This is a genomic window from Stenotrophomonas sp. NA06056, from assembly GCF_013364355.1.
Taxonomy (GTDB): Bacteria; Pseudomonadota; Gammaproteobacteria; order Xanthomonadales; family Xanthomonadaceae; genus Stenotrophomonas.
Window position 1 is genome coordinate 2,567,050 of record NZ_CP054931.1, and the last position, 112,998, is coordinate 2,680,047.

The window sequence follows — 112,998 nt, forward strand, 5'->3', positions numbered from 1 at the left end:
CCCGACAGCAAGCCGGTACTGGAGATCAACCCGGGTCATCCGCTGATCGCCAAGCTGGATGCCGAAGCCGACGGCGCACGTTTCGACGACCTGGGCCGGGTGCTGTTCGACCAGGCCGCACTGGCCGCCGGCGACAGCCTGAAGGATCCGGGTGCTTACGTGGCCCGTCTGAACAAGCTGCTGCTGGAGCTGTCGGCCTGATCGACGCCGGGATCTCCCGGTCAGGTGGGTGCCAACCTCGGTTGGCACCTATCAGAGCCGGTCGGATCAGGCCCCACCAAGAACCGCTCGGATCAGGCCCGTCGATCCAGCAGCGAGCCAAGCATCTGGTCCTCGCGGCGGATTACCGCCGCGTTGGCAGCAAAGACCAGCACTTCAGCCTTGGCGGCCAACAGGTCACCCAGCGGCGCAGCGAGGTCGCTGCCGCCGACGGAAGTCACGCGGGCGTCCACCCCGCCCTGCGCTGCCGCTTCGCGCTGCAGTTGCAGGCGCGGTGCATCCAGGGTCGTCAGGTTGGCCACGTTGTGCGCGGCCACCTGCACACCCTGCTGGGCCGCACGCATCCCGCTGAGGGCAATACCGGTCACATCGTTCATCGGGGGGTCTCCCAGGCCACCCAACGCAGCCCTCCGGACCGGTTAACGGCCGCGCGGCCGCGACCTTGAGTCCACGCCGGCCAGACAGGCCCGGGTGGTAGCATATCCCTCTGATTTCAGCGCCTTTTGCCAATGCTCAGTTTTTTCCGTCGCAAGAAGCCCCAGGACGCCGTCACACCGGACGCGCCCAAGACCCAGCACTACTCGGCTGAAGAGCTGGCGGCGGCATTCCCGTCGGCCGCGCCGCCCGAGCAGGCCCCGGCCGCACCGGTAGCCCCGCCCGTGGTGGAAGCGCCGGTGCCAGTCGCCACACCCGAAATCGCCGCGCCCGCAACGTCAGCAGCACCGCCCCCGCAGGCAACGCTGGAAGCGCCGCAGGAAACCACTGCCGAAGCCCTGCCGGAACGCGTGCTGGCACCGGAGAATTTCGCAGCCGAAGCGGCCGCCGCCGCTGCGGTCCTCGCTCCGCTGGCCCCGGTCATCCCAGCGCAGGAACCGGCCGCCCCCGCCGCCGACCTGCCGGTACTGGTCGATGCCCCGGCGGCCCCGGCCGGCAAGCCCGGCTGGCGCGAGCGCCTGCGCAACAGCGCTTTCGCCCGCAGTTTCGGTGGCCTGTTCTCGCGCAATCCCAAACTCGATGACGACCTGCTGGATGAGATCGAGACCGCGCTGCTGACCGCCGACGTCGGCGTTGCCGCCACCACCGACCTGATCGCCGACCTGCGCAAGCGCATGAAGGCGCGCGAATTCAACGATGCCAATGCCCTGCTGGCGGCACTGCGCGCCGACCTCATCGCGATCCTGCAGCCGGTGTCAAAGCCGCTGGTCATCGACCGCAACGCCAAGCCCTTCGTGGTGCTGACCGTCGGCGTCAACGGCGTCGGCAAGACCACCACCATCGGCAAGCTGGCCAAGCGCTTCAAGGACGAGGGCCACAGCCTGATGCTGGCCGCTGGCGATACCTTCCGGGCTGCCGCCGTGGCCCAGCTGCAGATCTGGGGCGAGCGCAACGGCGTGGCCGTGGTCGCGCAGGGGCAGAACGCCGATGCCGCCTCGGTCGCCTACGACGCGTTGCAGGCGGGCAAGGCCCGTGGCACGTCGGTACTGATCGCCGATACCGCCGGCCGCCTGCACACCCAGTCCGGGCTGATGAACGAGCTGGGCAAGATCCGCCGCGTGCTTGGCAAGATCGACGAGAACGCGCCGCACGAAGTGCTGATGGTGATCGATGGCACCACTGGCCAGAACGCGCTTTCGCAGCTGCGCCAGTTCAACGCCGCGGTCAAGGTGACCGGCCTGGTGGTGACCAAGCTGGACGGTACCGCCAAGGGCGGCGTGGTGTTTGCGCTGGCCCGTGAATTCGGCATTCCGATCCGTTTCGCCGGCATCGGCGAGCGCCCGGAAGACCTGCGCGTGTTCGATCCGGAAGCTTTCGTCGACGCCCTGTTGCCGGAAGCATTGGGTACTGCCTGATACGCCGTGCAGCCACGCATGGCGTGGCTCTACTGCAACCCGGTAGAGCCGTTGCCGTAGTAGAGCCACCCCATGGGTGGCTGCCTTTTGGAGTACCGATGCCCCGCCAGCCGAACGCCAGCGCCATGCCAGCCGCCGAGCACGGCTTCGTCGCCCGCCTGCTGCACTGGTTCGACGACCACGGCCGCCACGACCTGCCTTGGCAGCATCCGCGCAGCCCCTACCGGGTCTGGTTGTCGGAGATCATGCTGCAGCAGACCCAGGTGACAACGGTCATTCCGTACTTCCATCGATTCCTGCAGCACTTCCCCACCCTGCCCGACCTCGCCGCCGCCAGCAACGATGCGGTGATGGCGCAGTGGGCCGGACTGGGTTACTACGCTCGCGCGCGTAACCTGCACACCGCCGCCAAGCGCTGCGTGGAACTGCACGATGGTGACCTGCCGCGTGATTTCGATGCCTTGCACGCCCTGCCCGGCATCGGTCGCAGCACCGCTGGCGCGATCCTCAGCCAAGCGTGGAACGACCCGTTCGCGATCCTCGACGGCAACGTCAAGCGCGTGCTCAGCCGCTATCACGGCGTCGACGGCTTTCCTGGCCTGCCCGCGATCGAAAAGCAGCTGTGGGCCATCGCCGAAACGCAGGTCGCCCAAGTACCGGCCGGACGCATGGCCGACTACACCCAGGCGCAGATGGACCTCGGTGCGACGGTCTGCAGCCGGGCCAAACCCGCCTGCGTGATCTGCCCGCTACAGGCCGAATGCGTGGCGCGCCGCGAAGGCCGAACTGCTGAACTCCCCACGCCCAAACCCAGCAAGACGCTGCCCGAGCGCGAAGCGGTGGCCCTGCTGCTGCGCGACAAGCAGCAGCGCGTGCTGCTGCAGAAGCGGCCGGATACCGGCATCTGGGCGCAGCTGTGGACGCTTCCGCAGGCCGATGCGGGCAGCGAGCTGCAGGACTGGTTCGACGCACACGTCGATGGTTCGCTGGAAGATGCCGAAGAACTACCGATGCTGCAGCACACCTTCAGCCACTACAGACTGCATCTGCAGGTATTGTCACGGCAGGTGCACGGCCTGCGCGTGGAAGAACCTACTCTGCGCTGGGTCGACGCCGCCGAACTGTCTGCACTGGGCTTGCCAGCCCCCATCCGAAAACTGCTTGATGGCACGCCCATCCAGGCCCCGAAGCGAACTGTCGCGAAATCCCGCAACCACGAGTGAGTGCCATGCCCCGAACCGTCTTCTGCCAGTACGAACAACGCGATGCCGAGGGCCTGGACTTCGTGCCTTACCCGGGCGAGCTGGGCCAGCGTGTGTTCAACCACATCGGCAAACCGGCGTGGACCGCGTGGCTGGCACACCAGACCATGCTGATCAACGAGAACCGTCTCTCTCCGCGAAAGCCGGAGCATCGCGCACTCCTGGAAACGGAACTGGTGAAGTTCCTGTTCGAGAAGGACGCGGAGAAGCCGGCTGGTTTCGTACCGGAAGCCTGACAACCGGTAGTGCCGGCCGCTGGCCGGCATCCCAGATGTCCCAGGTTGCCGGCCAGCGGCCGGCACTACCGCATCACCTCGCAGGCGACGTGGGCTCCTCGCGTTCCTGCACCTGCGCCTGGCGCATTTCCTTTTCCTCCGCCCGCAGCGACTTCACGTCCAGCTTGCGGATGGTCTTGATGAAGCACGGCATGCGCGGGCCACCGGTGGGATCGCGCACCAGCACCTTGTCGAACGGCGCGGAAACGCGGCCCATATGGCTGGTCAATCCGATCGCGGGTGCGTAGGACAGATCCGGGCAGGGCCCGCTCAGCTCCAGCAGGTAGGCCTCGCTGGGCTTGGTCCAGACCGCCAGCGCGCTGTCGCCCAGTTCGGTCCAGCCGTTGAGACTACCGAAGAACTGCATGTCCTTCTGTGGCGCACCGGCGTGGGCGCGATACAAGTCCAGCTTCTCGGCACTGCCCAAGCGGCCGGTGGTTGCACAGCCAGCCAGGGCCAGGCACAGCCCGGCGATCAACAGCGGGGTCTTCATGGCGATCTCCACAGGGAAACTGTGCACATCATGCGCCCAGTCAGGCAGCGCCGGCGCGACGGCTGGCAGCCCGATTCAGCCGCCGGTCGGCGGCTTTCCGGTCGCTTGCAACCCTGGTAGTCGCCAACCTTGGTTGGCGCTCGGCCTGCAGGAGCAGCCGACCAAGGTCGGCCTCTACCAAGCAGGTCAGACGTCGGCGTGGGCCAGCGCGTGCAGGCGCCCTTCGCGCAGCTCCAGCACACGGTCCAGGCGTCGCGCCAACGAGCGGTCGTGGGTGACCAGCACCAGGCTGGTGTGGCGGGCACGGTTGAGCTCGAGCATCAGCTCGAACACGGTCGCGGCAGTGCGGTCATCCAGGTTGCCGGTAGGCTCGTCGCCCAGCACGCAGGCCGGGTGATTGACCAGCGCGCGCGCCACCGCGGCACGCTGGCGTTCGCCACCGGACAATTCGCCGGGCTTGTGGTCCAGGCGATGGCCGAGGCCCACCGCTTCCAGCAACGCAGTCGCGCGCGTGCTGGCCTCCGCCACGGCGGTACCGGCCAGCATCACCGGCATCATCACGTTTTCCAGCGCGGTGAATTCCGGCAGCAGGTGGTGGAACTGGTAAACGAAACCCAGCGCCTGGTTGCGCAGCAGGCCGCGCGAGGTGTCCGACAGCGCGGACATGCGCTGGCCGGTGACATAGACCTCGCCCGCGGTGGGCGTGTCCAGCCCACCCAGCAGGTGCAGCAGCGTGCTCTTGCCGGCACCGGAGGCACCGATGATCGCAACCGTCTCGCCGGCGGTCACCGTCAGGTCCAGGCCATCGAACACCGGGGTCTGCATGCGCCCTTCGGCGTAGGTCTTGCCCAGCGTTTCTGCACGGATCACTTCATCGCCGCGGTTGAAGACCTTATTCATAACGCAGGGCCTCCGCCGGCTGGGTGCGTGCTGCCCGCCAGGCGGGATACAAAGTGGCCAGGAAGCTCATCAGCAGCGCAATCAGGGTGATCACCACGATGTCGCTGGTCTGCATGTCGGTCGGCAGGCCGGTGATGTAGTACACGTCCTCCGGCAGCAGCTTGACCTTGAACACCGACTCGATGGCACCGAGGATGCGCTCCAGGTTCAGTGTCAGGGTGATGCCTCCGATCAGGCCCGCGAGGGTGCCGAAGATGCCGATCAGCGAGCCCTGCACCATGAACACCTGCATCACCCCGCCCGGGGTCAGGCCCAGGGTGCGCAGAATCGCGATGTCGGCCTGCTTGTCGGTCACCAGCATCACCTGCGAGGACACCAGGTTGAACGCGCCCATGGCGATGATCAGCGAGAGCAGGATGCCCATCACTACCTTTTCCATGCGCAGCGAGTGATACAGGTTGGCGTTCTGCTGGGTCCAGTCGCTGACCCGATAGGCGCCGCCGAGGTTCTGCGCCAGGTCCACGCCCACCTCCAGTGAGCGATCCATGTCATGCAGTTTCAGGCGGACGCCGGTGGCACCGTCGGAACGCAGTACGCGCTCGAGGTCTTTCATGTTGGCAAAACCCACACCGCGATCGACTTCGTTGTAACCGGCCTCGAAGATGCCGCTGACGGTGAAGCGTTTCATGCGTGGCACCGCGCCGGCCGGCGTGCCCTGCACTTCCGCGAACGTCACCAGCACCTGGTCACCGACATCCACGCCCAGCCAGACCGCCAGTTCCTTGCCCAGCAGCAGGTTGAAGCTACCCGGGGTCAGGCTGCCGTAGCTGCCCTTGGTGACCTTCTTGTCGATCACCGACACCTTCGGCTCCAGCGCCGGGTCGATACCCTGGATGATCGCGCCCTGCACACGCGGGCCACTGATCATCGACTGGATCTCGATGTATGGTGCAGCACCGGCGACGCGCGGATCCTTGCTGGCCACGTCGACCACGCGCATCCAGTCCGGCATCGGTTCGCCGTCACGGCTGATGGTGGTGTGCGCGGTCATCTGCAGCAGGCGGCTGCGGATCTCCTTCTGGAATCCGCTCATCACCGCCAGCGTGGTGATCAGCACCGTCACCCCGAGCGCGATGCCCAGGATCGATGCCATCGAAATGAAGGAGATGAAGCCGTTGCGGCGTTTGGCGCGCAGGTAGCGCAGGCCAATGGCCACGGGAATGGGTTTGAACATGCAGGCACGCCAGTCGATTCAGCCTATGGTGCCACCGACCGGGGCCTACGGGAAACGGCGCGTGCGGATACGGCCAGTCGCAGTTCACGTCGCTGCCCACGATCAAGCACATCCGGCCAGAACAACAGCCGTCGTCGGTGCCAGCCCTCACGCCACTGCAGCATCAGCCAAGGCCCCCGCACCACCAGTCGCGGCGCGGGGATGTCCTGCCCGCCCACGCGCAATGGCTCCGGTGGGGGCGGCAGCTGCACCTTCACGCGGGGCCGCCGCAGGCGCCAAGCCAGCTCGGCCAGGCCGAGCCCCCAGATCCCGACCAGCACGGGAACCAGGTGCGCCGACGGCAGATCCGAAGCGCGCAGCAGCCACGGCGCGGCCAGCAGCACAGCCAGCTGAGCGCCGGCCTGCAGCCGCGATGGGCGCCACTCAAGGCTTGAGGGCGAGGATCTTTTGCATGAGAGGGATGGCGTGCGCATGTGGGCAGGCCTCGTAGCCCATGAACCAGCGCCACAACTTATCGTCTTCGCAATCGAGCAGGAACAGGAAAACCTCGCGCTCTTCGGTCGGCGCACTGCTCCATTCGCGGTCCAGGTAGCGCCCGAACAGCTGGTCCAGTTCGCGCATGCCACGCCGGCAGCGCCAGCGCAGCTTCTTCAGCAGAACATCTTCTTCCATCGTGTCTCTCCAGATACAGCAAAGCCACGCATGGCGTGGCTCTGCTGGGAGGTGCAGCCACGCGTGGCGTGGCTCTACCGGGTACAGCCAGGCCGTATCAGGCGCGGCGTTCCATCATCAGCTTCTTGATCTCGGCGATCGCCAGCGCCGGGTTCAGGCCCTTCGGGCAGGTCCGGGCGCAGTTCATGATGGTGTGGCAGCGGTACAGCTTGAACGGATCTTCCAGATCGTCCAGGCGCGCACCGGTGTCCTCATCGCGCGAGTCGATGATCCAGCGGTAGGCCTGCAGCAGGATCGCCGGGCCCAGGTAACGCTCGCCGTTCCACCAGTAGCTCGGGCAGCTGGTCGAGCAGCACGCGCACAGGATGCACTCGTACAGGCCATCGAGCTTCTTGCGGTCTTCCGGCGACTGCAGGCGCTCACGGTCCGGCGGTGCCGGGGTCTGGGTGCGGATCCACGGCTTGATCGAGGCGTACTGCGCGTAGAAGTGGGTCAGGTCCGGAACCAGATCCTTGACCACGTTCATGTGCGGCAGCGGGTAGATCGGCACTTCCTTCTTGCCGCAGTCCGAGATGGCTCGGGTGCAGGCCAGGGTGTTGGTGCCGTCGATGTTCATCGCGCACGAACCACAGATACCTTCGCGGCACGAGCGGCGGAAGGTCAGGGTCGGATCGATCTCGTTCTTGATCTTGATCAGCGCGTCCAGAACCATCGGGCCGCAGGCGTCCAGATCGACGTCATAGGTGTCGGTGCGCGGATTGCTGTCGTCGTCCGGACTCCAGCGGTAGATCTTGAAGGTGCGCACGTTCTTGCCGCCGGTCTTGGCGGGGAAGTGCTTGCCCTTCGTGATCTTGGAATTCTTGGGGAGTGAAAACTCGGCCATGGCTGCTCTCGTTGGCTCAGGCGGCCCGCGCCCGAGGGCGCGGATTGCATGTTAGGCGGGGTCGGATCAGTACACGCGCGGCTTCGGCGGCACCACGGACACGTCATCAGTCAACGTGTACATGTGCACCGGACGGTAGTCGAAGCTGCACTTGCCCTTCTCGTCCACGCTGACCAGGGTGTGCTTCTGCCAATTGACGTCGTCGCGGTCCGGGAAGTCCTCGTGCGCATGTGCGCCGCGGCTTTCCTTGCGCTGCTCGGCCGAGTTGATCGTCGCCACCGCGTTCAGCAGCAGGTTGTTCAGCTCGTAGGTCTCGATCAGGTCCGAGTTCCACACCAGCGAACGGTCGGAGACCTTCACGTCCTGGAACGAGTCGAAGATCTTGTCCATCTTCTCGCAGCCTTCCTTCAGCGTCTGGCTGGTACGGAAGACCGCCGCGTCGGCCTGCATGGTGCGCTGCATGCGATCGCGGATGACCGAAGTCGGGGTATCGCCGTTGGCGTGGCGCAGCTTGTCCAGCAAGCCCAGCGCCTTGTCGCAGGCGTCTGCCGGCAGGGTCTTGTGCGCCGCGCCCGGGGTGATCGTCGCTGCGCAACGATTGGCCACCGCACGGCCGAACACCACCAGGTCCAGCAGCGAGTTCGAGCCCAGGCGGTTGGCACCGTGCACCGAAACGCAGGCCGCTTCGCCGATGGCGTACAGGCCCGGCACGACCGCATCGGGGTTCTCGCCGTCCTTGCGCACCACTTCACCGTGGTAGTTGGTCGGAATGCCGCCCATGTTGTAGTGCACGGTCGGGATCACCGGGATCGGCTGCTTGTGCACGTCGACGCCAGCGAAGATGCGGGCGCTTTCGGCGATGCCCGGCAGCTTGTCGTCGATCACGCCCGGGCCGAGGTGGGTCAGGTCGAGCAGGATGTGGTCCTTGTGCTCGCCAACGCCGCGGCCTTCACGGATCTCGATGGTCATCGAACGGCTGACCACGTCACGCGAAGCCAGATCCTTGTAGTGCGGTGCGTAGCGCTCCATGAAGCGCTCGCCGCTGCTGTTGCGCAGGATGCCACCTTCACCGCGGACACCCTCGGTGATCAGGCAGCCGGCGCCGTAGATGCCGGTCGGATGGAACTGCACGAACTCCATGTCCTGCATGGCGATGCCGGCGCGCATGGCCAGGCCGCCACCGTCGCCGGTGCAGGTGTGCGCCGAGGTGGCGCTGAAGTAGGCGCGGCCGTAGCCGCCAGTGGCCAGCACCACGCCCTGGGCGCGGAACAGGTGCAGCGTGCCGTCGGACATGTCCAACGCCAGTACGCCGCGGCAGGCACCTTCGTCATCGAAGATCAGGTCGAGCGCGAAGTACTCGATCATGAAACGAGCGTCGTGCTTCAGCGACTGCTGGTACAGGGTGTGCAGCATCGCGTGGCCGGTACGGTCGGCCGCCGCGCAGGTACGCTGCGCCGCCGGGCCTTCGCCGTACTGGGTGGTCATGCCACCGAACGGACGCTGGTAGATCTTGCCTTCGGCGGTGCGACTGAACGGCACGCCGTAGTGCTCGAGTTCGATGATCGCCGGAATCGCTTCGCGGCACATGTACTCGATGGCGTCCTGGTCGCCCAGCCAATCCGAACCCTTGATGGTGTCGAAGAAGTGGTAACGCCAGTCGTCCTCGCCCATGTTGCCGAGCGCAGCGGAGATACCACCCTGGGCGGCGACGGTGTGCGACCGGGTCGGGAAGACCTTGGTCAGGCACACGGTCTGCAGGCCCTTGGCGGCCAGGCCGAACGTGGCACGCAGGCCGGCGCCGCCGGCGCCCACCACGACCATGTCGTACTTGTGTTCGGTAATCTTGTAAGCGGACATCTAGTCTGGATTCCTGTCTTGGCGCCTGGGCTCAGGCAACGCCGAGGGCGATGCGGCCCACCGCAAACACACTGACGATCATGCCGAGCACGGCGACGAACTTCACCGCGGTCTGCAGCACCAGGGCCAGCAGCGATTCGTGGATGTAGTCCTCCAGCACGACCTGCAGGCCGAGCTGGGCGTGCCAGAACATGGCAATCAGCAGGCCGATCAGCGGAACGGCGTTCCACGGCTTGGCGATCGCGGCCGTGGCGGTCACGTAATCCGAGCCCAGCAGGCCCAGCACGAACACCAGGAACCAGATGCCCAGCACCACCAGCGCGGCGGCGGTCAGGCGCTGATGCACGAAGTGCTCGGTGCCGGTCTTGGCCGAACCGAGACCGCGCACGCCCTTCAACGGGGTACGGAACTTGCTCACGCGGCACCTCCGAACATCACATAGGCCCACACCGCCAGGGTGATCAGCAGGCTGCCGATCACCGACATCCAGCTGCTGCGGATGAAGGTGGCAATGCGGAATCCGATCGCGAAGTCCTGCACGATGTGGCGGATGCCATTGCACAGGTGATAGGCGAACGACCATGTCCACGCGAACAGGAACACGCGGCCATACCAGGCCCCGGCATGGCCGGTGAAGCAGTTCCAGGATTCGGGCCCCATCATCAGAGCCAACAGGCCTCCGGCGATGATGAGGGCACCAACAGACAGAAAGACGCCAGTGGCTCGATGCAGGATCGAGGTGGCCATCTGAATCTGCCAGCGATACACCTGAAGGTGCGGAGAAAGGGGACGTTGTCTGGTCGCCATTCGCTGGGCTCGTTGTCTCGGCTGGGCGGCATAAGGCCGCGTTGGCTCAATGCTGATCAAAAATCGATGCAGCGTCCGTTTTTTTCCCAATCGCCATACCGCACCGGATCGAGTCCGCCGCGGCCACCGAATTCCTCTTCCACCTCTGGTTGTTCCACGGGCACAGGGACCGGGGGAACCAGCGGGGCTTCAGCTTCGGCGTCGGGAGTGGGGGTTGTTTGGCCTATCATGATCGGTCTCGCAACGCACAAATTTTAGACCTCGTTCACGTGCCTGACAACCTTCCCCCTGCTTTCGTCGCATATCCGCGCCTGCCCGGCCATCAATTGCTGAGCCTGCAGGGCGTGGATGCGGTGGCTTTTGCCCATGCGCAGTTCAGCAGCGATGTGACCGCCCTGCCCCTGCTGCACTGGCAGTGGAGCGCGTGGCTGAGCGCCAAAGGCCGCACCCTGGCGGTGTTCCAGCTGCTGCGGCTGGCCGATGACCATGTGCTGCTGGTGCTGGCCGATGGCGATGCCGATGCGATTGCGTCGCAACTGCAGCGCTTCGTGTTCCGCCGCAAAGTGAAACTGCAGGTCCATGCAGACCTGACTGCGGCCGGGGCCTTCACTGCGCCGGAAGCGGCCACCGGCGCGGCCATCGCGCAGGCCGGCAGCCAGGGCTGGGAACTGGACCTGGGCAGCGATGCACTGCCCCGCACGCTGCGCATCGGCCCGGTCGAGGCCTTCCCGGCGAGCGACGAAGCCGAGGATGCAGCCTTCGCTCTGGCCTGGCGCCAGGCCGACCTGCGCTTTGGCCTGCCGCGACTGGAAGAAAGCCAGCGCGAGGTGTGGACCCCGCAGCAGCTGGGCCTGGACCGGCTCAATGGCTACAGCGTGAAGAAGGGCTGCTATCCCGGCCAGGAGATCGTCGCGCGCACCCATTTCCTCGGCAAGGCCAAGCGCGCGGTGCAGCTGCTGCATACCGGCGCACCGGCGCAGGCCGGCGATGGCGTGCAGCAGGACGGCGCCGCGCTCGGCACCCTGGCCAGCGTGGCAGGGGATCTGGCGCTGGCGGTGCTGCCGCTGGAGACCGGCGACAGCGAACTACAGGTGGGTGATGCGCCCGCGCAGCGGATTCCATTGCTGGATGGGTTGGCGCGCTGAGGAACCGATCCGGCACGTCATCCACGCGTGGCGTGGATCTACTGAACCCGGTGGGTGCGGACCGTTGGTCCGCACGCGTTCGGCGAAGGAAAGGTAGTACCGGCCGCTGGCCGGCACCACCGGTTACAGGCGCTCGCCGGTTTCCGGGTTGAAGAAATGCAGGCCCTGCGGGTGGATCGCCACCCGGATGTCCTCGCCCACGCCCGGCAGCGCCTGCGGCGCCACGCGCATGGTCAGCGCGTGCTGGCCGCTGCTCATGTTGACGAAGATCTCGTTTCCGACCGGCTCGATGCCTTCGATGCGCGCGGTGAACGCATGCGTGTCTTCACTGCCTGCCGGTTGCAGGTGTTCGGGACGCACGCCCACCGCAATCGGCTTCTGCAGCCATGCCGGATCGATCGTCGCCTGCCCCAGCGGCGCCTGCCACGCGCCATCGACCACGGTCACGCCACCGGCGTCGCCCTGCAGCGTGCCGCGCAGCACGTTCATCGCCGGGCTGCCGAGGAAACCGGCCACGAACAGGTTGGCCGGACGGTCGTACAGCGCCATCGGCGTATCGATCTGCTGGATGATGCCGTCCTTCAGCACCACGATGCGCTGGCCCAGGGTCATCGCCTCGACCTGGTCGTGGGTCACGTAGATCATGGTGGTGCCCAGCTTGCGGTGCAGCTGCGCGATCTCGGTGCGCACGCTGTGCCGCAGCTTGGCATCGAGGTTGGACAGCGGCTCATCGAGCAGGAACACCGCCGGCTCGCGCACCAGCGCGCGGCCGAGTGCAACACGCTGGCGCTGGCCGCCGGACATCGCCTTGGGCAGCTTGTCCATCATGTCGGTCAGGCCCAGCGTCTGCGCGGCTTCGCTGATGCGCTTGTCGATGGTGGCCTTGTCATGGCCGCGCAGCTTCAGGCCAAAGGCCAGGTTCTCGGCCACGGTCATGTGCGGGTACAGCGCGTAACTCTGGAACACCATCGCGATGTCGCGATCCTTCGGTGCCACGTCGTTGACCACGCGATCACCGATGGTCAACGTGCCGCCACTGATCTCTTCCAGCCCGGCCACCATCCGCAGCAGGGTCGATTTGCCACACCCCGACGGGCCGACCAGCACCATCAGCTCGCCGTCGGCGACCTCGAAGGTGGCGTCCTTCACCGCGACCTGGCCGTTGTCGTAGACCTTGCGCACACCCTGCAACTGCACTTTTGCCATTTCACTCATCCAGTCCGCCCGACGCCGGGCTGTCTTTTGGGACTGCCTCGGCCCTCCCGATGGCAGTGATGATTGCGCGGTTGCCGCATGACGGCGACCACTGCAATCGAATACAGTTGCCCATTCTGCCATGTAAACGTTTTCACGTGGCACTATCCGACAGTCGGTGCGCGCCGACCTGCATCGTCGACCGAACGAAGGGTTGCCGCTGTAGTGGTTTCGATTGGAACGGTACTCCGGCAACCCGGAAAGCCGGTCCAGATGAGCCTCGGACAGGCAGTTGCGCGGATGTCCCCCGAACCCAGCCATGAAGCGATTGACAACGATGTCACCCGGATCTGAAACTCGAGCGATGCACGACACACTCTTCCTGTTTGGTGCCACAGGTGATCTGGCCCAGCGCTACCTGTTCCCTTCGCTGCTGCGCCTGCTCGGCGACGGCCTGCTACCGGAGGATTTCCGCATCCGTGCGCTGGCCCTGTCCGGCCACGACACCGAAGCCTTCCATGACATCCTGCGCCCGCGACTGCAGCAGGCCATGCCAATGGCCAGTCAGGAGGACATCGCCTCGCTGCTGCGTCGCATCGACTACCGCTCGGTGGACCTGCGCGACGTCGACTCGGTGGCCGCTGCCGTGTCCGACCTGGTCGACCGCCGCTGCGTGAGCTACCTGGCGATCCCGCCGGGCCTGTACATCTCCACCTGCGAAGGCCTGGCCAAGGGTGGCGCGCTGGCCGCACCCGCGCGCCTGATGCTGGAGAAGCCGATCGGCAGCGACAGTGAAAGCGCCGAGGAGATCATCACCACCATCGGCCAGTGGATCGACGAAGACCGCGTGTTCCGCCTCGATCACTACCTGGGCAAGGCGGCGGTGCAGAACCTGATCGCACTGCGTTTCGGCAATACGCTGCTGGAAGCGGTGTGGAACCGTAACTACATCGAATCGGTGCACATCCTGGTCGCCGAGAGCGAAGGCGTGGATGGCCGCGATGCCTACTACGCGCGCTCCGGCGCCCTGCGCGATATGGTGCAGAGCCACATCCTGCAGTTGCTGTGCATGGTGGCGATGGAGCCGCCGGCGTCGCTGGAAGCCGACCGCATCCGCGATGAGAAGGTCAAGGTGCTGCGCGCCCTGCGTCCGCTTGATGCCAAGCACGCCGCGCATGACAGCATCCGCGGCCGCTACACCGCCGGCAGCATCAACGGCCAGCCGGCACAGGCCTACCAGCCGCCGGAAGGCAGCGACGTGGAGACCTTCGCCGGTGTCACCGCGCACATCGACAACTGGCGCTGGAGCGGCGTGCCGTTCCACCTGGTCACCGGCAAGCGCCTGCCCGAGCGCACCACCCGCGTGGTGGTGACCCTCAAGCCGGTCACCCATTGGTTGTTCGAGCGTCCGCAGCGCGCGCAGGCCGCACCGAATCGCCTCGTGTTCCAGCTGCAGCCGCAGGAAAACATCGAACTGGGCCTGATGAGCAGCCTGGCCGGCCCGGAATGGGGCGCGCTGGAACTGCAGCCGCTGGAGCTGGAGCTGTCGGTGCCGACCGGCCTGCACCGCCGCATCGCCTACGAACGCCTGTTCCTGGATGCCTTCAACGGCAACCACACGCTGTTCGTGCGCGATGACGAAGTGCGCGCCGCCTGGGCTTGGATCGACAGCGTGGCCGACGCCTGGAAGGAGGCCAAGCTGCCGCTGGAGCCCTACCCCGCCGGCCAGTGGGGCCCGAGCAATGCGGGCGAGTTCCTGCCGCAGGGCGTGGATGCACCGGACAGCGGAGCGTCGGAATGAGTGCCAGCAGCCAGCCCGTGCTGGTCGCCGACATCGGCGGCACCAACGCCCGCTTCGCCCTGGCCGACACCTCGCAGGACGCCCCGCTGCTGAAAGAGAGCATCCGCGAGTACGCAGTGGCGGAGTTCCCGTCGCTGGGTGATGCCGCACGCCACCATCTGGAACAGATTGGCGCCACCGCGAGCCGCGGCGTGTTCGCCGTCGCCGGTCGTGTCGATGGTGACGAAGCCCGCATCACCAACCATCCGTGGGTGATCTCGCGCAGCCGCACGGCCGCGATGCTCGGTTTCAACGAACTGCACCTGATCAACGACTTCGCCGCGCAGGCGATGGCGATCTCGCTGCTGCAGCCCGATGACGTGGTCCAGGTCGGCGGTGCCTCCTGGGTTCCGGGCAAGCCGGGCCAGCCGCGCAATTACGCAGTGATCGGGCCGGGCACCGGCCTGGGCGTCGGCGGCCTGATCCTGCGCCACGGCCGCTGTTACCCGCTGGAAACCGAAGGCGGCCATGTCAGCTTCCCGCCGGGAACGCCGGAAGAGATCCGCATCCTGGAGATCCTGTCCGAGCAGTTCGGGCGCGTCTCCAACGAGCGACTGATCTGCGGCCCCGGCCTGGTCAACATCCATCGCGCCATCTGCGAGATGGCGGGTATCGACCCGGGCCAACTGCAGCCGGTGGACGTGACCGCTCGCGCCCTGCACGGCGATCCACAGGCGATGCGTACCGTGGATGTGTTCTGCGCGGTGTTCGGCGCGATTGCCGGTGACCTGGTGCTGACCCAGGGCGCCTGGGACGGCGTGTTCCTGACCGGCGGGCTGACTCCGAAGATGCTCGATTCATTGCAGCACTCCGGTTTCCGCCAGCGCTTCGAACACAAGGGCCGGTTCTCTTCGATCATGGCACGGGTGCCGTCGCTGGCCGTGATGCATCCCCACGCCGGACTGCTGGGCGCCGCTGCCTATGCTGCCGACGCCGAACGTGACGCACCAGGAGTTGCCGCATGACCCCCGTTTTCCACGACGACCGTATCGATTTCATCAACCACGGCGATGCCGATGGCTGGATCGAAGCGGTTGCTGCCGAAATGGCACAGGCGATCAACCACGACATCAACGAGCTGGGCCGCGCACGCATCCTGTTGTCCGGCGGCACCACGCCGGCACCGGTGTACCAGGCGCTGGCCGAGCTGGACGTGCATTGGGACCGCGTTGAAGTAAGCCTGGCCGACGAGCGCTGGTTGTCGCCGCAGGATCGTGACAGCAATGCATGGCTGGTGCGCGAAAACCTGCTCACGCGTGCCGAAGGTGCGCACTTCGATCCGCTGGTGCGGATCGGCAAGCCGCTGCCCGAGTGCGTCTACACGGCCAACCTGCAGGCCCAGTACAGCCAGGCACCAAGCCTGGTTGCACTGGGCATGGGCAATGACGGCCACACCGCGTCGTTGTTCCCGGGCTCGCGCGACCTGCAGCGCGCCCTTGAAAGCACCTTGCCGTATGCCGCGCTTGATGCCACCGGCTGCCCCGGTGCCAATCAGTGGCCGCTGCGCATCACCCTGACTCCGCGCGGCCTCCGCCAGTGCCGCCAGCGCCTGCTGCTGCTGCGCGGCAAGCAGAAGCTGCAGGTGCTGCGCCAGGCATTGGACAGCAACGACCCCCAGCAGTATCCGATCCTCAACGCGATCAACCTGGACGGCGCGCGCCTGCGCGTCCACTGGGCTGATTGATGTCGGTGGCGGCGGCCTGCCGCCGCCCGCCTCTCGCCACCTCGAACGCCGGTAGCCAATGAGCCTCCATCCGCAACTGCAAGCCATCACTGAGCGCGTCATCCGCCGCAGCGCCGCCTCGCGCGCCGCCTATCTGGCAGCAATCGACGCCTCCCTGCGCGATGGCCCGTTCCGCAGCCGCCTCAGCTGCGGCAATCTCGCCCACGGTTTCGCCGCCTGCGGTGGCACCGACAAGAGCCGCCTGCGCGGTGGCGTGACGGCCAATCTGGGCATCATCACTGCCTACAACGACATGCTGTCGGCACACCAGCCGTTCGAGACCTATCCCGAACAGATCCGCGCGGTAGCCCGTGAACTCGGCGCGACCGCACAGGTGGCCGGCGCGGTGCCGGCGATGTGCGACGGCGTCACCCAGGGCCGTGGCGGCATGGAGCTGTCGCTGTTTTCGCGTGATGTGATCGCGCAGGCCACGGCGATCGGGCTCAGCCACGACATGTTCGATACCACCGTGTACCTCGGTGTGTGCGACAAGATCGTTCCGGGCCTGCTGATCGGCGCCCTCGCCTTTGGCCACCTACCCGCCGTGTTCGTGCCGGCCGGCCCGATGACGCCGGGCATTCCCAACAAGCAGAAGGCCGAAGTGCGCGAGCGCTACGCCGCCGGCGAAGCCACCCGCGAAGAACTGCTGGAAGCCGAATCGGCCTCCTATCACGGTGCGGGCACCTGCACCTTCTACGGCACCGCAAATTCCAACCAGGTGCTGCTGGAGGCGATGGGTGTGCAGCTGCCGGGCGCGTCGTTCGTCAACCCGGATACCGCGCTGCGCGATGCGCTGACCCGCGAAGCCACCGAGCGTGCGCTGGACATCACTGCGCTGGGCGACGACTTCCGCCCGCTGGGCCGGATCATCGACGAGCGCGCGATCATCAACGCGGTCATCGCGCTGATGGCCACCGGTGGCTCGACCAACCACACCATCCACTGGATCGCGGTGGCGCGTGCGGCCGGCATTGTGCTGACGTGGGACGACTTCGACGAGCTGTCGCAGCTGATTCCGCTGCTGGCCCGCGTCTATCCGAACGGCGAAGCCGACGTGAACCGCTTCGCTGCAGCGGGCGGCCCGGCGTTCGTGTTCGGCGAGCTGATCAAGGCTGGCCTGATGCATGGCGATCTGGTCAGCGTGGCCCGTGGCGGCATGGCCGACTACGCCCTCGAACCGCAGCTGCGCGAGGGCAAGCTGGTCTATCTGCCGGGCCTGGAACGCAGTGCCGATGAAGAAGTGGTACGCGGTGTCGACAATCCGTTCGAGAGCCAGGGCGGCCTGCGCCTGCTGCGCGGCAACCTGGGCAAGTCACTGATCAAGCTGTCGGCGGTGAAGCCGCAGTACCGCACCATCGAAGCGCCAGCCGTGGTGGTGGATGCGCCGCAGGTGCTGAACAAGCTGCACGCCGGCGGCCTGCTGCCTGAGCATTTCGTGGCGGTGGTGCGTTACCAGGGACCACGTGCGAACGGCATGCCCGAACTGCATTCGCTGGCACCGCTGCTGGGTCTGCTGCAGAACCAGGGCCGGCGCGTGGCACTGGTCACCGATGGTCGCCTGTCCGGCGCGTCGGGCAAGATTCCGGCAGCCATCCACGTGACGCCGGAAGCCGCACGCGGTGGTCCGCTGGGCAAGGTGCGCGAGGGCGACATCATCCGCCTGGATGGTGAGGCCGGCACGCTTGAAGTGCTGGTGGATGCGGCCGAATGGGCCGCGCGTGCGCATGCGCCGAATACGGCACCGGCCGCCAATGACCTGGGCCGCAACCTGTTCGCGATCAACCGACGCGTGGTGGGTCCGGCGGATCAGGGGGCGATCTCGATTTCGTGTGGCCCGGCGGCGGCTGATGGGGGGCCGTGGGATTACGACGCGGAGTATGAGCTGGGGCACGATGCGGCGGCGGCGGCGGCGCCGCATGAGGCGAAGGACGCCTGAGGGATTGAAGAGCGTTGCGGGTTTGTCGCAGCGGTAGATTTCCTGGCTGAGGGCGCGATCAGCCCCAGCCGGGACACGCCGTAAACCCATCCATGGGGGCTCGGTCGCGGCATCCATGCCGCTCACGGTCCCGTCTGGGGCTGATCGCGCCCTCCTGACACTCTCCGGCGCATCAATGCCGCGAAGTGATCATTGAAAATCAAATTCGAAAGCAAAGGCAGAAGCAGAGCTATGGGTATCGAACAACATCAGGTGCGGGCGGCGGAGCTGTTGCATGCGGCGGGCATCCTGCCGGTGGTGACGATTCATACGCTGGACCAGGCACGCGCGGTCAGTGCAGCGTTGCTGGAAGGTGGTCTGCCGGCGATCGAGCTGACGCTGCGGACGCCGGTAGCGATGGAAGCGCTGGCGATGCTCAAGCGTGAGCTGCCGGATGTGGTGGTCGGTGCCGGCACGGTGCTGACCGTGGAGCAGATGCAGCAGTCCATCGATGCGGGCGCGGATTTCCTGGTGACGCCGGGTACGCCGCCGGTACTGGCCGATGCGCTGGCCGCTGCTCCGCTGCCGGTGGTGCCGGGTGCAGCCACGCCGACCGAGCTGCTGTCGCTCTACGCGCGCGGCTTCCGCGTGTGCAAGCTGTTCCCGGCCACAGCCGTGGGCGGCCTGGCGATGATCAAGGGCGTTGCTGGCCCGATTGCCGACCTCAAGCTGTGCCCGACCGGTGGCATCACCGAGAACACCGCCGCCGAGTACCTGGAGCAGAAGAACGTGGTCTGCATCGGTGGCTCGTGGATGGTGCCGGGCAACTGGATCGATGCGGGCCAGTGGGACAAGGTGCGCGAAAGCGCGGCGCAGGCCGCGAAGATCGTCAAGCGCGTACGCGGCCACTGAGTCCGATGCAGGTGTAGAGCCGAGCCCACGCTCGGCTCCGCGCCAGCGGACCGGAAAGCAGCCGAGCATGGCTATGCCGGTCGTCCTGACCGGCACCCTTTGGGCCGTCGCAAGCGACGTTGGCAGCGGCTCCTGCCGCTACCTTCGGCTCTACAAAAGCCAGCATCCCGAGCGCGCGACCCGCTCCCGCTCTTCCTTCTTCATTCCGCGGTGGATGCCACAGGAAACTGTCCAAGGTCGGGCAGGTTGGGTTCGCGGGGGTGTGAGCCGCATGGATGCGGCGACCAAGCCCCCATGGATGGGTTCACGGCGTCCCCCGCGAACCCAACCTGCCCGGCCATGCCACCGATGTCAGCGGCGATACACCGCGAGGGGCTCAGCCGTTGGCCGAAACCCTTACAGCGGCCGTGCCGGATCCACCAGCCCATACTGGCTGGCCATCCGCGCCAACGCGATGTTGTCGTGGATCCCCATCTTCTCGAACAACCGCGCCTTGTGCGTGTTCACCGTCTTCGCACTCAGGCTCAGGCGCCGCGCGATGTCTTCCTGGCGCAGGCCCTGGGTCAGCAGCAGCGCCACCTCAAGCTCGCGCGGCGACAGGTTGTCGAACGGCGAACCGTTGCCTTCCACCGTCGACAGCGCCAGGTTCTGCGCGATGCTCGTGCCCAGGTAACGCCGTCCGGCGGCGACGTCGCGCACCGCGCGCAGCAGTTCCTGTGCATCACAGCCTTTGCCGATGTAGCCGGCGGCACCCGCTTCGAGCAGGCGCTTGGGCAGCGGGCCATCTTCCAGCACCGACACGATCACCACCCGCGTGCTGCGGTGACCACGCACGATGCGCTCGGTCACTTCCATCCCGCTCACACCAGGCAGGTGCAGATCGCACAGCACCACGTCCGGTTGCAGCTGGCGGATCGCGGGCAGCGCTTCTTCGCCCGTCTCGGCCTCGCCCACCACCTCAATGTCGGTGTCACTCGACAGTATCATCTTCATCCCGGTGCGGACCAACGCGTGGTCATCCACCAGGTAGACTCGAATCGTCATTCACGTACCTCTTCGAATGCGGCCAATACGGGTCAACCTAGGCAGGAGCACCTGACCACTGCAAGCGCGGATGTTGCGCAATTCCGGCGTTCTGCCTTGCGCATCACATTCTTCACGCATTGATCGTGTCCCTTGCCCTGCAGAACCCACTACAACGAAACAACCCGTCCCTCAGGTAGACGCCCTTGGGAGGGCATCCACGTCACTCCCCTTGCGTGATCGCTTCGCTGGCCGTCGCTGGCGGCGAACCGTGCCGTCGCCATGGGTGACGGCGACTGAACATGACCAGATAGCACCCTACCACCCAAACCAGCGCGGCACACCATCCGGCCAGGATGTCCGAGGGGTAGTGCACCCCCAGATAGACCCGGGAAACGCTCACCAGCAGGCTGAACGCTGGCGCCAGCAGCAGTACCGGCCAGCGCCAGCGGGTATTCCAGGCCAGCAGCACCAGGGTGACCGCCAGGGTCATCGAGCCCATCGCGTGGCCACTGGGGAAACTGAACGTGGATTCCGGCGCGATCGATTCCCACAGGCTGGGGCGGTCACGCTGGAAGAAGTGCTTGCTGCCCATGTTCAGCAGCGCCGACCCTACGAAGCTCACGGCCACGAAGGTCGCTTCGCGCCAGCGCCGGTGCCAGGCCAGCGCGCCGACAATCAGCACGTCGGCCGGGATCAGGAACCACTCGTACCCCAGCTTCGACAGCAATACGAAGATCCGGTCCAGCCACGGCGAATGCAGACCGTGCATCTGCCACAGCAGCGGCGCGTCGAAGTGGAAGGACTCGAACTCGTGCACCTCGTCGGCCAGGGCGACGAATCCGGCCAACGGCAGCAGCACACCGGCAAACAGCAACAGCAGCCGCCAGGCATTGCGCGCCATCCAGTGGCGGAAACCGGAGGCTGGCTCCGGTGCAGCGAGGATCGTCGGCTTACCCGGCGCTTCGGACATAGGTGCGTTCAACGTAATCATCGATCAGGGCGACGAATTCCTGGGCGATGTTCTCGCCACGCAGGGTCACCTTCTTCTCGCCATCGACAAACACCGGTGCCGACGGTGCTTCACCGGTACCCGGCAGCGAGATGCCGATGTTGGCATGCCGCGACTCACCCGGCCCGTTGACCACGCAGCCCATCACCGCCAGGGTCATGTTCTCCGCGCCCGGATGCTGGATCTTCCACATCGGCATCTTTTCGCGCACATGGGTCTGCACCACCTTCGCCAGCTCCTGGAAGAACTCCGAGGTGGTACGGCCGCAGCCCGGGCACGCCGTGACCAGCGGCGTGAACGCGCGCTGGCCGGTGGTCTGCAGCAGTTCCTGGGCGACGATCACCTCCTGCGTGCGCGACTGCCCCGGTTCGGGCGTCAGCGAAATGCGGATGGTGTCGCCGATGCCTTCCTGCAGCAGCACGCTCAACGCCGCCGCCGAAGCGACGATACCCTTGCTGCCGATGCCGGCTTCGGTCAGGCCCAGATGCAGGGCGAAGTCCGAACGCTGGGCCAGGTCGCGGTAGACCGCGATCAGTTCCTGCACGCCGCTCACCTTTGCGGAAAGGATGATGCGATCGCGCGGCAGGCCGATGTCCACGGCCTGCTCTGCCGAATCCAGCGCCGAACGGATCAGCGCCTCGCGCAGCACGCGGCCGGCGTCCCAGGGTTGTTCGCGGTGGTTGTTCTCGTCCATCAGCTTCGCCGCCAGGGCCTGGTCCAGCGAGCCCCAGTTGGCACCGATGCGCACCGGCTTGTTGTAGCGGATGGCAAACTCGATCAGCTGGGCGAACTGCAGGTCCTTCTTCTTGCCGAAGCCCACGTTGCCCGGGTTGATGCGGTACTTGGCCAGCGCTTCGGCACAGGCCGGTTCGGCCGTCAGCAGCTGGTGGCCGTTGTAATGGAAATCACCGATCAGCGGTACGTCGATGCCCATCATCGCCAGCTTGTCGACAATGCGTGGGATCGCTGCGGCCGCTTCGACGGTATTGACGGTCAGGCGCACCATTTCCGAGCCGGCGCGCCAGAGCTCGGCAACCTGCTTCACGCTCGAAGCCACGTCGGAGGTGTCGGTGTTGGTCATCGACTGCACCACCACCGGCTTGCCACCGCCCACGGTGACTCCACCGATCTGGACCGAATGGGTCAAGCGACGGGGCCAGGCAGTGGCATCGGAGGGGGCTGTGGGGCGGGTGACGGCGTCATGCATGCGGGCATTCTAACGCTCGCCCAGACCTTGCGGGTGTGTCGCATTCAGGCGGCAGACCGGCTGCGGCCGATTGTCGCAGGCAGGCATCCCTGCGAACGCATACGATGGGCGTGAATGACCGGTCCCGACGCCCCGTTTCTCAGAACCCTGTGCAGCCTGCGCTGGCTGGCCGTGGCTGGCCAGGCAGCCACCATCCTGGTCGCCACCTGGGTGCTGGGACTGCCCTTGCCGCAACTGCCGCTGTGGTCGGGCGTCGCTGTGCTTGCCGTGTTCAACCTGTATACGCAGCTGCGCCCGGAGCCGGCCGATACCGCGCCACTGACCGCCTTCGGCCACATCCTGGTTGATGTGATCATCCTCACCTGGATGGTCAGCTGGAGCGGCGGCATCGCCAATCCGTTCGGCTCACTGTTCCTGATCCTGATCGCTCTGGCCGCCTTCGCCCTGCCCCTGCGCTGGGCCCTGGCCGTGGCCAGCGCCTGCCTGCTGGGCTATGCCGCCAGCGGACTGTTCGGGCAACCGCTGCCGACGGGCTACTTCAATGCACTGGACCTCAATCGCTGGGGCGTGATCGCCACCTTCCTGCTATCCGCTGCGGTCGTGCTGATCTTCTCCACCCGGCTGGCGATCGCCCTGCGCGAACGCGAGCTGGAACTGTCGGCCCTGCGCGAACGCTTCGCGCGCAACGAAGGCATCGTCGCCCTGGCCACGCATGCGGCCTCGGTGGCGCACGAACTGAACACACCGCTGGCGACCATGACCCTGCTTGCCGACGACGTGGCCGAACGCAGCGAAGAGCCGGAAGTGCGCGAGGACATGGAAACCCTGCGCGAACTGCTGGTGCAGTGCCGTGAACGTGTGCTGGCACTGGCCGCACCGGCCTCCAACGACCGTCCCGGGCGCGCCCACTCCACGGCCCAGCAGGTACTGGAACAATGGCGACTGGTGCGCCCGACCATTGACCTGCACCGGAACGACGACGCACCGCTGCGCCTGCCGCTGGACCCCGGCGTCGGCCACCTGTTGATGGTGCTGCTGAACAACGCTGCCGATGCCGGCGAACAGGCCGGACGGCCGCGCGTCGACCTCAGCCTGCGCATCGAAGGCGACGACCTGATCGGCGAAGTACGCGACTACGGCCATGGCTTCGATGCCCGCGCCGCAGTGCTGCCGGGCAAGCTGTTCGGCAGCAGCAAGAGTGAAGGCCTGGGCGTCGGCCTTGCCCTGTCCCATGCCACCATCGAACGCCTGGACGGCGAGATGTGGATGCGCCCGGCCCAAGGGGCCGGTAGCCGCGTCGGCTTCCGCCTGCCGTTGGCCCCCCGCGAGGAATGACCATGACTGCTTCTACCCTTGGCCTGCTGGTCGACGACGATGAACTCTACCTGCGCACGCTGCAGCGCAGCTTGGCCCGCAAAGGGCTGGAGACGCAGACCGCACAGGATGCGGCCAGTGCGCTGATGCTGGCCCGCCAGCATCCGCCCGCCTTCGCGTTGATCGACCTGAAACTGGGCAGCGATTCCGGCCTGGCCCTGATCCAGCCGCTGCGCGCGCTGCGTGCAGACATGCGCATCCTGCTGGTGACCGGCTATGCCAGCATCGCCACCGCGGTGGAGGCGATCAAGCTCGGCGCCGACGACTATCTGCCCAAGCCCTCGACGGTGCCGATGATCCTGCGCGCGCTGGGCGAGGAAGACGACGGCCCCGCCGATGACGGCGAGATGGAAGTGCCCGATGCGATGACCCCGATCAGCCGCCTGCAGTGGGAACACATCCAGCAGGCGATGCATGAAACCGGCGGTAATGTGTCGGCAGCGGCCCGGTTGCTGGGCATGCACCGGCGTTCGCTGCAGCGCAAGCTGGCCAAGCGGCCGAGCCCGGAGCGCGATCCGAGCCGGTAACGCGGCACACCCTTCGCGGTAGTGCCGGCCGCTGGCCGGCAACATCATGAACACATCACCTTGATGCCGGCCAGCGGCCGGCACTACCAGAGCCTCAGCGCTTCAATTGCGCCAGGATCTCGCGGGTCATCGGATCGGCAATCGCCACATCCTCGCCCTGCAGCGCCGGCAGCAGGCCACTGGCCAGCTGCTTGCCCAGCTCGACACCGAACTGGTCGAAGGCGTTGATGTTCCAGATCACCGACTGCACGTACACCGCGTGCTCGTACATCGCGATCAATGCGCCCAGTGCCTGTGGGGTGAGCGCGTCGAGCAGGATCATCGTGCTCGGACGGCCGCCCGGGTAGTCACGATGCGGATCGTCGCTGCTCTGGCCGTTGGCCAGTGCTTCGGTCTGCGCCAGCAGGTTGGCCATCAATGCCTGATGGTTGACCGTATACGGATCATCATTGTGCACGCAGCCGATGAAATCGGCCGGAATGATGCTGGTGCCCTGGTGCAGGGCCTGGAAGAAGCTGTGCTGCACGTCGGTGCCTGCACCACCCCACCACACCGGCACGGTGTCGGTGCTGACCGGCTGGCCGTCGCGCTGCACGCGCTTGCCCAGGCTTTCCATCACCAGCTGCTGCAGGTAGGCCGGCAGCAGCGCCAGGCGCTGGTCGTAGGTCATCACCGCGTGCGTGGCATGGCCCAGCAGATTACGGTTCCAGATGTCGGTCAGGCCGTGCAGTACCGGCAGGTTGCGCTCCAGCGGCGCATCCAGCGCATGCGCGTCCATCTGCGCGGCGCCTTCCAGCAGCTGCTCGAAACGCTCGAAACCGATGGCCAGTGCGATCGGGAAACCAACGGCCGACCACAGCGAATAGCGGCCACCCACCCAGTCCCACATCGGCAGCACGCGATCGGCGGCAATGGCGAAGGCCTTGGCGGCGCGCTCCGGGTTGGCGCTGACCGCGTACAGGCGCTCGCTGCCACCCAGCCAGTCATGCAGGATCTGCCCGTTGAGCAGGGTTTCCTGGGTACCGAAGGTCTTGGAAATGAGGATGCCGGCGGTCTTCGCCGGATCCAGCGTGGCCAGCGTGCGCTGCATGGCGGCGCCGTCCACGTTCGACACGAAATGCACGCGCAGGCGTGCGCCACTGACCGGACGCAGTGCGTCGGCCACCAGACGCGGACCGAGATCGGAACCACCGATGCCGACACTGACTACGTCGGTCACGCCACTGTCTTCCAGTGCGCGCACCAGCACGCCCATGCGCTGGCGGATGCCGCGCGCGGTGGCATAGGCCTCGGCCGCCACCGGCGCGTCAACCACATCACCGCGAAGCGCGCTATGCAGCGCCGCGCGGCCTTCGGTCAGGTTGACCTGCTCGCCACGGAACAGGCGCGTGATAGCGCCGCCGACATCACGTTCGGCAGCCAGCGCCAACAGCGCCTGCAACGCCGCGGCATCGTATTTCTGCCGGGCGAAGTTGACATACAACGGACCGACCCGCAGCGCCAGATCCTGTACGCGGCCGGGTTCGGCGGCGAGCAGGCTGGGAATGCTTGCGCCCTTCAGGCGCTGGGCGTGGGAATGCAGCGAGTCGAATCCGTTGTTCGTTGTCATGCGGCCTGGGTCGGGATCGTGTCGTTGGTGTGGGAGATCTGGTTGTTGCCATCCACGTACACCAGCTTCGGCTTGAAGCTGTCCGCTTCCTGCTCGGTCATGCTGGCGAAGGCGGCAATGATGATGATGTCACCGACCTGCACGTGGCGCGCGGCGCCACCATTGAGCGAGACGACGCCGCTGCCGGCTTCGGCGCGGATCGCGTAGGTCGAGAAGCGCGCACCGTTGGTCACGTCCCAGATGTGCACCTGCTCGAATTCGCGGATGCCGGTGGCAGCCAGCAGGTTGTCATCGATGGCGATCGAGCCTTCGTAGTTCAGCTCGGAATGGGTGACGGTGGCGCGGTGGATCTTGGTCTTGAGCAGGGACAGGTGCATGGAGGCGCTGCAACGGCAAAGGAAAGAGCGGATTCTAGCACCCGCGTGGCACCGGGCAGCATGGCCGGCAACCCGTTCAGGTAGCGCCGGGCCATGCCCGGCGAGCGCATCGGCAGCAGCCCTTGGTCCGCCGGGCATGGCCCGGCGCTACCCATCAGGCGGAACTCAGAACTCCAGGTTGTCGATCAACCGGGTGGTGCCCAGGCGCGCAGCGATCAAGGCCACCCGACCGCCGCCATCGAAGCTCGGTTCGGCCAGCTCCGGCGTGCGCAGCACCGCGTAATCCACCTGGAAGCCCGCCGCCTGCAGCGCAGCCACGGCGTCGGCCTCGATGCGTTCACGTGCCTGCCCGGCCACGTAGCCCTCGCGCATGCCCAGCAGGGTGCGGTGAAGGGTGGTCGCCACCGGGCGCTGCTCGGCGCTGAGGTACTGGTTGCGCGAGCTCTTGGCCAGGCCATCCTCGTCGCGCACGATCTCGGCACCGACGATCTGGATCGGGAACGACAGCTCGGCCACCATCTGCTTGATCACTGCCAGCTGCTGGTAGTCCTTGCGGCCGAATACGGCCACGTCCGGCTGCACCTGCAGGAACAGGCGCGCCACCACCGTGCAGACGCCATCGAAGTGGCCTGGGCGGCTGGCGCCTTCCAGCACTTCACTGACGCCGGGCGCATGCATCTGCGTGGTCTTGTCCACGCCCAGCGGGTACATCGCTTCGACGCTGGGCAGCCACACCGCGTCGCAGCCCACCTGCTCCAGCCCGGACACATCAGCCTCGGGGGTGCGCGGATAGCGGCTGAAATCCTCGTTCGGCCCGAACTGCGTCGGGTTGACGAAGATGCTGGCCACCACCTTGTCGGCATACTGCTTTGCCAGGGTGACCAGTGCATGGTGCCCGCCGTGCAGGTTGCCCATGGTCGGCACCAGCGCCACGCGCAGGCCCTCGCCCTTCCACTGCGCGATCTGCACGCGCAGTGCACCGAGTTCGTTGAAGGTCTGGATCATTGGGCGTACGCGTGCTCTTCGTCGGGGAAGCTGCCATCGCGGACGGCATCGGCGTAGGCACGGGTGGCACCGGCCACCGAACCACCTTCGGCCAGGAAGTCCTTGACGAACTTCGGACGACGGTGGCCGCTGTCCAGGCCGAGGAAGTCGTGCAGTACCAGCACCTGGCCGTCGCACTGCGGGCCAGCACCGATACCGATGGTCGGCACGGGAACGGCAGCGGTGACGGCAGCGGCAACCGGCGTCGGCACGCATTCGAGCACCATGATGCTGGCGCCCGCCTCGGCAACGGCCTTGGCGTCGTCCACCAGCTGGCGCGCGGCATCGCCACGGCCCTGGATCTTGAAGCCCCCCAGGCGCAGCACTGACTGCGGGGTCAGGCCCAGGTGCGAGCAGACCGGAATTTCACGCTCGACCAGGTAGCGGATGATGTCGACCTTGAAGCCAGCGCCTTCGATCTTGACCATCTCGGCACCGGCCTGCAGCAGCTGCAGCGACGCGTCCAGCGCGCGCTCCGGGGTGGCATCGGCACCGAACGGCAGGTCGGCGATCAGCAGCGCGCGCTGCAGCACGCGGGCGACCGCACGGGTGTGGTAGACCATGTCGGCGACGGTCACCGGCAGGGTCGAATCATGGCCCTGCACGACCATGCCCAGCGAATCGCCGATCAGGATCAGGTCGACACCATTGGCATCGAACGTGCGGGCGAAGCCTGCGTCGTAGGCGGTCAACATGACCAGCTTCTGGCCATTGCGCTTGGCCTCGGCCAGGGCGGGAACGGTCCAGGGCTTGCTGTCTGCGTGGGTGCTCATGTGCTGATAACCGGGGGAGATAACCCGGGCATTATCACCCTAACGGCGCGATCCCGCAGGCATCCACCCGCATCACTGCATCCCGCACGCGGCCATGGCCGGGAATGGCCAGATCAGCGGCGATTTCGGCCAACGGCACCAACACGAACGCACGCTCGTGCAGGTAGGGATGCGGCACCTTCAGCTCGGGCAGGTCCAGCACCTGCTCGCCGAACAGCAGCAGGTCCAGATCGAGCGCGCGCGGACCCCAGTGCACGGCAGGGTCGCGCACGCGCCCGAAGCGCTGCTCCAGCGCGAGCATGGCCTGCAGCAGCGCGACAGCGGACAGGTCCGTGTCGACCGAGGCCACCGCGTTGACGAAGGGCGGCTGGTCCTCATTGCCCCATGCCGGCGTCGCGTACAACCGCGACGCCAGCGTCAGCCGGGTTCCGGGCAGCTCGCCCAGCGCGGCGATGGCCGCGCGGACGGTGTTGGCTGCGTCGCCAAGATTGGCGCCCAGCCCGATCCAGGCAGCGGTCATCGATTACTCGGCGGCACCGGCAGCGGCGCCATCAGGACGACGACGACGGCGACGACGCTTGCGCGGTGCCCCAGCCTCCTCATCGCCGGCCTCGCTGTGCAGCGAATCCAGCGACGAATCCAGCTCATGCCCGGACTGCGCCTGCGCTTCGCGCCAGAACGCGACGTCGGCTTCGTGCTCTGCCGAGGCCACCTGGCGCAGGGCCAGGAAATCGAAGGCAGCACGGAAACGGGGGTGGCTGAGCGTGCGCATCACGCGCTTGCGCTGGCGCGAACTGAAGCGTGCCTGCAGCAGCCAGATCTCCTGCATGGGCAGCGAGAAACGGCGCGGCAATGCGATGGTGCTCAACTGCTGCACGGTGACGCGGTCGGCGGCGCGACGTTGTGCCTCTTCCGGTGCCACGCCCTGCTTGAGCAGGGTTGCCTGCGCGCGGCAATAGGCCGGCCACAGCAACAGCGCGAACAGGAACGCAGGCGACACGGGCTCGTCATTGGCCACGCGTGCATCAGTGTTGGCCAGGCCCTCGACCAGCATGCGGCGCAGCGCGCCGGTGCGGTTCGACTTCAGCGCCTTGGCGCTTTCCGGGAACAACACGTCAAACAGACCGTAACGTTCCAGCCCTTCGAAGCTCGCCACGCCGTGCCCGGACAGGAACAGCTTCAGGACTTCCTCGAACAGGCGCGCCGGGGCGGCTTCATTGAGCAGGCCGGCCAGCTGCGGAATCGGCGCGGCGGTGCCCTCTTCGATCTGGAAGCCGAGCTTGGCCGCCAGGCGGACCGCACGCAGCATGCGCACCGGGTCTTCCTGATAGCGCTGCACCGGGTCGCCGATGAGCTTCATCAGGCGCGCCTGCACGTCTTCGAAACCGCCGGTGTAGTCGCGCACCGAGAAGTCTTCGATGGCGTAGTACAGGGCGTTGCAGGTGAAGTCGCGGCGCACGGCGTCGTCTTCGATGGTGCCGTACACGTTGTCGCGCACCAGCATGCCGTTTTCCATCTCGCGGTCGCCGCTGCCGTCATCGCTGTTGGCACGGAAGGTGGCGACTTCGATGATCTCGCGGCCGAACACAACATGGGCAAGGCGGAAACGGCGGCCGATCAGGCGGCAGTTGCGGAACAGCTGCTTGACCTGCTCGGGCGTGGCATCGGTGGCCACGTCGAAATCCTTGGGTTGGCCATTGACCAGCAGATCGCGCACCGCGCCGCCGACAAGGTAGGCGCCGAAGCCGGCGTCGCGCAGCCGATAAAGCACGCGCAATGCGTTCGGGCTGATGTCCTTGCGGGAGATCGTGTGCTGGTCGCGCGGGATGACGCGCAGGCTGAACGGTGATGTAGCAGAGGAAATGATGTTGGCGCTTCCGGTTGAAGTTTCGGGATTGCCCAATGGCATCGAGGTGCATATACTAGCGCTCCTGCACCGGCAGCGACACACTGCTCCCTTCGTCTAGTGGTTAGGACGTGGCCCTCTCAAGGCTAAAACAGGGGTTCGAGTCCCCTAGGGAGCACCAGTCGCCGCAGCAGGAACCGAAAAAGCCCGCCTTGTGCGGGCTTTTCTGTTTTCCGGGGATTGTGATCGTGGCGATCGGCTTGGTCGCTTTGGCGCCTGCCTGCAATCGGCTTGAGCCGGTGGGGTCACCCAGGGCAGGACACGCCGTGAACCCTTCCATGGGGGCTCGATGGCGCCATCCTTGGCGCCAACGGTCCTGCCCTGGGTGACCCCACCGACTCTGGACGGTTTCCCGCGAGCCGCGGCAGCAACCGACCAGCGCGTCGCCGCGTCCGCACGCACCATGAAACTGTCAGGAGGGGGCAGGGAGGCGCGAACGGATCGCTCCGAAGCCGAAGCGCGTCAGCCTTCCATCTGCTCCAGCTCCTTGCCCTTGGTCTCGCGCACGTAGCGGATGACGAAGATGATCGAGAGGATCGCAGCCACGGTGTAGATGCCGTACGCGCCGGCCAGGCCGATACCGGCCAGCAGCATCGGGAAGGTCACCGTGATCGCGAAGTTCGACGTCCACTGCGCCGCACCGGCCACGGCCAACGCCGGGCCACGGATCTGGTTCGGGAACATCTCGCCCAGCATCACCCACATCACCGGGCCCCATGACATGTTGAAGAACACTACATAGACGTTGGCTGCTACCAGCGCCAACCGCCCCATGCCATCGGACAGCTGCAGGCGACCATCGGCCAGACTGCCACTGGCGAACGCGACCACCATCAGCACAAGGGCCACCGACATGCCGACCGAACCGACCCACAGCAGCGGCTTGCGGCCGATGCGATCGATCAGCACCACCGTCAGCAGGCAGGCGCCAATGCTCAGCGCACCCGACAATACGTTGATCAGCAGCGCGTCGCTTTCCGAGAAACCAACCGCCTGCCACAACACGGCGCCGTAATAGAACACCACATTGATGCCGACCAGCTGCTGGAACATCGCCAGGCCGATGCCGACCCAGACAATGGGGCGCAGCTTGCCGGTAGCCTTGTTGAGCAGGTCACCGAAACGCGGCTTGTGCTGGTCCTGGGCCAGGCTCGCTTCAATCTCGGCCTGCTTGTTCACCGCGGCACGCTCACCGTACAACCGGCCAAGCACCGCCCTCGCCTGCACCTGGCGACCCTTCATCACCAGGAAACGCGGGCTTTCCGGGATCACCAGCAACAGCAGCAGGAACAGCAGTGACGGCAGCGCCTGCATCCAGAACATCCAGCGCCATGCCTCCTGCCCAAGCCAAAGCGGCTCGGTCGAGGCACCTGCGGCCCGGGCCAGCAGATAATTGCTGAGGAACGCCGCGAACAAGCCGCAGATGATCGCCATCTGCTGCACCGTCGCCAGCCGGCCGCGATAACGCGCCGACGCGACTTCGGCGATGTAGGCCGGCGACATCACGCTGGCCGCACCAACGGCGAATCCACCGAGCACGCGTGCGCAGACGAACAACCAGGACGCATGTGCAGCGCCGGCACCCAGTGCCGACACCAGAAACATCACCGCTGCCACGATCAGCACGCCGCGCCGCCCCAGCCGATCGCCAAGCCAGCCGGCCGCGAACGCGCCGATGGCGCACCCCAGCAGCATCGAGGCGACTTCGAAGCCCAGCGCGGCCTCGCTGGAGTTGAAGGCCTGGCGAAGTCCGTCGACGGTGCCATTGATGACGCCACTGTCGAAACCAAACAGGAAGCCCCCAAGGGTGGCGGCGCAACTGATCAGGACGATGAAGGCGGTGTTCTCACCGCCATTGGAGGCGGCACCGGGCTGGACTGGCGACATGAAGAATCCTGCATTGGAAGGGGGCCGACCGGAGCGGGCAGGCGGCCTGGGCAGCGTCGCACAGGGCGGGCATGCCGCCAAATGTGCATTCGGGGCACCAATCCGCCCCACTTTCACGCGGCGACCGGCAGCGGGGTCCAACCTGTTCTAGAATTGGCAGGTTCAGAAAGCGATTCGCCCCCTACCCATGCCCTTTGTCGTCACCGAAAACTGCATCAAGTGCAAACACACCGATTGCGTGGAAGTGTGCCCCGTGGATTGCTTCCACGAAGGCCCGAACTTCCTGGTGATCGACCCGGACGAGTGCATTGACTGCACCCTCTGCGAACCCGAGTGCCCGGTCAACGCGATCTTCCCGGAAGACGACGTGCCCGCGGGCCAGGAAGGTTTCGTCGCCCTCAACGCCGAGCTGGCGAAGGCGTGGCCGGTACTGACCGTGCGCAAGGACCCGCCGGCCGACGCCGGTGAGTGGGACGGCAAGCCGGACAAGCTGAAGCTGCTGGAGCGCTGAGGCGCCGGCAACGGCAGAAAAAAGGGCGCCATGGGCGCCCTTTTTTCTGCTTCCGGTAGCGCCGGGCCATGCCCGGCGGAACCTTGGACCGCGCTGCGCGCTCGCCGGGCATGGCCCGGCGCTCCGGCCATTACGGGGCCAGCTTGGCCTTCAGTGCAGCAATCAGCTTCACCGGCGCTGCGGCAGTGGCCGGCAGGCCACGCGGGTCGACTGCGGAGATATAGGCACCGGCGTCGACAGCGACCACACGCACCAGGAAGTTGCTGCCTTCATAGGCCACGTCGTACGAGCCCAGCAGCTGCGCGCGGGTGGCGATGGTCAGGCCTTCCACGCCCTCCAGCGCGGTACCGACCTTGGCGAAGGCTTCATCCTTGCTGCCGGCAATGGTGAAGCCGGTTGCGCTGACCGCCGGGGCGGCGGCGGCCGGCGTGGCCGGCTTGGTCGCCGAGCTCAGGGTCGGCACCTGGTTGTTGCCGGCACCCGCCGGCAGGTTCAGGTCCGGCGGCACTTCCAGCGGACGCACTTCCGGGGCCAGGGCATAGTCGCCCTTGACGCCACGCTTGAAGCAACCGGTGGTGCCGGCGGCGACAGCTACAGCAAGCAGGGCGTAGGACAGCACGCGGACGGTGGAAACGGATTGGCGCATGTGAATCTCCTGGATCAGACCAAGACGGAAGGTCAGTGGCTGGAAAGGGCTTCGAGGGCGGCGATATCGCCGGCGAGATGGTCGGCGGCAGGCGCATGTGCAGCCGAAAGCGGCAGCAACGGCAGGCGCAGATCGTGACCGATGCCGATCCGACGCAACAGCGCCTTGACCGGAATCGGGTTGGATTCGACACCGCAGAAGTCGTGGAACGGCTGCAGGCGCGCATCCCAGGATTCAACGGCTTCATGGTCACGGGCAGCGGCCAGGTCGCACATCCGGCGGTAGGCACCGGGCAGCACGTTGGAACCGACCGAGATCAGGCCATCCATGCCGGCCTGGATCGAACGTGCGGCAGTCCCGTCATCACCGGTAAGCACGGCGAAGTTCGGGCCGCGCAGGTCCAACAGCGCGCGAACGCGGCCGGTATCACCCACCGCTTCCTTGATGCCGACGATGTTCGGATGGCTGGCGAGCTCGGCCACGGTCTCCGGCAGCATGTCGCAGCCGGTACGGCCGGGCACGTTGTACAGCACCACCGGCAATCCGGCCTGGTCGGCAACCGCGCGGTAATGCGCGATCAGGCCGGCCTGGGTCGGCCGCACGTACGGCGGGGTGACCACCAGCGCGTGGGTGGCACCGAGCGCGGCGGCGCGACGGGTCTGCTCGATGGTCTTGGCTGTGCCGGACAGGCCGGTGCCGGCCAGGACCGGAACGCGGCCGGCGATGCGTTCGACCGCACTGGCCAGCAGCTGGTCGTACTCCGCATCGGACAGGGTGGCTGCCTCGCCGGTGGAGCCGGCAACGACAACGCCTTGGACGCCACCCTCCAGCTGCAGGTGCAGCAGGCGCTGCCAACCGTCGGGGTCGAGTGCACCGTCGGCCCGGAAGGGGGTCGCCAGCGCGGTGATGAGGCCGGAAAGGGACAAGGACGTGCTGCTCTTGGCTGGGGAGGGAAAACGCCCGCCACGAAAGGCCGGGGGCGATCTGAATGTTACTTGCGGCGCGAAAGCACGGGCAAGTATGCTGGACACCGGTGGATCCCCGCCTCTGGCGGGCATTCAGACTAACGCATGCATTACCCGGAATCGCCTTGACCGACACCACCCCGCGCCCAGCGCCCAGCGAAAACCACCTCCTGATCAACGCCTATACGACGCATCCGGAGTCCCCCCTGCTGTCCGTCACCCGCCGCATCGCCGACAGCGGGTGCAACCTGGTGGATGCGCGCCTGGCCACCGTGGGCCGCGATGTCTCGGTGACCGCACTGGCCACCGGCTCCTGGGATTCGGTCGCCAAGCTGGAAGCGATGCTGACCCGGCTCGAGCGCGAGGAAGGCCTGAAGCTGGTCTGGTACCGCACCGAAGCCAAGCAGGCGCAGTCCAACCTGCTGCCGTACATCGTCGAGGTGATCGCCGCCGACAAGCCGGGCATCCTGTTCCAGCTGGCCGATTTCTTCGACCGCCAGGGCATCACCATCGAGACCCTGCAGAGCACGCGTTATCGCGCCATGCAGACCGGTGCGGAAATGTTCAGTGCACAGGTCACCATCGGCGTACCAGCCAACATGCACATCGCGGCACTGCGCGACGATTTCCTCGAGTTCTGCGACCACTTGAACCTGGACGCGATCATGGACCCGATGAAGTTCTGATTGAAACACTGATTTTTTCGCGCGCTCCTCACGGGCGCGTGGCGTTTCATGCAATTGTCGTAGAAAGAACCCAGGCTCGACAGAAGGACCTCATGAACAACGGCGATACCCTGGACAGCACCATCCTCTCCCTGCCGCTGGCCCTGTCCGGCGGCGCCCATGCCACCCTTGGCGATTACGCTGGCCAATGGCTGGTGCTGTACTTCTACCCCAAGGACAGCACCCCTGGCTGCACCACCGAAGGCATCGACTTCAACGCACTGCTGCCCGACTTCAGGAAGGCGGGTGCGGTCGTGCTTGGCGTCTCCCGCGACTCGGTGAAATCGCACGACAACTTCTGTGCCAAGCAGGGCTTTGCGTTCCCGCTGGTCAGTGATGCCGACGAAGCGCTGTGTACAGCCTTCGACGTCATCAAGATGAAGAACATGTACGGCAAGCAGGTACGTGGCATCGAGCGCAGCACCTTCCTGATTTCCCCCGACAGCCGCATCGTGCAGTCATGGCGCAAGGTCAAGGTCGCCGGCCATGCCGACGCCGTGCTTGCCGAACTGAAGGCCAATCAGCCCAAGTGAGTCCCATCGCCCACTTTGTCCGCCACCACCCTGCCCTGCAGCAGGTCGTGGTGGTTTTTCCCTGTCCGTAACCAGGAACCGACGATGACCCGAGGCAAGCGCATCTACGTGCTGGATACCAACGTGCTGATGCACGATCCCACCGCGCTGTTCAAATTCGAGGAACACGACGTCTACCTGCCGATGCAGGTGATCGAGGAGCTGGACAACGGCAAGAAGGGCACGACCGAGGCGAGCCGCAACGCCCGTCAGGTCAGCCGCTTCCTCAACGAGCTGGTACAGGCTTCGGGCCTGGACAACCTGGCCGAGGGCATTCCGCTGCAGCGGCCGCAGGGCCTGCAGCTGCGCGGCAAGCAGAGCGTGGGCCTGCTGCGCTTCCAGACCAGCCATTTCGACGCGGGCAAGAGCTTTGGCAAGGTCATCCCGGACAACGCCATCCTCGGCGCAATCCTGGCCCTGAAGGAAGAAACGCCGGAAATCCCGGTGGTGTTCGTTTCCAAGGACATCAACCTGCGGATCAAGGCGGCCATCGCCGGCATCGTTTCGGAAGACTACGAGAACGATCGTGCGCTGGACGATTTCAGCCTGCTCTACACCGGCGCCACCGAGCTGCCGGAAGACTTCTGGAAGCGCCACAGCGAGGATCTGCGCAGCTGGAGCGACAAGGGCCGCACCCACTACGAAGTCCTGGCCCAGGAGGGCGAAGAGTGGTACCCGAACCAGTACGTCTACCTGCCGGGTGAAGACGAAGTCGAGCTGCGCGTCAGCAGGATCGTCGGCGATGGCAAGGTGGTGTTGTCCCTGGTCGATGACTTCCGCCACGGCAGCCATGCCGTGTGGGGCATCAGTGCGCGCAACCGCGAGCAGAACTTCGCGCTCAACGCACTGATGGACCCGGAAATCGACTTCGTCACCCTGCTCGGTACCGCTGGTACCGGCAAGACCCTGCTGGCGCTGGCCGCCGGCCTGGCGCAGACGATGGACCAGCAGCGCTACCGCGAGATCATCATGACCCGCGCCACGGTCAGCGTCGGGGAGGACATCGGCTTCCTGCCCGGTACCGAGGAAGAGAAGATGACGCCGTGGATGGGCGCGTTGACCGACAACCTGGAAGTGCTGACGCACAACCAGGAGGGCGGCACCTGGGGCCGCCAGGCCACCAACGACCTGCTCGCCAGCCGCATCAAGATCCGTTCGATGAACTTCATGCGCGGCCGTACGTTCCTGTCGCGTTACCTGATCCTGGACGAGGCGCAGAACCTGACGCCCAAGCAGATGAAGACGCTCATCACCCGTGCCGGCCCCGGCACCAAGATCGTCTGCCTGGGCAACGTCGAACAGATCGACACCCCGTACCTGACCGAAACCACGTCAGGCCTTACCTACGCCGTGGACCGTTTCAAGAACTGGCCGCACAGCGCACACATCACGCTGCGTCGCGGTGAACGCTCGCGGCTGGCCGATTACGCGTCGGAGGTGTTGTGAACCGTTGCACCCGTCTGCTGCTGCCGTCGATGGCGGTCGCCATCACCACGCTGCTCGGTGCCTGCGCGACCACGCAGGGACCGGCCAGCGTACCGACCACCGAACGCAGTGGCCAGTCCTGGGTGGTCACCCGCCCGATCATCGCCGCACAGGTGCTCGATACCTGTTCGCGACCCAGCCCCGGCCGCGAGGCCGGGCGGGTCAGCGGCTACTGGGCGCCGAGCCGGCAGCAGGTGGACCAGCTGGAAGCCAAGCTGCCAGCACTGGAAACCCGGGTGCCGCACGTCATGGATTTCGACCGCCAGTACGTCGGCATCGAGCTGGACGGAAAGCAGGTGATCTACATCAACGCGTTCCATCTGCCTGAAGACAACAGTCTGCGACCCGCCCGCGAAGCGGTGCGGGTCTGCGATGGTGGTGCGCAGTTCTGGGGCGCGGTGTTCGATCCGGCGACTGGCACTTTCAACGAGCTGCAGTTCAACGGCGGCATCGGCGGGCCCTGAGGGCCTGCCATGGGAATCCGCCTGCCCACCTGGGTCTGGATTGGCGCGGTGGCGCTGTCGTGCGTGGCCGGCATGGTCAATGTGGTCGGCTTCCTGGGTTTTGAACACCAGGCGGTCAGCCATATGACCGGCAGCACCAGCCAGCTCGGCATGGCGCTGGCGCAGGGTGATTGGCGCGCGGTCGGCCATCTGTGGGGCCTGCTGATCGCGTTTTCGCTGGGCGCGATGGTCAGCGGGTTGCTGATCCAGGACAGCGCACTGCAACTCGGCCGCCGCTACGGCGTCGCGCTGGCGTTGGAATCGCTGTTGCTGCTGATGGCGATTCCGCTGTTCAAGCAGCAACAGATCTGGGGCGCACTGGCGGCTGCGATGGCCTGCGGACTGCAGAATGCGATGGCCACCACCTTCAGTGGCGCCGTCGTACGCACCACCCATCTCAGCGGCATGTTCACCGACCTCGGCATCGGCCTCGGCCACCTGCTGCGCGGTCTGCCGCTGCAGGTACGACGCCTGACCCTGAGCGGCCTGATCATCAGCGGCTTCCTGGCCGGCGGCGTCATCGGCGCATGGCTGTTCGTGCGCTGGCAATACGACGCCCTGCTCGCCCCTGCCCTGCTGACCGGACTGACCGGCATCGTCTACGTGGTGTACCAGCAATGGGCGCGCTGGCGGCGTTGAACATGGCGTCATCCACGCGTGGCGTGGATCTACTTTCCGCTGCTGGACCACGGCACAATCACGGCATGAGCCCGACCACCCCCGTTTCCGCCCTGACCATCGCCGGCTCCGATTCCGGCGGCGGCGCCGGCATCCAGGCCGACCTGAAAGCCTTCGCCGCGCATCGCGTGCATGGCCTGTCGGTGATCGCCGCGCTGACCGCGCAGAACACCCGCGGCGTCAGCGCCGTGCACGTACCGCCGGTCGACTTCCTGCGCGCGCAGATCGAGGCCTGCTTCGACGACTTCGACATCCATGCAGTGAAGCTGGGCATGCTGGCCAACGCCGAGGTGATCCACGCCGTGGCCGATGCACTGGAACGCCATCGACCACCGCATGTGGTGCTGGACCCGGTGATGGTCGCCACCAGCGGCGCCCGCCTGCTGGAGGACAGCGCGCTGCAGGCAATGCGCGAACGGCTGCTGCCACTGGCCACCCTGGTCACCCCCAACGCGCCGGAAGCGGAGCTGCTGGTCGGCCGCAGCATCGCCAATGGCAACGACGCAGAGCAGGCCGCCGCCGCACTCCTTGATCTGGGTGCCGGCGCGGTGCTGCTGAAAGGCGGCCACCTGCATGAAGGCAACCGCGTGGTCGACCGTTACTTCGATGGCGTCAGCAGTGAAGAATTCATCCATGCGCGCCTGCCATTGGATGCGCACGGCACAGGCTGCACGCTGGCCTCGGCCATCGCCGCGCAGCTGTGCAACGGGCTGAGCCTGGCCAACGCCTGCGAAGCCGGCATCGACTACGTAGCGCGCGGCTTGCAGCAGGGCTACGCGCCCGGCCGCAGCGAGGTGCTGGTGCTCGACCACTTCGGCGCGGCACCGCAGGCATGAGCGATTCGCCGCACGTACTCGCCGTGGACAGCGGCGATGGCCACCGATACGAGGTCATCGCCTGCGTGCCAGCACAGCCACTGGCGCGGTTGTTGTGGCTGCCGGCGCTGGGCGTGGCCGCACGCCACTACCTTCCGCTGGCGCAGGCACTGGCCGCCAGGGGCGTGGCGGTCTACCTGCACGAATGGCGCGGCAATGGCAGCAGTTCGCTGCGCCCGTCACGCGCCCAGGATTGGGGCTACAAACAGATTCTCGACCACGACCTGCCGGCCAGCCAGACCCTGCTCGAAGACGCCGATGCGGGCCAGGGCGCTCTGCCATGGATCATCGGTGGTCACAGCCTGGGCGGCCAGCTGGCCTGCGTACACGCTGGGCACCAGCCGCAGGCGTTCGATCGATTGTGGCTGGCCGCCAGCGGCACCCCGTTCTGGCGTACGTTCCCACCACCACGCGGCTGGCTGCTGCCCCTGATCTATCGTTTCCTGCCATGGATCGCGCGACGCCAGGGCGTGTTGCACGGGCGTCGGCTGGGCTTCGGCGGCACCGAGGCACGTGGGTTGATCGCCGACTGGGCACGTGTAGGACTGAACAATCACTACGCCGCCGTCGGCATGGACGAGGATCTGGAAGCGCAGATGTCGCGCGTGCATGGCACTGCACAGGCGGTGCTGATGGAAAACGATTGGCTGGCGCCCATCGGCTCGATGCAGGCGCTGCTGGCCAAACTGCCGAATGTCGCCTCACAGGTCCGCTTGCTTTCTGCGCAGGAGCTGGGTACGCGAGCCGACCACTTCGCCTGGATGAAACGTCCGGAGGCTGTTGCAGAGGCGTTTTTCATTCAGTTGGGTGAAAATTTTCACAAAAGCGTTGACGTCTCGCGCCGACATCCGCATAATTCCGCTCCTGTCGCAGGGCGCCCGTAGCTCAGTTGGATAGAGTACCTGGCTACGAACCAGGCGGTCGGGAGTTCGAATCTCTCCGGGCGCACCACTCGACAGACCTTCAGCATCCGCCGCTGGAAGTGCAGTAAAATTTGGCAGTAAGTTGATTGTGTACCGCGCGCCCGTAGCTCAGTTGGATAGAGTACCTGGCTACGAACCAGGCGGTCGGGAGTTCGAATCTCTCCGGGCGCACCACACACGATCAACACAACAAGTTTATGTAATTGGCGCCCGTAGCTCAGTTGGATAGAGTACCTGGCTACGAACCAGGCGGTCGGGAGTTCGAATCTCTCCGGGCGCACCATTACACCGAAACAGCAGGCCCCGGCCTGCTGTTTTTTTTTTGTGTTTTTTGGCAGGGCTGCGCCCTGCACCTGCAGAGGCAACAGCAACTGCAGAAGCTGGCATTCCGTGGGGTGGCGGGGCGGTGTCGGATTGCGGGGACGCCGCAAGTACGTCCCTGTAGGCTTGGCAGCCGCATCCATGCGGCTGACACCCCGCAATCCGACACCGCCCCACCTCTGACAGATTTCCGCGATCTGGTAGATCCACGCCATGCGTGGATGAATCTCCATCCAATTCGATTATTTCGTCAATTGAACGAAGAGCATCCACGCATGGCGTGGATCTACGTGTCGACCAAGGTCGACACCCACCAAGAGCAGGCCAAGAGCAGGCCATGCCATCCAGACAGATTGCGGAAATCTGTCGAAGGCGGGGTGGGTCCGGTTGCGGGGGTGTAAGCGCCATGGATGGCGCGCCCAAGCCTACAGGGACGTACTTGCGGCGTCCCCCGCAACCGGACCCACCCCGCCATCCCACGGAATGCCCGCTGTTGCTTTAGCTTTGGCCGTTGCCGTTGCCGTTGATTCGGCGGGTGCAGGGCGCAGCCATGCCGAACCCTACCCCTCTGCCATCGCCTGCCACCATTGCGCCAGCAGCTCCGGCCGTCGCAGGCGCTCGCGCCACCAACGCAGGGCCGCGCCATCTTCGCCAGTGCGCCAGGCCAACCAGAAAGTCTCCTCCGGCTTGTGCTCCTCGACCTCGCGGATCACCAGCTGGCCCCGTGCCACCGCCGCGCGTGCGCAGGGCTCGGGCAGGAAACCGAATCCCAGTCCCTGGCACTGCAGCTTCAACTTGCTGGCCATGTCCGGCACGGTCAACGTCTCCTGGCCCATCAACAGGCCCACGGTGCGTGGCAGCAGCCGCCGCGCCGAATCGGATACCGCGATCGCGCAATACGGAGCCAGCTGTTCGCGGCCCAGCACACCCGGAACCGTCGCCAACGGGTGTCCCGGCGCCACCGCAAACACGAAACCCACGCTGCCCAGCGGCTCGACCACGTAGCCACCACCACTGGGGCCCTCGCCCGGTGCCCCGACCAGCAGATCGGCACGCCGGTCCAGCAGCGCTTCCCAAGTACCGGACAACGCCTCGCCAAACAGGCGCAATCGGGTTGGCGCCGCCACCTCGCGGAAGGCAGCAATATCCGGCCCCAGCAGCCAAGTCGGGAACACCGAATCCACCGCCAGGGTCAATTCAGCCTCCCAGCCCGAGGCTACCCGCCGTACCCGCAGTTCAAGCTCCCGTGCCGCACGCAGCAGGTGCCTGCCCTCCTCCAGCAACGCGCGCCCAGCCTCGGTCGGCTCCGCCCGCGGGCCGATCCGGTCGAACAGCTGCACCCCAAGGTCCTCTTCCAGCTTGGCCACGGTGTAGGAAATGGTCGAGGGCACCTTGTGCAGGGCCTTGCCGGCGCCGGCGAAGGAACCACGCCGGTCGATCGCGTCCAGGATCTGCAGGGCATCGAGGCTGAGCTTGAGCATTCGAAATTTTCGATGATGGCTGTCAAAACTATCCGTTTTTCAAACCCAGGGCGCAAGCGGATACTTCTCTTCAACGGGGAAACACAGTGCCTACCCACCCACCCCGCCCCATCGAAACCATCGAACAAGGAGATTCCATCATGCTGCAGATCCGCAAGAGCGCTACCCGTGGCCTGGCCGAGCATGGCTGGCTGTCCTCGCGCCATACCTTTTCGTTCGCCAGCTACTACGACCCCCGCTATGTGAGCTTCGGCCCGCTGCGGGTCATCAACGAGGACAAGGTGATCGGCGGCCAGGGTTTCGGCACCCACAGCCACAGCAACATGGAAATCGTCTCCTACGTGTTGGGTGGCGCCCTGGAACACAAGGACTCGATGGGCACCGGTTCGGTACTGCGCTACGGCGACGTGCAGCGCATGAGCGCCGGCAGCGGCGTCAGCCACAGCGAGTTCAACCACTCGGCCACCGATCCGGTGCATTTCCTGCAGATCTGGCTCTTCCCGCAGACCGAGAACATCACGCCGTCGTATGAGGAGACCCACTTCACGCCGGAGAGCAAGCGCGGCCAGCTGCGCCTGATCGCCTCGCCCGATGGCGCCGATGGCTCACTGCACATCCATCAGGATGCGCGCATCTTCGCCACCATCCTCGATGGCGAGCAGAAGCTGCATCACGCCCTGGCTACCGGCCGTGGCGCGTATGTGCAGGTGGCGCGTGGCCAGCTGCAGGTCAACGGCATCACCCTGGAAGCGGGTGACGCACTGCAGGTCAGCGACGAGGCACAGCTGACCCTGGAGAACGGCAACGACGCCGAAGTGCTGGTGTTCGACCTGCCGCTGTAACCAATACGCCCGCGATGCCGTCCGGCATCGCGGGCGCATTTCTGTAGAGCCGAGCCCACGCTCGGCTGCTGTTTGACAGCCAGCCGAGCGTGGGCTCGGCTCTACACAACCCGCGTCAGAACCTGTAATTCAAGCTCAACCGCACATTGCGCGGCTCGCCCCAGGTGTAGGTGCTGTACCAGCTGAAGATCGTGTAATAGCGCTTGTCCAGCAGATTGTTGACGTTGACCGTGGCCGACAGGCGATCGTTGAACTGGTAGCGGGCCATGGCATCCAGCAGCCAGTACGGCTGGGTGCGATGAACCACCGACGCACCATTGGCCGGGTTGGTGATGTTGCCGAACGTGGAATCCTGCCAGCGCGCGCCGCCGCCGACGGTCAGGCCCTGCCAATCGCCGCGCAGGCGGTAGCTGGTGTGCAGGCTGAACTGGTTCTCCGGCTCCAGCGTGGACACCTTGCTGCCGGCCTGGCGGGCGATCTTGTGCGCAAAGCCGCCCTGCACCTGCCATCCCTCGGCCAGTTGCCCGGACAACTCAAGTTCATAGCCCTTGGTGCGCACCCCCATCAATCCCTGATAGGCGATATCGCCGGTCGGCGTCTTGCCGCCGGTAGGCTGGGCGAAATTGTCCTGGTCGAGCTGGAACAATGCCGCGCTGGCATTGAAGCGGCCATCGAAGAACTCTGCCTTCAGACCCATTTCATAACTGCGGCCTTCCAGCGGATCCAGTGCCTTGCCCTGTTCGTCGCGCTCACCTTGCGGCTTGAAGATGGTGCTGTAGCTGGCATACACCGAATAGTGCTCGCCGAGGTCGTAGACCACGCCGGCATACGGTACGAACACGCCGGTCTCGCGCGTCTGCGGCGAACGGTAACTGGCAAGGCGACTGCCAACGATCACCTTCAACGGGTCGGCAATGTCGAAGCGGCCGACCACGTACAGTCCGTTCTCGCGGGTCACTTCATTGTTGCCATAACCGCGCTGCCATTCCGGCTCCGGAATGTCCCCCTTCCAGCTGTTGTAGTCAGCAACGGCGGTCGGGTATCCGGGCTGGGGCGAATAGCCGGTGTTGGTCCAGCGCTTGCGCGACGCGCTGCCGCCGACCACCAGTTCATGCTCCCGGCCGAGCAGGCCGAACTTGCCGCTCACGTAGAAGTCGGCAGCGTTGCTGACGGTCTTGCCGACGTATTTGCCCAGCCACAATGACACGCCTTCGCCGGTGACCGGATCGGGATTGCCACCGGCCGCACCCGCCAGTGCTGCGTCGTAGCCGTTGACCTGGTGGTTGAGCTGCAGCTTGGCCACCCAGTCGTTGTCGAAGGTGTGTTCCAGCGTGGCAAAGCCGGTACGCACGTACTGGCGCCAGCCACTCCAATGGGTGCCGTTGTTGAACGAGCGCGGCATGTCATTGAAATTGCCCTGGCTGTCCAGCAACGGAATACCGCCCCAGGTGGAACCCTTGGGATCGCTCTCCAGCACGTCGCCACCGACTGTCAGCAGCGTGCGCTCACCCAGATCGGCTTCCAGCACGGCGTAGCCGACCTTGCTGGTGCGCTGGTAGAAATCCAGATTGGAATGCTTGTCCTGCCAGGCACCTACCGCGCGCCCGCGCACGCGGCCATCGGCAGTCAGCGGGCCGCCGACATCGACTTCGGCACGGTAGTCATCCCAGCGGCCGACGCCGAGCGTCGCACTGCCGGCAAATTCCTTGCCCGGCTTCTTGCGCACCAGGTTGATCGTCGCGCCGGGATCGCCCATGCCGGTCAGCAGACCTGTAGCGCCCTTGAGCACTTCGATGCGGTCATAGATCGCGGTATCGCTGAGTGTATTGCCGGCCGAGTAAGCCGAGTCGCGCGACATCGGAATGCCGTCGTACTGGAAGTTCTGCACGGCAAAACCACGTGCGTAATACTCGGTACGCTCACTGTCGTAGGTGACGATGCTGATGCCCGGGGTCACCCGCATCACGTCATCGATGCCGTCCAGGCCGAAGTCGTCCATCTGCGCCCGGGTGATCACGCTGATGGTCTGCGGGGTCTGCCGTGGCGTCAGTACCAGGCGTGTGGCGGTGGCGATGGTGCCCGGCGTGTAGGCGCCGCTGCCCTCGGTGATGGTGCCCAGCTGGTTGGCGGTGACCTGCACGGTCTGCAGCGTCTGCGAGGGCGCCTTGCCTTCTCCTTCGACCGGCGCGGATTGGGCCGAGGCCGTGCCGGCAGCGGCCAGCGAGGTCAGCAGAAGACCATGGGCAAGGGCGTTCGCCAACGGGCGGCGACGCAGTGAGAGCACGGAAAAACGGACAGGCACAGACGACACGACGGGACCTCCACGAAGGGGTGGGATCCTCTGGCGGCGGCTTGAGGGAAGGGGGAGATGGCGGCCAAGGGCCGCAGGCGCAGGAGTCTACTCTCCTGCGCCCCCGCTGTCGTGGGCGGCACCCGAGTCTTACCCGGCGCTGCTCCTCGGCGATGGTCAGCCGTCGACGGCCGCCACGGCCTCCAGGATCAGTGCTGCCACCTCGGCAGGATGCGAGGCCAGCGAGGCATGGCTCGCGTCCAGCTGCAGCAGGCGCTTGGGCTGCATGCGTTCGGCCATGGCCTTCTGGTTCTGCGGCGCGATCATCCGGTCCTGGCTGGACAGCTGGTACCAGCTCGGCTTGTGCTTCCACGCCGGATCGCTGATCGCATCACCGAACGTGCTGGCCAGCGGCGCCTTCTGGGTGACGGCCATCACCCAACCTTCGTCGGCACTGAGGTCCTGGCAGAAGCTCTCATGGAACTTGTCGGCACGCAGCCACAGGTAGCCATCGCTGTCCGGGGCGAGATTCGGCGCCGCTTCGGGCAGATGCTGCTGGGTGATGCCGCCAGGGCTCTCACCACTGTCCGGCGCAAACGCGGCGATGAAGACCAGACCCTGCACGTTGGGCTGGTTGCCGGCTTCGGTGATCACCGCGCCCCCGTAGGAATGCCCGACCAGCACAACCGGACCCTCGATCTGGCGGATCATCCGGCGCGTCCGCTCGGCGTCGTTGACCAGCGATGTCAGCGGCAGTTCGACCGCCTTCACCTGGTCGTGGCCCTTGCGGTGCAGTTCCAGGATCACCTTGGCCCAGTGTGCGGCCCCGCCCCAGAATCCATGGACGAGGAGGATGGTCGGTGTGGTGCTCATGCGCTGGTCTCCGGCAGCGGCCGGGCGGAATGCCGACCGTCGGGCTACTGTCCACTGATGACGTTAATCAACGGTGACGCGTCCGGACCACTGCAATCGTATGCGTCGCCCGATGTCATCCATGGCACTTGCCCGGGGCCTGTGAAAACGTTTTCATAGACATGATCCCCAGGAGCCTTCCTCGCGCATGACGCCCTCTTCTCCCCGCGCCCAGCAGCACGCGACCCGCGCAGCGTTCTTCATTCCCGGTTTTGCCACTGCTGCCTGGGCACCGATGGTGCCCTACGCCAAGGCCAAGGCCGGGCTCTCCGATGCCAGCCTCGGCGGGCTGCTGCTGTGCCTGGGGCTGGGCTCATTGCTGGCGATGCCGCTGGCCGGCGCATTGACCGCGCGGCTTGGTTCGCGCCGCTTGATGATCGCCACCACGGCCCTGATTCTGCTCGCGCTGCCGCTGCTGACGCTCGCCCCCACGCCGCTGGCGTTGGGTGCAACGCTTTTCGTTTTCGGCGCGGGCGTGGGCGCGATGGACTGCACGATGAACATGCAGGCGGTGGCCGTCGAGCGCGATGCGGGCCGCCCGATGATGTCCGGCTTCCACGCGTTCTACAGCATCGGTGGCTTCGTCGGCGCTGGCTGCATGACCGGCCTGCTGGTTCTTGGCACACCGTTGTGGCTGTCGTCATTGATCGCGGTAGCGGCAATGCTGCTGGTGGCCCTGCTGTCGGCACCGCACTGGCGCCCGCAACGCATTCTGCATGACGGCCCGATGCTGGCCGTGCCGCACGGCGTGGTGCTGTTCATCAGCGTGCTTGCCTTCATCGTGTTCCTGGCCGAGGGCTCGATGCTGGACTGGAGCGCGGTGTTCCTGGCCGAAGTGCGGCAGGTGCCGCGCGACCAGGCCGGTGCGGGCTTTGCCGTGTTCACGCTGGCGATGACCGCGATGCGCCTGTTCGGGGATGGCATCGTCGAGCGCCTTGGCCGCACCCGCACCATCGTCATGGGCGGCATCATCGCGGCGGCTGGATTCACGCTGGCCACGCTGGTGCCCTCCTTTGCGATGGCGCTGGTCGGCTACGTGCTGGTGGGCCTGGGCTGCGCCAACATCGTGCCTGCCCTGTTCTCGATGGCCGGCCAGCAGCGCGCGATGCCGGAGAGCATTGCGATCACCGCTGTCACCACACTGGGCTATGCCGGCATCCTTGCAGGCCCTGCAGCAATCGGCGCGCTTGCCCACGCCACCAGCCTGGGCTTTGCCTTCCTGTGCGTGGCAGCGATGCTGCTGGGCGTGGCGGCCTCGGCGCGCTCGCTGGCCCGCCGCCTACCCTGAAGACTCAGCCGCGCGCTGGGGTCTTTGCCGGTGCATCGACGCCGTGTACCAGCCACTCGGCCTGTGCCGGCAACTGCGGCGCTGGGCAGGCGGTCTTCGGGTGGTGCTCGTCGCGCGCCATCCAGTCGTCCACCACCCCGGCCAGCAGGTCCAGTCGCCGCGGCAGGGTGATGTGATCTTCGCCACGCATCTCGATGTAGTGCGCACGCGGGTTGGCCTGCGCCAGCGCACGCCCCTGGCTGACCGGAATGTGCTGGTCGCCCTGTCCGTGCAGCAGCAGCACGCAGGCACGGGTATCGGCCAGCGCGCGGGCAACGTCCACCTTGTCCAGGTCCACGTCGATGCGACGGCTGGCGGCGGCCACCACCTGGTTGATGTCCTGGCTGCCGTAGCGCCAGCGTGCATATGAAGCGATCGCCTGCGCCTTCAGGCCTTCCGGCTGCAGCGCCATCAGATGCGGAATCATGGTGCGGATCGCCACGCCGGCATTGGCGAACGATTCCATCGCCACCACGCCGGCCACCTGGTCGCCCAGCTTGTCGGCGGTGAACAGTGCGGTGGCCGCGCCATAGGAAACACCGAACAGATACAGCGGGCCGGTCACCTCGCCACGCGCGCGCAGTTCGGCGATGACGTCCACCACATCGTCCGATTCATAGGTGCCGTAGCCGGAGGGACCGGCACCGGACTGGCCGTGGTTGCGCAGGTCAAGGGTGACCACGCGGTAGCCCGACTCGGCCAGCTGCAGCGACCACGGCAACATCGAATCACCGTTCATCATCCAGCCGTGCAGCAACACAACGGTGCCGCGCGGCGCCTGCGCGCGGAACGGTTGCGGCACCGCCAGGCTCAAGCCGGTATCCAACGGCAGGCCGTTCTGGTGCTGCTGCGGCAGGTAGCGGTACCGCGCACCATAGTCGCCCGGATCGAAAGCGCGCCAGAAGATCGGCACGCCATCACGACCCGCGGCGAAACCATGCCGGTTCGGCAGCGCGGCCACAGCGGCGGCGATACGCGGCTGATCCAGCAGGGTCGAAACGCCACCGGGCGCGATCAGGCGGTCGCTGAGCGAGGTGGACGAAGCCGTCATCGACGACGAGCATGCAGCCAGCCACAGGCCGGCGCACGCCAGCAAAAGCAGTAGCAGGCGCTTCATGGGCAGTCAGGGGGAAAGTGCGACAGCGTGGCAGGTTAGCGGTCGCGCCCGATGGCATCTATCGCAACTGGATGACGGGTTGATGACAGCGCAGGATCGATTCAGCTTGTCATATTGCCGCGACCGGCCAGGGCAATGATCCGGATCAATGAACGCCATCGCACGAATGGCCACAGTGCCCACATGCGCACCTCGTTCAAGCTCGCCATTGCCCTGGCCGCCACACTGGCCGCCGCGTACGGCATCGCCCGCAGCACGCCGTACTGGTTCGCCCCGCGGCAACAGGCCGAGGTCGATATCCACGACCCGACCCTGATCGAGCAGGGCCGTTATCTGTCGCGCGCCGCCGACTGCGCCGCGTGCCATACCGCACCGGGCGGCAAGCCCTTCGCCGGTGGGCTTGGCATGCAGACGCCGATGGGCACGCTGTACTCGACCAACATCACCCCGGACCGTGATACCGGTATCGGCGCGTACGACTACGCGGACTTCGAGCGCGCGGTGCGGCGTGGCATCCGCCATGACGGCCAGCCGCTGTACCCGGCCATGCCCTACGCCTCGTACGTGATCGCCAGCGATGCCGAGATCAAGGCGCTGTATGCCTACTTCATGGGCGCGGTGCAGCCGGTCCGGCAGGACAACGCCGACAGCACGATTCCGTGGCCGGCCAACATGCGCTGGCCGCTTGCCTGGTGGCAGATGCTGTTCGCGCGCCCGCGCAGTTTCACCCCTGATCCAGCCCTGGATGCCGGCCAGCAACGCGGCGCCGAACTGGTTGAAGGCCTGGCCCATTGCGGCGCCTGCCATACCCCGCGCGGGCTGGCCTTCCAGGAAAAGGCGATGGCTGATGACGGCAGCCGCCAGTTCCTGTCCGGCTCGGTGCTGGAAGGCTGGTATGCGAAGAACCTGCGCAACGAGGCCACCGGCCTGGCCAGCTGGAGCGAAGCCGAGATCGTCGAGTTCCTGCGCACCGGCCGCACCGATCGTTCTGCGGCGTTCGGCGGCATGGCCGATGTGGTCGAGCACAGCACGCAGTACCTGTCCGACACCGATCTGCTGGCGATGGCGCGCTATCTGAAGCAGCTGCCAGCACGCGAAGGTCGCAGCGCGCAGTGGACGCCGGGCACCGACACCACTACCACCGCACTGCGCGGAGGCGACTACCGGGTGACCGGTTCATTGGCCTACGCCGAACACTGCCAGGCCTGCCATCGTGCAGATGGTCGCGGCATGCCACGGATCTACCCTGCCCTGGCCGGCAACTCCATCGTGTTTGCCGACGATCCCAGCTCGCTGGTGCAGGTGACATTGATCGGTGGACGCACGCCGCATACCGCGCGTGACCGGATGGCGTTCACCATGCCGGGCTTCGAGCAGCTGCCAAATGCGCAGCTCGCCGACATCCTGACCTTCATCCGCAACAGCTGGGGCAACCAGGCCAGTGCGGTCAGTGAACTGGACGTGGCGCGCATGCGCCGCGTGGTGCGTGACAAGCCGGTGCATGTGGTCCCGCAGGAGAATGCGCAATGAGGCGTTCGAAGAAGCGTTCCAGAGCGCTGATCGCCAGCGCAGTGGTTGCGGTGCTGCTGACCGGTGCCGGTACGCTGCTGTACCAGCACCTGTACCCGGACCTGGACGCGGAGGTGGCAAAGACCCTGGATATCCTCGACGCCCACGGCCAAGTGGTGGGCCAGTACCACGTACCCAGTGCCGAAGAGATTGCCAGCCTCGGCAACGCCGATGCGGTGATGTTCGGCCGTCGCCTGCTCAATGAAACCGCACGCCTGCTGCCAGACAATGTCGGCAATGATCTGAACTGCAATTCCTGCCACATGGCCGAGGGAAAGCGACCGTTCGGCAATCACTACTTCAACACCGGCGGCGGCAGCTACCCGCGCTACATGCCGCGCCCGGGCAGGGAAATCGGCCTGGCCGAGCGCATCAACGGTTGCCTGCAGCGTTCGATGAACGGCAAACCGCTGGCCAAGGACGCGCCGGAGATGCGCGCGATGCTGGAGTACATGGCGTGGCTGAGCCGCCCGGTACCGGAGGGTGCGCGCGTGGCCGCGCCCAGCGAAGGGCCGATCGACAGCACGCTGACACCCGACCCGATTCGTGGGCAAGCGCTGTATGCCGCGCAATGCGCCGCCTGCCACGGCGACAACGGCGAGGGCCAGCGCGATGCCAGCGGTGATATCGCGTTCCCGCCGCTGTGGGGCGAGCGCAGCTTCAACATCGGTGCCGGCATGGCGCGGTTGTACAAGGCCGCAGGCTTCGTCAAGCACAACATGCCACCGGCAGTGACCCGTGAACCGCCACTGGGCCAGCAGGTGATGGCCGACCAGGATGCGGTGGATATCGCCAGCTACTTCATCAACCAGCCGCGCCCGGATTTTGCCGGCAAGGCCAAGGACTGGCCACGCGACCCGAAACCGAGGGACGCGCGCTACTGAGCAGCGTCGCGTCTGTTGCCGGCCGTCACACAACACACTCCCTGCATCTGCGCGTCACCGCCATGTCATCGGCGCTACCGACACTCCCGGACTTTCCTCCCCCTGAAGGTCCGGTTTCGATGCGAACGATTGCGCGCTTTCCCCGTATCTCGCTGCTTGCCCTGCTGATTGCTCCCGCACTGGATGCCCTGGCTGAAGCACCGCAGGGCGATGCCGCCGATACGCGAAGCGCCGACGCGCGGACCCTGGACCAGGTGCAGGTGATCGGACAGGCCACCAGCTATGCCAAGACCTCGGTACGCCAGGAAACCTTGAACCGGCAGACCGTGTTGAGCAGCGTCAATGGCGCGCTCAACGAAGTGCCCGGCGTGGTCGTCAGCGAAGCCGATGCGACCGGTTCCTCGGTCTGGGGCACGCAGATCAGCATGCGCGGCTTCGTCACCAACCGCGATACCCAGCAGATCGGCACCACCATCGATGGCCTGCCCAATGGCGGTTCCGGTTATGGCGGCGGCTCGTTGGCCAACCGCTACATCGACACACTCGACCTGGAAACGGTGGAAGTGAGCCAGGGTACGGCCGATATCTCCTCGCGCTCAAACGAAGCACTGGGCGGTACCCTGAACTTCCTCACCAGCGATCCACTGCAGGAGCAGCGCCTGCGCATGGTGCTGGGCGCCGGTGACAACGAAGCGCGAAAGTACTACGTGCGCTACGACACCGGCCTGCTGGGAGGACATACCCGTGCGTGGATCAGCGCATCGTCGGCGCGCGTGCATGACTGGATCGATGGCACCGGCCATACCAGCAACGACCACATCGCCGGCAAGTTCATCACCGAACTGGACCGCTGGACCCTGACCGGCTACCTGTCCTACAACGATGCCGACGAGCCGGAGTACACCAGCGTTTCACCGAAAGGGTTCGCCACCAACCCGGACCGCGACGGCCTGGTCGGTACCCTGACCGGCATTCCGTATCTGGACCAGAATTACCGCTCCGGTTCGCGCGCACTGCGCGAGAACACGTTCGGCTACCTGCGCGCGGCCTTTGATGGCGGCAACGGTTTCAAAGCCTCGATGGCTGCCTACGGGCACCGCATGCAGGGGCGCGGTGACTGGCTGCCGCCGTACCTGGCCGATGTCAGCGATGATGGCGCCGGCCGCCCGCAGTCGGAATACCTCGGCGGCAGGACGGTCTACGGCGGCAGCAATCGTGGCCAGATCTACTTCGTGAACCCCGATGGCAGTTCCGCCCAGCGCCTGGCCAACTGCACGCCGCGGCTCGGCTTCAGTGCCGAGTACGACCCCAATTGCTACGCCGGCAACGTGCAGGGCGCGCAGTCCTACCGCCACTCCCACTACGACAACGATCGCATGGGCGTCACCGCCGATGTCGAATGGCGGCAGACCTTCGGCGCGATCGACAACACGATCCGCGGTGGCCTGTGGGTGGAGAAACTCGACCGTTCCGTGCGCCGCGACTGGCACCGCCTGCTCAACGTCGGCCAGGACATCGCCTTCGACCACCAGCCCTACTGGGTGCAGTTCGAGGACAAGTACAAGGTCGATGAGCAGATGTACTACGTCGAGGACGTGGCCCGCTTCGGCCCGTTCAGCGCGCGCCTCGGTGTGAAGCAGTTCTTCGTCGACCAGTCGCGTCGCCGCGTGATCGGCGCCGCCGAGAATGTAAAGTCCGATTCGAAATCCGATCCGCTGTTGTCCACCGGCTTCACCTGGGCTCCGGGTGTGGAGGGCATGGAGCTGTTCGCCGGTTACTCGCAGAACTTCGCCGCAATCCCCTCCGGCGTGCTGGGTGAGACCGATCCGCAGCGCTTCCGCAATGTCGAACCGGAAACCGCCGACAACATCGAACTGGGCATGCGCATCAGCCGCTGGCCGCTGACCGCCTCGGTCACCCTGTACAACATCAAGTTCGACAACCGCATCGTCTACCTGCCGGCCGGTCTGGTCAGTGGCATCGACTACCTCGGCGAGACCGATGGCGTCTACGAGAACTTTGGTGGCGTGGAGAGCAACGGTCTGGAAGCGGCCTTCGGCTATGGCTGGGACAATGGCTGGCGCATCAATACCGCCTACACCTACAACCGCTCCAAGTACCTGGGCAGCGGCAACGATGCACGCGACAAGCAGCTGGGCATCGTCGACGGCGCCAAGGTGATCGGCCAGCCCGAGCAGATCCTGGTGGTGTCGGCCGACTGGCAGGGTGAGAACTGGAACTTCGGCCTGTCCGGGCGCTATCTGGGTACGCGCTACCTCGATGCGGCCAACGTCAACAAGCTGCCTTCGGCCACCGTGTTCAACGCCAACATCGGTTTCGACCTGCAGGGCCTGTCACCGCGCCTAAAGGGCATGGGCGCCAACCTGGTGGTGAGCAACCTGACCGACAAGCGCTATCTTGCAGGGGTGGACGGCCGCGACAACGCCTTCATCGGCGCACCGCGCACCGTCGGCATCTCCTTCCGCGTGGACTTGTGAGTGTGACCCTGTGACTGATACCGGCCGACGCCGACTGTTGCAGGCCGGCGTCGCCGCCGGCCTTTCGCCGCTGCTGCCCAGCATCGCCCGGGCAGCAGCGATCGCCCCTGCTTCGCGCACGCGCAGCCTGCAGGACCTGCAGCACATCGTGGTGTTCATGCAGGAGAACCGTTCGTTCGACCACTACTTCGGCACCCTGCCCGGCGTGCGTGGTTTCGGCGACCGCTTCGTGGCCCCAGCGACACCCCTGCCCGGCGGCGAGCGTCCGCGCAGCCTGTGGCTGCAGCCCGACGCCAGCGGCCAGCGCGCGATCGCCCCCTTCCCCTTGGATACCGCCGCGCACTTCGGCTACATGCGGGTGGAAGGCACGCCCCACACCTGGCCGGATGCACAGCAGGCGTGGGACCACGGACGCATGGCGCACTGGCCCAAGGCCAAGCAGAACCATTCGATGGGCTACTTCCAGCGCAGCGACATGCCGTTCCAGTTCGCCCTGGCCGATGCGTTCACCCTCTGTGATGCCTATCACTGTGCAATGCAGGCCGGCACCAATCCGAACCGCGTGTTCCTGTGGACCGGCCACAACGATGCCCAGGCCCGCGCAGGCGGTCCGGTGATCGCCAATTCGCACGACAATTTCCCCGAGCAGGGCGGTCATCCTGCGTCGTATCGCTGGACCAGCTATGTCGAGCGATTGCAGAAGGCCGGCGTGTCCTGGCAGATCTACCAGGACATGGCCGACAACTTCACCGACAACCCGCTGGCCGGGTTCGAGGCCTTCCGCCAGGCGCACCGCGGCGACCCGGGTCATGACCCGGAGTTGCGTGCACGCGGCGTCAGTACCCGTGGCCTGGCGCAGCTGCGCGAGGACGCGATCAGTGGACGCCTGCCGCAGGTCAGTTTCATCATCGCCGACGCCGCCGGCAGCGAGCATCCCGGCCCGTCCAGCCCCGCGCAGGGCGCAGCCTATACCGCACGGGTGCTGGACGCATTGACCGCCGATCCAGATGTGTGGAGCCGCACCGCCCTGTTGCTGATGTTCGATGAGAACGATGGCTTCTTCGACCACGTACCGCCACCGGCTCCCCCCTCCCGGCTTGGCGATGGCTGGGCCGGTGCATCGGCGGTCAGCACCGAGGGCGAGTACCACCGCAACCCGGCACCGGGCGACGAGAAATACGATGCCGCCGAGCTGCGCGGCCGCCCCTATGGGCTTGGCCCACGCGTGCCGCTGTACGTGATTTCACCGTGGAGCCGCGGCGGCTGGGTCGACTCGCAGGTGTACGACCACACCTCGGTACTGCGTCTGATCGAGCGACGCTTCGGCGTGGCCGCGCCGGACATCTCGCCGTGGCGGCGAGCGGTCTGCGGTGATCTCAGCAACGCCTTCGACTTCGCCCAGCGCGACACGCGCCCCTTCGTCAAGGCGCTGCCGGATGTCACCGCCGTGGCAGCGCGCGCCGCCGCCCTGCCCGGCCGTACCGTGCCTGCGCTGCCCGATGGCCTGCATCCGGCCCGCCAGGAGCCGGGCGTGCGTCCGGCGCGGGCGCTGCCCTATCGGCCGCAGGTGCAGGCCACGTCGGTGGATGGCGAGGGCATCACCCTGCAGCTCGCCAGCGATGGCGCCACGGCCGTGCTGCATGTCTACGACCGCCTGCATCTGGATGCCATCCCGCGCCGTTACACCGTGGCACCGGGTGCCCCGTTGCAGGATCGTTGGCCGCTGGATGCACAGGGTCGTTACGACCTCTGGCTGCTGGGGCCGAATGGATTCCATCGCCACTATCGCGGCGCTGGCACGCTCGCACCCTTGCATGCGCAGGTGGAGCGTGCGGACGGCCAACTGCGGCTGGTGCTGCGCAATCCATGGCCTTCAGCGCGCAGGGTCCAGGTACAGGGCGGCGCCTACGCGGGCCACATGCCCGCACAGGAACTGCAGCTGGTGGCCGGCGCGGAAACCGTACTCGCCTGGGACCCGACACCGACCGCAGGCTGGTACGACCTGATCGTGCACTCGGAGGGTGTCGAGCAACGCCTGGCCGGTCGAGTCGAAGATGGCCGCCCCGGTACCAGTGACCCCGCCATGGGCACCGCCCCGCTGCGCTTCGAACACGGATGAACGCACTTCCGTAGTGCCGGGAGCTTCCCCGGCTCTACAGGGCAGGACGGCCGGCTCAGGCCTCCTGCAACCCCGGCCGGCCGTGCTCCACTGCGTAGCGCCTCCAGCTCTGCAGCGTGCCGTTCGGCCGCATGACCGTATCGAGCGTCTTCATGTCACCGATCCAGGCATCACGGGTGACATCACACAGCACGTAACCGCGCTTGTCCGTCGTCGCCTTCAAGTGGGGGCTGTGCCGCAGCTGGTTCTCTGCATAGGCATCCACGCCCTGCCCGTCAGCGCCCGAGCTGATCGAGGTTGCCAGGAACTCGCTGGAGATCACCCCGGAATCGGTGTTGTCCTGCACCAGGTCGCTGGCATAGTGACGGTGCGCATCGCCACAGGCGGTCACCACGTTGCCAAAGCCCACCTTCTGGATGTGATCGAGCAGGCGCCGGCGGCTGGACAGATAGCCGGACCACTGGTCATCGGAGGACTGCACCACGCCGTCCTTCTCGCGCATGTAATTGCCCAGTGAGACCTGGTGCGCGATCGCGTGCCAACGCGGCGCGGCATCGGCCAGGCCATCGAACAACCATTGCTCCTGCTTCGCGCCCACAATGCTGCGCTCGGCAGATTCCACCTGTCCGCGCTGCGCCATGTCAACCTGCTTGCTGCGGTACTGGCGGGTATCGAGCAGGTGCAGGTCCAGCAGCGTGCCGTAACGCGCGCGACGGAACATCTGCATATGACCATCGCGAGGGAACGACGAAGCGCGCAACGGCATGTTCTCGTAGTACGCCTGGAACGCCTGTGCGCGGCGCAGCAGGAACAGCTCGCTGGGCGTACCGTCCTGGTCTTCGGCACCCGCCCAGTTGTTGTCCACTTCATGGTCGTCGAACGTCACGAACCACGGTGACGCGGCGTGCGCCGCCTGCAGGTCCGTATCGGTCTTGTACTGCGCGTAGCGGCGGCGATAGTCGTCGAGCGTATAGGTCTGTGGTCCAACGTGGTTGCGCAGGTTGGTGAACGGCTGACCGTTCATCTTGCGCACGCCGGGCTGGCTTTCGCCCTCGTAGATGTAGTCGCCGTAATGGAACACGAAATCGAGTGGTTCCTCGGCAATATGTCGCCACGCCGTGTAGTGCCCCTCCTCGAAATGCTGGCAGCCGGCCACCGCGAAGCGCACGCGCTTGATCGGCGCGTTCGCGGCAGGCAGGGTGTGGGTGCGTCCGATCGCACTGGCATGGCCTCCCACGGTGAAGCGGTACCAGTACGGCCGCCCAGGCAGCAGGCCATCCAGTTCCACGTGCAGCGCATGGCCAAGTTCGGGGTGGGCCAGCGAGGTTCCCTGCCGCACCACGGTGCGCATGGTCTCGTCAGTGGCCACCTGCCATCCCACTACCATCGGCCGGGTGGGCATGCCGCCACCGAACACCAGGGGCTCGGTGGCCAGCCGCGTCCACAGCACCATGCCGTCGGCCGACGGATCACCCGACGCCACGCCCAAGGTGAAGGGCGTACTGGCAAAACGCGGCGAGGCCAGCAGATTGCGTGGATTCAGTGCTGCCGCATTGCTCTGTGCAGCCAGCGCGCGGGCAGTGCCGGCCCACGCACCCAACGCGGAAAGTCCCGACAGGGCAAGGAAGCGCCTGCGATTGATCGTATCCAAGACGGCCGCCCTCAGTTGTAGATGATGTGGAAGTAGAAGAAGCGACCGTAGTCATCGATCTCGGTGCGGAAGCGCCCGTTCGGACCGGTGCTGTAGGTTGGCTGGGTGTTGAACAGGTTCTTCGCCTCGTACTTCAGCGTCACGTGCTTGCTGACCTTGTGGCTGAAGGCCAGGTTGAAGGTCATGTACGGGTCGTAGTACGAGTCCAGCCACTGGGTATCGCCGAAGTCGACCAGCATGCGGCTGCGGTAGGTGCCGGACACGCGCAACTGCGAGCTCTTCCACGGCATGCGCCAGATCACCGAGCCATTCACTGACCAGTCCGGCTGGTACAGCAGGCGGTCCAGGCGGCGCTCGCTGCCATCACTGATGCGGTAGTTGGTCTGCCCGTCCAGGCGGGTGGCATTGAGGTACATGTCGAAGCGATGGCGGCCCCACTGCAGATTGCGGTTTGCCACCGCGAACTCGACACCGCGCAACGTCGATTCATCGGTGTTCATCGGCTGGGTGACACGGTAGCGGACGTCGCCGATGTTCTCGAACGTGGTCAGGGTGTAGATGTCGTCCTTGATGACCTTGTCGAACAACGCGACCGACACCAGGCCGTTGTTGCCGTTGAAATACAGGTCCCAGGCCAGGTCGAGATTGGTCGAGCGGCGCGGCTGCAGCGAGGCATTGCCCTGCTTGATCGTGCAGAAGCCTCCGCCCAGCTCGTCATCGCCACAGCTGGTGCTGGTGGCCTGGGCGATGTTGCTGGGCGTCGGCCGACCCAGCGTGCGGCTGGCGGAGAAGCGCAGGCGCTGGTTCTCGCTCAGCTTGAAGGTCGCATTCAATGACGGCAGCAGGTTGTTGTAGCCGCCGCTGCTCTTGCGGAATGCCGAGGTGTAGGTGGTACCGCCATCATCACTGAACGGGCTGAACGCATCGAAGGAAGTGTGGTCATAGCGCAGGCCGCCGATCAGCAGCAGCCGGTCCCAGGCGTAATGCGCCGAAACGTAGGCGTTGGCGATGTCTTCCACGTACTTGTAGTCGCTGGTGAAATCGGCATTCGGGTAGGCCGCATCGTTGTTGCCCAGCTTCGGGTACAGCTCGTCATGCCACTTGCGGTTGTCGATCAGCGGGAAGCCGGGGACGCTGCCCAGCAGTGTCGAACCGGGATACAGATAGTCGTTCAAGGTCGCGCTGGTCTTGTAGTAGTCGAAATCGATGTCCTGCCAGATCTTCAGGTGGCGATACTCGGCACCCGCGGCGAGACCGAAGCCGCGCGCATCGGCATCGATGTTGTAGCTGAAGTCGGCACGCAGGTTGTCGATGCTCTCCTTGGCGTCACGCGGCGAGATGTAGGCCTGCGCGGGATTGAGCTTGAACGCCGAGCTGGTCAGCAGACTGGAGTCCGAGACGCCCACCGCGTTCGGAAAACCGTGGCTGTCGTTGGCATAGTCGACGAACAGGTTGCTCGGGTACGCGCGTACCCCCCAGTAGACCTGGGTGTTGTGGAAGGTCTCTTCGGTGTGGCCGGCGCGGAGCGTCAGCCGCGAAAGGTCGCCGATATCCCAGTTGAAGCTGGCGATCGCACCGCGGTTGCTGCGGTCCCAGCGGTCATGGCGGTTCTTGATGTAGATGCTGTTGATCTGGGTGGTGCCGCCGTCCTCGGTCTGGTTGCGTATCGGGAACTTGGCGTTGCCATACAGATCGGTCTTGTTCATCGTCGAGTTCTCGTAGAACCGGTACGAGTACAGCAGCAGCGACGCATAGAACGGATCGTCCGACGGTTTCCATTCCAGCTTGGCCGAACCACCGAAGTTGGTGATGTAGTTGGTGTAGGTACCGGTACTGAAGTTGCCCGGCGCGCGCAGGCCGTTCCAGCCTTTCGCCTCATCCGGGCCGGTGGTTCCATCGGTGAGGTACTTGCCGGCATCGTTGTAGTAATAGTTCGATTCGACCCAGCGCTTGACGCTGTTGCGCGAGCGCTGCTCATAGCGAGCGACAGCGACGATGCCGAACTGATCATCGGCACCGAACTGGTTGGAGAACACCGCTTTGGCGCTCTTGCCGAAGTGGCCCAGGGTCTTGTGGTCGCCACCCGCGCTGCGCCCCACGCTGGTCTCGGCCGTGGAATAGATGCCGGCCACGTCGGCGAACACATACTTGCCGGAGCGATCAAAGGCACTGCGGCTGATGATGTCGATCACACCACCAATGGCATCCGGCGCCTGCTCGGCGCTGAAACTCTTGTAGATGTCCGTGCGGGTGCCGATGTCGCTGGGAATCAGCTGCAGGTTGTTCATGCGCTCGCCGGAGCCACTGCCGCCCACGCTTGCGATCGCGATGCCGTCGATGGTCGTGTAGTTCAGATTGGCCTGCACACCGCGCACGGTCACATAGCGCGGTTCGCCTGCATCCTCCACCGCGCTCAGGCCCGGCGCGGCCATCAGGCTTTCGGCCAGCGTCTCATCGCCGTAGCTGTCCATCTCATCGTAGATCACCGAATCCTTGATCACCGGCGAGGTTTTCTTCTGATCGATCACCTCATGGGCGGCGATCACCTTGATCGTTCCCAGCGTCGGAGCGACCACGGCTTGCGGCTGCTGCGGTACCGGTGCGGCCGGCCTGTTTTCCCGTTGGGCCGGTGCCACATCGATGGCGATCACGTTGCCATCCACCACCGTGTAGCGCAGGCCGGTGCCGGCCAGCAGCGTGTCCAGCGCCTGCTTGACGGTGGCCCCCCGCGGTACCGCGCCCGCCATGGGTGCATTGCCCGCGCCGGCATACAGGAACTGCACGCCGGAGCTGCGTGACAGCTGCTCCAGTGCCTGGCTCAGTGGCTGCGCGGCGATCGCTGCAGTGACCCTGGTCTCAAGCCCGTTGGACGACACCGCCTGCGCATGTGCGCCCAGGCAGGGAGACAAGGCCAGTACCACCGACAGATAGAGCTTCTTGCGCATCACGGTTCCTTGCAGGAGAGAGGACTGCTGCTGCCGCGTCGGCATTCGACAGCGGCTTCTCCCAAGTAAGAGCCGACATCGGCGGAAGTGGAGAACGCCGATTCGATGAATTTTTTCTGACAGCCCATCGCCCAACCGGGATCAGCGGCTGGAGACCCATACCGTGTCCTGTTCGCGGCGGATGACGAAGCGCGCGTCCCGCTGCAGGAATGCCTGCAGCGCTGCGACCCGGTGCGCCTCCAGGCTGCCCGACAGGCGCGCCGCCCGCGCCACGTCATCGGTCACCCGCACCTGCACCTGGTTGTGCCGGTTGAAGGCAGCAGCCACCTCGTCCAGCCGCTCATCACGGAACGACACCCGGCGCTGCTGCCAGTCCAGCAGCATGGACATCGGTATTTCCAGCGGCTGCACCGCATGGCTGAGATGATCGACCTGCACCACCCGCCCGGCGGGCAGCTGCGCCAGCCGGCGTTGCCCATCACCGGCGGTCCAGACCTCCACCTCGCCGGATACCACGCCGATACGCGTGCTCTGCAACCGGCGCGACACATCGAACACGGTGCCGATGTCACGGATCTGCAGATCACCGACCCGCACCTCGAAGGGCCGGCGATCCGCTGCGATATCAAATGTGGCCTCGCCCTGCAGCAGTTCGGCGCGGCGGCTGAACCAACCGATGTTGACCCGCAGACGGCTGTCTGCATTCAGCCGCACCTGCGTCTGGTCAGCCAGCAGCACCTCACGCAGTTGCCCGTGCCCAGCGACCAGCATCTGTTCGCGCGGCATCAGCCACGGCAGCAGACCGGCCACCAGCAACAGTCCGCACGCCACCGCAGCCACCCGCCTCCAGAGCGGCCGGCGCGTTCGAGATGCAACCACGGCGCGCGGCGCGGGCACGGGCGCGGCAAACAGCGGCACCACTTTCGCCGTTGCCGGCAGCATCGGCAGCGTTGCCCTGCTTCCCTGTTGCTGCGCGTGCACCGACATCGCCGCGCCCACCTGCCGGTGCAGATGCAGGGCATGCAGGTACGCGCGCACGTGCCCGGGCGAGCCCCTCATCCATGCCATGAACTCGGCGCGCTGTGCAGCGCTCAGGTCACCCTCGCGGTTGCACAGGAACCAGTACGCAGCCTGTTCGGCCACCTCGTCATCCATCGCTGCAGGCTCCTGCCGGTTCATCCGTCCTTCCCGGCGCCCAGCGCCTTCCTGCAGGCATCCAGCCCCTTGCCGATGTGCTTGCGCACCATGTGCACCGACACATCCAGCTGTGCCCCCACCTGTTGGCAATCCAGTCCTTCGCGGTAGTGCAGTTCCATCACCCGCCGCGTCGTAGGTGGCAGTTGCGCGATGGCGCCGCGGATCCCGCTCCAGCGCTGCGCCCGCTCGAAATCACCCTCGATGTCCTCTTCGCTGCTGAGTACCTCGGCCAGCAGGTCGACATCCTCGATCTGTGGCAGGCCGGAGCGCGAACGTGCCTGTTCACGGGCCAGGTTGGCTGCCACAGCGAACAGATAGGCTTCAGGGTTCTCGATCGCCGCGGCGTCTTCGCCGGTGCTGCGCAGCAGGCGCAGGTAGACCTCCTGCGCCAGATCCTCGGCATCGGCAGCCTGTGAACCACGCCGAAGGAAGAAGCCACGCAGCAGGCGGCGCCGCAAGGCGTAGCTCTTCTCCCAGATCCTGACGCTGTTCACAACCGACCAACCACCCCGAGGCTGGAAAACCCAGCAGGGTGCACACCGACGATGACAACCGCATTGCAGCGCTGCCGGCTAAAGCGCAGGTTCGCGCAGACCCAACCCTCACCTGTCTACCGGCCAACCCATGCGCCGCCTACGCTTGTCTCCCCGGCAGCCACCAAGGCCGCCCCCGCGCCACGGCCCTGCCGGCGCGATTCCGCTCCAGAGCTGTCGCCCTGCCGGCGGTGTCGCGCAGTGCCGACCGGCGCTCTCTGGAGACGCAGCATGAACCAGGCACACTTCCCTCTCGACACCGATCCACAGGAAACCCGCGAATGGCGCGAGTCCTTGCACGCGGTGATCCAGGCCGGCGGCCGTCCGCGCGCGCATTACCTGCTGGACCAGCTCGATGACCTCGACGTGCAGCAGCACGGCGACCTGCATACCCGCGCGTGGACCGCCTACACCAACACCATCCCACCCGAACGCCAACCCACCTACCCGGGCGACCTGGCCATCGAGCGGCGGTTGAACGCGATGATCCGCTGGAACGCCATGGTGATGGTGCTGCGCGCCGGCAAGCATTCCAATGTCGGCGGCCACATCGCCACGTACCAGTCTGCGGCGGTCATGTATGACGTAGGCTTCGATCACTTCTTCCGTGGCCGCACCGAAACCTTCGACGGCGACATGATCTACATCCAGGGCCATTCCGCCCCGGGCATCTATGGCCGTGCGTTCGTGGAAGGTCGCATCAGTGCCGAGCGCATGGACAACTTCCGCCGCGAGGCCGGTCGCGAGGGCCTGTCCTCGTATCCGCACCCGCGGTTGATGCCGGAGTTCTGGCAGTTCCCCACCGTATCGATGGGCCTGGGTCCGCTGACCGCGGCCTACCAGGCGCGCTACATGCGCTACCTGGAATACCGTGGCCTGAAAGAACACCAGGGACGCAAGGTCTGGGCCTTCCTCGGTGATGGCGAAATGGACCAGCCCGAATCGCTGGCCGCCATCTCGCTGGCCGGGCGCGAGCGCCTGGACAACCTGGTGTTCGTGGTCAACTGCAACCTGCAGCGCCTGGACGGGCCAGTACGCGGCAATGCCAAGGTGATCCAGGAACTGGAAGGCACCTTCCGCGCCGCCGGCTGGAACGTCATCAAGGTGATCTGGGGCAGTGGCTGGGACGACCTGCTGGCACGCGATCACAGCGGGTTGCTGCGCCAACGCATGATGGAATGCGTGGATGGTGACTACCAGACCTTCAAGTCGCAGAGCGGTGCCTACGTGCGTGAGCACTTCTTCGGGCGCTACCCGGAACTGCTGGCGCTGGTCGCGCACATGAGCGACGACGAGATCTGGACATTGGCACGTGGTGGCCACGACCCACAGAAGGTGTACGCCGCCTACCAGCAGGCAGTGAACACCACGGGCAGGCCGACCGTGGTGCTGGCCAAGACGGTGAAGGGCTTCGGTATGGGTGAGGCCGGCGAAGGCCAGAACATCAACCACCAGCTGAAGAAGATGAGTGTCGATGCGGTGCGCGCGTTCCGCGACCGCTTCGATCTGCCGGTCAGTGATGAACAGCTGGAAGAAATGCCGTACCTGCGCCCGCAACCCGGCAGCTCGGAGGCGCTCTACTTCGCGCAGCGTCGCCAGGCGCAGGGCGGCCAGCTGCCGGCACGACTGCCCCAGGTCGATCCGCTGCCACTGCCGCCGTTGTCCACGTTCAACGTACAACTGCAGGGAAGTGGTGACCGCGGCCAGTCCACGACGATGGGCTTCGTGCGCATCCTCACCACCCTGCTCAAGGATCCTCAGCTGGGCAGGCTGGTGATCCCGATCGTGCCCGATGAATCGCGCACCTTCGGCATGGAAGGCCTGTTCCGCCAGATCGGCATCCACTCTTACCTCGGCCAGTTGTACACGCCGCAGGATGCTGGCCAGCTGAGCTATTACAAGGAGGCCAAGGATGGCCAGATCCTGCAGGAAGGCATCAACGAATCCGGCGCGATCTGTTCGTGGATCGCCGCCGGTACCGCGTACGCCAACCACGGCCTGGCCACGATTCCGTTCTACATCTTCTATTCGATGTTCGGCCTGCAGCGCGTCGGTGACCTGGCCTGGGCCGCGGCCGACGCGCGCACCCGTGGCTTCCTGCTTGGCGCCACGTCGGGCCGCACCACGCTGATGGGCGAAGGGCTGCAGCACGACGATGGCCACAGCCACGTGCTGTCCTCGGTGATTCCCAGCTGCGTGTCCTATGACCCGACCTACAACTTCGAGCTGGCGGTGATCATCCACGACGGCCTGCGCCGCATGTACGTGGACCAGGAAGACATCTACTACTACATCACCCTGCTCAACGAGAACTATCCGCACCCGGCCCTGCCCGACGGCGCCGAAGCCGGCATCCTGAAGGGCCTGTATCTGCTGCGCCCCGCCGCAGTCAATACGGCTAAGCAGCCGCGCGTGCAGTTGATGGGCAGTGGTTCGATCCTGCGCGAGGTACTGGCCGCTGCCGATCTTCTGCAGCAGGATTTCGGTATCGCCAGCGATGTCTGGAGTGCCACCAGCCTGACCGAACTGCGCCGCAACGGTCTGGCTGTCGAGCGCTGGAACCTGCTGCACCCGGCTGAAGAGCCGCGTGTTTCCTACGTGCAGCAGTGCCTGCGGGACCATGCCGGTCCGGTGGTGGTGGCGACCGATTACATGAAGATCGTCGGCGACCAGATCCGTCCCTTCGTCAGCGATCGTCGCTTCGTCGCACTCGGCACCGATGGTTTTGGTCGCTCGGATACACGCGAATCACTGCGCACGTTCTTCGAAGTCGATCGCCACTTCATCGTGCTGGCGGCGCTGAAGGCCCTGGCCGACGACGGGCATGTCGAACGAAGCCTGCTGCAGCAGGCGATCGACCGCTACGGGATCAACCCCGGCAAGCGTGATCCTGCCGCCGCATGACAGCGCCGCAACGGCATCCGCAGAGCGTGTTACTGCGGGTGTCGCTGCATCACACCGCTACGGCAACCGCTTGAACAGGTTGGTCTGCAGGATCGGCGTGCCGTCATGAGCGAAGAACGCCTTGGTTTCGGTCATCGTTGAACGGTCAGCAGCCACCGTATACACGCGGGTGGACGCGGGTGCGCCGTGATCGACCAGCTGCATCACCAGCGTGTTCGGCGCCGGCAGTTTCAGCGTCGCCTGGTTGGCACCGTAGCTGCCGGTCAGCGCCGCGGGCGTGCCGTCCAGCGCCAGCGTACCGTCGGATTTCATCGTCTTGCCATCATGCAGGACGATGTCCACGTGCGAGCTCCACCTGCCCGCACCGGCGTCCTTGAATTCCAGCACGACCCGTTGCGGACGCTGTGCTTCAGGCAGCGCGGACGTGGCGATATCCAGCGACCAGCGGCCGAGCAGCGGCGAGGACTTCGGGCTTTCAGCCAGGGCAGGCATCGCCTGCAGCAGGACTGCGGACAACAACGCGGCGGACAACAGCTTCATGCGGGGCTCCGTTCGAAGTGGTGAAAGCGCTGCAGGCTGCGTCGTGGGGAGCCCGCAATAGCGGATGCTGCGCGCCAGTGGCCGGTCGTGCAAGCGGCTACGCCGCCGCTCATGGCCAGGCAGATCTCCCCGTACACCCCGCTGCCCTCCGACTTGTGAAACTGAATCGTTATATTATAACATTTCACATTCTTTTCACGGAGCCTGTCATGCGTCGTCACCTGCTTGCTGCAGCCATCCTGTTCGTCGTCCACAACGCCTATGCCAGCGGCGACCCCACCCTGCCCGCCGTCCAGGTCGAGGCAAGCAAGCCCTCCCGCATCGACAGCCTCGTCACTGTCGAGGCCCCACAGGCGCAGAACCGCACCCTCGGCGGCATGCTTGAACATGTGTCCGGCGTGCAGAACAGCGCCTTCGGGCCCAATGCCGGTGCACCGGTCATCCGCAGCCTCAGCGGCAACCGCGTGCAGATCCTGGAAGATGGCCAGTCCATCCTTGGCATGAATGCCATCAGCGGCGACATCAACATTCCCTTCGACCCGCTGTTCGTGCGCAGCGTCACCGTCAACAAATCCTCCGATACCGTCCGCTACGGCGGCAACGCGATCGGCGGCAGCGTCGACATCGACTCCGGCCTGATCCCGCGCACGATGGAGGACAAGGACCAGTCGATGGAACTGGTCCTGCGCAAGGGCTTCAACGCGGCCGATGCGCAGGGTTTCCGCATGAACTTCAACAACCAGCGCAATGTCTCGACGAACCTGCAGGTCTCGCGGCAGCGCATCTCGTACTACGACATTCCCGGCAACAGCAAGGCCGGCGTCTGCAACACCGGGCTGTTCCCGGCCACCGGCGGTGTCAATTCGGCGCTGGCCGACAGCTGCCAGAAGGAGGCACGCGTCCAGCAGCTCTACAACAAGGCCTCGCAACCCTACATCGACCAGTTCATGACCGAGAATCCGGATTGGGCCGACGGTGATTTTTCCTTCTATACCAACAGCCCGACCTCGGTCTGGCAGCGTCGCACCTACATCAATCCGGTCAACCCGGCCTACGTCGCCGGCACGCCGTCGTATGTGCAGAAGCAGATCAACAATGATGTGACGCCCGACTATCACCATCGGCTGGGCAACAGCTACTCGCGCAGTTCGCAGGTCGCGCTCGGCTCGACCTGGTTCTTTGATCGCGGCTATGTCGGCGTCAGCATCGATGCCAAGGACAGCGAATACGGTGTGCCGGGCTTCTCGATGCAGAACCTGTCCTTCGGCGCGAACCCTGCCGACGGCCTGCCGGTGGGCGTGGTGATCAAGCAGCAGCGCTACGCCCTGGAAGCCTTGCTGCGGGATCCGCTGCCGTACGTCGAGCGCGCCGAGCTGCGGGTTTCAAAACTGGACAACACCTCGGGCGAGCGCCTGGGCTCGACCAAGGCCAACGACTACGACTTCCAGAGTGCCCAGGCCGAACTGCTGCTGGCGCATCAACCGGTCGGGCCGCTCAGCGGCGTGCTGGGCCTGAGCCACCAGGCACGCGACGTCACCGGCAGCGGCACGCTGCGCTATCTGCCCGACGTCGACACCCGCAGCAACGCGGTGTTCCTGAAGGAGACGCTGGACTTCGACTGGGCCACCTTCGATGCAGGCGTGCGCCACGAGCGCGTCGACCATCAGCTGCAGCCCAGCCGCTTCAAGACCTCGCGCAATGCTGCCAACACCACGCTGCAGGACCGCTCCTATCGCCTCAACAGTTACAGCCTGGGTTCGTATGTCGAGCTCGGCCCGCTGCTCGCCGCCAAGGTGCGCTATTCGTCTTCGCAGCGCGCACCGGAGATCAACGAGCTGTACGCCAGCAACGCGCACTATTCGGTGATGACCCAGGAGGAAGGCAACCAGAACCTGGAGCCGGAACGCGCGAAGAACCTGGAGCTGACCGGGGTGTTCCACCTTGGTGGCTTCGCGCTGTCGGCCACCGCCTACCGGATGAAGTACGACAACTACCTCTACCAGGGCTACTCCGGCCTGCAGACGGCCAACCGCCTGCCACTGAAGTACTGGAAGCAGACCGACACCACGGTGAAGGGATTCGAGATCGATGCGTCGCAGGCGCTGGACCTTGGCCCCTACGGAAAATTGAACCTGTCCGCCTTCGCCGACCTGGTCAGCAACAAGGCCGATCACCCCGACACGCTGCGCGCGCACAACGACGGCCAGTACCTGCCGAACATGCCGACCAATCGCTATGGCGCCAACCTGCAATGGCAGCGCGAGGGCTGGCAGGTACAGCTGTCCAGCACCTACTACGACAAACAGAAGTACCTGGGTCGCAACGTCAGCGAAGAGATTCCGCTGGATGCATTCAACCTGGTCGATCTGCAGGTCAGCCGCGAGCTACCGGTGCGCACTGCCTACATCGCGGGCATGGAAGTGTTCGTCAACGGCAGCAACCTTCTGGATGACGAAGCGCGCCCACACAACTCGCCGTTGAAGTACATCGCACCGCTGCCCGGTCGCGGCTTCCAGGTCGGCGTGACCGTCAGGCTTTGAGGGAACTGAAAAGAAAAACGCCTGCAGATCGAGGATCTGCAGGCGCTTCTTTGTATCTGGCGGAGCGAGAGGGATTCGAACCCTCGATAGAGCTTTTGACCCTATACTCCCTTAGCAGGGGAGCCCCTTCAGCCGCTCGGGCATCGCTCCGGGGTTTTCTCCGCGTCTGGTACGTTGCACCTCAGCGGGGCGTGAATCATAACGTTAATCACGCGCGAAGGTAAAGCCTTATTCCGCAGAATTTTCACCACCGGTGCTGCCGGCTTCGTCACCACGCTGGATGCGCTGGTAGATCTCTTCGCGATGCACAGCGACGTCCTTCGGCGCAGTGATGCCGATACGCACCTGGTTACCCTTGACGCCAAGCACGGTGACGCTCACCGAGTCACCGATCATCAGGGTTTCGCCGACGCGGCGAGTCAGGATCAACATTTTTTTAAGTCTCCATGGAACCGTGTGGAAGGGTATCCCCCACCGGCTTGACGCTCCGTCAAGAAGCGCGCCCACGACAAAGGGAAAAGATTCGCAATGGTACCGTCAGCCGTCCCGCTCCTACAAGGAGGGGGACGGCAGGGGTTCATCACAGGCGGGGGCTGACCCATTCGACGACCGCAGCCAGCGCGGTGGCAAGGGCGGGCCCGTCCTCGCCACCACCCTGGGCGAGGTCCGGGCGTCCGCCGCCCTTGCCCCCGATCTGACCGGCGATATGGGACAACAGTTCCCCGGCCTTGACCTTGCCCATTGCACTGCCGTTCACGCCCGCGACCAGGGCCGCCTTGCCGTCCTGGGCACCGGCCAGCACGATCACCGCGTCGCCCAGCTGTTGCTTCAGGCGGTCCATGGCATCGCGCAGGGCCTTGGCATCAAAGCCTTCCAGACGCACGGCCAGGACCTTCACACCGGCGACCTCGACGGCCTGCCCGGACAGATCGGCGGTTGCGCCAGCGGCAGCCTTGGCCTTCACGGCCTCCAGCTCGCGCTCCAGCTGCTTCTGGCGCAGACCCAGCGCACGGATCTTTTCGACCACGTCGGCAGCGCTGCCACCGAGCAGTTCAGCGGCCTCTGCCAGGCGCGCCTCCTCGGCGTCCACGTAGTCCAGCGCGCCCTGGCCGGTGACGGCCTCGATACGACGCACGCCGGCCGACACGCCGCCCTCGGAGGTGATCTTGAACAGACCGATATCACCGGTCCGGTTGACGTGGGTGCCACCACACAGCTCGGTGGAGTAGTCCCCCATCTTCAGCACGCGCACGTTCTCGCCGTACTTCTCGCCGAACAGGGCCATCGCGCCAAAGTCCAGCGCTTCCTGCATGCCCATGGTGTGCACTTCGGCGGCGTTGTTGGCGCGCACCTGCTGGTTGACCTTGCGCTCGATGATCGCCAGTTCCTCGGCGCTGATCGGCTGGAAATGCGAGAAGTCGAAGCGCAGGCGGTCCGGCGCCACCAGCGAGCCCTTCTGCTGCACGTGGGTGCCCAGCACTTCGCGCAGGGCAGCATGCAGCAGGTGGGTGGCCGAGTGGTTGAGGATGGTGGCGCCACGGCGCTCGCCATCGACCTGACCGGACAGCACGTCACCAACTTTCAGGCTGCCCTGGGTCAACTTGCCGACGTGGCCATGGAACTGGCCAGCAAACTTCTGGGTGTCGTTCACCTGCATCTGCACGCCGGCAGCGGACAAGGTGCCGGTGTCGCCGACCTGGCCACCGGATTCGGCATAGAACGGGGTCTGGCTGGTCAGCACGATGACCTCGTCACCGGACTGGGCCGCGTCCACCGGGCGGCCATCCTTGAGGATGGCGACCACGTTGAGGCCATCGGCCTGCAGGCGGTCATAGCCGAGGAAGATGGTCGGCTTGAGCGTGGCGACCAGATCGGCCGACAGGGTCACGCCACCGCCGAACTTGCCGGCGGCACGCGCGGTCTCGCGCTGCGTCTCCATCGCGGCGTTGAAGCCGTCGATGTCCACGGTCAGGTCACGCTCGCGGGCGATGTCCTGGGTCAGGTCGAGCGGGAAGCCGTAGGTGTCGTACAGGCGGAAGGCGTCCACACCCGGGATCACGCCATTGCTGACCTTGGCAGCAACGTCGTCGAAGATCTTCATGCCCGAGTCGAGGGTTTCAGCAAAACGCTCTTCTTCGGCTCGCAACGCACGCACGACGGTATCGACCTGCGCCGGCAGTTCTGGATAGGCCTCGCCCATCTGCTCGACCAGGGTTGGTACCAGCTTGCTGAAGAACGGCTGGCGCACGCCCAGCATCCAGCCGTGCCGCAACGCGCGGCGGATGATCCGGCGCAGCACGTAGCCACGGCCTTCGTTGGACGGCAGCACGCCATCGACGATCAGGAACGAACAGGCGCGGATGTGATCGGCGATCACCCGCAGCGACTTGTTCTCCAGATCGGCTGTGCCGGTCAGTTCCGATGCCTTGCGGATCAGCGCCTGGAACAGGTCGATCTCGTAGTTGGTATGCACGTGCTGCAGGATCGCCGCCAGGCGCTCCAGGCCCATGCCTGTATCCACGCACGGCGCCGGCAACGGCATCAGCGTGCCGTCCTGCTGGCGATCGAACTGCATGAAGACCAGGTTCCAGATCTCGATGAAACGGTCGCCATCCTCATCCGGCGAGCCCGGCGGGCCACCGGCGATATGGTCGCCATGGTCGTAGAAGATCTCGGTGCACGGACCGCACGGACCGGTATCGGCCATCTGCCAGAAGTTGTCCGAGGCGAAGGGCGCACCCTTGTTGTCGCCGATGCGCACGATGCGCTCTTCCGGAATGCCGATCATGTCGCGCCACAGCGCGTAGGCCTCGTCGTCGGTCTGGTAGACCGTGACCAGCAGGCGATCGGCGGGCAGCTTCCAGACCTGGGTCAGCAGCTCCCAGGCCCAGGCGATCGCATCCTTCTTGAAGTAATCGCCGAAGGACCAGTTGCCCAGCATTTCAAAGAAGGTGTGATGGCGGGCGGTATAGCCCACCTGGTCAAGATCGTTGTGCTTGCCACCGGCACGCAGGCAGCGCTGGACGTCGGCTGCACGCACGTAGCTGCGCTTTTCCGCGCCCAGGAACACGTCCTTGAACTGCACCATGCCGGAGTTGGTGAACAGCAGGGTCGGATCGTTGCCCGGCACCAGCGGCGCCGACGGCACGATGGTGTGGCCTTTGCCCTTGAAGAACTCAAGGAAGTCGCTGCGGATCTGGGATGTCGTGAATTTGGCGGATGCGTTCATGGGGGCTGGCAGTCTGCGGGCCGGGGCCCGTGCCGCCGGCCGCAGTGGCCAGGGTCGAACGGACCGCCGAAACCCCAAAGGGTATCAGGCCCGGCGCCATCAGTCTCAGTCGTCCGGATCGTAACGGGTCGCACGACGGATGCTGTCGCCATCAAAGCCCCGGCGAGCCAGCAGATCGGCGGCCTTGCGACGCTGCGCCAGGTCCTGCGGGCCGGCCTCACCGAAGCGGCGACGGACCAGGTCCCGGGCGTTCTCCGTCCAGTCGCCTTCAAAGGTCTCCATGGCGGCAGCGATCTGCTCGCTGTCCAGTCCATGGGTACCCAGTTCGGCACGCACATGGATGGGCCCGTAGCCGGTATTGGCACGCATGCGCACCAGATTCTCGGCAAAGCGGGTATCGTCCTGCCAGCCAGCCTCGGTCAGCTTGTCGACCGCGGCCTGCGCCGCCTCGCCCTCGATACCCCGGGAGGTCAGCTTGCGGGTCAGCTCCTTGCGCGAATGCTCACGCCGCACCAGCAACCCCAAGGCACGCTGGACGGGGGTCTGTTCGCGTACGCGGCGCTTGCGGCCGGGTTCCGGGGCGTCGGAATCGTTCATGCTCGCCTTCAATCAAATGCGCCGTCCCTGGCGCGTCCCCCGTCGGGGAAACCGAATCTGCAGGACAGGGCGACGTCACTGACGGCGCCGCCCTGCCCCACAGCAAGCCTTACTCGTCGTCGCCTTCGTCGTCGCCTTCCTCACGGACGGCTTCGGTCGGCTGGAACTTTTCGCGCAGCTCAGCCTCAAGCTTGGCGGCAACCTGCGGGTTGTCGCGCAGATAGCCGCGGGCGTTGTCCTTGCCCTGGCCGATGCGCTCTTCACCGTAGCTGTACCAGGCACCGGCCTTCTCGACCAGCTTGGCCTCCACGCCCATATCGATCAGTTCGCCTTCGCGGCTGATGCCTTCGCCGTACAGGATCTCGGTGATGACCTGCTTGAACGGCGGCGCCAGCTTGTTCTTGACGACCTTGATCTTGGTCTGGTTGCCGATGATCTCGTCGCCCTTCTTGATCGCGCCGATGCGGCGGATGTCCAGGCGCACCGAGGCATAGAACTTCAGCGCGTTGCCGCCGGTGGTCACTTCCGGGCTCTGGCCCGGCATCATCACGCCGATCTTCATGCGCAACTGGTTGATGAACACCACCAGGGTGTTCGAACGCTTGATGTTGCCGGTCAGCTTGCGCAGCGCCTGGCTCATCAGACGTGCCTGCAGGCCCGGCAGCTGGTCGCCCATCTCGCCTTCGATTTCGGCCTTCGGGGTCAACGCGGCGACCGAGTCGACCACCAGGATGTCCACCGAACCGGAGCGGACCAGCATGTCGGCGATTTCAAGCGCCTGCTCACCGGTATCCGGCTGCGAGAGCAGCAGGTCGTCGACATTGACGCCCAGCTTGCCTGCGTAGATCGGGTCCAGCGCGTGCTCGGCATCGATAAAGGCAGCCGTACCGCCCAGCTTCTGGCACTCGGCGATGGCCTGCAGGGTCAACGTGGTCTTGCCGGAGGATTCCGGGCCGTAGATTTCCACGACGCGGCCCTTGGGCAGGCCACCAATGCCCAATGCGATATCCAGCATCAGAGAACCGGTCGGAATCGCCTCGACGGGCTCGACCACACGGTCGCCCATGCGCATCACCGAGCCCTTGCCGAACTGCTTTTCGATCTGGCCCAGAGCTGCAGCGAGGGCGCGCTTCTTGTTCTCGTCCATCGGATTGGTCCTTGCAGAGGTCACGTCGTTGGAGGTGCTGTCTTTGGAAGTCTTCTTGGCCATGGGTTCACTTTAAGGCTGGCGTATCGCACAGGCTGAGATTCTGCCCGGCGTTCGGAAAAAAATTATCGGACATCCGTACCAACCTCAGCAGAACCAGAGAATCGCCACAAAAGACCGCGGGAATTGCAGGGTGAATCGTCAGCGGTTTGGTCGCAGCAGCCCGCAGTACAGGCCCTCGATCGAGAAGTCCTGGTCGGGAAGCACGTCAATCGGCTTGTAATCGGGATTGCGGGGCAGCAGGCGGATCCGGTCCTTGGCGATCTTCAACAGCTTGACGGTGATCTCGTCATCAATGCGTGCCACCACGATCTGCCCGGAATGAGCGTCGCGGGTGCGGTGCACGCCGATCAGGTCGCCATCGAAGATGCCTTCGTCGATCATCGAGTCGCCCTGCACCTTCAGCAGGTAGTCCGGTGCGGGCGAGAAGAACACCCGATCCAGCACCACGAAATCATCCGAGCCGATGTCGGCGCCGATCGGCAGACCTGCAGCGACCCGCCCCAGGATCGGCAGGCGCAGGACGCTGTCGGGCAGGTCAGGCTCGGCAAGCTTCTCTACCGGCGGCGCCTGCACCAGGCGGATGCCTCGCGCCTGGCCCGGTACGCGACGGATCGCCCCGGCCTGCTCCAGCGCCTCCAGGTGGTACTGCGCCGCGCGCACCCCCTTGAAGCCGAAGGCGCGTGCGATTTCAGTCTGCGACGGCGGTGCGCCTTCGCTCTCGATACGCTCGGCGATCAACTGCAGGATCGCCTGCTGGGTGTCGGTCAGGTCCATGGTTAGTAGTATTACTACTAATACCCGGGTGTGCAAGTGCCGGGGGCGACAAGACGCAATGCGGGCCGAAACCGACATGCAGTGCCGAGCCATGCTCGGCAATCAGACGAATGCCCAGGCTGACGTAGACGAAGGCGAAAGCAGCCGACCAGCGGTCGGCTCTACAGGAATCGCTGCGCGATTCCGCGGTTCCCGGTGGGAACCGCCGCGGTAAGCACACTACGTGTGCTTGCCGCTTCTCCAGATCGAGAACAGGATCCACACCCCGCAGAACCCTGCGCCGATGAAGCCGCACACGCCCAGCGCCAGCAACCAGCGGCTGGAGACGCCCCCTACGCTGTGCATGACAATCGACGAGCCGATGATCAAGGCCGCGGTGACGATCCCCATCACCATCCGGTTCGCTGCACGATTGACCTGGTCGCCGAAGCCCTGCAGCGCGCTGGTCTCGACCTTCAGCTGCAGGCGGCCACGGCGCGCAGCCTGGACCAGCTTGCGCAGATCCCGAGGCAGTTCACCGGCAAAGTCGATCATGCCGAGCAAGCTGCGTCGGCCCCGTTTCAGCAGCGCCCGCGGCGCATAGCGCTGCAGCACGACCCGTTCCAGGAACGGGCGTGCCGCGCTGGCCATATCGAAATCCGGGTCAAGCTGGCGGCCCATGCCCTCCAGTGTCAGGAAGGCCTTGATCATCAGCGCCAGATCCGCCGGCAAGGTCAGGTTGTAGCTGCGCAGCAACTGGGTGATGTCGCCCAGCATCAGGCCGATGCGCAGGTCTTTCAGTGGCACGCCACGGTACTGGTCGACGAACAGGCTGATGTCATGCTGCAACCGGTTCTCGTCCACCTCCACCCCGCCCGCCCAGTCCAGCAGCACATCGGCCACGCCCTGCGGGTCCTGTTCCACCAGACCATGCAGCAGCTGTGCGACCTGGAAGCGGCGTATCTCCGACAAGGCGCCAACCATGCCGAAATCGATCACGCCGATGCGGCCGTCGCGCAGGTAGATGATGTTGCCCGGGTGTGGATCGGCGTGGAAGCTGCCGTCCTCCAGCACCATCTTCAATACGATGTCGGCGCCACGCCGGGCCAGTTCGCGGCGGTCGAGGCCTGCCGCGTCAACACCGGCAAGATCACGACCGGCAATGCCGTCGACGAAGTCCTGCACGTTCAGGCTTTCGCAGGTCCATTGCCAGTGCACCGCCGGAATCAGGATGTCGTTCCGCCCCTCGAAGTTGCGTGCGATGCGCTCGGCATTGCGGCACTCCCCGGCAAAATCCAGCTCGCGCCGCAGCGACACCGTGAACTGCTGCACCACCTCGGCGGGCCGGTAGCGGCGCAGATCCGGAAGGCGTGCCTCAACGATCTCGGCCAGCCGGGCCAGCAATCGCAGATCGGCCTCAACCACGTCACGGATACCGGGACGCCGCACCTTCAGCACCACTTCGCGCCCATCATGCAATCGCGCGCGATGGGCCTGGGCCAGCGAAGCAGCGGCCATCGGCGTTTCATCAAGGAAGGCGAACACCTGCGCCGGCGAAGCACCAAGATCGGCCTCCAGCTGTTCGCGGATCTTCTCGTAGGGCAACGCAGGTACCGCGTTCTGCAACTCGGAGAGTTCAGCAATCCAGTCCGGCGGCAACAGGTCCACGCGCGTGGCCAGCACCTGGCCCAGCTTCACGAACGTCGGCCCGAGATCCTGCAGGGCGCTGCGCACGCGCACCGGCGCAGTCATCCGCAGCATCTCCTGCCGTTCCTCGTTCCAGTGCAGCAGGCGACCGGTACGTTCCAGCACGGTCGCCAAGCCGATGCGCCGCACGACGTCGCCGAAGCCGTAGCGGATCAGGACGGCGGCGATCTCCTGCAGCCGGCCAAGGTCACGGACGGTGCCCAGCGTCTCCCACATCGTTGCCTACTCCGGTTGATTGCCGGAGCAGCATGTCACAGCTGGGCGTCGATACCGTGCAATGCCGCCGCTACGGTCTGCCGGCGGATGGCTTCACGTTCACCGTCGAACTGGAACAGCTCGGCACGGGCATAGCCGCCGCGGCGCTTCCAGCCGATCCAGACACAGCCGACCGGCTTGTCCGGACTGCCACCACCCGGCCCTGCGATTCCGGTCACCGCCACCGCGATGCCGGCGCCGGAATTGACCAGCGCCCCGGACACCATTTCCAGCACCGTTTCGCGGCTGACCGCACCGAACTGTTCCAATGTCTGCGCGCGCACACCCAGCAGCCGCTGCTTGGCTTCGTAGCTGTAAACCACCATGCCGCAGTCGAAGAACGCCGAGGAACCGGCGATGTCGGTCATGCACTTGGCGATCCAGCCACCACTGCAGCTTTCAGCAGTCACCAGCTGCAGCGAGGCCTGCTGCAGTCGCTGGCCCAGCGCAGCGGCCTGGGCGTTGAGTTCGGCGTCGGTGGGGATGGACATCGTGGTAGCTGAAAGATGAAGAACCTGCACGTTGTACCGCAGATTGAAGCGTGGTGTCGCGGCACGGCGCCAAGGAGCTGCCGGCCAGCGGCCGGCACGACGTCACCATTCGGGCAGCTTCTCCGGCAGCAGGGCCCGGATCGGTTCGCCATCAGCGCTGGCGGCCAGCTTCTCGGCCTCGGCGATGGGAAGATCGACCTGCAGCAGCCAGCCTTCTTCATCGGCCTGCTCGCTGCGGATCACTTCCAGCTGGTGCAGGCGCGCGCGCAGTCGGCCGGCACTGGGGGGCAGGCGCAACTCGCCGGTTACGTGCTGCAGCCCCAGGCGCTTGCCGAGCACGGCCTGCAACAGCTCGATGCCCTGCCCGTCGCGGGCGGAAATCCACACCCGCTCACGCCGCGATTCATCCGGCACGCCGTCCTGGCCATCGTGGCGCACGTCGGCGCCCTCGATACGGTCGATCTTGTTGAACACCAGCAGCTGCGGCAGGTCGCCGGCACCGACGGCGGTCAGCACCTCATCAACCTGGGCGATGCGCTCCTCGCGGTGCGGATCGGCGGCATCGACAAGGTGCAGCAGGAAATCCGCCTCGCGCGCTTCAGACAGGGTCGAGCGGAAGGCCGCCACCAGGTCATGCGGCAGGTCGCGCACGAAACCCACCGTATCGGCCAGCACGACGTTGCCACCGGGCACTGCAATGCGGCGTACGGTCGGATCCAGGGTGGCGAACAACTGGTCAGCCGCATAGGCCTCGGCGCCAGTCATCGCATTGAACAATGTCGATTTGCCGGCATTGGTGTAGCCCACCAGGGCCACGCGCGGCAATTCGCTGCGCACGCGCGCACGGCGCATCTGGGTGCGCTGTACTTCGACCTTTTCCAGCCGCTTCTGCAGCTGTTCAACCCGCTTCTGCAGCAGGCGACGGTCGGTTTCCAGCTGGGTTTCACCCGGTCCGCGCAGACCGATCGAACCACCACGCTGGCGCTCCAGATGGGTCCAGCCGCGCACCAGCCGTGTCGCCATATGGCGCAGCTGGGCCAGCTCGACCTGCAGTTTGCCTTCATGACTGCGTGCACGCTGGGCGAAGATGTCCAGGATCAGGCCGGTACGGTCGATCACCCGGCGCTCCAGGAAACGCTCCAGATTGCGCTCCTGGCCCGGGCTCAACGCATGGTTGACCAGGACCAGGTCGGCTCCGGTGGCATCGGCAGCGGCCTTGATCTCATCCAGCTTGCCGCTGCCGAGCAGGGTCGACGGGTTCGGGCGATCCAGGCGCGCAGTGATGGTCACCGCGATGCTGGCCCCAGCCGAGCGGGCCAGATCACCGAATTCTTCCAGCACATCGTCTTCCAGCTTGCCGAAATGCGGCTGGATCAACAGGGCGTGTTCGCCCTTTTTCGAGCGGTCAAACATTCACCGCTCCAACATCATTCGTCTGCTTCATCACCCGCCTGACCATCTTCACCTGACTGCACGTACCCACCACCCGGGCCGACCTTGACGTTGCGCGCCGGCACCACGGTGGAAATGGCGTGCTTGTAGACCATCTGGCTGACGGTGTTGCGCAGCAGGACCACGAACTGATCGAACGATTCGATCGTGCCCTGCAGCTTGATGCCGTTGACCAGGTACACCGAAACCGGCACGCGTTCGCGCCGCAGTGCATTCAAGAAAGGATCCTGCAGCGATTGCCCCTTGGACATTGCACACTCCTGATTATTGTTCTTATTGGTAGCCGGCGGTTGCCGCGGCCCCCGAGCCGCTTGCCGGCCCATGATGGTACACGGCCAGCGTCGGTTCAGCGTGCAACGAAGGTCGACACCGCGCCTGCCAGGCGCTCCCCATCCATATGGGGGTCGAACCAGCGCGCATCAAGCTCGCCGCGCAGCCAGGTCAGCTGGCGCTTGGCCAGTTGACGGGTGGCGAAAATGGACCTGTCACGGAAGCGGGCCTCGTCGCCTTCGCCGTCCAGGTACTCCCAGGCTTGGCGATACCCCACTGCGCGGACGGCCGGCAGGTCCAGCGGCGCGGCGACCGCCCGCATTTCCGGCAGCGCACGCAGGGCGCGCACTTCGTCGAGGAAGCCCTGGGCGAGCATGGCGTCGAAGCGGGCCTCGATGCGCTGGTGCAGCACGGCGCGTTCGCGCGGCGCCAGGATCAGCTTCAATGTGCGCACCGGCAACGGGGCGACCCCGGGTCGACGCTGCCATTCACTGATCGGCGTGCCGGTCAGCCGGTAGACCTCCAGCGCCCGCTGGATGCGTTGCGGGTCGGTGGCATGGATGCGCGCGGCGGCGGCCGGGTCGACAGTGGCCAGCTCGGCATGCAGGGCCGCCCAGCCGCGCTCGGCGGCCTCGGCGCTCAAGGCATCGCGCATCGCCGGGTCTGCCTCCGGCATCGGCGACAGCCCCTGCAGCAGCGCACGGAAGTACAGGCCGGTGCCGCCGGCCAGGATCGGCGTCTTGCCCCGGGCGACGATGTCGGCCACCACGCGGCTGGCATCGGCGGCGAACTCGGCGGCCGAATAGGTCTGCCAGGGATCGCGCAGGTCCAGCAGGTGGTGCGGTGCCTGCGCGCGTTCGGCAGCATCAGGCTTGGCCGAACCGACATCCAGCCCGCGATAGACCAGCGCCGAATCGACGCTGACGATTTCGCCATCCAGCCGCTGCGCCAGCGCGATCGCGGTTGCGGTCTTGCCGCTGGCGGTCGGCCCCATCACGGCGATCGCCAGCGGTCGTTGATCGACAGCCATCAGTCTTCGTCCGGCCAGCGGACGGTGGGTTTGGCATCTACCCGGACAGCGGGCACCGCTTCGACCGCCTGCCAGACGTTCAAGGCATCGACCGTCGCTGCCACGTCGTGCACACGCACGATACGGGCGCCGCGCTGCACGGCGATGAGGTGTGCGGCCACCGACGCAGCAACGCGCTCAGCCGGTGATTCGCGACCGGTCAGCTCTCCCAGGCTGCGCTTGCGCGACAGCCCGGCCAGCATCGGCACACCGAGTTCGAGAAAGCGCTCGGAACGGGCCAGCAGGGTGATGTTGTGCGCGGTGCTCTTGCCGAAGCCGAAGCCGAGGTCGATCACCAGGTTCTTCTTGGCGATGCCGGCCATTTCGGCGGCGAACAACCGCTGCACCAGGAAGCCATGGACGTCGCTGACGACGTCATCGTACTGCGGGTCGGCCTGCATGTGGCCGGGCTCGCCCTGCATGTGCATCAGCACCACCGGCACACCTGCATCTGCCGCCGCCTCCAGCGCACCGTCCTGGCGCAGGCCGAAAATGTCGTTGATCATCCCGGCACCTGCAGCCACTGCGGCGCGCATCACTTCCGGCTTGAAGGTGTCGATGCTGATCGGCACCGATGTACGCGTCGCCAGCTGCTCGATGACGGGCAGGACACGACGCAGCTCTTCGTCGATCGACACCGGCGCGGCACCCGGGCGGGTGGACTCGCCGCCGATATCGAGCAGGTCAGCCCCCTCCTCCACCAGCTTCAGGCCGTGCGCGACCGCTGCTTCGGTGGTGTCATGGGCACCGCCGTCGGAGAACGAATCCGGGGTGACGTTGACGATCCCCATGACCCGGGCACGGTCCAGGCGCAGGATGCGGCCGGCGCAATCGAGCTGGGGAGAGATATCGAACATGGGCAATCCTGCAGGGACAACGGCGGGTAGTTTAGTTCGGCAGGGCGGCGCCCTGCACCCGCAGAGGCAACAGCCAAAGCCAAAGCAGCTCTGGATTGCTGATGGTCTGGCGGGGCGTTGTGGGGCTGCAGGACACGCCGTAAACCCGTCCTTGGGGGCTCGATGGCGCCATCCATGGCGCCAACGGTCCTGCAGCCCCACACCGCCCCACCTCCGACAGATTCCCGGTGACGGTTGGATTGGGCCCGGTAGATCCACGCCATGCGTGGATGAATCTCCATCGAATTCGAATATCTCGAGAATTGAACGAAGAGCATCCACGCATGGCGTGGATCTACCGTGTCGACCAAGGTCGACACCTACCAACAGCAGCAGGAATCTGTCAGAGGTGGGGCGGTGTCGGATGGCGGGGTGTCAGCCGCATGGATGCGGCTGCCAAGGCCCCAGGGATGGGTTCACGGCGTCCCCGCAATCCGACACCGCCCCGCCATCACACGGAATGCCGGCTGATGCTGTTGCTGTTGCTGTTGCTGTTGCTGTTGCTGTTGAGGTTCCCGGCCAGCGGCCGGCACTACCGCCTCTGCGGGCGCCGGGCGCAGCCCGGCCGGAAAACCCTACCTGCGGCGGCGCTTCCGGTCCACGTACAGCGTCTTGATGATGCTCAGCAGGATGCCCACCGCGATACCTACGCCACAACCCAGCAGCAGATTGTCCACGGTCAGGCCGACGGCCACACCAACCACGGTGGCGATGACCATTTCGGCGGTGTGGGAAATCGGTTCAGGCTTGGGGGCAGACATGCGAACTCCAGCGGACTGTCGGAACGGATGGGCCGGGGCCCGGAAACAACAAGGCCGGGTTGCCCCGGCCTCGTCTTGCATTGCGTACGGCAGGCCGTCAGATCGATTCGGCCGGACCGGCGATCGGCGGCAGCGGACGGGCGTCGCCGCCCTTGTCATTGTTGCCACCGTCCTTGTTGGACTTGTTCCAGCCCATCGGCGGCGGCGGATCACGACCTTCCATGATGGCGTCGATCTGCGGCGCATCAATGGTTTCGTACTGCAGCAGCAGCTGGGACATGGCGTGCAGCTTGTCCAGGTTGGCCGTCATCAGCTCGGTGGTACGCGCGTAAGCCTCGTCGAGGATGTTGCGTACTTCCTCGTCGATGCGACGGGCCGTGTCGTTGGACACGCTCTTGTGCTGGGTGACCGAACGACCCAGGAACACCTCGTCGTCCTCTTCACCATAGGCGATCGGGCCGAGCTGCTCGGAAAGACCCCACTTGGTGACCATGTTGCGGGCCATCTTGGTGGCGCGTTCGATGTCGTTGGAGGCGCCAGTGGTGACCTTGTCGGCACCGAAGATCAGCTCTTCGGCGACGCGGCCACCGTACAGCGAGCAGAGCTGCGACTTGATCGCCACGCGGTTCATCGAGTACTTGTCGCCTTCCGGCAGGTACATGGTCACACCCAGCGCGCGACCGCGCGGAATGATCGTGACCTTGTAGACCGGGTCATGTTCCGGCACCAGACGACCCACGATGGCATGGCCGGCTTCGTGGTACGCGGTGAGGGTCTTCTCCTCCTCGCTCATGGCCATCGAGCGGCGCTCGGCACCCATCAGGATCTTGTCGCGGGCACGATCGAAGTGGTCCATGCGGACTTCCTTCTCGTTGCCACGCGCGGCGAACAGGGCCGCCTCGTTGCAGAGGTTGGCCAGGTCGGCACCGGAGAAGCCCGGGGTACCACGCGCGATCACCATCGGCTCGACGTCGTCGGCCAGCGGCAGCTTGCGCATGTGCACCTTGAGGATGTGCTCGCGGCCCTTCACGTCCGGCAGGCCGACCACGACCTGGCGGTCGAAACGGCCCGGACGCAGCAGCGCCGGGTCCAGCACGTCCGGACGATTGGTCGCGGCGATCACGATCACGCCTTCGCCACCTTCGAAACCGTCCATCTCGACCAGCAGCTGGTTCAGGGTCTGCTCGCGCTCGTCATGACCGCCACCCAGGCCAGCACCACGGTGGCGACCGACGGCATCGATTTCGTCGATGAAGATGATGCACGGCGCGTGCTTCTTGGCCTGCTCGAACATGTCGCGCACGCGGCTGGCGCCGACGCCGACGAACATTTCCACGAAGTCCGAACCGGAGATCGAGAAGAACGGCACCTTGGCTTCGCCTGCGATGGCCTTGGCCAGCAGCGTCTTGCCGGTACCCGGCGGGCCGACCATCAGCACGCCGCGCGGAATCTTGCCGCCCAGCTTGGTGAACTTGGACGGATCGCGCAGGAAGTCGACCAGTTCGCCCACTTCCTCCTTGGCCTCGTCGCAACCGGCAACGTCGGCGAAGGTGACCTTGATCTGGTCTTCGCCCTGCAGCTTGGCGCGCGACTTGCCGAAGGACATCGCGCCCTTGGCACCGCCGCCACCGCCCTGCATCTGGCGCATGATGAACAACCAGAAGCCGATGATCAGGATGACCGGCAGGAAATTCATCAGGATCGCACCGAGGGAGATACCGCTGGACGGCTCCTCCTGCACGATTTCCACGTTCTTGGTACGCAGCACGTTGATCAGGTCACGATCGAACGGCGCGGTGATGGTGGACGACTGTCCACCCCGGGTGGTGTAGGTGATCTGGCTGGTACCACCGCGCGTATCGCCGCCGAAGGCGACCTTCTGCACGTTGCCGCTGTCCACCTGGTCCAGGAACTGCGAGTACGAAGCGCCCTGCGCCCCAGCCCCGGAGGTCTTGGGCGAGAAACTCTGGAAGACCACCATCAGCACGACGGCGACGACCACCCATAGCAGGAGGTTCTTGGTCAAGTCGTTCATCCTCATTGGCTCCGGTGTTCCTCTTAGTGCTGGCGTTGCGTTGGGGTCGAACTTACGGGGTCGAGCTTACTTCATGTGGGCGCGTTTTCCCTGACCCAAGGCATACACCTCGGGAGAGCGCTTGCGCGAGGCTTCCGGCTTGCGGATGGAGACCTTGTCGTACCGGCGGCGCATGTCGCGCACGTAGTCGTCAAAGCCTTCGCCCTGGAACAGCTTGATCAGGAACGCCCCACCGGTCTTGAGGTGGTTGTCGGCGAAATCCAGCGCAAGCTCGGCCAGATGCATCATCCGCGGCTGGTCGACCGCGCCCACACCACTCTTATTGGGGGCCATGTCCGACAGCACAAGGTCTACCGGCTGATCCCCGAGCATGGCTTCAAACTCAGATAGGACGGTTTCTTCCCTGAAGTCACCATGAAGGAACTCCACGCCGGCCAGCGGCGGCATGTCCAGGATGTCCAGGGCCAGCACGCGGCCGGTATCACCAATCTGTCTCCGAACCTGCTGAGACCAGCCGCCCGGGGCCGCGCCGAGGTCGACCACCACCATGTGCGGCTTCAGCAGCCGGTCACGTTCGAGCAGTTCTTCAAGCTTGTAGGCCGCGCGGGAGCGCATGCCTTCCGCCTGGGCCTTCTTCACGAAGGGATCGGAGAAGTGTTCCTTGAGCCAGCGCTGGCTGCTTTTGCTGCGGGTAGCCATTGGAAATAGGGGCTGATGGGGTCGCCATGATACCCTGATCGTCCCATTCAACCGTGTTTTCTGCATGCCCACTGCCTTGACCCCTTCCCAGACCCGTTTCCTGCGCGGCCAAGCCCACGACCTGAAGGCCCTGCTGCAGACCGGCGGCAAGGGCGTCACGCCGGCCTTCCTGACCGAGCTGAACGAAGTGCTGGAACGTCACGAACTGGTCAAGGTGAAAGTTGCCGCCGAAGACCGTGACGCCCGCGACGTGATGATCGGCGAGATCGTGCAGGCCACCGACAGCGCGCTGGTGCAGCGCATCGGCCACGTCGCCGTGCTGTACCGCCCGAGCAAGGAACAGCGCCAGATCGTGCTGCCGCGCGGCTGATCGCCCTACTGCCATGCAGCTGAACCACGAACTGCCCGACTACGCCTACAGCCTGCGCGCCGCTGACGGTCGCTCGGCACGAGTGAATGATCGCGTTCTGGGCAACAGCTTCTTCCTGACCCCGGACCAACTGGTCGAGCAGTGGCCAGTGACCGATGTCGCGGCGCTGCAGGTGGCTGACCTGGAGCCGATCCTGGCACTGAAGCCGGCATTGATACTGCTCGGCACCGGAGAGCGCCAGGCGTTCCCGCCGGCGGTAGTCATGGCCGCCTGCCTGTCGCGCGGCATCGGCCTGGAAGTGATGAACAATCCGGCTGCCGCGCGCACCTTCAACATCCTTGCCGGCGAAGGCCGCAAGGTGGCGGCCGCCTTCATTCTGGAAGGTTGACGCCGGAGCCGCCGGGCGTGGCCCGGCGCTGCCCTGGATTACAGATTGTCTGTAGCGCCCGAGCCGATGCTCGGGCGGCGCCGTGCGGCGGCGAAAAGGCAGCCGAGCATTGGCTCGGCTCTACAGAACAGCATGCCGGGCACGTGGCCCGGCGCTAATGGCCAGTTACTTCGCCGGCAGATACTGCTGCGGGTCGACCGGCTTGCCGTTGTAGCGGGTGAGCAGAGGGCGTTTGCGGCCCATGGGCCGCGCCCTCGGCAAACGCCCGGCGCGCTGCGCCGGGCCGGGGATCCGCCCGCAAGGCGAACATCCAGTTACTTCGCCGGCAGATACTGCTGCGGGTCGACCGGCTTGCCGTTGTAGCGGATCTCGAAGTGCAGCATGTCCCGGTTGGCACCGGTACGGCCCATCTCGGCGATCTGCTCGCCGGCCTTCACGCTCTGCCCTTCATTTACCAGCCGCTTGCGGTTGTGGCCATAGGCCGACAGCCACTGGTCACTGTGCTTGATGATGATCAGCTCGCCATAGCCCACCAGGCCGGCACCGGAATACACCACCACGCCATTGGCCGTGGCTTTCACCGGTGCGCCGCTGGTGCCGGCGATGTCCACACCCTGCTTGGTCGCATCACCGGCCACGTAGCGGCCCACGACTGCGCCATCGGCCGGCCAGCGCCAGGCGATGTTGCTCTTGACCGGACCTGCCGGGCCCGGCGTCGGTGCAGTGCTGCCGCCGGACGTGCTGCCACCGGGTCGCGGCGCGGTCACCACGGTGGTCGGCGCGCGGCCGCCACCAGAACCGGCCGGATACAGGCGGATCACCTGTCCCGGATAGATGGTCGATGGGTTGTCGAGGTTGTTCCAGGCGATCAGGTCGGCCGGGGTGATGTCATGGATGCGGGCCAGCGCATAGATGGTGTCGCCCTTGCGCACGACCACGGTCTGCCCCGGCTTGGGCACCGACGTCTTCGGCGTGCTGACGCCACTGCCGCCGCTGCCACTGGGCCGGACCACGGTGGCGGTGCCACAGGCGGCCAAGGTGGATACCAGCAACGCCAGTGCGCCGATGCGCACTCCCTTGCTCAGACGATCTGCACTCATGCGAACTTCGACCTCCATACAAGCCAGGCGATCAGCACCACCACCAACGCGGTGGCGATCCAGCCCAGCGGTTCAATCCATCGGCGCAGCGCTGCTTCGGCGCGCGCACCACCGATACGGATGACCGCGGCCAGCACGAACACGCGCTTGCCGCGACCGATCAGCATGCTCAACAGGTACTGCGGCATCGGCACGCCGACGATACCCGATGCCCACGTGAAGACCTTCATCGGAATCGGCATGAAGCCACCCAGCACCAGGAAAGTGAACACCGCCCACGGCGACTCCACCATCTTGGCCTGCACGGTAGCAATGCCCTGCTCGATCGACGGCAGCATGCCCAGCGCCTCGAACACCGGCTTGATCGCTTCGAATGCGTAATGGCCCAGCGCGTAGCCGACCAGCGCGCCGACCATCGAGCCGGCCAGGCTGAGGGTGGCGAACCACCAGCCGCGCTTGGGCTGGGCCACGCACATCGGCGCCAGCATCACTTCCGGCATCACCGGGAAGATGATGGCCTCGAAAAAGCTCAGCACCATCAGGTAGGTCGGCGCGCGCTCGTGCGCGGCCCACTTCATCGCCCGCTCGTACAGCGGCCCGAAAATCTTCATGCAACCCTGCTCCGTGGATTCAATCGAGCATGCCAGACAGCAGCGGTACGAAGGTGACCGGCGCCAGCACGCGCTGTTCGATGCTGCCGTCGTCCTTGCGATCAAGCTGCACCAGCGACTGCGCGCCCGCGCCGCCGACCGGGGCGACCAGGCGGCCACCTTCGGCCAGCTGCTCGACCAGGGCATCGACCAGCGCCGGTGCGGCGGCGGTGACCACGATGGCGTCGAACGGACCATGCTCGGCCCAGCCTACGCGACCATCATCGTGCTTGGTGCGGATGTTCATGCCCAGCGCACGGAAACGCTTGCGCGCCTGCCGCAGCAGATCGCCGATGCGCTCGACGGTGTAGACCTCAAGACCCAGCGCACCCAGCACTGCAGCCTGGTAACCCGAGCCAGTGCCCACTTCGAGCACCTTCTTCGGCGCCACCTGCAGCACGGCCTCGGTCATCCGCGCCACCACCCACGGCTGCGAAATGGTCTGGCCGTGGCCGATCGGCAGCGCGGTGTCTTCATAGGCGCGTGAGGCCAGGGCCTCATCGATGAACAGATGGCGCGGCACCACCCGGATCGCGTTCAGCGTCGACTCGTCGACGATGCCGGCCTCGCGCAGGCGGTCGACCAGGCGGTCGCGCACGCGCTGCGATGTCATGCCGATGCCGACCGCTTCCGGCTGCAGGCGCAGGCGTGGGCTCATGCCGGCTGGTCCAGCGCGGCGGTGAGGCCGCCGACCCAGCTGGCGACCTTTTCCAACGCCTGATAGCGGGTCAGGTCAACCTGGATCGGGGTGATCGAAATGTGACCGGTGCGCACCGCATGGAAATCGGTACCGGGGCCTGAGTCCTGCTCGCGCCCGGCCGGACCGATCCAGTACACCTCATTGCCGCGCGGGTCCTTCTGCGCGATGCAGCCTTCGGCGCGATGGCGGTTGCCCAGGCGAGTGACTTCGAAGCCCTTGACCTCGCTCCACGGCAGGTCCGGCACATTGACGTTGAGGATGGTGTCGGCCGGCAGCGGATCGGCTTTCAGCCGGGCAACAATCTCCACCGCGGCACGCGCTGCCGTCTCGAAATGCTTCGGATCATGATTGCGGGTCACAAGCGACACCGCCACGGCGGGCAGGCCGAGAAAACGACCTTCCATCGCCGCCGAAACGGTGCCGGAATAGATCACGTCATCGCCGAGGTTGGCGGCATTGTTGATGCCGGACACGACAATGTCAGGCTCGAATTCCAACAGGCCGGTCAGCGCAAGGTGCACGCAATCGGTGGGCGTGCCGGCCACCGACACGGTGTAGTGGTCGATGCGCTTGAGCCGGATCGGCAGATCCAGGGTCAGCGAATTGCTGGCGCCGGAACGATCGCGGTCCGGTGCGACCACCGTGACTTCGTGCCCGGCCTCGCGCAGTACGGATGCCAGCATCCGGATGCCCGCCGCGTCGACACCGTCATCATTGCTGACCAGGATGCGCATCTTCGATTTAACCGCTTGATTTTCCAAGAATTCGATCCCGTCACCTTGCAGCGTGGGCGAAGCCAACCCGTCTCCTCCAGGGAAGCGGCGACTCCGCAAGTGCGCCGACTATTGTGCCGCAAGCGGGCGCTGGGTCCTACCCTGTCTGCGGTCACGGCCGACATCGAACGGTCATAGGCAGACCCGCGCAGGCGGTTTAACCTGTGCGCATGTCGCACCCTGAAGACGAAGATCCGGCTGCCTTGTTCCGAGCGGCCATCGGCGAAGTGACGCCGCTGCGCAAGGAAGTGGAGCCCGCGCCCGCCGCGCCGCGGCCCAAGCCTCGCGCACGCATGGCCGAGCGCGACGACGCGGAAGCCGCCAGTGAGTTTGCCCGGCTGCTGCGCGACAACGCGCCCCTGGAAGCAGGCGATGTTGCAAGCTACCGGCGCGACAATCTACCGCCACGCCTGTTCCAGCGTTTGAAGCGTGGACAGTATTCGGTGCAGGACGAATTGGACCTGCATGGCGCTACAGCCACGCAGGCCGAGGCGATGCTGCGCCAGTTCCTGCTGGAAGCCCACGCACACGAGCATGGCTGCGTGCGCATCATCCACGGCAAGGGCCTGCAGTCCGATGGCAGTGCGCCGGTATTGAAGAACCTGGTGGACCGCGCGCTGCGCCTGCGCAACGACGTGCTGGCGTTCCATTCCGCCCCGCCCGGGCAAGGCGGGACCGGCGCAGTGCTGGTGCTGCTGGCGCGGCGCTGACGTTTTGCCGGTGGGATTCAGCCACGCATGGCGTGGCTCTACTGATGGCCCAGCCACGCACGGCGTGGCTCTACTGACGGCCCAGCCACGCATGGCGTGGCTCTACTGACGGCCCAGCCACGCATGGCGTGGCTCTACTGATGGCCCAGCCACGCATGGCGTGGCTCTACTGATGGCCCTTCCGCGCATGGCGTGGCTCTACTGATGGCCCGTCCACGCATGGCGTGGCTCTACTGCAGCGAGCGGAGGAACGTAGATCCACGCCATGCGTGGATGCTCTTCGCCTCCGCGCCCTTTTCCGTTCAGGCCTGCGAAGCGTCTTCGACCGGGCCGAGCTCGTGCAGGACGGCCGTGGCGTAGCAGCCCGGCGGTAGCGCGAAGGACAGCTCCAGCACGTCGTCGGCCAGCCACTGATGCTGCAGCAGCGCCGGACGCAGGCGCAGCGCGCGCCGCTCCTGCTTCAGCCGCGCCTCTTCCAGGCCAACACGCAGCGCCTTGGATTCGTCATCGTCCAGCGCCGCCAGTTCCAGTTCACGGGCGGCGTCACTGCTGCGCAGCTCACCCTCGCCCCACAGCGGGGCGCTGGGGTGAATGTCGAAGCGCGCCAGGCGCTCTGCCAGCACATCGCCGTAGGGCTCGGGGCCGAACACGCTGCGGCTGCCGTCCAGCATCCACACTTCCCCCTGCAGCGGCTGATCCCAGCAGCCCTGCTCTACCCGCGCGGCCAACACACGGTTGAACAGCGCCGAACGTGCCGCCGACAACAGCAGCGAACGCTGGTCCTTGCGCATGCGGCGACCGCCAAACATGGCCAGCGCGGCCGGAACATTGCCGCCATCGCGACCAAAGCGCTGCTCGCCGAACCAGTTCGGCAGGCCGCGCGTGGCGATCTGCTGCAGGCGCTCGTCGATTGCACTGGCGTCACCCTGCACATCACGCAGCACCAGCTTGAAGCGGTTGCCGGCCAGCGCACCGCGCTGCAGCTTGCGGTTGTGCCAGGTGGCCTCGATCACCTCGATCTCGTCACTGGCCAGCTCGGCCAGATCCGGCGCGACGCGCTTGGGCAGGTGCACGCTGAAGCGCTGGGTGGTGACCGCGTTGCGATCCTTCATGCCAGCATAGCTGACCGCCATTTCCGGCAGGCCCGCCCACTTCGCCAGTACCTTGGCCACATGTTGCGTGTTGGCACCGCGCTTGCGGATATGCAGCAGCAGGTGCTCACCTTCGCCGGTTGCTTCGAAGGCCGGCAGTTCATCGACCTGGAAGTCTTCCGGCGTGGTGCGGATGCGCGCCTGCAGCAGCGGCGCGCCGAACGCGAGTGGCAGCGGAATCATGCGGTCACCAGCAGGACGACGGCCTGCGCAGCGATGCCTTCGCCGCGGCCAGTGAAGCCCAGCTTCTCGGAGGTGGTGGCCTTGACGCTCACCGCGTCCAGCGGCAGCTGCAACAGTTCGCCGATGCGCTCACGCATGGCCAGGGCATGCGGGCCGACCTTGGGTCGCTCACAGATCACGGTGATGTCGGTGTTGCCGACACGCCAGCCGCGCTCGCGCAGCAGGCTGTCGCAATGGCGCACGAACTCGCTGCTGTCCGCGCCCTTCCAGCGGTCGTCGCTGGGCGGGAAGTGCTGGCCGATGTCGCCCAGCGCGATCGCGCCGAGCATGGCGTCGCACAGCGCGTGCAGGATGACGTCGCCATCGCTGTGCGCAAGCACACCGCAACTGTGCGGTACCGCGATGCCGCCGAGCATGATGTGGTCGCCTTCACCGAAGGCATGGACGTCGTAGCCCTGACCGATACGGACGGGCGGGAACGGGGAGGTGCTCATGGATGCAGCCCTTGCAGCAGGGCCGCGCGGGCGGTCAGCCGGCGCGGCGGGAGAGTACGAATTCGAAACGATCCAGATCGGCCGGGGTGGTGACCTTGAAGTTGTCCTCGCTGCCTTCCACCAGCAGCGGGCGCTGGCCCTGGCGCTCCATGGCCATCGCATCGTCGGTGACATCGATGCCGACGGCAGCCGCTTCGGACAATGCGCGGATCAGCTGGTGACGGCGGAACAACTGCGGCGTCAATGCACGCCACAGGCGCTCACGCGGCTCGGTGCCGTCGATGCCGCCATCGTCACCGGCGCGCTTGAGGGTGTCGCGTACCGGCGCAGCCAGGATCGCGCCGACCGGGTCGGTACGCCCCACTTCCAGCAGGCGGCCAAGATCGGCCTGCGACAGATTCGGACGCGCCGCGTCGTGCACCAGCACGAATTCATCGGCTCGCACACTGTCCGGCAGGGCCTGCAGCCCCGCCAGTACCGAGGCGGCGCGGGTGGCGCCACCGGTGCAGGTCAGCACCGGCTTGCCGGCCCATTCCGTCCAGCCCGGCCAATCAGCATCGTCCGCGCCGATCACCACCATCGCCCCGGCCACGGCCGGGTGCGCAAGCAGCGCGTCCAGGGTGTGGGCGAGCAGGGTCTGCCCGCCTGCCTGCAGGTACTGCTTGGGCAACGGCGCACCAAAACGCGTGCCGCGGCCGGCTGCCGGAACGACCACCCAGATAGCGGCACTCATGGCACGTCCGCCGGATGGTCGCCGGCCTGGGCCGTGACCGCCGCAGGCTGCGCCGGTCGCGACTGTGCATCTTCCACCACGCGGTAGAACTTCTCGCCGGGCTTGATCATGCCCAGCTCGCTGCGCGCGCGTTCCTCGATGGCGGACTGGCCTTCCTTGAGGTCCTTCACTTCGGCAGCAAGCGCATCGTTGCGCTGCTGCAGACCGTCATTGTCCCGTTCCTGGTTGGCGACCTGGGCTTCGAGCATCATCACTTCACCCGAATTGCCCGGGCCGAACCAGAAACGGTACTGCAGCCATGCCAGCAGCAGGGCCAGCAACAACAGCAGCCAGCGCCAGTCGCGCATCGGCTCAGCGCTTCAGCGACACGAACGCGTCACGACCCGCGTAACGCGCGCCGGCACCGAGAGCTTCCTCGATGCGCAGCAGCTGGTTGTACTTGGCCACGCGATCGCTGCGGCACAGCGAGCCGGTCTTGATCTGGGTGGCGGTAGTGGCCACCGAAATGTCGGCGATGGTGGTGTCTTCGGTTTCGCCCGAGCGGTGCGAGACCACGGCGGCGTAACCGGCGCGGTCGGCCATGGCGATCGCTTCCAGGGTTTCGCTGAGGGTGCCGATCTGGTTGACCTTGATCAGGATCGCGTTGGCGGTGCCCGAATCGATGCCTTCCTGGAAGATCTTCGGATTGGTGACGAACAGATCGTCGCCGACCAGCTGCACCTTCTTGCCGATGCGATCGGTCAGCAGTTTCCAGCCCGCCCAGTCGTTCTCGGCCAGGCCGTCTTCGATGGTGATGATCGGATACTGCGCGGCCCAGTCGGCGAGGAAGTCGACGAACTGCTCGGAGGTCAGGCGCTTGTTCTCGCCGACCAGGTTGTACTTGCCGTTCTCGAAGAACTCGCTGGAGGCCACGTCCAGGCCCAGCAGCACGTCTTCACCGGCGGTGTAACCGGCCTTGCCGATCGCTTCGAGGATGGTGTCCAGCGCTTCGACGTTGCTGCGGAAGTCCGGCGCAAAGCCGCCTTCGTCGCCCACCGCCGTGCTCAGGCCGTGGCCCTTCAGCACCGACTTCAGCGAATGGAAGATTTCGGTGCCGGCACGCAGCGCTTCGGAGAACGAGGTGAAGCCGACCGGCAGCACCATGAACTCCTGGAAATCGACGTTGTTGTCGGCGTGCGCGCCGCCGTTGATGATGTTCATCATCGGCACCGGCAGCGACGGGGTCGCGCCGGTCTTGCCGGCCAGGTACTGCCACAGCGCCTGCTTGCTGGAGGCAGCGGCAGCGTGTGCGGCGGCCATGGAAACACCCAGCAGCGCGTTGGCGCCCAGGCGGCCCTTGTTCTCGGTGCCATCCAGATCGATCAGGCGACGGTCCAGGCCCGCCTGGTCGGTGGCCTCGAAGCCCTTCAGTGCGTTGGCGATGGCGCCGTTGACGTTGTCGACGGCCTTGCGCACGCCCTTGCCCAGGTAACGGGTCTTGTCGCCGTCACGCAGTTCCACCGCTTCCTTGGTGCCGGTCGATGCGCCGGAGGGAACCGCGGCGCGACCGAACGAACCGTCCTCCAGGGTGACTTCGGCTTCCAGCGTGGGGTTGCCACGGCTGTCGAGGATTTCACGGGCATGGATGCTGCGGATCGTACTCATGGTCGGGCCGGTTACCTGTATGGAGAGGGGGCGACAAAAACGAATGCCGCGTGATTATCCCCGGCTACCCCTCACTTGCCAAATGGCCTGAGCGGCGTCAGCCCCAGCTGGACCCGATCACGATCATCACCAGCGATACCAGCATCACCAGCAGCGCGCCCGCAATGGCCGCGCACACCGGTCCGCGCCGCCGTCGCCAGGCCATCACCATCGCTACCAGGCTGCCCACGAAAGACAGCACCAGCGTGACCAGCGCCGCCAGCATCCAGTACTGCACGGCCTGCACGCCGTTGTTGCCATCCCCCGGCGGCCGGAAGCTGGCGGCAAAGGCCAGCACGCCCAGCAGCAACCCGCCCCAAGCGAGCACCGACAGCAACAGGGCGATCAGGCCCCACGGCCAGCTGCGCGAGGGTTCAGGTGTCGTATTCATCAAAGGAGATCGTGCAGCAGGGTGCCCACCCACAGCGACAGCAGGACCATCGCCAGTGCAGCGGTGACCCTGCCCCGGTTCAGGCGCCAGCCAAGCACCGCAGCGAAAAACCCTGAGGAAATGGTCAGCACTTCGGCCACCGCCAGGGCGATGACGAAGGGCATCAGGTTCACTACCGGGCCGCCGGCGCTGGACGGGCGCATGCCGGCACCGAACAGCATGCCGATGGCGAACACGCCCGACACCGAGAGCAGGGCCAGGCCAAGTGCGATCAGGCCCCACGGCCACTGCCGCCAGTGCCGGCGACGACGCTGGATTTCCAGCGCCGCCCTCGGGTGCTCACTCACGCGAAGCGCGAGAAGCCGTGCTTCTTGGTTACCGCGTCAAGCTCCATCAGGGTCTCCAGCAGGGCTTCCATCTGGTCCAGCGGCCACGCGTTGGGGCCATCGGACAGTGCCTTGGACGGGTCCGGGTGGGTCTCGGCGAACAGACCGGAGATGCCCACGGCCACCGCAGCACGGGCCAGCACCGGCACATGCTCGCGCTGGCCACCGGAACTGGTGCCCTGCCCGCCCGGCAACTGCACCGAATGGGTGGCGTCGAACACCACCGGGCAACCGGTATCGCGCATCACCGCCAGCGAACGCATGTCGCTGACCAGGTTGTTGTAGCCGAAGCTGGCGCCACGCTCGCAGACCATGATCTGCTCGTTGCCGGTGGCCTTGGCCTTCTCGACGACAGGCTTCATGTCCCACGGCGCCAGGAACTGGCCCTTCTTGATGTTGACCGGCTTGCCGGCCGAGCACACCTTGCGGATGAAATCGGTCTGGCGGACCAGGAACGCCGGGGTCTGCAGCACGTCCACCACCGAGGCCACTTCATCCATCGGGGTGTATTCGTGCACGTCGGTCAGCACCGGCACGCCGATCTGCTTCTTGACCTCGGCCAGGACCTTCAGGCCCTCTTCCATGCCCGGGCCACGGAAGGCCGTGCCGGAGGTGCGGTTGGCCTTGTCGAAGCTGGACTTGAAGATGAAGTTCACACCGAGCTTGTCGGTCACTTCCTTCAGCTTGCCGGCGGTATCCAGCTGCAGCTGCATCGACTCGATCACGCAGGGGCCGGCGATCAGGAACAGGGGCTGGTCCAGCCCGACCTCGAATCCACACAGTTTCATGGCGTTTCCTTGTTGTCCGCTACACCGGCAATGCCGGTGCGCTGGGGTTGAAGCGAGCAAGATGGGGGCCGGCGGCCCCCATGACAAGTCAGGCGCGCACTTCCTGCAGCAGCTTGCCACCGGCCTTGCGCTCGCGCGCGGCACGGATGAAGCCGATGAACAGCGGGTGGCCATCACGCGGGGTGGACAGGAATTCCGGGTGCGCCTGGCAGGCCAGGAACCACGGATGCTGGTCGCGCGGCAGTTCAACCACCTCCACCAGGGTGTCATCCATCGACTTGCCGGCGATCACCAAGCCTGCGTCCTCCAGCTGGGTGCGGTAGCGGTTGTTGAACTCGTAACGGTGGCGGTGGCGCTCGGCAACCACGTCCTTGCCGTACAGCTCGCGGGCCAGCGTTCCCGGCTTCAGGCGCTGTTCCTGCAGGCCCAGGCGCATGGTGCCGCCCAGGTCGCTCTTGTCGTCACGCTTTTCGACGTCGCCGGTGGCGGTGCGCCACTCGGTGATCAGGCCGATCACCGGGTTCGGCGACTGGCGATCGTTCTCGGTGCTGTTGGCGTCTTCCAGGCCCACCACGTGGCGCGCGTAGTCGACCACGGCAGCCTGCATGCCGTAGCAGATGCCGAAGTACGGCACCTTCTGCTCACGGGCGTACTGCGAGGTCAGCACCTTGCCTTCGAAGCCACGGTCGCCGAAACCACCCGGCACCAGGATGCCATCGACATCGGCCAGCGCGGACATGTCGCTGCCCTCCAGGTCCTGCGCTTCCAGCCACTTCAGGGTGACCTTGGTGCGCTGGCGCAGGCCACCGTGCTTGAGTGCCTCGCCGACCGATTTGTAGGCGTCCTGGTGGTCGATGTACTTGCCGACCACGGCGATGGTCACCGCATCCAGCGGATGCAGGGTGGCATCGACGGCGTCTTCCCACATCGAAAGATCGGCCGGACCGGCCTTGTCGGCCAGCTTCAGCTGGTTGATGACGATCTCGTCCAGGCCCTGTGCGTGCAGGCCCATCGGAATGCGGTACAGCACATCGACGTCGGGCACGCTGATCACCGCGCGCTCGGAGACGTTGGTGAACTGGGCGATCTTGCGACGCTCCGAATCCGGCACCGGCTGTTCCGAGCGGCACAGCAGCACGTCCGGCTGGATGCCGATCGAGCGCAGTTCCTTCACGGAGTGCTGGGTCGGCTTGGTCTTCAGCTCACCTGCGGCGGCGATGTACGGCACCAGGGTGAGGTGCATGAACAGTGCCTTTTCCGGGCCACGCTCGGTGCGCACCTGGCGGATCGCCTCCAGGAACGGCAGCGACTCGATGTCGCCGACGGTGCCGCCGATCTCCACCAGCGCCACGTCGAAGCCCTCGGTGGCTTCGTCCATGCAGCGACGGATCTCATCGGTGATGTGCGGAATGACCTGTACGGTCGCGCCCAGGTAGTCGCCGCGGCGCTCCTTGCGGATCACTTCTTCGTAGATGCGACCGGTGGTGACCGAGTTCTTGCGGCTCAGGCGGGTGCGCACGAAGCGCTCGTAGTGGCCCAGGTCGAGATCGGTCTCGGCGCCGTCGTCGGTGACATACACCTCACCGTGCTGGAACGGGCTCATGGTGCCCGGGTCAACGTTGATGTACGGATCGAGCTTCATCATCGTGACCTTCAGGCCACGGGCTTCGAGAATGGCGGCCAGTGACGCAGCGGCAATGCCTTTGCCGAGCGAGGACACCACGCCGCCGGTTACGAAAATCAAGGGAGTCATGGCTGCAAGCATCCTGTCTGGAAATGGAAAACGGCGGCGCCACGCCTGCCCGGGGGGCGGGCGTGGAGCAGAAAGGGGGTTTTCCGGTTCGCTGGTGCAGCGAGGGAGGTGGCGGTCCAGCCAGCGGCAAGCGCCTGGCAGGAACCCTCGTGCGAGGTCGGGGCGGCCGTGCCGGTCATTTCGACCGTCACCTGCGACCCGCTTTGCTGGAGGCCACGCATGGCCGTTCCAGCCCATTCGCAAAGGGTGGACACGCACTTACTCCCGGAAAGCCATAGTTTACAGATAGATGGCCGCCAACCCAAGGGGCAGATGGCGCCATCGGCAAAAAGAAACGCCCCGCTGGGCGGGGCGTTCAGGGATGAAACCCTTGTGGCAAGGGCTTCGGAGGGGCTGAAGAATTACTTCTTCTTCCTCGCCTCTTCCTCTTCTTCCTGCTGCGGCACCGGCTGGCCCTTGGCCTTCATCTCGGCATTGGCCTGCGCGCGGCGCTTGGCCTTGGCGTCGGCTTCAGACTGCGCCTTGTCGGCCCGGTCACCCTGCTGCGGAGCAGGCTGGCCCGCGTTCTGCGCCAACACCATCGGCACGGCAACAGCGGCGGCAGCCAGGATCGCAATGGTCAGCAACTTCTTCATGGAGTCCTCCTCGCGGTATGGCTCGGATATGGGGGGCGCCGGTGTTCGGTTCCAGCGGCTGCCATTTTACCCCCTCCCCGCCAACGAGGCTGAACCGCAGGCGTGCAAATTCCCGGTCCAGACCGCACACTTGCCCGTCGCTCCACGCTTTCGAAGACAGATGAACGCCCGCTATAACGCCGCCGATATTGAAGTCCTGTCCGGCCTTGACCCGGTCAAGCGCCGCCCCGGCATGTATACCGACACCGCGCGCCCGAACCACCTGGCGCAGGAAGTGATCGACAACTCGGTGGACGAGGCCCTCGCCGGCCATGCCCGCTCGATCGAGATCACCCTGTTCAAGGACGGCAGCGTGGAGGTCAGCGATGACGGCCGCGGCATGCCGGTGGACATCCATCCGGAAGAGAAGATCCCGGGCGTCGAACTGATCCTCACCCGCCTGCATGCCGGCGGCAAGTTCAACAACAACAACTACACCTTCTCCGGCGGCCTGCATGGCGTCGGCGTCAGCGTGGTCAATGCGCTGTCGACCCTGGTGGAAATCCACATCAAGCGTGAGGGTGCCGAACACCGCATCACCTTCCGCAATGGCGACCGCGCCTCGCCGCTGGAAGTGGTCGGCACCGTCGGCAAGAAGAACACCGGTACCCGCCTGCGCTTCTGGCCGGACCCGAAGTACTTCGATACGCCCAAGTTCGCCGTGCGCGCGCTCAAGCACCTGCTGCGTGCCAAGGCCGTGCTGTGCCCGGGCCTGACCGTCAAGCTGACCGACGAAGCCACCGGTGAAGTCGATACCTGGTACTACGAAGACGGCCTGCGCGATTACCTGAAGCTGGAACTGGGCGATCGCGAGATGCTGCCGGCCGAGCTGTTCGTCGGCAACCTGAAGAAAGACACCGAGATCGTGGACTGGGCCGTGGCCTGGCTGCCGGAAGGCGAGCTGGTGCAGGAAAGCTACGTCAACCTGATTCCCACTGCGCAGCACGGCACCCACGCCAACGGCCTGCGCACCGGCCTGACCGAGGCGCTGCGCGAATTCTGCGACTTCCGCAACCTGCTGCCGCGTGGCGTCAAGCTGGCCCCGGAAGATGTATGGGACCGCGTGTCGTTCGTGCTGTCGCTGAAGATGACCGACCCGCAGTTCAGCGGCCAGACCAAGGAACGCCTGTCCTCGCGCCAGGCCGCCGGTTTCGTCGAAGGCGCCGCGCACGATGCGTTCAGCCTGCTGCTGAACCAGAACGTGGAGCTGGGCGAGAAGATCGCGCAGATCGCCATCGAGCGCGCCAGCGCGCGCCTGAAGACCGAGAAGCTGGTCGTCCGCAAGAAGGTCACCCAGGGCCCCGCCCTGCCCGGCAAGCTGGCCGACTGCATCAGCCAGGACCTGTCGCGCACCGAACTGTTCCTGGTGGAAGGTGACTCGGCGGGCGGCAGCGCCAAGCAGGCCCGTGACAAGGATTTCCAGGCGATCCTGCCGCTGCGCGGCAAGATCCTCAACACCTGGGAAGTGTCCTCCAACAGCGTGCTGGCCTCGGAGGAAGTACACAACCTGGCGGTGGCCATCGGCTGCGACCCGGGCAAGGAAGACATCGCCGGCCTGCGTTACGGCAAGGTGGTCATCCTCGCCGACGCGGACTCGGACGGCCTGCATATCGCCACCCTGCTGACCGCACTGTTCCTGAAGCACTTCCCGGCCCTGGTCGATGCCGGCCACGTGTTCGTGGCGATGCCGCCGCTGTTCCGCATCGACGTGGGCAAGCAGGTGTTCTACGCACTGGATGAGGAAGAAAAGCGCTCGATGCTGGACAAGATCGAACGCGAGAAGATCAAGGGCGCCATCAATGTGACCCGCTTCAAGGGCCTGGGCGAGATGAATCCGCCGCAGCTGCGCGAGTCCACCATCCACCCGGACACCCGTCGCCTGGTGCAGCTGACCATCGACGATGGTGAGCAGACCCGGTCGCTGATGGACATGCTGCTGGCCAAGAAGCGAGCATCCGATCGCAAGGGCTGGCTGGAGAGCAAGGGCGATCTGGCTTCGCTGGAAGCCTGACGCTCGCGGCCCTCCTGTAGAGCCGAGCCCACGCTCGGCTGCATTTCGCGCCGTGCCGGGCAGCCGAGCATCGGCTCGGCTCTACAGACATCACGCCCCCATCGGCAAACCCTGCGGGTCCATAATGCGCGCTCATCCGCGTGGACGACCCCATTGCCCGCCAACTCGCTGCTGTTTCCCGGGCTGCCGCTGCACAGCGCACGCCTGGTGCTGAGCCCCATCCGCCGCGACGACGCCGCGGCCCTGTTCGCCCTGCAGTCCGACCCGGACGTGATGCACTGGTGGAACCACCCAGCCTGGACGCGCCCCGCCGAAGCACGCGCGCAGATCGACGACGACCTGGCCGCACAGGCGACCGGCACGCAGTTGAAGCTGGCCCTGCGCGAATCGGCGGACGGCCCGCTGCTGGGCATCTGCGTGGTGTTTGCGCTGGATCGCGACGCGGCCCGTGCCGAAATCGGCTATCTGCTGGCGCCTGCCAGACAGGGCCACGGCTACATGCACGAAGCACTGCAGCAGGTGCTGGCCTATCTGTTCAACACCCTGCGCCTGCATCGGGTCGAAGCGGAGATCGATCCACGCAACCACGCCTCGGCACATGTGCTCGAACGCCTGGGCTTCCACCGCGAAGGCCTGTTGCGGCAGCGCTGGCGCATCCAGGGGGAGCTCGCGGACTCGGCCGTGTATGGGCTGCTGGTCGACGACGCGGTGCGCTCACCCACCTTTGCTTGACCGGATCAGGCCACAACGCTGGCCCATGCCTTTGGACACATACGGTACGCGGCACCCCGTCCTAGCATCGGGGTCCCTTCCGCTGCCGTTCCGGTGCCATGAAGTTCCTGCTGCACTCTGCCGCGCTCTGCGTCGGCCTGCTGATTGCTCCTGCCTGCACGCTGGCCGCCCCTGCTGCTGACGGCACCTCCGAAACGAAAGAAGAAAAGACCGAAGCCGTTCCGCTGCCGGCCGATGCGTCGGCTCGGCAGAGCATGCGCCTGGCGGGGCGCACCCTCGACTACACCGCCACCGTCGGCACGCTGCCGGTACGCGATGCGAAGGGCAAGGTGATCGCCGATGTGGTGTTCACCGCCTACACCATGCCGGGCAAGGACCGGCCGGTGACCTTCGCGCTCAATGGCGGCCCCGGCGCGTCCTCGGTGTACCTCAACCTGGGCGCCATCGGCCCGAAGGTGGTGACCTTCGGTTCGGAAGGCGACAGCGCCTCGGCGCCGGCGAAGCTGCATGACAATCCGGGCACCTGGCTGGACTTCACCGACCTGGTGTTCATCGACCCGGTGGGAACCGGCTTCAGCCGTGCCCGCATCGGCGATGAGGACGCAAAGAAGCAGCTGTACAACCCCAGCGCCGACATCGAGTACCTGTCGCGCTCCATCTACGACTGGCTGCTGCGCAACCAGCGCATGGCGTCGCGCAAGTACCTGACCGGCGAGAGCTATGGCGGCTATCGCGGCCCGCGCATCACCCATTTCCTGCAGACGCGTCTTGGCGTAGCGATGAACGGCCTGGTGCTGGTGTCGCCCTACCTGAGCCCGACCCTGGAAGACAACGCCGATGTCTCGCCGATGGCGTGGATGCAGACCCTGCCCTCGATCGCTGCTGCGCACCTGGAGCGCCAGGGCAAGCTGACCGACACTGCAATGCGCGAGGTGGTCGAGTACACCCGCGGCGACTACGCCACCGCACTGATGAAGGGCCGCAGCGATCCGCAGGCAACCGAGGCGATGCTGCGCCGGGTGACCGAGTTGACCGGCCTGGACCCGCAGTTCGTGCGCCGCGCCGGTGGCCGCCTGGAGACCCAGGCCTACCTGCGCGAGGTGTTCCGCGACAAGGGCACGCTGGGCAGCCGCTACGATTCCAATGTCACCGCGTTCGATCCATTCCCGAATGATCCGGAGCAGCGCGCCAATGATCCGCTGCTGGACAGCATCATCGCGCCGACCACCACGGCGATGGTCGACTTCGTCACCCGTGAGGTTGGCTGGAAAGTGGATGCGCGCTACCAGGCGCTGAACTACGACGTGAACCGTCTGTGGGATCGCAATGGCGACCTGCGCGAGGGTGCGGTGACCCAGCTGCGCCAGGCCGTTGCGATCGACCCGCACCTGCAGGTGCTGATCGTGCACGGCTGGAACGACCTGTCGTGCCCGTTCATGGGTTCGATCCTGACGGTGGACCAGATGCCGACGATGGGCAGCAACCCGGACCGCGTGCAGGTGCGCAGCTATCCGGGTGGGCACATGTTCTATAGCCGTGCTGACAGCCAGGCGGCGTTCCGCAGGGATGTGCAGGCGCTGTTCCAGCGTAATTGAGGGGGTTCGGCCGGGCCTGCGGCCCGGCACCCGCCGGATCAATGGCAACGGCAACGGCAACGTCAAAAGCCGGGATACGTGGGATGGCGGGGTGGGATGGGCTTGCAGGACACGCCGTAAACCCATCCATGGGGGCTCGATGGCGCCATCCATGGCGCCAACGGTCCTGCAAGCCCATCCCACCCCGCCTTCGACAGGTTCCTGCTGCTGATGGTGGGTGATTGACCGACTGCTGCTGTTGATGGTGTCGACTTCCTGCTGCTGTTGGTGGGTGCCGACCGTTGGTCGGCACGATGGGTACGGAAAAATGATCTGCCCATGAAAAAAGCCCGCCGGAATCCGGCGGGCTTTTTGTTTTCGGCGATGACGTGGACCCTCAGGCCCAGCCGAACAGCTCGAACAGCTTCAGGATCAGGTAGGCGCAGCCGCCTGCCGCCGGGATGGTCAGGATCCAGGCCCAGACGATGCGCTCGATCACGCCCAGGCGCAGCGAACGCGGGTTCTTGGCGAAGCCAACGCCCATGATCGCGGTCGAGATGCTGTGGGTGGTCGACACCGGCATGCCGAAATGGGCAGCCACGGTCAGCACGGTGGCCGAGCTGGTTTCCGCAGCGAAGCCGTGGATCGGGTGCAGCTTGACCATCTTGTGGCCCAGGGTCTTGATGATCTTCCAGCCGCCCGAGGCGGTACCGGCGGCCATCACCACCGCGCAGGTCAGCACGATCCACATGGCGATGCCCTCACCGGCATGCGCGTCCGGATGCATGAAGGCCAGCCACGACGGCAGGTCGTTCAGTGCGCCGGTCGCTTCGGCGCCGATCAGGGTCATGGCGATGATGCCCATGGTCTTCTGCGCGTCGTTGTGGCCATGGGCGAAGCCCATGTAGGCCGCGGAGGCAATCTGTGCCTTGCCGAAGAACGCATTGACGATGCGCGGGCGGGCCAGTCGACCGATCGCGCCACCGATCTTGGCCAGGCCGGCGATCAGCGCCCACAGCAGCACCATCACCACGATGCCGAGCAGGAAGCCGGCAATCGGCGAGGTGATCATCGGCACGAACACCTTCCACAGCAGGCCCTTGTTCTGTGCCCAGCTGCCGAGGCGTTCCGACCAGATCAGCGCGTCCCAGTTGTTGTGGGCTGCGGCCAGGCCGGCACCACACAGACCGCCGATCAGCGCGTGCGAGGACGAGGACGGCAGGCCCTTCCACCACGTGATCAGGTTCCAGATGATGCCGCCCAGCAGCGCGCACAGGATCACCTGCGGGGTCACGTCGACCACGTTGGTGTTGAGCAGGCCCGACGCGATGGTCAGGGCCACGGCGGTGCCGGTCAGCGCACCCAGCAGGTTCATGAACGCGGCGAGCATCACCGCCCAACCGGGCGAGAGCACCTTGGTCGCCACCACGGTGGCGATGGAATTGGCGGTGTCGTGGAAGCCGTTGATGAACTCGAAAACGAGCGCGGCCAGGATCACCACCAGGACGAGGGTCAGCATGCTGTGGCGTCCGTCAGCTGTTCTTCAACACGATCTGGTACGCCACCACGCCGGCTTCGCGGCAGCGGTCGATGGCCTTTTCCAGGATCTCGAAGAATTCCTTCAGCAGGAACATCTGCAGGTTGTCCAGGCGACCGGAGTAGATGTCGCGGTACAGCTCGAGCATCAGGCGATCGGCTTCGTTTTCCAGCGAACGCAGGCGCTCGTTGAGCGCGGTCATCCGGTCCAGGTTCATGTGGCGCAGGTCGGCGACCATCTCCACCACCACGCCGGCGGCCTGCTCCAGCATCGCCGCGCGCGGCGCGAAGTCGATGTGCTCCAGGTGGGTCGTGGCCAGCGAATAGCGATCGGCGAACTTCTCGATCTGCTTGGGAATCTTGTACAGGGCCGAGCCCAGCGCTTCGATGTCTTCGCGCTCGATGGGGGTCATGAAGCTGTCCACAAGCGCCTGGCTGATCTTGTCCGAGGCCGCGCGTTCGCGCAGTCGGGCCAGCTTGAAGGCATCCAGGGCGGGCTGGCGATCGGCCTCGCGCAGCATCGAATGCAGTGCCTTGGCGGCATCGGAAGCCGCGACGGCAGCCTCATCAAGCAGGGTGTAGAACTGTTTGCCGGAACCGAAAATGGTCTGCAGAGAGAACATTGAGAAACCTGTCAGCCGTCGCGGGAAGGACGGCACCAGGGCGAATTATGACGGCTAGATGACCATCACGGGTATCCCTGCCCCCATTTTGGGGCCAGGAGACCCAAAACTGAACAGGCATTTGCCACCCGACCACGGCCCTTTGCTAAGATGCCAGCGCGCCTTCGGGCGCACCTTATGGACGACGACCCTTATCCCCCTGCGCCGCGCCGGAGCCTGCTCCTGAGCGCCTGCCGCCATCGCAAGCCTCCGCCCTCCCTGTCACCAACCGGGGATGACGCCCGTGTTTGAGATCCTGATTGTCCTGGCCTTGATCGTGTTCAACGGCTTCTTCGCCATGTCCGAGATGTCGGTCATGACCTCGCGCAAGAGCCGGCTGAAACAGATGGCCAGTACCTCCAAGCGCGCGGCCAAGGCGCTTGAGCTGTCCGAGAAGCCCGAGAACTTCCTGTCCACCGTCCAGATCGGCATCACTCTGGGCGGCATCCTGACCGGTGTCTACGGCGGCGAAGCCATCGGCAACAGCATCGCCCATCACCTGCAGGCGATGTTCCCCACCCTGGCCGACACCATCACCCTGTTCGGCGAGCCGCAGTCGCTGGCGAACCTGATCGGCAAGACGCTGGCCGTGGCGCTGATCACGTTCCTGACGCTGATCTTCGGTGAGCTGGTGCCCAAGCGTCTGGCCATCACCCGCTCCGAGGACATCGCCGGCATGGTTGCGGTGCCGATGGGCTGGCTGGCACGGATCGCGTTCCCGGCGGTCTGGCTGCTGTCCCATTCGACCCGCCTGGTCCTGCGCCTGATGGGCCTGGGCAAGGACGAGGCCGCCCAGGTGACGGAAGAAGAGATCCGCATGCTGGTGGCCGAGAGCCACGAGGCCGGTGTGATCGACAGCCACGAACGCGACATGATGAACCGCGTGATGCGCCTGGGCGACCGCACTGCCGACAGCCTGATGACCCCGCGCAACCGGATCGCGTGGCTGGACACGCTGGGTGGCTTGGACAAGAACCTGGAAATCATGGCCGAGCATGAGTTCTCGCGGTATCCGGTATACCGCGACAACGACATGGACGTGGTTGGCGTGCTTGAGCTGAAATCGCTGGCCACGCGCATGGCGCGCGGCGACAACGCGCTGTTCCAGACGCTGCGCGAGCCGCTCTACGTCTCCGAATCCACCCATGCGATGAAGCTGCTGGAGATCTTCCGCGAGGAACAACAGTCGATGGCGCTGGTGGTGGACGAGTACGGCGAGATCCAGGGGCTGGTGACCATCAGCGACCTGATGGGCGCGGTGGTGGGTCGCCTGCAGGCAACGGAGAACGCCGACGAGGACGCCCTGGTGGTGACCCGTGAAGACGGCTCACTGCTGGTGGACGGCTCACTGCCGATCGAGGACCTGCGCGAGCTGATCGGCAGCAACGACCTGCCCGATGCCGAGGATGGCGACTACTACACCCTGGCCGGCATGTGCATCCACTTCTTCGGCCGCATCCCGCATGCGGGCGAATACTTCGACTGGGCCGGCTGGCGCTTCGAGGTGGTCGATCTGGACGGCGCGCGCGTAGACAAGCTGCTGCTGCGCACCCTCTCCGACGAGCAGGCCGATGAGCTCACCGCCTGAGTCCGGCCCCGGCGCTGCGCCGCCGGAGTACCGCAACGAGGGCATCCGCACCCTGCTGGCGATGTTCGCCTTCGGTGACCCGGCCCAGCACATGAAGCTGGGGCAGATCCTGCAGGATCTGCAGCAGAGTGCCTTTGGTGTGTTCCTGTTCGTCGCCATCCTGCCGGCCTTCATCCCCATCCCGGGGCTGGGCGGCGCGGTCAGCGGGCCGCTGGTGATCCTGATCGGCCTGCAGATGCTGTTCTGCCTGCGCCGGCCCTGGTTGCCGGGGTTCATCGCCCGTCGCGGGCCCAAACGCGGCACCATGCACCGGTTTCTTGACCGCATCGACGGTGCCCTGCGCCGCCTCGACCGCATGCTCAAGCCGCGCATGCCACAGTTGCTGACGCCTGCGCCCGCTCACGCCTTCAGCGGCCTGCTGCTGGTGCTGCTGGGCCTGCTGCTGTCGCTGCCCATTCCGTTCACCAACTATCTGTTCGGCTTCCAGCTGCTGTTGTTCGCGCTGGCCCTGCTCGAGCGTGACGGTGCGCTGATGTTGTTCAACTGGGTGGCTGCGGTGGTGGCGATTGCGTTTTTCGGTTTCAGTTCCGGGCAACTGGTGGGTTACACCGTCGAACTGTTCCAGCGCTGGTTCTGAGCGCAGGTAGTTATCGGGCGCTTCGCATCCACGCATGGCGTGGATCTACCTGCGATCAACTGCATCCACGCATGGCGTGGATCTACCTGCGATCAACTGCATCCACGCATGGCGTGGATCTACCTGCGATCAACTGCATCCACGCATGGCGTGGATCTACTTCGGATCGCGTGCATCCACGCATGGCGTGGATCTACCTGCGATCAACTGCATCCACGCATGGCGTGGATCTACTTCGGATCGCGTGCATCCATGCATGGCGTGGATCTACCTGCGATCAACCGCATCCACGCATGGCGTGGATCTACTTCGGATCGCGTGCATCGATGCGCGGCGCGGATCTACCTTGAACCCAGTAGATCCACGCCATGCGTGGATGGGGTGCCTCAACGCAGGTCGATGAAACCGTTGTCGCCCAACTGTGCCGGCTCGTCCTGCACGGCCGACAACACGAAACTGAGGGCCGAACCCAGCAGCGTGCCCGGCCCATCCCAGTACTCGGCGGTCTCTGCACGTACGTGTATCAGCCGCAGGTTCGGATCATCCGGGCCACCAGGGAAGAACAGTTTCATCGCCGGCGACCACAGCTCCTCGACCTTGGCGCGGTCATCGACGATGCGCGCCACACCCGCTACCGACACATACGTGTTCTTCGACGGCGAGGCATAGGCCACGTTGACCCGTGGGTCGAACGCGATCTCGGCGACCTTCGGGCTGTCGGCAGCGGTGGCGAACCACAGGTCACCATCGAAGGCGACCTGCTGGGTGCCGAGAGGGCGGCTGTAGAGGCGCCCATCGACACCCCGGGAGGTGAACATCGCCACCTCCACGTCCTTGATCAGTTCGGCCAGCTGGGCAATGTGTTTGGTACGGGATTCGTCCATGGGGGACTCCGGAGGCATGAGTCCCCATCAGACGCGGCTGCGCCGCAACGCACCGTGACGCAATTGTTCAGCCCGCGTGGCGGGCATGCCAGGCATGCATCGCCAGTTCGAACGAACGCAGGCGCGCACGGTGGTCGTACAGGTTGGCGGTAAGCATCAGTTCGTCGGGCTGGTGGCGCTCGACGAACGCTGCAATGCCATCGGCCACCTGCTGAGGATCACCCAGCACCGTGCATGCCAGTGCCCTCTCCACGCCCAGCTTCTCGTGGGGCTCCCAGAACGATTCGATGTCATCGATCGGCGCCGGGATCTTGCCCGGACGGCCGCGACGCAGGTTGACGAAGCTCTGCTGCTGGCTGGTGAACAGCCGGCGCGATTCGGCCTCGCTGTCACTGGCCACCACGTTCAAGGCCAGCATCGCATGCGGCTGCTTGAGCGTGGCCGAAGGACGAAATTCGCGGCGGTACACTGCCAGCGCTTCATCCATGGAATCGGGGGCGAAGTGCGAGGCGAAGGCGTACGGCAGGCCCATCGAGGCGGCCATGCGCGCGCCGAACAGGCTTGAACCGAGGATCCACGTCGGCACCCTCAGGCCGCCACCCGGTACGGCCTGCACCGCTTGGCCGGGTTGCACCGGTTCGAAGTAGTGCAGCAGCTCGCGTACGTCCTGCGGGAACTGGTCGGCGCTGTCGAAGTAGCGGCGCAGGGCGCGGGCGGTCGGCTGGTCGGTACCCGGGGCGCGGCCCAGGCCCAGGTCGATGCGATCCGGGTATAGCGAGGCCAGGGTGCCGAACTGTTCGGCCACCTGCAGCGGTGCGTGGTTGGGCAACATGATGCCGCCGGCGCCGACACGGATGCGTTTCGTGCCGCCGGCCACATGGCCGATCAGCACCGCAGTGGCGGCACTGGCGATGCCAGGCATGTTGTGGTGTTCGGCCAGCCAGTAGCGGCGGTAGCCCAGCGCATCGGCATGCTGCGCCAGTTCAAGCATGTTGGCGAAGGCGGCAGTGGTATCGCTGCCCTCGCAGACCGGGGCCAGGTCGAGGATCGACAACGGGATCATCAGGCGGTTTTCCGTCACAGGATCCCCTGTTGATGGGGTCGCCCTGCCCCGGCGGCCAGTGCCGGCAGCGGGATGCTGATTCCTGCGGGAAGGATCCAGCACCACCGGCCTGTATAGAGCCGAGCCCACGCTCGGCTGCATTTCACTGGTGCACAGCAGCCGAGCGTGGGCTCGGCTCTACACAAGGCGAGTCAAAACGCGCTGGGGCGCGGTTCCGGCAACGGCTCGTCCACCAGCGGCTTCAACTCGGCATCCAGCGCCACGCGTTCGTCGAACACGAAGCAGCGGCCTTCGTAGCCCTCACCGCCCACTTCCTCGAAGTAACCGAGGATGCCGCCATCGAGCTGCAGCACGTTGTCCATGCCGTCGTTGACCATCCACAGCGCCGCTTTCTCGCAGCGGATGCCACCGGTGCAGAAGCTGACCACGGTGCTGTCCTTCAGCGCCTCGCGATGGGGGGCGAGTGCTTCTGGCAGATCGGTGAACTTGTGGATGGGCAGTACCAGCGCATCCTTGAAGGTGCCGTACTCGATCTCCTGCAGATTGCGCGTATCGAGCATCACCACCGGCTTGCCAGCATCATCGTGCCCCTGCCGCAGCCAGCGCTGCACAGTGGCGGGATCGATCGCCGGCGCGCGCGGGTAGTCCAGCGGCTGGCCATCGTCGCGGCGGAAGCTGATGATCTCGTCCTTGACCTTGGCCTTCAGCCGCGCGAACGGCTGGTGCTCGCTGAAGCTGGTCTTGACCCGCATATCAGCGAAGCGCGCATCAGCATGCAGTTCCGCGTAGAAGCCATCGATATCGGACGGCGCGCCCGCCAGGAACAGGTTCAACCCCTCGCCTGCCACCAGGATCGTGCCCTGCAGGCCAGCCGCCTCGGCACGGGCCTGCAGCTGGTCACACAGGGCCTGCGGAGCGTCGATGACGGCGAAATGATAGGCAGCGGTATTGGCGATCATCCCGCCATTTTAGCGCCTGTCCGCCCCTGTATCAGCCTCCACCGTTCATCCACGCATGGCGTGGATCTACAGACGCCGGAAACTGTCGAAGGCGGGGCAGTGTGGGTTTGCGGGGTGTGAGCCGCATGGATGCGGCGACCAAGCCCCCAAGGATGGGTTTACGGCGGCCCCGCAAACCCACACTGCCCTGCCATCCCACGGAAAGCCGCTTGTGATGTTGCTTGAGGGCCTCTGCGGGTGCCGGGTGTAACCCGGCCGAACACCCTTACCCCCGCAGCAGCATGAACGGCAGCAGCACCAGCGCCGCCGCCACCGCCATGCCCAACAACACCAGCACCACGAACCCAGGGCGGCGCCGGAACAGGCTGCCAAAGGTCTCGGCGGTGCCATCGCGAAGGGCCTGCTCGCGCTCGGCGCGGACCCGCACTCCGCGGGTCGCTTGGTACTCGGCCATCAGCGCCTTGGCGCGCGCCTGGTCGGCATCCTCGCGCAGCCACAGGCCGCCATTGGAAATGCCCCACGGGCTGGGTTCGGTGCGATACCAGGCGATGCCGTGCTGGTCGAGCAGCGTGCAGACATCGGCATATTCGTCGTCGCCGACATTGCGCAGATTGAGCAGGAGTTTTGCCATGTGCCCATGATACCCGGCGCCGATGCGCTAACCTTGCCGCCCCTGACTCATCACCTCCGGAGACGCCGATGCGCCGCCTGCTGCTTCCCCTGCTGCTGTCCCTCGCCGCCGTTGGTTGCTCGCCGGAACCGTCCGGCCCACCGCCGGGAGGCACCATCACCGCGTTCGAGCGTATCGACACCCAGCCGGGCAGCGGCGCCGAGGCCGTGCCGGGCCAGAAGGTCAGTGTGCATTACACCGGCTGGATCTACGACGAGCGTGCCGACAACAAGCATGGCAAGACCTTCGACAGTTCAGTCGAGCGCGGCGAGCCGTTCACCTTCACGCTGGGCGCAGGCCAGGTCATCCGTGGTTGGGATGAAGGCGTGGCCGGCATGAAGGTCGGCGGCAAGCGCACCCTGATGATTCCGCCGGAATTCGGCTATGGCGACCGCCAGGTCGGGCCGATCCCGGCAGGTTCGTCGCTGGTGTTTGATGTCGAGCTGCTCAATGTCCAACAGTGACGTACACCCGCCGCGTCGCGTTGCCGTCATCGGCGGCGGCCCGGCGGGGTTGTTTGCCGCCGAACGGCTGCGCGCGGCCGGCCTGGACGTTGATCTGTACGAGGCCAAGGGCTCGCCGGGCCGCAAATTCCTGATTGCCGGCAAAGGTGGGCTCAACCTCACCCACTCCGACCCACGCCCGCTGTTCGACAGCCGCTACCGCGAACAGGCGACTGCCGTAGGCCGTTGGCTGGACGGCTTCGATGCACAGGCGCTGCGCGACTGGGCTGCTGGCTTTGGTGTGGAGACCTACGTCGGCAGTTCCGGCCGCGTGTTCCCGGTCGACCGCAAGGCCGCACCGCTGCTGCGCGGCTGGGTTCGTCGGCTGAAGGAACAGGGCGTGCGCCTGCACGTCAACCATCGCTGGCTGGGCTGGAGCGAAGACGGCGCACTGCGCTTTGCCACCGAGAATGGTGCGCTGGACGTGCGCGCCGACGCGACCGTGCTGGCGCTGGGCGGCGGAAGCTGGCCGCAGCTCGGCAGCGACGGCGCATGGGTTCCGATGTTGCAGGCACGCGCCATCGATATCGCGCCGCTGCAATCGGCCAACTGCGGATTCGACGTTGCGTGGACACCGTTCTTCGCACAGCGTCACGCGGGTGCACCGCTGAAGCCGGTCGTCGCACATTGGCATGACCTCGACGGCGAGCCCCGCATGCTGCAGGGCGAGTGCGTGGCCAGCGAGTACGGCATCGAGGGCAGCCTGATCTACGCCCTGTCGGCCGACCTGCGCGACACCCTCAACCGTGACGGCCACGCCACGCTTTGGTTGGACCTGGTTCCGGGCCGTGACGAGGCACGCCTGCAGGCCGATCTCTCGCAGCCACGCAAGGGTCGCAGCTTCGGTGAGCACCTGCGTCGCCACGCGGGACTGGACGCCGTGAAGACCGCGCTGGTGTTCGAAACGCTGGGCAAGGATGCCGGCAACGACCTGTCCGCCGTGATCGCCACATTGAAACGCCTGCCGCTGCGCCTGCTGCGCCCGCGACCGATGGCCGAGGTGATCAGCACGGCCGGCGGCGTGCGCCTGGATGCGCTGGACGACGGATTGATGCTGCGGGCATTGCCGGGCGTGTTCTGCGCCGGAGAAATGCTGGACTGGGAAGCACCGACCGGTGGCTACCTGTTGACGGCGTGCTATGCCAGTGGGCTGCGTGCGGCGGAAGGAGCGATCGGGTGGTTGGCCGGGCGGTGAATCCCGTCCAGTAGAGCCGAGCCCATGCTCGGCTGCTTCTGTAGAGCCGAGCCCATGCTCGGCTGCTTCTGTAGCGTCGTGCCATGCTCGAGCGCTGCTGATTCAAGCCGAGCATGGGCTCGGCTCTACAGAAGGCATAACGGGACCGCTCACCAAGACCGGCGCATCTTCACCGAAGCCAACGCCACGCCACTGGGGTGCGGATACAGTTCTTCGCGTTCGGCGACGAACCCCTGCCGCTGGTAGAACGGCACGGCATTGAGCGAGGCCGACAACACCACCTCGCGCGCCGGATCGGCCAGGGCCAGCAACCGCTGCATCAGCGCCTGGCCGATGCCCTGCCCGCCTTGATCCGGATCGACGAACAGTGCGTCGATCTCGTTGCTCTCGGCATCAAGCACACCGAAACCCAGCACGCGGCCGTGATCATCCACGGCCACGACGCAGCCGCCCTGCCCCAGCAGCCGCGAATACTGCACCGGTGGCGGCGACGCCGACCATGGCGCGATCACCTGCGGCGGATAGTGGCTGCTGCACAGCTCGCGTACGCAACGCGTGCGCAGGGCCCACAGCGTGCTTACATCATCGATGGTGCCGGTCCTGAACTGCATGCATCCTCCGTGTACAACTGATTGTGCTGCAGCCGAGCATGGGTTCGGCGCAACAACGCGGATCACCGCGACTTGCTGGCCCGCAGCGCCTGGATCTTCGGCGGCGGCTGGAACGAATCACTGCGCGCGTCGGCCCAGAACGAATGGAACACCGCGTGGTCGGGCACCTTGTGCAGCAGTTCACCGGGTTCCAGGTAACGGTACAGCGAAGCCAGCGAACGGATCTCGACCGGCGACACCCGGCGCAGGATGTGTTCCGGGCCAAGCTCGGCCGGATCGTTCAAGCCTGCCGCGCACAGCAGTTCCTTCAGCGCATGCAGCGTGTGCTCGTGGAAGCTGTACACGCGCGTGGCCTTGTCCGGTGCGTCCAGATGCTTCCAGCGCGCCGGATCCTGTGTGGCGATGCCGGTCGGGCATTTGTCGGTATGGCAGCTGAGCGACTGGATGCAGCCCAGCGCGAACATGAAGCCGCGCCCGGCATTGCACCAGTCGGCGCCCATCGCAATGGTGCGGGCGATATCGAACGCGCTGGTTATCTTGCCGGCCGCGCCGATACGGATGTGCTCGCGCAGGTCCAGTCCCACCAGGGTGTTGTGCACCAGCAGCAACGCCTCGTGCATCGGCACGCCCACGTGATCGACAAACTCGGCGGGTGCTGCACCGGTACCGCCTTCGGCACCATCAACCACGATGAAGTCGGGCAGCAGACCGGTTTCATGCATTGCCTTGGCAATGCCGAACCACTCCCACGGGTGACCAATGGCCAGCTTGAAGCCGACCGGCTTGCCACCAGACAGCTCGCGCAAGCGGGCAACGAACTGCAGCAGTTCCACCGGCGTGGAGAATGCCGAATGGCGCGAAGGCGACACGCAGTCCACGCCCATAGGTACACCACGTGTCACCGATATCTCGGCCGTCACCTTCGGCGCCGGCAGCACGCCGCCGTGGCCGGGCTTGGCCCCCTGCGACAGCTTGATCTCGATCATCTTGACCTGATCGTGGTTGGCGTTCGCGACGAAACGCTCCTCGCTGAAGCCGCCCTTCTCGTCGCGGCAACCAAAGTAGCCCGAGCCGATTTCCCAGACCAGGTCGCCGCCCATCTCACGGTGATACGGCGAAATCGAGCCTTCGCCGGTGTCGTGGTAGAAACCCCCCAGGCGCGCGCCTTCGTTCAATGCGCGGATCGCGTTGGCCGACAGCGAGCCGAAACTCATCGCCGAGATGTTGAACACGCTTGCCGAATAGGGCTTGGCACAGTTCGCACCGATCAGCACGCGGAAATCGTGCTTGGCGATGGTGGTCGGCGCCAGCGAATGGTTGATCCATTCGTAGTCCACCGCGTAGGTGCTGCGCAGGGTGCCGAAGGGCACCGTATCCATCTGGTTCTTGGCCCGCTGGTAGATCAGCGCGCGCTGCTGCCGCGAGAACGGCACATCTTCCAGATCGCTCTGCACGAAGTACTGGCGGATTTCCGGGCCGATGGATTCCAGGCCGTAGCGGAAGTGCGCCATCACCGGATAGTTGCGGCGCAGGGTACTGCGCTTCTGCAGCAGGTCCCAGGTCCCCAGCGCCACCATCGCGGCGGTAAGGCCGACGCCCCAGTACCAGGCCGGCCAGATGGTGGCCAGCCACAGGCAGGTCGGTAACATCAGGATGGCGAGCAGGTAGACGATATACCGGTGCATGGCGTTCCTCGGTTGCAACTGCCCCCGAGTCTACCGCGCAAGCACCTAGAGGCGATCGTCGACCACGCTGCGCGGCCAGGCGGACTTCACGTCGTAGACCAGTCCACCGGGTGCCAGCAGGCTGCGGATATCGGCATCGTCCATCGCCTTGAAGCGCTCATGAGCCACCGCCAGCACCACCGCGTCATAGCTGCCTGCCGTCGGCTCGGCCAACCAGTTCACACCCTCGTCCGCCAGTGCCGCCGGCCCAACCCATGGATCGCTGACGTCCACCTGCGCACCGCTGTCGGCCAACCGCTGGGCCAGTTCCAGCGCGCGGCTGTTGCGCAGGTCCGGGCAGTCCTCCTTGAAGGTCACGCCCAGCACCAGGATGCGCGAGTGCGCCGGTGCACGACCTCGTTCGGCAAGCATCGTCAGCACCCGCTTGGCCACATGTTCGCCGACCCGGTTGTTGACCTGCCGCGCGGTATGGATGAGGTCGGGGTGGTAGCCCATGCTTTCGGACTTGTGCAACAGGTAGTAGGGATCCACGCCGATGCAGTGGCCACCCACCAGCCCCGGCCGGAACGGCAGGAAATTCCATTTGCTGCCTGCGGCATCGAGCACATCCTGGGTGTCGATGCCGAGGCGATCGAAAATCAGGGCCAACTCGTTTACCAGCGCGATGTTGACGTCGCGCTGGATGTTCTCCACCACCTTGGCCGCTTCGGCGACCCGCATCGACGGCACCGGGAACGTACCGGCCGTGATGATCCGCTGATACAGGCCATCGACCACCACAGCCACTTCCGGCGTTGAACCGGACGTGATCTTGCGGATGTCGGCCAGGCGCCGTTGACGATCACCCGGGCTGACCCGCTCCGG

At 65.8% G+C, this 112,998-nt stretch carries 107 protein-coding genes and 5 tRNA genes (2 of these 112 cut by a window edge); 42 read left to right on the forward strand and 70 right to left on the reverse strand.

The window, feature by feature from the left end; all coding sequences use genetic code 11:
- Positions 1-201 carry the end of a molecular chaperone HtpG gene (htpG, locus tag HUT07_RS11395; RefSeq protein ID WP_176021038.1) on the forward strand. 1,692 nt of this gene lie to the left of the window's left edge, so the window shows 201 of its 1,893 coding nt (coding positions 1,693-1,893); its start codon lies beyond the left edge, outside the window; the stop codon is at positions 199-201.
- Positions 202-293: 92 nt separating this feature from the next.
- Here the strand turns inward: htpG and HUT07_RS11400 are convergent, their stop codons facing one another.
- Positions 294-596, reverse strand: a complete 303-nt coding sequence (locus HUT07_RS11400) for a hypothetical protein (RefSeq protein ID WP_176021039.1) — start codon at positions 594-596, stop codon at positions 294-296.
- Between the two features lie 132 nt (positions 597-728).
- Between HUT07_RS11400 and ftsY the strand changes: the two genes are divergently transcribed.
- The 3 genes from ftsY (at position 729) to HUT07_RS11415 (ending at position 3,567) form a co-directional block, all read left to right on the forward strand.
- On the forward strand, positions 729-2,069 hold the full coding sequence (gene ftsY, locus HUT07_RS11405; protein ID WP_176021040.1) for a signal recognition particle-docking protein FtsY: 1,341 nt from the start codon (positions 729-731) through the stop codon (positions 2,067-2,069).
- Positions 2,070-2,167: 98 nt separating this feature from the next.
- Positions 2,168-3,292 carry an A/G-specific adenine glycosylase gene (gene mutY, locus HUT07_RS11410; protein ID WP_176021041.1) on the forward strand — a complete coding sequence of 375 codons (1,125 nt, stop codon included), beginning with the start codon at positions 2,168-2,170 and terminating at the stop codon, positions 3,290-3,292.
- A 5-nt stretch (positions 3,293-3,297) separates the two neighbouring features.
- Entirely contained in the window at positions 3,298-3,567 is a 270-nt protein-coding gene (locus HUT07_RS11415; RefSeq protein ID WP_132825380.1) for an oxidative damage protection protein, read from the forward strand.
- A gap of 73 nt (positions 3,568-3,640) precedes the next feature.
- Here HUT07_RS11415 and HUT07_RS11420 read toward each other — a convergent pair whose 3' ends face one another.
- The 9 genes from HUT07_RS11420 to sdhC form a co-directional block, all read right to left on the reverse strand.
- On the reverse strand, positions 3,641-4,099 hold the full coding sequence (locus tag HUT07_RS11420) for a DUF6491 family protein (RefSeq protein ID WP_176021042.1): 459 nt from the start codon (positions 4,097-4,099) through the stop codon (positions 3,641-3,643).
- 186 nt (positions 4,100-4,285) lie between these two features.
- Positions 4,286-4,999 (reverse strand): lipoprotein-releasing ABC transporter ATP-binding protein LolD, encoded by a 714-nt coding sequence (gene lolD, locus HUT07_RS11425; protein WP_176021043.1) that lies wholly within the window; start codon positions 4,997-4,999, stop codon positions 4,286-4,288.
- Positions 4,992-6,233: a lipoprotein-releasing ABC transporter permease subunit gene (locus HUT07_RS11430; protein ID WP_176021044.1), complete on the reverse strand. Its 1,242-nt coding sequence runs from the start codon at positions 6,231-6,233 to the stop codon at positions 4,992-4,994. Before HUT07_RS11430 ends, lolD begins: the two co-directional genes overlap by 8 nt.
- Positions 6,234-6,256: 23 nt before the next feature.
- Positions 6,257-6,706, reverse strand: a complete 450-nt coding sequence (locus tag HUT07_RS20530) for a hypothetical protein (RefSeq protein ID WP_343203032.1) — start codon at positions 6,704-6,706, stop codon at positions 6,257-6,259.
- Positions 6,657-6,905: a succinate dehydrogenase assembly factor 2 gene (locus tag HUT07_RS11435; RefSeq protein WP_176021045.1), complete on the reverse strand. Its 249-nt coding sequence runs from the start codon at positions 6,903-6,905 to the stop codon at positions 6,657-6,659. Before HUT07_RS11435 ends, HUT07_RS20530 begins: the two co-directional genes overlap by 50 nt.
- 97 nt (positions 6,906-7,002) lie before the next feature.
- Complete coding sequence (locus tag HUT07_RS11440) at positions 7,003-7,788, reverse strand: succinate dehydrogenase iron-sulfur subunit (protein WP_025878815.1); 786 nt, start codon at positions 7,786-7,788, stop codon at positions 7,003-7,005.
- Positions 7,789-7,854: 66 nt separating this feature from the next.
- A complete protein-coding gene (sdhA, locus tag HUT07_RS11445; RefSeq protein WP_025878814.1) occupies positions 7,855-9,645 on the reverse strand; it encodes a succinate dehydrogenase flavoprotein subunit in 1,791 nt (596 codons plus the stop codon).
- Between the two features lie 31 nt (positions 9,646-9,676).
- Positions 9,677-10,063 carry a succinate dehydrogenase, hydrophobic membrane anchor protein gene (gene sdhD / locus HUT07_RS11450; RefSeq protein WP_025878813.1) on the reverse strand — a complete coding sequence of 129 codons (387 nt, stop codon included), beginning with the start codon at positions 10,061-10,063 and terminating at the stop codon, positions 9,677-9,679.
- Positions 10,060-10,452, reverse strand: coding sequence for a succinate dehydrogenase, cytochrome b556 subunit (gene sdhC / locus HUT07_RS11455; protein WP_089240360.1), 393 nt, complete (start codon positions 10,450-10,452; stop codon positions 10,060-10,062). The genes sdhD and sdhC overlap by 4 nt, the downstream gene beginning before the upstream one ends.
- Positions 10,453-10,721: 269 nt before the next feature.
- Here sdhC and HUT07_RS11465 point away from each other — a divergent pair, with 269 nt between their 5' ends.
- On the forward strand, positions 10,722-11,597 hold the full coding sequence (locus HUT07_RS11465) for a folate-binding protein YgfZ (RefSeq protein WP_176021046.1): 876 nt from the start codon (positions 10,722-10,724) through the stop codon (positions 11,595-11,597).
- A gap of 123 nt (positions 11,598-11,720) precedes the next feature.
- Here HUT07_RS11465 and ugpC read toward each other — a convergent pair whose 3' ends face one another.
- The gene (ugpC, locus tag HUT07_RS11470; RefSeq protein ID WP_176021047.1) at positions 11,721-12,803 is read right to left on the reverse strand and encodes a sn-glycerol-3-phosphate ABC transporter ATP-binding protein UgpC; all 1,083 of its coding nucleotides are present in this window, start codon (positions 12,801-12,803) and stop codon (positions 11,721-11,723) included.
- A gap of 352 nt (positions 12,804-13,155) precedes the next feature.
- Here ugpC and zwf point away from each other — a divergent pair, with 352 nt between their 5' ends.
- The 5 genes from zwf to HUT07_RS11495 all read left to right on the forward strand — a co-directional run bounded on the left by zwf (position 13,156) and on the right by HUT07_RS11495 (position 19,181).
- Entirely contained in the window at positions 13,156-14,592 is a 1,437-nt protein-coding gene (gene zwf, locus HUT07_RS11475) for a glucose-6-phosphate dehydrogenase (protein WP_176021048.1), read from the forward strand.
- On the forward strand, positions 14,589-15,596 hold the full coding sequence (glk, locus tag HUT07_RS11480; protein WP_176021049.1) for a glucokinase: 1,008 nt from the start codon (positions 14,589-14,591) through the stop codon (positions 15,594-15,596). The genes zwf and glk overlap by 4 nt, the downstream gene beginning before the upstream one ends.
- On the forward strand, positions 15,593-16,315 hold the full coding sequence (gene pgl / locus HUT07_RS11485; RefSeq protein WP_176021050.1) for a 6-phosphogluconolactonase: 723 nt from the start codon (positions 15,593-15,595) through the stop codon (positions 16,313-16,315). The genes glk and pgl overlap by 4 nt, the downstream gene beginning before the upstream one ends.
- A 58-nt stretch (positions 16,316-16,373) precedes the next feature.
- Positions 16,374-18,290: a phosphogluconate dehydratase gene (edd, locus tag HUT07_RS11490; RefSeq protein ID WP_176021051.1), complete on the forward strand. Its 1,917-nt coding sequence runs from the start codon at positions 16,374-16,376 to the stop codon at positions 18,288-18,290.
- Between the two features lie 231 nt (positions 18,291-18,521).
- Entirely contained in the window at positions 18,522-19,181 is a 660-nt protein-coding gene (locus tag HUT07_RS11495; RefSeq protein ID WP_099820140.1) for a bifunctional 4-hydroxy-2-oxoglutarate aldolase/2-dehydro-3-deoxy-phosphogluconate aldolase, read from the forward strand.
- 396 nt (positions 19,182-19,577) lie between these two features.
- Here the strand turns inward: HUT07_RS11495 and HUT07_RS11500 are convergent, their stop codons facing one another.
- From HUT07_RS11500 to ispG, 3 genes are all read right to left on the reverse strand, one after another.
- Positions 19,578-20,225 (reverse strand): response regulator, encoded by a 648-nt coding sequence (locus tag HUT07_RS11500; RefSeq protein WP_176021052.1) that lies wholly within the window; start codon positions 20,223-20,225, stop codon positions 19,578-19,580.
- 202 nt (positions 20,226-20,427) lie between these two features.
- Positions 20,428-21,177, reverse strand: a complete 750-nt coding sequence (locus HUT07_RS11505; protein WP_176021053.1) for a phosphatase PAP2 family protein — start codon at positions 21,175-21,177, stop codon at positions 20,428-20,430.
- Positions 21,158-22,423: a flavodoxin-dependent (E)-4-hydroxy-3-methylbut-2-enyl-diphosphate synthase gene (gene ispG, locus HUT07_RS11510; RefSeq protein WP_176021054.1), complete on the reverse strand. Its 1,266-nt coding sequence runs from the start codon at positions 22,421-22,423 to the stop codon at positions 21,158-21,160. The genes HUT07_RS11505 and ispG overlap by 20 nt, the downstream gene beginning before the upstream one ends.
- A gap of 114 nt (positions 22,424-22,537) precedes the next feature.
- Between ispG and HUT07_RS11515 the strand changes: the two genes are divergently transcribed.
- Both HUT07_RS11515 and HUT07_RS11520 read left to right on the forward strand, forming a co-directional pair.
- Positions 22,538-23,758, forward strand: coding sequence for an ATP-binding protein (locus tag HUT07_RS11515; RefSeq protein WP_176021055.1), 1,221 nt, complete (start codon positions 22,538-22,540; stop codon positions 23,756-23,758).
- Positions 23,755-24,324: a response regulator transcription factor gene (locus tag HUT07_RS11520; RefSeq protein ID WP_176021056.1), complete on the forward strand. Its 570-nt coding sequence runs from the start codon at positions 23,755-23,757 to the stop codon at positions 24,322-24,324. Before HUT07_RS11515 ends, HUT07_RS11520 begins: the two co-directional genes overlap by 4 nt.
- Positions 24,325-24,418: 94 nt before the next feature.
- On the opposite strand, the gene pgi is transcribed toward HUT07_RS11520, so the two are convergent.
- The 6 genes from pgi to pcnB form a co-directional block, all read right to left on the reverse strand.
- The gene (pgi, locus tag HUT07_RS11525) at positions 24,419-25,933 is read right to left on the reverse strand and encodes a glucose-6-phosphate isomerase (protein WP_176021057.1); all 1,515 of its coding nucleotides are present in this window, start codon (positions 25,931-25,933) and stop codon (positions 24,419-24,421) included.
- A complete protein-coding gene (gene panD / locus HUT07_RS11530; RefSeq protein ID WP_004153087.1) occupies positions 25,930-26,310 on the reverse strand; it encodes an aspartate 1-decarboxylase in 381 nt (126 codons plus the stop codon). Before panD ends, pgi begins: the two co-directional genes overlap by 4 nt.
- A 165-nt stretch (positions 26,311-26,475) precedes the next feature.
- Positions 26,476-27,315: a pantoate--beta-alanine ligase gene (panC, locus tag HUT07_RS11535; protein ID WP_176021058.1), complete on the reverse strand. Its 840-nt coding sequence runs from the start codon at positions 27,313-27,315 to the stop codon at positions 26,476-26,478.
- Positions 27,312-28,127: a 3-methyl-2-oxobutanoate hydroxymethyltransferase gene (gene panB / locus HUT07_RS11540; RefSeq protein WP_025878796.1), complete on the reverse strand. Its 816-nt coding sequence runs from the start codon at positions 28,125-28,127 to the stop codon at positions 27,312-27,314. Before panB ends, panC begins: the two co-directional genes overlap by 4 nt.
- A 34-nt stretch (positions 28,128-28,161) precedes the next feature.
- Complete coding sequence (gene folK / locus HUT07_RS11545) at positions 28,162-28,647, reverse strand: 2-amino-4-hydroxy-6-hydroxymethyldihydropteridine diphosphokinase (protein WP_176021059.1); 486 nt, start codon at positions 28,645-28,647, stop codon at positions 28,162-28,164.
- Between the two features lie 3 nt (positions 28,648-28,650).
- The gene (pcnB, locus tag HUT07_RS11550) at positions 28,651-30,030 is read right to left on the reverse strand and encodes a polynucleotide adenylyltransferase PcnB (RefSeq protein ID WP_176022537.1); all 1,380 of its coding nucleotides are present in this window, start codon (positions 30,028-30,030) and stop codon (positions 28,651-28,653) included.
- Between the two features lie 49 nt (positions 30,031-30,079).
- Here pcnB and HUT07_RS11555 point away from each other — a divergent pair.
- A tRNA-Glu gene (locus HUT07_RS11555) sits at positions 30,080-30,154 on the forward strand.
- Between the two features lie 341 nt (positions 30,155-30,495).
- Here HUT07_RS11555 and HUT07_RS11560 read toward each other — a convergent pair.
- On the reverse strand, positions 30,496-31,920 hold the full coding sequence (locus HUT07_RS11560; protein ID WP_176021060.1) for a sugar porter family MFS transporter: 1,425 nt from the start codon (positions 31,918-31,920) through the stop codon (positions 30,496-30,498).
- Positions 31,921-32,107: 187 nt separating this feature from the next.
- Between HUT07_RS11560 and fdxA the strand changes: the two genes are divergently transcribed.
- Positions 32,108-32,431 carry a ferredoxin FdxA gene (gene fdxA / locus HUT07_RS11565; RefSeq protein ID WP_049411316.1) on the forward strand — a complete coding sequence of 108 codons (324 nt, stop codon included), beginning with the start codon at positions 32,108-32,110 and terminating at the stop codon, positions 32,429-32,431.
- Positions 32,432-32,561: 130 nt separating this feature from the next.
- Here the strand turns inward: fdxA and HUT07_RS11570 are convergent, their stop codons facing one another.
- Positions 32,562-33,077: a hypothetical protein gene (locus tag HUT07_RS11570; protein WP_176021061.1), complete on the reverse strand. Its 516-nt coding sequence runs from the start codon at positions 33,075-33,077 to the stop codon at positions 32,562-32,564.
- 32 nt (positions 33,078-33,109) lie between these two features.
- A complete protein-coding gene (gene dapA / locus HUT07_RS11575) occupies positions 33,110-34,003 on the reverse strand; it encodes a 4-hydroxy-tetrahydrodipicolinate synthase (RefSeq protein ID WP_176021062.1) in 894 nt (297 codons plus the stop codon).
- Positions 34,004-34,167: 164 nt separating this feature from the next.
- Between dapA and HUT07_RS11580 the strand changes: the two genes are divergently transcribed.
- From HUT07_RS11580 to HUT07_RS11625, 10 genes are all read left to right on the forward strand, one after another.
- A complete protein-coding gene (locus HUT07_RS11580; RefSeq protein ID WP_025879444.1) occupies positions 34,168-34,728 on the forward strand; it encodes a glycine cleavage system protein R in 561 nt (186 codons plus the stop codon).
- A 92-nt stretch (positions 34,729-34,820) separates the two neighbouring features.
- Positions 34,821-35,300 carry a peroxiredoxin gene (locus tag HUT07_RS11585; protein ID WP_176021063.1) on the forward strand — a complete coding sequence of 160 codons (480 nt, stop codon included), beginning with the start codon at positions 34,821-34,823 and terminating at the stop codon, positions 35,298-35,300.
- Positions 35,301-35,384: 84 nt separating this feature from the next.
- Complete coding sequence (locus HUT07_RS11590; RefSeq protein ID WP_176021064.1) at positions 35,385-36,785, forward strand: PhoH family protein; 1,401 nt, start codon at positions 35,385-35,387, stop codon at positions 36,783-36,785.
- Between the two features lie 29 nt (positions 36,786-36,814).
- Entirely contained in the window at positions 36,815-37,288 is a 474-nt protein-coding gene (locus HUT07_RS11595) for a hypothetical protein (protein ID WP_176022538.1), read from the forward strand.
- Between the two features lie 9 nt (positions 37,289-37,297).
- On the forward strand, positions 37,298-37,966 hold the full coding sequence (locus tag HUT07_RS11600) for a YoaK family protein (protein ID WP_176021065.1): 669 nt from the start codon (positions 37,298-37,300) through the stop codon (positions 37,964-37,966).
- A 65-nt stretch (positions 37,967-38,031) separates the two neighbouring features.
- On the forward strand, positions 38,032-38,841 hold the full coding sequence (gene thiD, locus HUT07_RS11605) for a bifunctional hydroxymethylpyrimidine kinase/phosphomethylpyrimidine kinase (RefSeq protein ID WP_176021066.1): 810 nt from the start codon (positions 38,032-38,034) through the stop codon (positions 38,839-38,841).
- Positions 38,838-39,764, forward strand: a complete 927-nt coding sequence (locus HUT07_RS11610) for an alpha/beta fold hydrolase (RefSeq protein ID WP_176021067.1) — start codon at positions 38,838-38,840, stop codon at positions 39,762-39,764. Before thiD ends, HUT07_RS11610 begins: the two co-directional genes overlap by 4 nt.
- Positions 39,755-39,831, forward strand: a tRNA-Arg gene (locus HUT07_RS11615). Before HUT07_RS11610 ends, HUT07_RS11615 begins: the two co-directional genes overlap by 10 nt.
- Before the next feature lie 69 nt (positions 39,832-39,900).
- Positions 39,901-39,977: transfer RNA gene (locus HUT07_RS11620), tRNA-Arg, on the forward strand.
- Between the two features lie 32 nt (positions 39,978-40,009).
- Positions 40,010-40,086, forward strand: a tRNA-Arg gene (locus tag HUT07_RS11625).
- 598 nt (positions 40,087-40,684) lie between these two features.
- Here HUT07_RS11625 and HUT07_RS11630 read toward each other — a convergent pair.
- A complete protein-coding gene (locus tag HUT07_RS11630; RefSeq protein ID WP_176021068.1) occupies positions 40,685-41,605 on the reverse strand; it encodes a LysR family transcriptional regulator in 921 nt (306 codons plus the stop codon).
- A 140-nt stretch (positions 41,606-41,745) separates the two neighbouring features.
- Here HUT07_RS11630 and HUT07_RS11635 point away from each other — a divergent pair, with 140 nt between their 5' ends.
- Complete coding sequence (locus HUT07_RS11635) at positions 41,746-42,447, forward strand: pirin family protein (protein ID WP_176021069.1); 702 nt, start codon at positions 41,746-41,748, stop codon at positions 42,445-42,447.
- Positions 42,448-42,562: 115 nt separating this feature from the next.
- On the opposite strand, the gene HUT07_RS11640 is transcribed toward HUT07_RS11635, so the two are convergent.
- Both HUT07_RS11640 and HUT07_RS11645 read right to left on the reverse strand, forming a co-directional pair.
- The gene (locus HUT07_RS11640) at positions 42,563-44,758 is read right to left on the reverse strand and encodes a TonB-dependent siderophore receptor (protein ID WP_176021070.1); all 2,196 of its coding nucleotides are present in this window, start codon (positions 44,756-44,758) and stop codon (positions 42,563-42,565) included.
- Positions 44,759-44,914: 156 nt separating this feature from the next.
- Positions 44,915-45,610: an alpha/beta hydrolase gene (locus tag HUT07_RS11645; protein WP_176021071.1), complete on the reverse strand. Its 696-nt coding sequence runs from the start codon at positions 45,608-45,610 to the stop codon at positions 44,915-44,917.
- Positions 45,611-45,797: 187 nt separating this feature from the next.
- Here HUT07_RS11645 and HUT07_RS11650 point away from each other — a divergent pair, with 187 nt between their 5' ends.
- On the forward strand, positions 45,798-46,937 hold the full coding sequence (locus HUT07_RS11650; RefSeq protein ID WP_176021072.1) for an MFS transporter: 1,140 nt from the start codon (positions 45,798-45,800) through the stop codon (positions 46,935-46,937).
- Between the two features lie 4 nt (positions 46,938-46,941).
- Here HUT07_RS11650 and HUT07_RS11655 read toward each other — a convergent pair whose 3' ends face one another.
- Positions 46,942-48,093 (reverse strand): alpha/beta fold hydrolase, encoded by a 1,152-nt coding sequence (locus tag HUT07_RS11655; protein WP_176021073.1) that lies wholly within the window; start codon positions 48,091-48,093, stop codon positions 46,942-46,944.
- Between the two features lie 183 nt (positions 48,094-48,276).
- Here HUT07_RS11655 and HUT07_RS11660 point away from each other — a divergent pair, with 183 nt between their 5' ends.
- From HUT07_RS11660 to HUT07_RS11675, 4 genes are all read left to right on the forward strand, one after another.
- Complete coding sequence (locus HUT07_RS11660; protein ID WP_176021074.1) at positions 48,277-49,623, forward strand: cytochrome c; 1,347 nt, start codon at positions 48,277-48,279, stop codon at positions 49,621-49,623.
- Positions 49,620-50,546 carry a c-type cytochrome gene (locus tag HUT07_RS11665; protein WP_176021075.1) on the forward strand — a complete coding sequence of 309 codons (927 nt, stop codon included), beginning with the start codon at positions 49,620-49,622 and terminating at the stop codon, positions 50,544-50,546. The genes HUT07_RS11660 and HUT07_RS11665 overlap by 4 nt, the downstream gene beginning before the upstream one ends.
- 119 nt (positions 50,547-50,665) lie before the next feature.
- Positions 50,666-53,044 (forward strand): TonB-dependent receptor, encoded by a 2,379-nt coding sequence (locus tag HUT07_RS11670; RefSeq protein WP_176021076.1) that lies wholly within the window; start codon positions 50,666-50,668, stop codon positions 53,042-53,044.
- A 10-nt stretch (positions 53,045-53,054) separates the two neighbouring features.
- On the forward strand, positions 53,055-55,163 hold the full coding sequence (locus HUT07_RS11675) for a phospholipase C, phosphocholine-specific (protein ID WP_176021077.1): 2,109 nt from the start codon (positions 53,055-53,057) through the stop codon (positions 55,161-55,163).
- A 55-nt stretch (positions 55,164-55,218) separates the two neighbouring features.
- On the opposite strand, the gene HUT07_RS11680 is transcribed toward HUT07_RS11675, so the two are convergent.
- The 4 genes from HUT07_RS11680 to HUT07_RS11695 all read right to left on the reverse strand — a co-directional run bounded on the left by HUT07_RS11680 (position 55,219) and on the right by HUT07_RS11695 (position 61,450).
- Positions 55,219-56,814 (reverse strand): alkaline phosphatase D family protein, encoded by a 1,596-nt coding sequence (locus HUT07_RS11680; protein WP_176021078.1) that lies wholly within the window; start codon positions 56,812-56,814, stop codon positions 55,219-55,221.
- An 11-nt stretch (positions 56,815-56,825) separates the two neighbouring features.
- On the reverse strand, positions 56,826-59,759 hold the full coding sequence (locus tag HUT07_RS11685; RefSeq protein ID WP_176021079.1) for a TonB-dependent receptor: 2,934 nt from the start codon (positions 59,757-59,759) through the stop codon (positions 56,826-56,828).
- 141 nt (positions 59,760-59,900) lie between these two features.
- Complete coding sequence (locus HUT07_RS11690; RefSeq protein WP_176021080.1) at positions 59,901-60,938, reverse strand: FecR domain-containing protein; 1,038 nt, start codon at positions 60,936-60,938, stop codon at positions 59,901-59,903.
- Positions 60,935-61,450 carry a sigma-70 family RNA polymerase sigma factor gene (locus HUT07_RS11695; RefSeq protein WP_089240285.1) on the reverse strand — a complete coding sequence of 172 codons (516 nt, stop codon included), beginning with the start codon at positions 61,448-61,450 and terminating at the stop codon, positions 60,935-60,937. Before HUT07_RS11695 ends, HUT07_RS11690 begins: the two co-directional genes overlap by 4 nt.
- Positions 61,451-61,720: 270 nt before the next feature.
- On the opposite strand from HUT07_RS11695, the gene aceE reads away from it, so the two are divergent.
- Positions 61,721-64,393, forward strand: coding sequence for a pyruvate dehydrogenase (acetyl-transferring), homodimeric type (gene aceE / locus HUT07_RS11700; RefSeq protein WP_176021081.1), 2,673 nt, complete (start codon positions 61,721-61,723; stop codon positions 64,391-64,393).
- 57 nt (positions 64,394-64,450) lie between these two features.
- On the opposite strand, the gene HUT07_RS11705 is transcribed toward aceE, so the two are convergent.
- The gene (locus HUT07_RS11705; RefSeq protein WP_176021082.1) at positions 64,451-64,933 is read right to left on the reverse strand and encodes a LuxR family transcriptional regulator; all 483 of its coding nucleotides are present in this window, start codon (positions 64,931-64,933) and stop codon (positions 64,451-64,453) included.
- A gap of 209 nt (positions 64,934-65,142) precedes the next feature.
- Here HUT07_RS11705 and HUT07_RS11710 point away from each other — a divergent pair, with 209 nt between their 5' ends.
- Entirely contained in the window at positions 65,143-67,473 is a 2,331-nt protein-coding gene (locus HUT07_RS11710) for a TonB-dependent receptor (RefSeq protein WP_176021083.1), read from the forward strand.
- Positions 67,474-67,530: 57 nt separating this feature from the next.
- Here the strand turns inward: HUT07_RS11710 and HUT07_RS11715 are convergent.
- The 15 genes from HUT07_RS11715 to rlmE all read right to left on the reverse strand — a co-directional run bounded on the left by HUT07_RS11715 (position 67,531) and on the right by rlmE (position 82,897).
- Positions 67,531-67,623, reverse strand: a tRNA-Ser gene (locus HUT07_RS11715).
- 78 nt (positions 67,624-67,701) lie between these two features.
- Positions 67,702-67,905, reverse strand: coding sequence for a carbon storage regulator CsrA (gene csrA / locus HUT07_RS11720; RefSeq protein WP_025878924.1), 204 nt, complete (start codon positions 67,903-67,905; stop codon positions 67,702-67,704).
- Between the two features lie 148 nt (positions 67,906-68,053).
- A complete protein-coding gene (alaS, locus tag HUT07_RS11725; RefSeq protein ID WP_176021084.1) occupies positions 68,054-70,702 on the reverse strand; it encodes an alanine--tRNA ligase in 2,649 nt (882 codons plus the stop codon).
- Positions 70,703-70,807: 105 nt separating this feature from the next.
- Complete coding sequence (gene recX / locus HUT07_RS11730; protein ID WP_099820106.1) at positions 70,808-71,299, reverse strand: recombination regulator RecX; 492 nt, start codon at positions 71,297-71,299, stop codon at positions 70,808-70,810.
- 109 nt (positions 71,300-71,408) lie between these two features.
- Entirely contained in the window at positions 71,409-72,446 is a 1,038-nt protein-coding gene (recA, locus tag HUT07_RS11735) for a recombinase RecA (protein ID WP_176022539.1), read from the reverse strand.
- A gap of 201 nt (positions 72,447-72,647) precedes the next feature.
- Entirely contained in the window at positions 72,648-73,283 is a 636-nt protein-coding gene (gene lexA, locus HUT07_RS11740; RefSeq protein WP_176021085.1) for a transcriptional repressor LexA, read from the reverse strand.
- 219 nt (positions 73,284-73,502) lie between these two features.
- A complete protein-coding gene (gene ubiB / locus HUT07_RS11745) occupies positions 73,503-75,185 on the reverse strand; it encodes a 2-polyprenylphenol 6-hydroxylase (protein WP_176021086.1) in 1,683 nt (560 codons plus the stop codon).
- Positions 75,186-75,220: 35 nt separating this feature from the next.
- Positions 75,221-75,715 (reverse strand): nicotinamide-nucleotide amidohydrolase family protein, encoded by a 495-nt coding sequence (locus HUT07_RS11750; RefSeq protein WP_176021087.1) that lies wholly within the window; start codon positions 75,713-75,715, stop codon positions 75,221-75,223.
- 102 nt (positions 75,716-75,817) lie between these two features.
- The gene (gene hflX, locus HUT07_RS11755; protein ID WP_176021088.1) at positions 75,818-77,128 is read right to left on the reverse strand and encodes a ribosome rescue GTPase HflX; all 1,311 of its coding nucleotides are present in this window, start codon (positions 77,126-77,128) and stop codon (positions 75,818-75,820) included.
- 14 nt (positions 77,129-77,142) lie between these two features.
- Positions 77,143-77,418, reverse strand: coding sequence for an RNA chaperone Hfq (gene hfq / locus HUT07_RS11760; RefSeq protein ID WP_025878916.1), 276 nt, complete (start codon positions 77,416-77,418; stop codon positions 77,143-77,145).
- Between the two features lie 95 nt (positions 77,419-77,513).
- Positions 77,514-78,467, reverse strand: a complete 954-nt coding sequence (miaA, locus tag HUT07_RS11765; protein WP_176021089.1) for a tRNA (adenosine(37)-N6)-dimethylallyltransferase MiaA — start codon at positions 78,465-78,467, stop codon at positions 77,514-77,516.
- Positions 78,467-79,363, reverse strand: a complete 897-nt coding sequence (folP, locus tag HUT07_RS11770) for a dihydropteroate synthase (protein WP_176021090.1) — start codon at positions 79,361-79,363, stop codon at positions 78,467-78,469. The genes miaA and folP overlap by 1 nt, the downstream gene beginning before the upstream one ends.
- Before the next feature lie 614 nt (positions 79,364-79,977).
- Positions 79,978-80,163 (reverse strand): hypothetical protein, encoded by a 186-nt coding sequence (locus tag HUT07_RS11775; RefSeq protein ID WP_176021091.1) that lies wholly within the window; start codon positions 80,161-80,163, stop codon positions 79,978-79,980.
- 97 nt (positions 80,164-80,260) lie between these two features.
- Positions 80,261-82,198 carry an ATP-dependent zinc metalloprotease FtsH gene (gene ftsH, locus HUT07_RS11780; protein ID WP_176021092.1) on the reverse strand — a complete coding sequence of 646 codons (1,938 nt, stop codon included), beginning with the start codon at positions 82,196-82,198 and terminating at the stop codon, positions 80,261-80,263.
- 66 nt (positions 82,199-82,264) lie between these two features.
- Entirely contained in the window at positions 82,265-82,897 is a 633-nt protein-coding gene (rlmE, locus tag HUT07_RS11785) for a 23S rRNA (uridine(2552)-2'-O)-methyltransferase RlmE (RefSeq protein ID WP_100464728.1), read from the reverse strand.
- A 64-nt stretch (positions 82,898-82,961) separates the two neighbouring features.
- On the opposite strand from rlmE, the gene yhbY reads away from it, so the two are divergent.
- On the forward strand, positions 82,962-83,267 hold the full coding sequence (gene yhbY / locus HUT07_RS11790; protein WP_176021093.1) for a ribosome assembly RNA-binding protein YhbY: 306 nt from the start codon (positions 82,962-82,964) through the stop codon (positions 83,265-83,267).
- Between the two features lie 13 nt (positions 83,268-83,280).
- Entirely contained in the window at positions 83,281-83,655 is a 375-nt protein-coding gene (locus HUT07_RS11795; RefSeq protein ID WP_032976512.1) for an Mth938-like domain-containing protein, read from the forward strand.
- A gap of 314 nt (positions 83,656-83,969) precedes the next feature.
- On the opposite strand, the gene HUT07_RS11800 is transcribed toward HUT07_RS11795, so the two are convergent.
- Genes HUT07_RS11800 through surE form a run of 4 tightly spaced genes read right to left on the reverse strand, consistent with a single transcriptional unit; the run spans position 83,970 to position 86,839 of the window.
- On the reverse strand, positions 83,970-84,755 hold the full coding sequence (locus tag HUT07_RS11800; RefSeq protein ID WP_100464722.1) for a peptidoglycan DD-metalloendopeptidase family protein: 786 nt from the start codon (positions 84,753-84,755) through the stop codon (positions 83,970-83,972).
- Entirely contained in the window at positions 84,752-85,366 is a 615-nt protein-coding gene (locus HUT07_RS11805) for a DedA family protein (protein WP_176021094.1), read from the reverse strand. Before HUT07_RS11805 ends, HUT07_RS11800 begins: the two co-directional genes overlap by 4 nt.
- A 19-nt stretch (positions 85,367-85,385) precedes the next feature.
- Entirely contained in the window at positions 85,386-86,063 is a 678-nt protein-coding gene (locus tag HUT07_RS11810) for a protein-L-isoaspartate(D-aspartate) O-methyltransferase (protein ID WP_089240249.1), read from the reverse strand.
- Positions 86,060-86,839, reverse strand: a complete 780-nt coding sequence (gene surE, locus HUT07_RS11815) for a 5'/3'-nucleotidase SurE (RefSeq protein ID WP_089240247.1) — start codon at positions 86,837-86,839, stop codon at positions 86,060-86,062. The genes HUT07_RS11810 and surE overlap by 4 nt, the downstream gene beginning before the upstream one ends.
- 209 nt (positions 86,840-87,048) lie before the next feature.
- Here surE and HUT07_RS11820 point away from each other — a divergent pair, with 209 nt between their 5' ends.
- Positions 87,049-87,588: a Smr/MutS family protein gene (locus HUT07_RS11820; protein ID WP_176021095.1), complete on the forward strand. Its 540-nt coding sequence runs from the start codon at positions 87,049-87,051 to the stop codon at positions 87,586-87,588.
- A 302-nt stretch (positions 87,589-87,890) separates the two neighbouring features.
- On the opposite strand, the gene truD is transcribed toward HUT07_RS11820, so the two are convergent.
- The 10 genes from truD to HUT07_RS11870 form a co-directional block, all read right to left on the reverse strand.
- Positions 87,891-88,922 (reverse strand): tRNA pseudouridine(13) synthase TruD, encoded by a 1,032-nt coding sequence (truD, locus tag HUT07_RS11825; RefSeq protein ID WP_176021096.1) that lies wholly within the window; start codon positions 88,920-88,922, stop codon positions 87,891-87,893.
- Positions 88,919-89,416, reverse strand: coding sequence for a 2-C-methyl-D-erythritol 2,4-cyclodiphosphate synthase (ispF, locus tag HUT07_RS11830; RefSeq protein WP_176021097.1), 498 nt, complete (start codon positions 89,414-89,416; stop codon positions 88,919-88,921). Before ispF ends, truD begins: the two co-directional genes overlap by 4 nt.
- A gap of 34 nt (positions 89,417-89,450) precedes the next feature.
- The gene (gene ispD / locus HUT07_RS11835) at positions 89,451-90,149 is read right to left on the reverse strand and encodes a 2-C-methyl-D-erythritol 4-phosphate cytidylyltransferase (protein ID WP_176021098.1); all 699 of its coding nucleotides are present in this window, start codon (positions 90,147-90,149) and stop codon (positions 89,451-89,453) included.
- Positions 90,146-90,496 (reverse strand): cell division protein FtsB, encoded by a 351-nt coding sequence (ftsB, locus tag HUT07_RS11840; protein ID WP_176021099.1) that lies wholly within the window; start codon positions 90,494-90,496, stop codon positions 90,146-90,148. Before ftsB ends, ispD begins: the two co-directional genes overlap by 4 nt.
- Before the next feature lie 4 nt (positions 90,497-90,500).
- On the reverse strand, positions 90,501-91,793 hold the full coding sequence (eno, locus tag HUT07_RS11845; RefSeq protein ID WP_176021100.1) for a phosphopyruvate hydratase: 1,293 nt from the start codon (positions 91,791-91,793) through the stop codon (positions 90,501-90,503).
- 97 nt (positions 91,794-91,890) lie between these two features.
- Entirely contained in the window at positions 91,891-92,223 is a 333-nt protein-coding gene (locus HUT07_RS11850) for a hypothetical protein (protein WP_176021101.1), read from the reverse strand.
- Positions 92,223-92,570, reverse strand: coding sequence for a hypothetical protein (locus tag HUT07_RS11855; protein WP_176021102.1), 348 nt, complete (start codon positions 92,568-92,570; stop codon positions 92,223-92,225). Before HUT07_RS11855 ends, HUT07_RS11850 begins: the two co-directional genes overlap by 1 nt.
- Entirely contained in the window at positions 92,567-93,397 is an 831-nt protein-coding gene (kdsA, locus tag HUT07_RS11860) for a 3-deoxy-8-phosphooctulonate synthase (protein WP_014036736.1), read from the reverse strand. The genes HUT07_RS11855 and kdsA overlap by 4 nt, the downstream gene beginning before the upstream one ends.
- A gap of 88 nt (positions 93,398-93,485) precedes the next feature.
- Positions 93,486-95,150, reverse strand: a complete 1,665-nt coding sequence (locus tag HUT07_RS11865) for a CTP synthase (protein ID WP_100464696.1) — start codon at positions 95,148-95,150, stop codon at positions 93,486-93,488.
- 401 nt (positions 95,151-95,551) lie between these two features.
- Positions 95,552-95,785: a hypothetical protein gene (locus tag HUT07_RS11870; RefSeq protein ID WP_176021103.1), complete on the reverse strand. Its 234-nt coding sequence runs from the start codon at positions 95,783-95,785 to the stop codon at positions 95,552-95,554.
- A 160-nt stretch (positions 95,786-95,945) separates the two neighbouring features.
- Here HUT07_RS11870 and parE point away from each other — a divergent pair, with 160 nt between their 5' ends.
- The 3 genes from parE (at position 95,946) to HUT07_RS11885 (ending at position 100,162) form a co-directional block, all read left to right on the forward strand.
- Entirely contained in the window at positions 95,946-97,835 is a 1,890-nt protein-coding gene (parE, locus tag HUT07_RS11875; protein WP_176021104.1) for a DNA topoisomerase IV subunit B, read from the forward strand.
- 153 nt (positions 97,836-97,988) lie between these two features.
- On the forward strand, positions 97,989-98,567 hold the full coding sequence (locus HUT07_RS11880; protein WP_176021105.1) for a GNAT family protein: 579 nt from the start codon (positions 97,989-97,991) through the stop codon (positions 98,565-98,567).
- A gap of 98 nt (positions 98,568-98,665) precedes the next feature.
- Entirely contained in the window at positions 98,666-100,162 is a 1,497-nt protein-coding gene (locus HUT07_RS11885; RefSeq protein ID WP_176021106.1) for a S10 family peptidase, read from the forward strand.
- 376 nt (positions 100,163-100,538) lie between these two features.
- On the opposite strand, the gene HUT07_RS11890 is transcribed toward HUT07_RS11885, so the two are convergent.
- On the reverse strand, positions 100,539-101,660 hold the full coding sequence (locus tag HUT07_RS11890; protein ID WP_176021107.1) for an inorganic phosphate transporter: 1,122 nt from the start codon (positions 101,658-101,660) through the stop codon (positions 100,539-100,541).
- 13 nt (positions 101,661-101,673) lie between these two features.
- Positions 101,674-102,300: a DUF47 family protein gene (locus HUT07_RS11895; protein ID WP_176021108.1), complete on the reverse strand. Its 627-nt coding sequence runs from the start codon at positions 102,298-102,300 to the stop codon at positions 101,674-101,676.
- A gap of 283 nt (positions 102,301-102,583) precedes the next feature.
- Here HUT07_RS11895 and HUT07_RS11900 point away from each other — a divergent pair, with 283 nt between their 5' ends.
- Both HUT07_RS11900 and HUT07_RS11905 read left to right on the forward strand, forming a co-directional pair.
- Positions 102,584-103,927: a hemolysin family protein gene (locus HUT07_RS11900; protein ID WP_176021109.1), complete on the forward strand. Its 1,344-nt coding sequence runs from the start codon at positions 102,584-102,586 to the stop codon at positions 103,925-103,927.
- Complete coding sequence (locus HUT07_RS11905; protein ID WP_176021110.1) at positions 103,911-104,564, forward strand: exopolysaccharide biosynthesis protein; 654 nt, start codon at positions 103,911-103,913, stop codon at positions 104,562-104,564. Before HUT07_RS11900 ends, HUT07_RS11905 begins: the two co-directional genes overlap by 17 nt.
- Before the next feature lie 386 nt (positions 104,565-104,950).
- On the opposite strand, the gene HUT07_RS11910 is transcribed toward HUT07_RS11905, so the two are convergent.
- The 4 genes from HUT07_RS11910 to HUT07_RS11925 form a co-directional block, all read right to left on the reverse strand.
- Complete coding sequence (locus HUT07_RS11910) at positions 104,951-105,448, reverse strand: pyridoxamine 5'-phosphate oxidase family protein (RefSeq protein WP_176021111.1); 498 nt, start codon at positions 105,446-105,448, stop codon at positions 104,951-104,953.
- Between the two features lie 67 nt (positions 105,449-105,515).
- Entirely contained in the window at positions 105,516-106,511 is a 996-nt protein-coding gene (locus HUT07_RS11915; RefSeq protein WP_100552129.1) for an LLM class flavin-dependent oxidoreductase, read from the reverse strand.
- A gap of 191 nt (positions 106,512-106,702) precedes the next feature.
- Positions 106,703-107,470 carry a sulfurtransferase gene (locus HUT07_RS11920; protein ID WP_176021112.1) on the reverse strand — a complete coding sequence of 256 codons (768 nt, stop codon included), beginning with the start codon at positions 107,468-107,470 and terminating at the stop codon, positions 106,703-106,705.
- 265 nt (positions 107,471-107,735) lie between these two features.
- Positions 107,736-108,101, reverse strand: a complete 366-nt coding sequence (locus HUT07_RS11925; protein WP_176021113.1) for a DUF6164 family protein — start codon at positions 108,099-108,101, stop codon at positions 107,736-107,738.
- Positions 108,102-108,169: 68 nt separating this feature from the next.
- Here HUT07_RS11925 and HUT07_RS11930 point away from each other — a divergent pair, with 68 nt between their 5' ends.
- Both HUT07_RS11930 and HUT07_RS11935 read left to right on the forward strand, forming a co-directional pair.
- Positions 108,170-108,604, forward strand: coding sequence for an FKBP-type peptidyl-prolyl cis-trans isomerase (locus tag HUT07_RS11930; RefSeq protein ID WP_176021114.1), 435 nt, complete (start codon positions 108,170-108,172; stop codon positions 108,602-108,604).
- A complete protein-coding gene (locus tag HUT07_RS11935) occupies positions 108,591-109,838 on the forward strand; it encodes a TIGR03862 family flavoprotein (protein ID WP_176021115.1) in 1,248 nt (415 codons plus the stop codon). The genes HUT07_RS11930 and HUT07_RS11935 overlap by 14 nt, the downstream gene beginning before the upstream one ends.
- 149 nt (positions 109,839-109,987) lie before the next feature.
- Here the strand turns inward: HUT07_RS11935 and HUT07_RS11940 are convergent, their stop codons facing one another.
- The 3 genes from HUT07_RS11940 to HUT07_RS11950 form a co-directional block, all read right to left on the reverse strand.
- A complete protein-coding gene (locus HUT07_RS11940; RefSeq protein WP_176021116.1) occupies positions 109,988-110,449 on the reverse strand; it encodes a GNAT family N-acetyltransferase in 462 nt (153 codons plus the stop codon).
- Positions 110,450-110,511: 62 nt separating this feature from the next.
- Positions 110,512-112,134: an FMN-binding glutamate synthase family protein gene (locus HUT07_RS11945; protein ID WP_176021117.1), complete on the reverse strand. Its 1,623-nt coding sequence runs from the start codon at positions 112,132-112,134 to the stop codon at positions 110,512-110,514.
- Positions 112,135-112,179: 45 nt separating this feature from the next.
- On the reverse strand, positions 112,180-112,998 hold the 3' portion of the coding sequence (locus HUT07_RS11950) for a nucleotide sugar dehydrogenase (RefSeq protein ID WP_176021118.1). It continues 468 nt past the right edge of the window; the window shows 819 of its 1,287 coding nt (coding positions 469-1,287); the start codon falls outside the window, past its right edge; it ends in the stop codon at positions 112,180-112,182.

Excerpts from the sequence above, each read along its gene's own strand:
- HUT07_RS11400 (WP_176021039.1), bottom strand. The coding sequence starts at position 596 with ATGAACGATGTGACCGGTATTGCCCTCAGCGGGATGCGTGCGGCCCAG.
- ftsY (WP_176021040.1), top strand. The coding sequence starts at position 729 with ATGCTCAGTTTTTTCCGTCGCAAGAAGCCCCAGGACGCCGTCACACCG.
- mutY (WP_176021041.1), top strand. The coding sequence starts at position 2,168 with ATGCCCCGCCAGCCGAACGCCAGCGCCATGCCAGCCGCCGAGCACGGC.
- HUT07_RS11415 (WP_132825380.1), top strand. The coding sequence starts at position 3,298 with ATGCCCCGAACCGTCTTCTGCCAGTACGAACAACGCGATGCCGAGGGC.
- HUT07_RS11420 (WP_176021042.1), bottom strand. The coding sequence starts at position 4,099 with ATGAAGACCCCGCTGTTGATCGCCGGGCTGTGCCTGGCCCTGGCTGGC.
- lolD (WP_176021043.1), bottom strand. The coding sequence starts at position 4,999 with ATGAATAAGGTCTTCAACCGCGGCGATGAAGTGATCCGTGCAGAAACG.
- HUT07_RS11430 (WP_176021044.1), bottom strand. The coding sequence starts at position 6,233 with ATGTTCAAACCCATTCCCGTGGCCATTGGCCTGCGCTACCTGCGCGCC.
- HUT07_RS20530 (WP_343203032.1), bottom strand. The coding sequence starts at position 6,706 with ATGCGCACGCCATCCCTCTCATGCAAAAGATCCTCGCCCTCAAGCCTT.
- HUT07_RS11435 (WP_176021045.1), bottom strand. The coding sequence starts at position 6,905 with ATGGAAGAAGATGTTCTGCTGAAGAAGCTGCGCTGGCGCTGCCGGCGT.
- HUT07_RS11440 (WP_025878815.1), bottom strand. The coding sequence starts at position 7,788 with ATGGCCGAGTTTTCACTCCCCAAGAATTCCAAGATCACGAAGGGCAAG.
- sdhA (WP_025878814.1), bottom strand. The coding sequence starts at position 9,645 with ATGTCCGCTTACAAGATTACCGAACACAAGTACGACATGGTCGTGGTG.
- sdhC (WP_089240360.1), bottom strand. The coding sequence starts at position 10,452 with ATGGCGACCAGACAACGTCCCCTTTCTCCGCACCTTCAGGTGTATCGC.
- ugpC (WP_176021047.1), bottom strand. The coding sequence starts at position 12,803 with ATGGCAAAAGTGCAGTTGCAGGGTGTGCGCAAGGTCTACGACAACGGC.
- zwf (WP_176021048.1), top strand. The coding sequence starts at position 13,156 with ATGCACGACACACTCTTCCTGTTTGGTGCCACAGGTGATCTGGCCCAG.
- glk (WP_176021049.1), top strand. The coding sequence starts at position 14,589 with ATGAGTGCCAGCAGCCAGCCCGTGCTGGTCGCCGACATCGGCGGCACC.
- pgl (WP_176021050.1), top strand. The coding sequence starts at position 15,593 with ATGACCCCCGTTTTCCACGACGACCGTATCGATTTCATCAACCACGGC.
- edd (WP_176021051.1), top strand. The coding sequence starts at position 16,374 with ATGAGCCTCCATCCGCAACTGCAAGCCATCACTGAGCGCGTCATCCGC.
- HUT07_RS11495 (WP_099820140.1), top strand. The coding sequence starts at position 18,522 with ATGGGTATCGAACAACATCAGGTGCGGGCGGCGGAGCTGTTGCATGCG.
- HUT07_RS11500 (WP_176021052.1), bottom strand. The coding sequence starts at position 20,225 with ATGACGATTCGAGTCTACCTGGTGGATGACCACGCGTTGGTCCGCACC.
- HUT07_RS11505 (WP_176021053.1), bottom strand. The coding sequence starts at position 21,177 with ATGTCCGAAGCGCCGGGTAAGCCGACGATCCTCGCTGCACCGGAGCCA.
- ispG (WP_176021054.1), bottom strand. The coding sequence starts at position 22,423 with ATGCATGACGCCGTCACCCGCCCCACAGCCCCCTCCGATGCCACTGCC.
- HUT07_RS11515 (WP_176021055.1), top strand. The coding sequence starts at position 22,538 with ATGACCGGTCCCGACGCCCCGTTTCTCAGAACCCTGTGCAGCCTGCGC.
- HUT07_RS11520 (WP_176021056.1), top strand. The coding sequence starts at position 23,755 with ATGACCATGACTGCTTCTACCCTTGGCCTGCTGGTCGACGACGATGAA.
- pgi (WP_176021057.1), bottom strand. The coding sequence starts at position 25,933 with ATGACAACGAACAACGGATTCGACTCGCTGCATTCCCACGCCCAGCGC.
- panD (WP_004153087.1), bottom strand. The coding sequence starts at position 26,310 with ATGCACCTGTCCCTGCTCAAGACCAAGATCCACCGCGCCACCGTCACC.
- panC (WP_176021058.1), bottom strand. The coding sequence starts at position 27,315 with ATGATCCAGACCTTCAACGAACTCGGTGCACTGCGCGTGCAGATCGCG.
- panB (WP_025878796.1), bottom strand. The coding sequence starts at position 28,127 with ATGAGCACCCACGCAGACAGCAAGCCCTGGACCGTTCCCGCCCTGGCC.
- folK (WP_176021059.1), bottom strand. The coding sequence starts at position 28,647 with ATGACCGCTGCCTGGATCGGGCTGGGCGCCAATCTTGGCGACGCAGCC.
- HUT07_RS11560 (WP_176021060.1), bottom strand. The coding sequence starts at position 31,920 with ATGTCGCCAGTCCAGCCCGGTGCCGCCTCCAATGGCGGTGAGAACACC.
- fdxA (WP_049411316.1), top strand. The coding sequence starts at position 32,108 with ATGCCCTTTGTCGTCACCGAAAACTGCATCAAGTGCAAACACACCGAT.
- HUT07_RS11570 (WP_176021061.1), bottom strand. The coding sequence starts at position 33,077 with ATGCGCCAATCCGTTTCCACCGTCCGCGTGCTGTCCTACGCCCTGCTT.
- HUT07_RS11585 (WP_176021063.1), top strand. The coding sequence starts at position 34,821 with ATGAACAACGGCGATACCCTGGACAGCACCATCCTCTCCCTGCCGCTG.
- HUT07_RS11590 (WP_176021064.1), top strand. The coding sequence starts at position 35,385 with ATGACCCGAGGCAAGCGCATCTACGTGCTGGATACCAACGTGCTGATG.
- HUT07_RS11595 (WP_176022538.1), top strand. The coding sequence starts at position 36,815 with ATGGCGGTCGCCATCACCACGCTGCTCGGTGCCTGCGCGACCACGCAG.
- HUT07_RS11600 (WP_176021065.1), top strand. The coding sequence starts at position 37,298 with ATGGGAATCCGCCTGCCCACCTGGGTCTGGATTGGCGCGGTGGCGCTG.
- thiD (WP_176021066.1), top strand. The coding sequence starts at position 38,032 with ATGAGCCCGACCACCCCCGTTTCCGCCCTGACCATCGCCGGCTCCGAT.
- HUT07_RS11610 (WP_176021067.1), top strand. The coding sequence starts at position 38,838 with ATGAGCGATTCGCCGCACGTACTCGCCGTGGACAGCGGCGATGGCCAC.
- HUT07_RS11630 (WP_176021068.1), bottom strand. The coding sequence starts at position 41,605 with ATGCTCAAGCTCAGCCTCGATGCCCTGCAGATCCTGGACGCGATCGAC.
- HUT07_RS11635 (WP_176021069.1), top strand. The coding sequence starts at position 41,746 with ATGCTGCAGATCCGCAAGAGCGCTACCCGTGGCCTGGCCGAGCATGGC.
- HUT07_RS11645 (WP_176021071.1), bottom strand. The coding sequence starts at position 45,610 with ATGAGCACCACACCGACCATCCTCCTCGTCCATGGATTCTGGGGCGGG.
- HUT07_RS11650 (WP_176021072.1), top strand. The coding sequence starts at position 45,798 with ATGACGCCCTCTTCTCCCCGCGCCCAGCAGCACGCGACCCGCGCAGCG.
- HUT07_RS11655 (WP_176021073.1), bottom strand. The coding sequence starts at position 48,093 with ATGAAGCGCCTGCTACTGCTTTTGCTGGCGTGCGCCGGCCTGTGGCTG.
- HUT07_RS11660 (WP_176021074.1), top strand. The coding sequence starts at position 48,277 with ATGCGCACCTCGTTCAAGCTCGCCATTGCCCTGGCCGCCACACTGGCC.
- HUT07_RS11665 (WP_176021075.1), top strand. The coding sequence starts at position 49,620 with ATGAGGCGTTCGAAGAAGCGTTCCAGAGCGCTGATCGCCAGCGCAGTG.
- HUT07_RS11670 (WP_176021076.1), top strand. The coding sequence starts at position 50,666 with ATGCGAACGATTGCGCGCTTTCCCCGTATCTCGCTGCTTGCCCTGCTG.
- HUT07_RS11685 (WP_176021079.1), bottom strand. The coding sequence starts at position 59,759 with ATGCGCAAGAAGCTCTATCTGTCGGTGGTACTGGCCTTGTCTCCCTGC.
- HUT07_RS11690 (WP_176021080.1), bottom strand. The coding sequence starts at position 60,938 with ATGAACCGGCAGGAGCCTGCAGCGATGGATGACGAGGTGGCCGAACAG.
- aceE (WP_176021081.1), top strand. The coding sequence starts at position 61,721 with ATGAACCAGGCACACTTCCCTCTCGACACCGATCCACAGGAAACCCGC.
- HUT07_RS11705 (WP_176021082.1), bottom strand. The coding sequence starts at position 64,933 with ATGAAGCTGTTGTCCGCCGCGTTGTTGTCCGCAGTCCTGCTGCAGGCG.
- HUT07_RS11710 (WP_176021083.1), top strand. The coding sequence starts at position 65,143 with ATGCGTCGTCACCTGCTTGCTGCAGCCATCCTGTTCGTCGTCCACAAC.
- csrA (WP_025878924.1), bottom strand. The coding sequence starts at position 67,905 with ATGTTGATCCTGACTCGCCGCGTCGGCGAAACCCTGATGATCGGTGAC.
- alaS (WP_176021084.1), bottom strand. The coding sequence starts at position 70,702 with ATGAACGCATCCGCCAAATTCACGACATCCCAGATCCGCAGCGACTTC.
- recX (WP_099820106.1), bottom strand. The coding sequence starts at position 71,299 with ATGAACGATTCCGACGCCCCGGAACCCGGCCGCAAGCGCCGCGTACGC.
- recA (WP_176022539.1), bottom strand. The coding sequence starts at position 72,446 with ATGGACGAGAACAAGAAGCGCGCCCTCGCTGCAGCTCTGGGCCAGATC.
- lexA (WP_176021085.1), bottom strand. The coding sequence starts at position 73,283 with ATGGACCTGACCGACACCCAGCAGGCGATCCTGCAGTTGATCGCCGAG.
- ubiB (WP_176021086.1), bottom strand. The coding sequence starts at position 75,185 with ATGTGGGAGACGCTGGGCACCGTCCGTGACCTTGGCCGGCTGCAGGAG.
- HUT07_RS11750 (WP_176021087.1), bottom strand. The coding sequence starts at position 75,715 with ATGTCCATCCCCACCGACGCCGAACTCAACGCCCAGGCCGCTGCGCTG.
- hflX (WP_176021088.1), bottom strand. The coding sequence starts at position 77,128 with ATGTTTGACCGCTCGAAAAAGGGCGAACACGCCCTGTTGATCCAGCCG.
- hfq (WP_025878916.1), bottom strand. The coding sequence starts at position 77,418 with ATGTCCAAGGGGCAATCGCTGCAGGATCCTTTCTTGAATGCACTGCGG.
- miaA (WP_176021089.1), bottom strand. The coding sequence starts at position 78,467 with ATGGCTGTCGATCAACGACCGCTGGCGATCGCCGTGATGGGGCCGACC.
- folP (WP_176021090.1), bottom strand. The coding sequence starts at position 79,363 with ATGTTCGATATCTCTCCCCAGCTCGATTGCGCCGGCCGCATCCTGCGC.
- HUT07_RS11775 (WP_176021091.1), bottom strand. The coding sequence starts at position 80,163 with ATGTCTGCCCCCAAGCCTGAACCGATTTCCCACACCGCCGAAATGGTC.
- ftsH (WP_176021092.1), bottom strand. The coding sequence starts at position 82,198 with ATGAACGACTTGACCAAGAACCTCCTGCTATGGGTGGTCGTCGCCGTC.
- rlmE (WP_100464728.1), bottom strand. The coding sequence starts at position 82,897 with ATGGCTACCCGCAGCAAAAGCAGCCAGCGCTGGCTCAAGGAACACTTC.
- yhbY (WP_176021093.1), top strand. The coding sequence starts at position 82,962 with ATGCCCACTGCCTTGACCCCTTCCCAGACCCGTTTCCTGCGCGGCCAA.
- HUT07_RS11795 (WP_032976512.1), top strand. The coding sequence starts at position 83,281 with ATGCAGCTGAACCACGAACTGCCCGACTACGCCTACAGCCTGCGCGCC.
- HUT07_RS11800 (WP_100464722.1), bottom strand. The coding sequence starts at position 84,755 with ATGAGTGCAGATCGTCTGAGCAAGGGAGTGCGCATCGGCGCACTGGCG.
- HUT07_RS11805 (WP_176021094.1), bottom strand. The coding sequence starts at position 85,366 with ATGAAGATTTTCGGGCCGCTGTACGAGCGGGCGATGAAGTGGGCCGCG.
- HUT07_RS11810 (WP_089240249.1), bottom strand. The coding sequence starts at position 86,063 with ATGAGCCCACGCCTGCGCCTGCAGCCGGAAGCGGTCGGCATCGGCATG.
- surE (WP_089240247.1), bottom strand. The coding sequence starts at position 86,839 with ATGCGCATCCTGGTCAGCAATGATGACGGTGTCGACGCGGCGGGCATC.
- HUT07_RS11820 (WP_176021095.1), top strand. The coding sequence starts at position 87,049 with ATGTCGCACCCTGAAGACGAAGATCCGGCTGCCTTGTTCCGAGCGGCC.
- truD (WP_176021096.1), bottom strand. The coding sequence starts at position 88,922 with ATGATTCCGCTGCCACTCGCGTTCGGCGCGCCGCTGCTGCAGGCGCGC.
- ispF (WP_176021097.1), bottom strand. The coding sequence starts at position 89,416 with ATGAGCACCTCCCCGTTCCCGCCCGTCCGTATCGGTCAGGGCTACGAC.
- ispD (WP_176021098.1), bottom strand. The coding sequence starts at position 90,149 with ATGAGTGCCGCTATCTGGGTGGTCGTTCCGGCAGCCGGCCGCGGCACG.
- ftsB (WP_176021099.1), bottom strand. The coding sequence starts at position 90,496 with ATGCGCGACTGGCGCTGGCTGCTGTTGTTGCTGGCCCTGCTGCTGGCA.
- eno (WP_176021100.1), bottom strand. The coding sequence starts at position 91,793 with ATGAGTACGATCCGCAGCATCCATGCCCGTGAAATCCTCGACAGCCGT.
- HUT07_RS11850 (WP_176021101.1), bottom strand. The coding sequence starts at position 92,223 with ATGAATACGACACCTGAACCCTCGCGCAGCTGGCCGTGGGGCCTGATC.
- kdsA (WP_014036736.1), bottom strand. The coding sequence starts at position 93,397 with ATGAAACTGTGTGGATTCGAGGTCGGGCTGGACCAGCCCCTGTTCCTG.
- HUT07_RS11865 (WP_100464696.1), bottom strand. The coding sequence starts at position 95,150 with ATGACTCCCTTGATTTTCGTAACCGGCGGCGTGGTGTCCTCGCTCGGC.
- HUT07_RS11870 (WP_176021103.1), bottom strand. The coding sequence starts at position 95,785 with ATGAAGAAGTTGCTGACCATTGCGATCCTGGCTGCCGCCGCTGTTGCC.
- parE (WP_176021104.1), top strand. The coding sequence starts at position 95,946 with ATGAACGCCCGCTATAACGCCGCCGATATTGAAGTCCTGTCCGGCCTT.
- HUT07_RS11885 (WP_176021106.1), top strand. The coding sequence starts at position 98,666 with ATGAAGTTCCTGCTGCACTCTGCCGCGCTCTGCGTCGGCCTGCTGATT.
- HUT07_RS11890 (WP_176021107.1), bottom strand. The coding sequence starts at position 101,660 with ATGCTGACCCTCGTCCTGGTGGTGATCCTGGCCGCGCTCGTTTTCGAG.
- HUT07_RS11895 (WP_176021108.1), bottom strand. The coding sequence starts at position 102,300 with ATGTTCTCTCTGCAGACCATTTTCGGTTCCGGCAAACAGTTCTACACC.
- HUT07_RS11905 (WP_176021110.1), top strand. The coding sequence starts at position 103,911 with ATGAGCTCACCGCCTGAGTCCGGCCCCGGCGCTGCGCCGCCGGAGTAC.
- HUT07_RS11910 (WP_176021111.1), bottom strand. The coding sequence starts at position 105,448 with ATGGACGAATCCCGTACCAAACACATTGCCCAGCTGGCCGAACTGATC.
- HUT07_RS11915 (WP_100552129.1), bottom strand. The coding sequence starts at position 106,511 with ATGATCCCGTTGTCGATCCTCGACCTGGCCCCGGTCTGCGAGGGCAGC.
- HUT07_RS11920 (WP_176021112.1), bottom strand. The coding sequence starts at position 107,470 with ATGATCGCCAATACCGCTGCCTATCATTTCGCCGTCATCGACGCTCCG.
- HUT07_RS11925 (WP_176021113.1), bottom strand. The coding sequence starts at position 108,101 with ATGGCAAAACTCCTGCTCAATCTGCGCAATGTCGGCGACGACGAATAT.
- HUT07_RS11930 (WP_176021114.1), top strand. The coding sequence starts at position 108,170 with ATGCGCCGCCTGCTGCTTCCCCTGCTGCTGTCCCTCGCCGCCGTTGGT.
- HUT07_RS11935 (WP_176021115.1), top strand. The coding sequence starts at position 108,591 with ATGTCCAACAGTGACGTACACCCGCCGCGTCGCGTTGCCGTCATCGGC.
- HUT07_RS11940 (WP_176021116.1), bottom strand. The coding sequence starts at position 110,449 with ATGCAGTTCAGGACCGGCACCATCGATGATGTAAGCACGCTGTGGGCC.
- HUT07_RS11945 (WP_176021117.1), bottom strand. The coding sequence starts at position 112,134 with ATGCACCGGTATATCGTCTACCTGCTCGCCATCCTGATGTTACCGACC.